At 64.6% G+C, this 115,343-nt stretch carries 102 protein-coding genes and 1 pseudogene (2 of these 103 only partly in view); 63 read left to right on the top strand and 40 right to left on the bottom strand.

All coding sequences use genetic code 11. The features are described 5' to 3' along the window. The 6 genes from AWB77_RS06070 to AWB77_RS06045 all read left to right on the top strand — a co-directional run. Positions 1-189: the end of a hypothetical protein gene (locus AWB77_RS06070; protein WP_061133480.1), read on the top strand. Its footprint begins 1,032 nt before the window's first position; only the last 189 of its 1,221 coding nucleotides appear in the window; the start codon falls outside the window, past its left edge; the stop codon is at positions 187-189. A 36-nt stretch (positions 190-225) separates the two neighbouring features. Continuing rightward, positions 226-864, top strand: a complete 639-nt coding sequence (locus tag AWB77_RS06065; protein WP_061133479.1) for a Vgb family protein — start codon at positions 226-228, stop codon at positions 862-864. A 142-nt stretch (positions 865-1,006) separates the two neighbouring features. After that, the gene (locus tag AWB77_RS06060) at positions 1,007-3,127 is read left to right on the top strand and encodes a hybrid sensor histidine kinase/response regulator (RefSeq protein WP_208601495.1); all 2,121 of its coding nucleotides are present in this window, start codon (positions 1,007-1,009) and stop codon (positions 3,125-3,127) included. A 122-nt stretch (positions 3,128-3,249) separates the two neighbouring features. After that, entirely contained in the window at positions 3,250-5,526 is a 2,277-nt protein-coding gene (locus AWB77_RS06055; protein WP_061133478.1) for an EAL domain-containing protein, read from the top strand. A gap of 82 nt (positions 5,527-5,608) precedes the next feature. After that, on the top strand, positions 5,609-6,373 hold the full coding sequence (locus AWB77_RS06050) for a bestrophin-like domain (RefSeq protein ID WP_061133692.1): 765 nt from the start codon (positions 5,609-5,611) through the stop codon (positions 6,371-6,373). 28 nt (positions 6,374-6,401) lie between these two features. Next, positions 6,402-7,040 carry a hypothetical protein gene (locus AWB77_RS06045; protein ID WP_061133477.1) on the top strand — a complete coding sequence of 213 codons (639 nt, stop codon included), beginning with the start codon at positions 6,402-6,404 and terminating at the stop codon, positions 7,038-7,040. A gap of 9 nt (positions 7,041-7,049) precedes the next feature. Here the strand turns inward: AWB77_RS06045 and AWB77_RS06040 are convergent, their stop codons facing one another. Beyond that, positions 7,050-8,003, bottom strand: a complete 954-nt coding sequence (locus AWB77_RS06040) for a LysR family transcriptional regulator (RefSeq protein WP_061133476.1) — start codon at positions 8,001-8,003, stop codon at positions 7,050-7,052. 136 nt (positions 8,004-8,139) lie between these two features. Between AWB77_RS06040 and AWB77_RS06035 the strand changes: the two genes are divergently transcribed. From AWB77_RS06035 to AWB77_RS06020, 4 genes are all read left to right on the top strand, one after another. After that, positions 8,140-9,459, top strand: coding sequence for an MFS transporter (locus AWB77_RS06035; RefSeq protein WP_061133475.1), 1,320 nt, complete (start codon positions 8,140-8,142; stop codon positions 9,457-9,459). A gap of 31 nt (positions 9,460-9,490) precedes the next feature. Beyond that, the gene (locus tag AWB77_RS06030) at positions 9,491-10,996 is read left to right on the top strand and encodes a M81 family metallopeptidase (protein WP_061133474.1); all 1,506 of its coding nucleotides are present in this window, start codon (positions 9,491-9,493) and stop codon (positions 10,994-10,996) included. Positions 10,997-11,043: 47 nt separating this feature from the next. Then, on the top strand, positions 11,044-12,075 hold the full coding sequence (locus tag AWB77_RS06025; RefSeq protein WP_061133473.1) for an alpha/beta fold hydrolase: 1,032 nt from the start codon (positions 11,044-11,046) through the stop codon (positions 12,073-12,075). 213 nt (positions 12,076-12,288) lie between these two features. After that, the gene (locus tag AWB77_RS06020) at positions 12,289-14,268 is read left to right on the top strand and encodes a PhoX family protein (protein ID WP_061133472.1); all 1,980 of its coding nucleotides are present in this window, start codon (positions 12,289-12,291) and stop codon (positions 14,266-14,268) included. A gap of 96 nt (positions 14,269-14,364) precedes the next feature. Here AWB77_RS06020 and AWB77_RS06015 read toward each other — a convergent pair whose 3' ends face one another. The 5 genes from AWB77_RS06015 to AWB77_RS05995 form a co-directional block, all read right to left on the bottom strand. Then, positions 14,365-14,568: a hypothetical protein gene (locus AWB77_RS06015; protein ID WP_061133471.1), complete on the bottom strand. Its 204-nt coding sequence runs from the start codon at positions 14,566-14,568 to the stop codon at positions 14,365-14,367. 190 nt (positions 14,569-14,758) lie between these two features. After that, positions 14,759-16,684 carry a glycoside hydrolase family 28 protein gene (locus tag AWB77_RS06010; RefSeq protein WP_244158447.1) on the bottom strand — a complete coding sequence of 642 codons (1,926 nt, stop codon included), beginning with the start codon at positions 16,682-16,684 and terminating at the stop codon, positions 14,759-14,761. Positions 16,685-16,933: 249 nt separating this feature from the next. Beyond that, positions 16,934-17,497: a LuxR family transcriptional regulator gene (locus tag AWB77_RS06005; RefSeq protein ID WP_061133470.1), complete on the bottom strand. Its 564-nt coding sequence runs from the start codon at positions 17,495-17,497 to the stop codon at positions 16,934-16,936. A 75-nt stretch (positions 17,498-17,572) separates the two neighbouring features. Continuing rightward, a complete protein-coding gene (locus AWB77_RS06000) occupies positions 17,573-18,928 on the bottom strand; it encodes an MFS transporter (protein ID WP_061133469.1) in 1,356 nt (451 codons plus the stop codon). 118 nt (positions 18,929-19,046) lie between these two features. After that, positions 19,047-19,664 carry a VC0807 family protein gene (locus AWB77_RS05995; protein WP_061133468.1) on the bottom strand — a complete coding sequence of 206 codons (618 nt, stop codon included), beginning with the start codon at positions 19,662-19,664 and terminating at the stop codon, positions 19,047-19,049. Between the two features lie 202 nt (positions 19,665-19,866). On the opposite strand from AWB77_RS05995, the gene AWB77_RS05985 reads away from it, so the two are divergent. From AWB77_RS05985 to AWB77_RS05975, 3 genes are all read left to right on the top strand, one after another. Then, entirely contained in the window at positions 19,867-21,672 is a 1,806-nt protein-coding gene (locus AWB77_RS05985) for an MEDS domain-containing protein (protein ID WP_082852588.1), read from the top strand. 109 nt (positions 21,673-21,781) lie between these two features. Further along, on the top strand, positions 21,782-22,228 hold the full coding sequence (locus AWB77_RS05980; RefSeq protein WP_061133466.1) for an SRPBCC family protein: 447 nt from the start codon (positions 21,782-21,784) through the stop codon (positions 22,226-22,228). A gap of 80 nt (positions 22,229-22,308) precedes the next feature. Beyond that, positions 22,309-22,641, top strand: a complete 333-nt coding sequence (locus AWB77_RS05975; RefSeq protein ID WP_061133690.1) for a DUF2322 family protein — start codon at positions 22,309-22,311, stop codon at positions 22,639-22,641. Between the two features lie 44 nt (positions 22,642-22,685). Here the strand turns inward: AWB77_RS05975 and AWB77_RS05970 are convergent, their stop codons facing one another. Beyond that, positions 22,686-24,044: an MFS transporter gene (locus AWB77_RS05970; protein WP_061133465.1), complete on the bottom strand. Its 1,359-nt coding sequence runs from the start codon at positions 24,042-24,044 to the stop codon at positions 22,686-22,688. A 130-nt stretch (positions 24,045-24,174) separates the two neighbouring features. Continuing rightward, positions 24,175-25,092, bottom strand: coding sequence for a 5-dehydro-4-deoxyglucarate dehydratase (kdgD, locus tag AWB77_RS05965; RefSeq protein WP_061133464.1), 918 nt, complete (start codon positions 25,090-25,092; stop codon positions 24,175-24,177). Between the two features lie 202 nt (positions 25,093-25,294). Here kdgD and garD point away from each other — a divergent pair, with 202 nt between their 5' ends. After that, on the top strand, positions 25,295-26,887 hold the full coding sequence (gene garD, locus AWB77_RS05960) for a galactarate dehydratase (protein ID WP_061133463.1): 1,593 nt from the start codon (positions 25,295-25,297) through the stop codon (positions 26,885-26,887). 211 nt (positions 26,888-27,098) lie between these two features. On the opposite strand, the gene AWB77_RS05955 is transcribed toward garD, so the two are convergent. Both AWB77_RS05955 and AWB77_RS05950 read right to left on the bottom strand, forming a co-directional pair. Next, positions 27,099-27,860, bottom strand: a complete 762-nt coding sequence (locus tag AWB77_RS05955; protein WP_061133462.1) for an SDR family oxidoreductase — start codon at positions 27,858-27,860, stop codon at positions 27,099-27,101. A gap of 21 nt (positions 27,861-27,881) precedes the next feature. Beyond that, positions 27,882-28,676: an SDR family NAD(P)-dependent oxidoreductase gene (locus tag AWB77_RS05950; protein ID WP_061133461.1), complete on the bottom strand. Its 795-nt coding sequence runs from the start codon at positions 28,674-28,676 to the stop codon at positions 27,882-27,884. Positions 28,677-28,806: 130 nt separating this feature from the next. Here AWB77_RS05950 and AWB77_RS05945 point away from each other — a divergent pair, with 130 nt between their 5' ends. Both AWB77_RS05945 and AWB77_RS05940 read left to right on the top strand, forming a co-directional pair. After that, positions 28,807-29,754, top strand: coding sequence for a GlxA family transcriptional regulator (locus AWB77_RS05945; protein WP_061133689.1), 948 nt, complete (start codon positions 28,807-28,809; stop codon positions 29,752-29,754). Between the two features lie 23 nt (positions 29,755-29,777). Further along, positions 29,778-31,010, top strand: a complete 1,233-nt coding sequence (locus tag AWB77_RS05940; RefSeq protein WP_061133688.1) for a Zn-dependent hydrolase — start codon at positions 29,778-29,780, stop codon at positions 31,008-31,010. A gap of 9 nt (positions 31,011-31,019) precedes the next feature. Here the strand turns inward: AWB77_RS05940 and AWB77_RS05935 are convergent, their stop codons facing one another. The 3 genes from AWB77_RS05935 to AWB77_RS05925 are packed head-to-tail and all read right to left on the bottom strand — an operon-like array spanning position 31,020 to position 33,649. Further along, positions 31,020-31,868 carry a TauD/TfdA dioxygenase family protein gene (locus AWB77_RS05935; RefSeq protein ID WP_061133460.1) on the bottom strand — a complete coding sequence of 283 codons (849 nt, stop codon included), beginning with the start codon at positions 31,866-31,868 and terminating at the stop codon, positions 31,020-31,022. A gap of 9 nt (positions 31,869-31,877) precedes the next feature. Then, positions 31,878-32,858 (bottom strand): quinone oxidoreductase family protein, encoded by a 981-nt coding sequence (locus AWB77_RS05930; protein WP_061133687.1) that lies wholly within the window; start codon positions 32,856-32,858, stop codon positions 31,878-31,880. A gap of 38 nt (positions 32,859-32,896) precedes the next feature. After that, positions 32,897-33,649 carry a universal stress protein gene (locus tag AWB77_RS05925; RefSeq protein WP_061133459.1) on the bottom strand — a complete coding sequence of 251 codons (753 nt, stop codon included), beginning with the start codon at positions 33,647-33,649 and terminating at the stop codon, positions 32,897-32,899. Positions 33,650-33,785: 136 nt separating this feature from the next. Between AWB77_RS05925 and AWB77_RS05920 the strand changes: the two genes are divergently transcribed. The 6 genes from AWB77_RS05920 (at position 33,786) to AWB77_RS05895 (ending at position 41,229) form a co-directional block, all read left to right on the top strand. Then, the gene (locus AWB77_RS05920; protein WP_061133458.1) at positions 33,786-36,461 is read left to right on the top strand and encodes a winged helix-turn-helix domain-containing protein; all 2,676 of its coding nucleotides are present in this window, start codon (positions 33,786-33,788) and stop codon (positions 36,459-36,461) included. A 166-nt stretch (positions 36,462-36,627) separates the two neighbouring features. Then, a complete protein-coding gene (locus AWB77_RS05915) occupies positions 36,628-38,217 on the top strand; it encodes an aspartate:alanine exchanger family transporter (RefSeq protein WP_061133457.1) in 1,590 nt (529 codons plus the stop codon). Positions 38,218-38,261: 44 nt separating this feature from the next. After that, on the top strand, positions 38,262-39,257 hold the full coding sequence (locus AWB77_RS05910; protein ID WP_061133456.1) for a 2-hydroxyacid dehydrogenase: 996 nt from the start codon (positions 38,262-38,264) through the stop codon (positions 39,255-39,257). A gap of 12 nt (positions 39,258-39,269) precedes the next feature. Beyond that, positions 39,270-39,950 carry a VIT1/CCC1 transporter family protein gene (locus AWB77_RS05905; RefSeq protein WP_061133455.1) on the top strand — a complete coding sequence of 227 codons (681 nt, stop codon included), beginning with the start codon at positions 39,270-39,272 and terminating at the stop codon, positions 39,948-39,950. Between the two features lie 230 nt (positions 39,951-40,180). Further along, the gene (locus tag AWB77_RS05900; protein WP_244158475.1) at positions 40,181-40,645 is read left to right on the top strand and encodes a glycine zipper family protein; all 465 of its coding nucleotides are present in this window, start codon (positions 40,181-40,183) and stop codon (positions 40,643-40,645) included. 62 nt (positions 40,646-40,707) lie between these two features. Further along, complete coding sequence (locus tag AWB77_RS05895; protein ID WP_061133453.1) at positions 40,708-41,229, top strand: hypothetical protein; 522 nt, start codon at positions 40,708-40,710, stop codon at positions 41,227-41,229. Between the two features lie 5 nt (positions 41,230-41,234). Here AWB77_RS05895 and AWB77_RS05890 read toward each other — a convergent pair whose 3' ends face one another. After that, the gene (locus AWB77_RS05890; RefSeq protein WP_244158474.1) at positions 41,235-42,131 is read right to left on the bottom strand and encodes a hypothetical protein; all 897 of its coding nucleotides are present in this window, start codon (positions 42,129-42,131) and stop codon (positions 41,235-41,237) included. 322 nt (positions 42,132-42,453) lie between these two features. On the opposite strand from AWB77_RS05890, the gene AWB77_RS05885 reads away from it, so the two are divergent. From AWB77_RS05885 to AWB77_RS05845, 9 genes are all read left to right on the top strand, one after another. After that, the gene (locus AWB77_RS05885) at positions 42,454-42,666 is read left to right on the top strand and encodes a DUF2964 family protein (protein ID WP_063936480.1); all 213 of its coding nucleotides are present in this window, start codon (positions 42,454-42,456) and stop codon (positions 42,664-42,666) included. A gap of 59 nt (positions 42,667-42,725) precedes the next feature. Next, complete coding sequence (locus AWB77_RS05880; RefSeq protein WP_061133451.1) at positions 42,726-42,983, top strand: RNA recognition motif domain-containing protein; 258 nt, start codon at positions 42,726-42,728, stop codon at positions 42,981-42,983. A 96-nt stretch (positions 42,984-43,079) separates the two neighbouring features. Further along, complete coding sequence (gene ppk2 / locus AWB77_RS05875; RefSeq protein WP_061133450.1) at positions 43,080-43,919, top strand: polyphosphate kinase 2; 840 nt, start codon at positions 43,080-43,082, stop codon at positions 43,917-43,919. A 26-nt stretch (positions 43,920-43,945) separates the two neighbouring features. Then, the gene (locus AWB77_RS05870) at positions 43,946-45,640 is read left to right on the top strand and encodes a SulP family inorganic anion transporter (RefSeq protein WP_061133449.1); all 1,695 of its coding nucleotides are present in this window, start codon (positions 43,946-43,948) and stop codon (positions 45,638-45,640) included. Between the two features lie 125 nt (positions 45,641-45,765). Continuing rightward, positions 45,766-48,057 (top strand): DUF3141 domain-containing protein, encoded by a 2,292-nt coding sequence (locus AWB77_RS05865; protein WP_061133448.1) that lies wholly within the window; start codon positions 45,766-45,768, stop codon positions 48,055-48,057. Between the two features lie 19 nt (positions 48,058-48,076). After that, positions 48,077-49,033 (top strand): phosphate acetyltransferase, encoded by a 957-nt coding sequence (locus AWB77_RS05860; protein WP_279616171.1) that lies wholly within the window; start codon positions 48,077-48,079, stop codon positions 49,031-49,033. A gap of 4 nt (positions 49,034-49,037) precedes the next feature. Beyond that, positions 49,038-50,252: an acetate/propionate family kinase gene (locus AWB77_RS05855; RefSeq protein WP_061133446.1), complete on the top strand. Its 1,215-nt coding sequence runs from the start codon at positions 49,038-49,040 to the stop codon at positions 50,250-50,252. Continuing rightward, a complete protein-coding gene (gene fabI / locus AWB77_RS05850; RefSeq protein WP_061133445.1) occupies positions 50,249-51,031 on the top strand; it encodes an enoyl-ACP reductase FabI in 783 nt (260 codons plus the stop codon). Before AWB77_RS05855 ends, fabI begins: the two co-directional genes overlap by 4 nt. Then, on the top strand, positions 51,028-52,035 hold the full coding sequence (locus AWB77_RS05845) for a hypothetical protein (RefSeq protein WP_061133444.1): 1,008 nt from the start codon (positions 51,028-51,030) through the stop codon (positions 52,033-52,035). Before fabI ends, AWB77_RS05845 begins: the two co-directional genes overlap by 4 nt. A gap of 9 nt (positions 52,036-52,044) precedes the next feature. On the opposite strand, the gene AWB77_RS05840 is transcribed toward AWB77_RS05845, so the two are convergent. Genes AWB77_RS05840 through AWB77_RS05815 form a run of 6 tightly spaced genes read right to left on the bottom strand, consistent with a single transcriptional unit; the run spans position 52,045 to position 61,535 of the window. Beyond that, a complete protein-coding gene (locus AWB77_RS05840; RefSeq protein WP_061133443.1) occupies positions 52,045-52,641 on the bottom strand; it encodes a PqiC family protein in 597 nt (198 codons plus the stop codon). Beyond that, a complete protein-coding gene (locus AWB77_RS05835) occupies positions 52,641-54,242 on the bottom strand; it encodes a PqiB family protein (protein ID WP_061133442.1) in 1,602 nt (533 codons plus the stop codon). Before AWB77_RS05835 ends, AWB77_RS05840 begins: the two co-directional genes overlap by 1 nt. Next, a complete protein-coding gene (locus AWB77_RS05830; protein WP_061133441.1) occupies positions 54,239-55,525 on the bottom strand; it encodes a paraquat-inducible protein A in 1,287 nt (428 codons plus the stop codon). The genes AWB77_RS05835 and AWB77_RS05830 overlap by 4 nt, the downstream gene beginning before the upstream one ends. Further along, positions 55,522-57,012 (bottom strand): efflux transporter outer membrane subunit, encoded by a 1,491-nt coding sequence (locus tag AWB77_RS05825; RefSeq protein WP_061133440.1) that lies wholly within the window; start codon positions 57,010-57,012, stop codon positions 55,522-55,524. The genes AWB77_RS05830 and AWB77_RS05825 overlap by 4 nt, the downstream gene beginning before the upstream one ends. A 1-nt stretch (position 57,013) precedes the next feature. Further along, positions 57,014-60,226, bottom strand: coding sequence for an efflux RND transporter permease subunit (locus AWB77_RS05820; protein WP_061133439.1), 3,213 nt, complete (start codon positions 60,224-60,226; stop codon positions 57,014-57,016). A 43-nt stretch (positions 60,227-60,269) separates the two neighbouring features. Next, the gene (locus AWB77_RS05815; protein ID WP_061133438.1) at positions 60,270-61,535 is read right to left on the bottom strand and encodes an efflux RND transporter periplasmic adaptor subunit; all 1,266 of its coding nucleotides are present in this window, start codon (positions 61,533-61,535) and stop codon (positions 60,270-60,272) included. Positions 61,536-62,292: 757 nt separating this feature from the next. On the opposite strand from AWB77_RS05815, the gene AWB77_RS05810 reads away from it, so the two are divergent. The 3 genes from AWB77_RS05810 (at position 62,293) to AWB77_RS05800 (ending at position 65,845) form a co-directional block, all read left to right on the top strand. Then, positions 62,293-62,598: a DUF485 domain-containing protein gene (locus tag AWB77_RS05810; RefSeq protein WP_061133685.1), complete on the top strand. Its 306-nt coding sequence runs from the start codon at positions 62,293-62,295 to the stop codon at positions 62,596-62,598. Next, on the top strand, positions 62,595-64,256 hold the full coding sequence (locus tag AWB77_RS05805) for a cation acetate symporter (RefSeq protein WP_061133437.1): 1,662 nt from the start codon (positions 62,595-62,597) through the stop codon (positions 64,254-64,256). The genes AWB77_RS05810 and AWB77_RS05805 overlap by 4 nt, the downstream gene beginning before the upstream one ends. Positions 64,257-64,387: 131 nt before the next feature. Beyond that, the gene (locus tag AWB77_RS05800) at positions 64,388-65,845 is read left to right on the top strand and encodes an NAD-dependent succinate-semialdehyde dehydrogenase (protein ID WP_061133436.1); all 1,458 of its coding nucleotides are present in this window, start codon (positions 64,388-64,390) and stop codon (positions 65,843-65,845) included. A 3-nt stretch (positions 65,846-65,848) separates the two neighbouring features. Here AWB77_RS05800 and AWB77_RS05795 read toward each other — a convergent pair whose 3' ends face one another. After that, positions 65,849-68,590, bottom strand: coding sequence for an MGH1-like glycoside hydrolase domain-containing protein (locus AWB77_RS05795; protein ID WP_061133435.1), 2,742 nt, complete (start codon positions 68,588-68,590; stop codon positions 65,849-65,851). Positions 68,591-68,734: 144 nt separating this feature from the next. Between AWB77_RS05795 and AWB77_RS05790 the strand changes: the two genes are divergently transcribed. Beyond that, a complete protein-coding gene (locus AWB77_RS05790; RefSeq protein WP_063936485.1) occupies positions 68,735-69,091 on the top strand; it encodes a hypothetical protein in 357 nt (118 codons plus the stop codon). A gap of 125 nt (positions 69,092-69,216) precedes the next feature. Then, on the top strand, positions 69,217-70,104 hold the full coding sequence (locus tag AWB77_RS05785; RefSeq protein WP_061133434.1) for an NmrA family NAD(P)-binding protein: 888 nt from the start codon (positions 69,217-69,219) through the stop codon (positions 70,102-70,104). Here the strand turns inward: AWB77_RS05785 and AWB77_RS05780 are convergent. Genes AWB77_RS05780 through AWB77_RS05770 form a run of 3 tightly spaced genes read right to left on the bottom strand, consistent with a single transcriptional unit; the run spans position 70,091 to position 72,725 of the window. Further along, complete coding sequence (locus tag AWB77_RS05780; protein ID WP_061133433.1) at positions 70,091-70,861, bottom strand: SDR family oxidoreductase; 771 nt, start codon at positions 70,859-70,861, stop codon at positions 70,091-70,093. The genes AWB77_RS05785 and AWB77_RS05780 overlap by 14 nt on opposite strands. A gap of 15 nt (positions 70,862-70,876) precedes the next feature. Next, a complete protein-coding gene (locus AWB77_RS05775; RefSeq protein WP_061133432.1) occupies positions 70,877-71,848 on the bottom strand; it encodes a zinc-binding alcohol dehydrogenase family protein in 972 nt (323 codons plus the stop codon). 22 nt (positions 71,849-71,870) lie between these two features. Then, on the bottom strand, positions 71,871-72,725 hold the full coding sequence (locus AWB77_RS05770; RefSeq protein WP_061133431.1) for an alpha/beta fold hydrolase: 855 nt from the start codon (positions 72,723-72,725) through the stop codon (positions 71,871-71,873). Positions 72,726-72,869: 144 nt separating this feature from the next. Between AWB77_RS05770 and AWB77_RS05765 the strand changes: the two genes are divergently transcribed. Beyond that, positions 72,870-73,499 (top strand): CGNR zinc finger domain-containing protein, encoded by a 630-nt coding sequence (locus tag AWB77_RS05765; RefSeq protein ID WP_061133430.1) that lies wholly within the window; start codon positions 72,870-72,872, stop codon positions 73,497-73,499. Positions 73,500-73,508: 9 nt separating this feature from the next. On the opposite strand, the gene AWB77_RS05760 is transcribed toward AWB77_RS05765, so the two are convergent. Further along, the gene (locus AWB77_RS05760) at positions 73,509-74,627 is read right to left on the bottom strand and encodes an MBL fold metallo-hydrolase (protein ID WP_061133429.1); all 1,119 of its coding nucleotides are present in this window, start codon (positions 74,625-74,627) and stop codon (positions 73,509-73,511) included. 124 nt (positions 74,628-74,751) lie between these two features. On the opposite strand from AWB77_RS05760, the gene AWB77_RS05755 reads away from it, so the two are divergent. From AWB77_RS05755 to AWB77_RS05745, 3 genes are all read left to right on the top strand, one after another. Continuing rightward, positions 74,752-75,399, top strand: a complete 648-nt coding sequence (locus AWB77_RS05755) for a TetR/AcrR family transcriptional regulator (RefSeq protein WP_061133428.1) — start codon at positions 74,752-74,754, stop codon at positions 75,397-75,399. A gap of 130 nt (positions 75,400-75,529) precedes the next feature. Then, on the top strand, positions 75,530-75,793 hold the full coding sequence (locus tag AWB77_RS05750) for a hypothetical protein (RefSeq protein ID WP_061133427.1): 264 nt from the start codon (positions 75,530-75,532) through the stop codon (positions 75,791-75,793). Positions 75,794-75,896: 103 nt separating this feature from the next. Beyond that, on the top strand, positions 75,897-76,403 hold the full coding sequence (locus AWB77_RS05745; protein WP_061133426.1) for a ProQ/FinO family protein: 507 nt from the start codon (positions 75,897-75,899) through the stop codon (positions 76,401-76,403). Between the two features lie 90 nt (positions 76,404-76,493). Here AWB77_RS05745 and AWB77_RS05740 read toward each other — a convergent pair whose 3' ends face one another. Beyond that, the gene (locus AWB77_RS05740; RefSeq protein ID WP_061133425.1) at positions 76,494-77,648 is read right to left on the bottom strand and encodes a porin; all 1,155 of its coding nucleotides are present in this window, start codon (positions 77,646-77,648) and stop codon (positions 76,494-76,496) included. A gap of 483 nt (positions 77,649-78,131) precedes the next feature. Between AWB77_RS05740 and AWB77_RS05735 the strand changes: the two genes are divergently transcribed. The 4 genes from AWB77_RS05735 to AWB77_RS05720 all read left to right on the top strand — a co-directional run bounded on the left by AWB77_RS05735 (position 78,132) and on the right by AWB77_RS05720 (position 80,616). Further along, on the top strand, positions 78,132-78,749 hold the full coding sequence (locus AWB77_RS05735) for a hypothetical protein (RefSeq protein ID WP_061133424.1): 618 nt from the start codon (positions 78,132-78,134) through the stop codon (positions 78,747-78,749). 54 nt (positions 78,750-78,803) lie between these two features. Further along, positions 78,804-79,055 carry a hypothetical protein gene (locus tag AWB77_RS05730; protein WP_061133423.1) on the top strand — a complete coding sequence of 84 codons (252 nt, stop codon included), beginning with the start codon at positions 78,804-78,806 and terminating at the stop codon, positions 79,053-79,055. A gap of 137 nt (positions 79,056-79,192) precedes the next feature. Beyond that, positions 79,193-80,053 (top strand): oxidoreductase, encoded by an 861-nt coding sequence (locus tag AWB77_RS05725; RefSeq protein WP_061133422.1) that lies wholly within the window; start codon positions 79,193-79,195, stop codon positions 80,051-80,053. Beyond that, positions 80,029-80,616, top strand: coding sequence for a M48 family metalloprotease (locus tag AWB77_RS05720; RefSeq protein WP_061133421.1), 588 nt, complete (start codon positions 80,029-80,031; stop codon positions 80,614-80,616). The genes AWB77_RS05725 and AWB77_RS05720 overlap by 25 nt, the downstream gene beginning before the upstream one ends. Positions 80,617-80,646: 30 nt before the next feature. On the opposite strand, the gene AWB77_RS05715 is transcribed toward AWB77_RS05720, so the two are convergent. Continuing rightward, positions 80,647-80,814: a hypothetical protein gene (locus tag AWB77_RS05715; protein ID WP_157694753.1), complete on the bottom strand. Its 168-nt coding sequence runs from the start codon at positions 80,812-80,814 to the stop codon at positions 80,647-80,649. A gap of 293 nt (positions 80,815-81,107) precedes the next feature. On the opposite strand from AWB77_RS05715, the gene AWB77_RS05710 reads away from it, so the two are divergent. From AWB77_RS05710 to AWB77_RS05675, 8 genes are all read left to right on the top strand, one after another. After that, positions 81,108-81,887 carry an acetoacetate decarboxylase gene (locus AWB77_RS05710; protein WP_074168851.1) on the top strand — a complete coding sequence of 260 codons (780 nt, stop codon included), beginning with the start codon at positions 81,108-81,110 and terminating at the stop codon, positions 81,885-81,887. A gap of 20 nt (positions 81,888-81,907) precedes the next feature. Next, positions 81,908-82,690 carry a 3-hydroxybutyrate dehydrogenase gene (locus AWB77_RS05705; RefSeq protein ID WP_061133419.1) on the top strand — a complete coding sequence of 261 codons (783 nt, stop codon included), beginning with the start codon at positions 81,908-81,910 and terminating at the stop codon, positions 82,688-82,690. Between the two features lie 27 nt (positions 82,691-82,717). Beyond that, the gene (locus AWB77_RS05700; RefSeq protein WP_061133418.1) at positions 82,718-83,974 is read left to right on the top strand and encodes a DUF3734 domain-containing protein; all 1,257 of its coding nucleotides are present in this window, start codon (positions 82,718-82,720) and stop codon (positions 83,972-83,974) included. Between the two features lie 59 nt (positions 83,975-84,033). Next, positions 84,034-84,414: a VOC family protein gene (locus AWB77_RS05695; protein ID WP_061133417.1), complete on the top strand. Its 381-nt coding sequence runs from the start codon at positions 84,034-84,036 to the stop codon at positions 84,412-84,414. A gap of 204 nt (positions 84,415-84,618) precedes the next feature. Further along, positions 84,619-84,939 carry a DUF4148 domain-containing protein gene (locus AWB77_RS05690; protein ID WP_061133416.1) on the top strand — a complete coding sequence of 107 codons (321 nt, stop codon included), beginning with the start codon at positions 84,619-84,621 and terminating at the stop codon, positions 84,937-84,939. Between the two features lie 270 nt (positions 84,940-85,209). Further along, positions 85,210-86,910: a DNA-binding protein gene (locus AWB77_RS05685; RefSeq protein WP_061133415.1), complete on the top strand. Its 1,701-nt coding sequence runs from the start codon at positions 85,210-85,212 to the stop codon at positions 86,908-86,910. Positions 86,911-86,934: 24 nt separating this feature from the next. Further along, on the top strand, positions 86,935-87,330 hold the full coding sequence (locus AWB77_RS05680) for a hypothetical protein (protein WP_061133414.1): 396 nt from the start codon (positions 86,935-86,937) through the stop codon (positions 87,328-87,330). Positions 87,331-87,445: 115 nt separating this feature from the next. Beyond that, positions 87,446-88,732: an NYN domain-containing protein gene (locus AWB77_RS05675; protein ID WP_074168850.1), complete on the top strand. Its 1,287-nt coding sequence runs from the start codon at positions 87,446-87,448 to the stop codon at positions 88,730-88,732. A 24-nt stretch (positions 88,733-88,756) separates the two neighbouring features. Here the strand turns inward: AWB77_RS05675 and AWB77_RS05670 are convergent, their stop codons facing one another. Continuing rightward, positions 88,757-90,136, bottom strand: a complete 1,380-nt coding sequence (locus AWB77_RS05670) for an HdeD family acid-resistance protein (RefSeq protein ID WP_061133412.1) — start codon at positions 90,134-90,136, stop codon at positions 88,757-88,759. 347 nt (positions 90,137-90,483) lie between these two features. Here AWB77_RS05670 and AWB77_RS05665 point away from each other — a divergent pair, with 347 nt between their 5' ends. After that, positions 90,484-92,553 carry a putative bifunctional diguanylate cyclase/phosphodiesterase gene (locus AWB77_RS05665; protein ID WP_061133411.1) on the top strand — a complete coding sequence of 690 codons (2,070 nt, stop codon included), beginning with the start codon at positions 90,484-90,486 and terminating at the stop codon, positions 92,551-92,553. Positions 92,554-92,590: 37 nt separating this feature from the next. On the opposite strand, the gene AWB77_RS05660 is transcribed toward AWB77_RS05665, so the two are convergent. The 7 genes and pseudogenes from AWB77_RS05660 to AWB77_RS05635 form a co-directional block, all read right to left on the bottom strand. Then, a complete protein-coding gene (locus AWB77_RS05660; RefSeq protein WP_061133410.1) occupies positions 92,591-93,193 on the bottom strand; it encodes a phosphatase PAP2 family protein in 603 nt (200 codons plus the stop codon). A gap of 103 nt (positions 93,194-93,296) precedes the next feature. Beyond that, positions 93,297-93,535 (bottom strand): annotated as a pseudogene (locus AWB77_RS37405) (acyl dehydratase); the annotation flags it as partial. 88 nt (positions 93,536-93,623) lie between these two features. Beyond that, a complete protein-coding gene (locus AWB77_RS05655; RefSeq protein WP_096031091.1) occupies positions 93,624-95,069 on the bottom strand; it encodes an efflux transporter outer membrane subunit in 1,446 nt (481 codons plus the stop codon). Further along, entirely contained in the window at positions 95,066-96,028 is a 963-nt protein-coding gene (locus AWB77_RS05650) for an efflux RND transporter periplasmic adaptor subunit (RefSeq protein ID WP_061133408.1), read from the bottom strand. The genes AWB77_RS05655 and AWB77_RS05650 overlap by 4 nt, the downstream gene beginning before the upstream one ends. Beyond that, positions 96,025-96,234: a DUF1656 domain-containing protein gene (locus AWB77_RS05645; RefSeq protein WP_008348368.1), complete on the bottom strand. Its 210-nt coding sequence runs from the start codon at positions 96,232-96,234 to the stop codon at positions 96,025-96,027. The genes AWB77_RS05650 and AWB77_RS05645 overlap by 4 nt, the downstream gene beginning before the upstream one ends. Positions 96,235-96,268: 34 nt before the next feature. Beyond that, a complete protein-coding gene (locus tag AWB77_RS05640) occupies positions 96,269-98,335 on the bottom strand; it encodes an FUSC family protein (protein WP_061133407.1) in 2,067 nt (688 codons plus the stop codon). A gap of 4 nt (positions 98,336-98,339) precedes the next feature. Then, positions 98,340-98,849, bottom strand: a complete 510-nt coding sequence (locus tag AWB77_RS05635; protein WP_061133406.1) for a MarR family winged helix-turn-helix transcriptional regulator — start codon at positions 98,847-98,849, stop codon at positions 98,340-98,342. A 141-nt stretch (positions 98,850-98,990) separates the two neighbouring features. Here AWB77_RS05635 and AWB77_RS05630 point away from each other — a divergent pair, with 141 nt between their 5' ends. The 5 genes from AWB77_RS05630 (at position 98,991) to AWB77_RS05610 (ending at position 105,442) form a co-directional block, all read left to right on the top strand. Beyond that, entirely contained in the window at positions 98,991-99,752 is a 762-nt protein-coding gene (locus tag AWB77_RS05630; RefSeq protein WP_061133405.1) for a YoaK family protein, read from the top strand. A 45-nt stretch (positions 99,753-99,797) separates the two neighbouring features. Further along, positions 99,798-100,961, top strand: coding sequence for a class C beta-lactamase (gene ampC, locus AWB77_RS05625; protein WP_061133404.1), 1,164 nt, complete (start codon positions 99,798-99,800; stop codon positions 100,959-100,961). An 11-nt stretch (positions 100,962-100,972) separates the two neighbouring features. Then, positions 100,973-101,863 carry a LysR family transcriptional regulator gene (locus AWB77_RS05620; RefSeq protein ID WP_061133403.1) on the top strand — a complete coding sequence of 297 codons (891 nt, stop codon included), beginning with the start codon at positions 100,973-100,975 and terminating at the stop codon, positions 101,861-101,863. 114 nt (positions 101,864-101,977) lie between these two features. Beyond that, on the top strand, positions 101,978-103,939 hold the full coding sequence (locus AWB77_RS05615; protein WP_061133402.1) for an aconitase family protein: 1,962 nt from the start codon (positions 101,978-101,980) through the stop codon (positions 103,937-103,939). A 60-nt stretch (positions 103,940-103,999) separates the two neighbouring features. Further along, positions 104,000-105,442, top strand: a complete 1,443-nt coding sequence (locus tag AWB77_RS05610) for an MFS transporter (RefSeq protein WP_061133401.1) — start codon at positions 104,000-104,002, stop codon at positions 105,440-105,442. 80 nt (positions 105,443-105,522) lie between these two features. Here the strand turns inward: AWB77_RS05610 and AWB77_RS05605 are convergent, their stop codons facing one another. The 5 genes from AWB77_RS05605 to AWB77_RS05585 form a co-directional block, all read right to left on the bottom strand. After that, positions 105,523-106,593 (bottom strand): SDR family oxidoreductase, encoded by a 1,071-nt coding sequence (locus AWB77_RS05605; protein WP_061133400.1) that lies wholly within the window; start codon positions 106,591-106,593, stop codon positions 105,523-105,525. Positions 106,594-106,884: 291 nt separating this feature from the next. Then, positions 106,885-108,492, bottom strand: coding sequence for a rhodanese-like domain-containing protein (locus AWB77_RS05600; protein ID WP_061133399.1), 1,608 nt, complete (start codon positions 108,490-108,492; stop codon positions 106,885-106,887). Positions 108,493-108,514: 22 nt separating this feature from the next. Then, complete coding sequence (locus tag AWB77_RS05595; RefSeq protein ID WP_061133398.1) at positions 108,515-109,345, bottom strand: amino acid ABC transporter permease; 831 nt, start codon at positions 109,343-109,345, stop codon at positions 108,515-108,517. Beyond that, positions 109,335-110,078, bottom strand: a complete 744-nt coding sequence (locus tag AWB77_RS05590; protein WP_061133397.1) for an amino acid ABC transporter permease — start codon at positions 110,076-110,078, stop codon at positions 109,335-109,337. The genes AWB77_RS05595 and AWB77_RS05590 overlap by 11 nt, the downstream gene beginning before the upstream one ends. A gap of 1 nt (position 110,079) precedes the next feature. Then, on the bottom strand, positions 110,080-110,907 hold the full coding sequence (locus tag AWB77_RS05585; protein WP_061133396.1) for a transporter substrate-binding domain-containing protein: 828 nt from the start codon (positions 110,905-110,907) through the stop codon (positions 110,080-110,082). Positions 110,908-111,134: 227 nt separating this feature from the next. Here AWB77_RS05585 and AWB77_RS05580 point away from each other — a divergent pair, with 227 nt between their 5' ends. The 5 genes in view from AWB77_RS05580 to AWB77_RS05560 are tightly spaced (at most 29 nt apart) and all read left to right on the top strand, a layout consistent with a single transcriptional unit that may run on beyond the window. Continuing rightward, positions 111,135-112,364: an aminotransferase class I/II-fold pyridoxal phosphate-dependent enzyme gene (locus tag AWB77_RS05580; RefSeq protein WP_061133395.1), complete on the top strand. Its 1,230-nt coding sequence runs from the start codon at positions 111,135-111,137 to the stop codon at positions 112,362-112,364. Next, the gene (locus AWB77_RS05575) at positions 112,361-113,200 is read left to right on the top strand and encodes an amino acid ABC transporter ATP-binding protein (RefSeq protein WP_061133394.1); all 840 of its coding nucleotides are present in this window, start codon (positions 112,361-112,363) and stop codon (positions 113,198-113,200) included. The genes AWB77_RS05580 and AWB77_RS05575 overlap by 4 nt, the downstream gene beginning before the upstream one ends. 15 nt (positions 113,201-113,215) lie before the next feature. Next, positions 113,216-113,830 carry a cysteine dioxygenase family protein gene (locus AWB77_RS05570; protein WP_061133393.1) on the top strand — a complete coding sequence of 205 codons (615 nt, stop codon included), beginning with the start codon at positions 113,216-113,218 and terminating at the stop codon, positions 113,828-113,830. After that, positions 113,830-115,020, top strand: coding sequence for a cystathionine beta-lyase (gene metC / locus AWB77_RS05565; RefSeq protein ID WP_061133392.1), 1,191 nt, complete (start codon positions 113,830-113,832; stop codon positions 115,018-115,020). Before AWB77_RS05570 ends, metC begins: the two co-directional genes overlap by 1 nt. 29 nt (positions 115,021-115,049) lie before the next feature. Next, on the top strand, positions 115,050-115,343 hold the beginning of the coding sequence (locus AWB77_RS05560; protein ID WP_061133391.1) for a transporter substrate-binding domain-containing protein. The gene runs 576 nt beyond the window's last position; the window shows 294 of its 870 coding nt (coding positions 1-294); its start codon is at positions 115,050-115,052; its stop codon lies beyond the right edge, outside the window.

Here is a 115,343-nt window from a genome sequence, read left to right as displayed (position 1 = left end):
TGGTCGAGCTCCGCGCTCGCCATCGCACTCGGTGCGAGCCAGCGCACGGTGCAGCGCGCGCTCGATGCGCTCGCGGCGAGCGGCAAGGCGCAATCGTTCGGGCGCGGCCGCGCGCGCCGCTGGACCACGCCGCCGATGCCCGGATTCACGACGGCCTTGTTACTCCCCGTCGAGCTGGCAAGCGATTAGCATGGACTCACGCAAGCATCCATCGGGAGACAGGCGATGAAACGGGCAAAGGCGGAAATCATCCGCGAATACGGGCCTTTTGCGGATACAGACGGCGTGCACGGCGTGACCTATGACGGCGAGCACGTATGGTTCGCCGCCGGCGATACGCTCAACGCCTTCGATCCCGAAAGCGGCGAGAAGACGCGCTCGCTGAATGTCGCGGCGCACGCGGGCACGGCGTTCGACGGCGAGCATCTGTTCCAGATCGCCGAGGACCGCATCCAGAAGATCGATCCCAAAACGGGCCGCGTCATCTCGACGATTCCCGCGCCCGGCGGCGGCGCGGACTCAGGGCTCGCGTGGGCCGAAGGCACGCTGTGGGTCGGCCAATACAACGCGCGCAGGATTCATCAGGTCGATCCCGACAACGGCGCGATCCTGCGCACCATCGAGTCGAATCGCTTCGTCACGGGCGTGACGTGGATCGACGGCGAACTGTGGCACGCGACATGGGAAGGCGACGAAAGCGAGCTGCGCCACATCGATGCGCAGTCGGGCGAAGTCATCGAGCGGCTGGAAATGCCGCAGGGCGCGGGCGTGTCGGGACTCGAATCGGACGGACGCGACCTCTTCTTTTGCGGCGGCGGGCGCACGGGCAAAGTGCGCGCTGTACGCAAGCCAAAGCGCGCCTGAACGTCCAGCTTTCGTCCGCTGCCGCGCGCGATGCATCCACGCGACGCTGCGGCCAAAAGCGCTTAAAGCTGCTGCGTTTAGCCTTTATGCTGTCGAATTCGCGAATGACCATGCGATTCTTCAGACAGGAAAGGGCTGGGCTTTGACTTCGAATATCTCCGATCATCGTCAACTCGATTCATGGATCGGCGAAATGGCGCGCGCCATTCGCGACTTCGACTGGGGCGCGACGCCGCTCGGACCCATCGACGCCTGGCCGCAAGTGCTGCGCTCGGTCGTGCAGATCATGCTGCGCAACGCATTGCCGATGGCCGTGCTATGGGGCGAAGAAGGCACGCTGCTCTACAACGACGCCTACGCGCGCTTTTCCGGCGGGCGTCATCCGGGCATTCTCGGCATGCCGATCGAAGCGGCGTGGCCCGAGGCGGCGGAGTTCAATCGCAATGTCGTCGATACCTGCCTGCGCGGCGAGTCGCTCTCTTATCACGACATCGGCTTCACGCTGCCGCGCGACGGGCACGACGCGCAAGTGTGGCTCGATCTGCACTACAGCCCGGTCGCGTCGAACGAAGGCGTGCCGGTCGGCGCGTTCGCGATCGTCGTCGACACGACCGCGCGCGTGCTGCTCGAACGCACGCGCGCGGACGCCGAAACGGCGTTTCGCGAAGCCGACGAGCGCCTGCAGCTCGCGCTCAATTCGGGCGCCGTGCTCGGCACCTTCGTCTGGGAGATTCAGGACAATCGCGTGAAAGGCGACGAACGCTTCGCGCGCACGTTTCTCTTCTCGCTCGACGAAGTGGCGACCGGCCTGCCGATCGAAGCCGCCTTCGCCAAGATCCATCCCGACGATCTCGAAGCCGTGACGGCGCTCATCGGGCGCACGTTGCGGGAGAACGTGCCGTTTCGCACCGAATACCGCATCCGCGCGCGCGATTCGGCGTGGACATGGATTCTCGCGGTTGGCCGCTGCGACTACGACGACAATGGCACGCCGACGCGTTTTCCCGGCGTCATCATCGACATTCACGATCGCAAGATCGCCGAAGAAAGTCTGCGCGAACTGACGCGCGATCTGGAACACAAGATCTCCGAGGCAGTGGCCGCGCGCACCGCGGTGGAAGCGCAGTTGCGTCAGAGCCTGAAGATGGAAGCGCTCGGCGCGGTGACGGGCGGCGTCGCGCACGACTTCAACAACACGCTGCAGGCAATCAGCGGCAACCTGCAATTGCTGCAATATCTGCCGCCGACCGACAGCCGCGTGCCCGAGCGCGTGCAGGCGGCGATGGAAGCCGTCCAGCGCGGCGCGAAGCTCGCGTCGCAACTGCTGTCGTTCGCGCGTCGCCAGCCGCAGTCGCCCGTCGTCATCAATCCGCGGCGTCTGTTCGACGAGATGCACGAGCTTTTGCAGCATGCCGTGGGGCCGTCGGTGTCGATCAGCACGCTGCTCGCCGGCCCCGCATGGAACTTCAGCGTCGACCGCAATCAATTGGAGAATGCGCTGCTCAATCTCGCCATCAATGCGCGCGATGCGATGCAGGGCGACGGCAAGTTCACGCTCGCAAGTTCGAACGAAGTGCTCGACGCGCAGGCGTGCGAGGGCAAGGACCTGCATCCGGGCGAATACGTCAAGCTCTCCGCATCCGATACCGGCGCGGGCATGGCGCCCGACGTCCTCGAACGCGCATTCGAGCCGTTCTTCACGACCAAGCCCGAAGGCCACGGCACGGGCCTCGGCCTCTCGATGGTGTTCGGCTTCGTCAAGCAATCGGGGGGGCATATCGCGGTATCGAGTTCGGTCGACGTGGGCACGACAGTCGAGATGTTCTTCCCGCGAAGCTTCGACGACGAAACCGCGCAGCCCAAAGCCATTGCGATGAGCGCGCCCACGGGCGGCGCGACGGTGCTCGTCGTCGACGACGATCCCGCGGTGCTGGCTTCGACGGTCGCGATTCTCGAAGCGATGCGCTACACGGTGCTGCGCGCCGCGAACGGCGATGCCGCGATCAGCGTGCTCGAAAGCGGCGTGAACGTCGATCTGATTCTCACGGACGTCGTGATGCCTGGCAAGACGAAGTGCGCGGACCTGGCGGAATGGGCCTTCACGCAGCGCAGGCCGGTGCCGGTGATCTACGTGTCGGGCTATACGCGCGACATCATTTCGCGCGACGGCGTGCTGCGGCCGAACGTGACCTTGCTGAGCAAGCCGTATCGCGCCGAAGCGCTCGCGAAGGAAATCGCGGGCGCGTTGAAGGGCGCGGGATGAACGTGCGATAAACGTGCAATAAACGTGCTATAACCGCCGCGCGCACTGGCCCTTTCTAAAGACTTCATCCCTCGCGCCGATAAAACACCGAACAAACCAATTATCAGAACAGGGCTAGAACGGTGCAGAGAGGCGCCAACGATTTTCTCGGGACCATCGGCGAGAACGTCGCCAGGAACTTGCCGTACATCGAATACGCACGCCGTTTCGATGGGCTGGGACTCGCGCCGCTCGCGGTGCTGATCGCCGCGTGCGGAACCTTCTTCGTGCCGCTGCCGTGGAACGCGCTGCTCGCCGCGTTCGTCGTCGGCGCGATGATCGTCGTGCATCGCATGCAGGAAGTGAACCGCAAGGCATTCGTCGCGCGGCAGGTCGCGCACGGGCTGCTGTCCATCGCGGAGGACTGCCTGAAGCTGCTTTCGCTCGAAGGCCGCATCATGTGCATCTCGGATGTCGGCGGCAAGCTCATCGAAGCGCAATGTGCCGACGATCTCGTCGGCTTCGACTGGCTCGGGCTTTGGGACGGCCCCGACGCGCGCCATGCGTTCGAGCGCGCGAAGGCGGGCGAATCGACGTCGTTCTCCGGCGCGTGCCGCACGATGAGCGGCACGCTGAAATGGTGGACCTCGACGTTCGCGCCGGTCTACGGCGAGCACGGCAAGGTCACCGCCGTGCTGTGCAAGTCGCGCGACATCACCGCGGAAGTGAATCTCATCGACGAATTGCGCGGCAACGCGCGCGTGCAGAAAGACATGGAAGATCACGTCGATGCCGTCTTCTGGACCGCGACGCGCGATTTCCGCGAACTGCTGCACGTGAGCTCCGCGTTCGAGCGCATGTGGGAAATGCCGATGTCCGTGCTCGAAGCCGATCAGACCGCGTGGTCGCAGCGCGTGCACGCCGAAGACCTGCCCGCGCTGCGCGACGAGATGCGTACGGCCGTGAACACGGGCGCGGCCACGCAAAGCTATTTCCGTCTGAGCCTGCCGCACGACCGCACGCGCTGGGTGCGCGCGGACATTTATCCGGTTATCGAGGAAGGCGCGGTGTCGCGCGTCGTGAGCGTGTGCGTCGATGCCACCGACGAGCGCCAGCGTCTGCAGGAACTGCATCGTCTCGCGAACACCGATAGCTTGACGGGCCTCGCCAATCGCAACGCGATGATGGACGCGCTCGTGAAGCGCTGCGAGGCGGACGCGCCGTTCGCGTATCTCTTCATCGACATCGATCGCTTCAAGTCGATCAACGACACGGCAGGCCATATCGCCGGCGATGCCGTGCTGCGCACGATCGCGCGACGCATTCAGGAAACGCTGCCCGAAGGCACGGTGGCCGCGCGTCCGGGCGGCGACGAATTCACCGTGATCCTGCCCGGCAGCTTCGAGCAGGAAAGCATCGCGCGCGCGTGCCGCAGGCTCTCGCTCGCGTGCCATCGCCCGATCAAGATCGAATGCAAGAACCTGACGATGACGTGCTCGATCGGCGTCGCGCTCTATCCCGAGCATGGCCGCACGCCCGAAGCGCTCTTCATCAGCGCCGACATGGCGATGTATGCCGCGAAGCGCGCGGGCCGCAACACGTTCCGCGTGTTCGGCGATCGCGAGAAGGACGATCTCGCGCGCGCGCATCTCGAGGCGGAACTGCACGGCGCGATACGGGAGAATCAGTTCGTGCTCCATTTCCAGCCGCAGTATCGCGTTGATTCGGGCGAACTCGTCGGCGTCGAGGCGCTGCTGCGCTGGGAGCATCCGCAGCTCGGGCTGCTCGCGCCGGGCGCGTTCGTGCCGGTGCTCGAAGAAAGCGCGCTCATCGTCGAGGCGGGGCACTGGGTCATTCGTGAAGCCGTGCTCGCGGCCTCGCAGCTCGCGCTCGCGTTGCCGCAAGCCTCGTCGGTGGCGCTCAACGTCTCGCCGAAACAGTTTCGCGATCCGCGCCTCGTGTCGGTGTTGCGGCATGCGATCAGGCGCGGCTGCATCGAACCGGGGCGCATCACGCTGGAGATCACGGAGTCCGCGCTGATCGAAAACGTCGACGATGCGCAGGTCGTGCTGTCGAACGTGCGCGCGATGGGCGTGCGCATCGCCATCGACGATTTCGGCACCGGCTATTCAAGTCTCAGCTATCTCGCGCGTTTCCGGCCGGACGTGCTGAAGCTCGACAAATCCTTCGTCGACAACATCGCGACCGACGTGATGGGGCGCACGGTCGTCGAAGGCGTGATCGATCTCGCGCACAAGCTCGGCGTGATGGTGGTCGCCGAAGGCGTCGAGACGCAGGAGCAGCTCGACACACTGCGCGCCGTGGGCTGCGACAAGGTGCAGGGCTATTTGCTGAGCCGTCCCGTCGGGCTGAACAGCCTGATGGCGCAGGCTGGCGCGCGCGAGGCGGCGGCGAGCTGACGCGCACGTTGCCGCGCGCGCGGGCCGGCCGGCGTTATCATCGCGGCATTCGCCGTGCGCGCCGGAACGGAGGATGGACGCAATGAGCCACCTGATCTTCGCGTTGGGCGTGCTGCTGCTCATGTTCGCGAGTTCGCTCGCCGGTCTCGCGCTCGCGCGGCTGCTGCCTTCGCATCATCTGAGCAAAGACTCGGCGAAGGCGATCCGGCTCGCCATCGGGCTCGTCGCGACCATCGCGGCGCTGGTGCTCGGCTTTCTGATTTCATCGGCAAAAAGTTCTTTCGATGCGATCAACAACGACCTCGTCCACAACGCGGCCAACATGATCCGGCTCGACGGCACGCTCGCGCAATACGGCGCCGAGGCGCAGCCGCTGCGCGCGACGCTCAGACGCGACTACGGCGAATGGATCGATCTGCTGGTCGCGAGAGGCTCGGCGCGCGCGGCGGGCCTCGACAGTCCCGGCATCATCCTGCGCATGGAGCAATTCGAGCACGATGTCGCGATGCTCGCTCCGAAAGACGATCATCAGCGCGCATTGCGCGCGCGTGCGCTCGCCATCGCCGACGACGTCTTCGCGTCGCGCTCGCTCGCGCTGCTGCAACGCGGCGGCTCGCTGCCGCAGGCGCTGATGTTCGTGCTCGTGTTCTGGCTCGCGATCATCTTCGGCACGTTCGGCGTGCTCGCGCCGCGCAATGCCAGCGTGATCGTCGCGTTTCTGGCGTGCGCGCTGTGCGCGTCGGGCGCGGTGTTTCTGATCCTCGAAATGGATACACCGCTCGACGGCATCGTGCGCGTGTCGATCGGCGCGATGCGCGATGCGCTAGCGCGCATGGGCGGCGTGTAAGCGCGATCGAACCTCATGGAGACAAGCGATGAAAAATGTTTGCCTGGGCGTTTCGCTGGCATTGGCCGGCTCGCTCGCATTCGCGCAATCCGCGCCGCCGTGCACGGGCGCTTCTGACGCGAACGCGGGCAAACCAGTGCAGGTCCGCGAATTCACGCCGGTCAGCCGCGAAGGCGGTACGTCGCGTCTGCCCGGTTCGCGGCTGCGTGCGGCGCGCAACGCGGCGAAGGTAAATCAGAACGCATCGGCGCTCGCGGACGGCATCGTCGAGGCGCTGAACGCGAAGGGCATCGCCGCGTGTCATCTGACGGCGGATTCGCCGCCGCCGGCCGTGGGCTGGCTCGTGAGCGGCGAGTTCGATGAAACGCTGCCGAGCGGATTCGGCGCCGCGCTTCCGTCGATGGGTTCGTCGGACAAGCCGCCCAACACGCACGTCACCGTGCAACTCGCCGATCTCGCCGCGCGCCCCGATGCGTCGCCCGCGCAGATCGACGCGAGCGGCGAGCTGAAAGGGCAGAAGTCGGCGGCGGCGCCCAAGCCCTACGGCGCGGCGGCGCGCTTCGTCATCAACGAAGTGCAGTCGATTTCCTCGCTCGATGCGCTCGCCGCGAAGATCGCCGATCAGATCGCGGCGGAGAAGGCGAAGCTCGACGGCGGCGGGCAGTAACGATCTGCATTAACGCGCTTTCGCTGGCCGCGCCTTGCGACGCGGCGGGCGATTGCGCGCGAACATCGGCATTCGCGCGAGGATCCAGTCGAGCAATTCCTGCGGCCCCGCCGCGAGCGGACGTCCGCTCTTCACGAGCAGCTTTGCCTGCGCGCTTTCGAAGAGCGGATGCGCGACGGGAATCGTCGTCAGTTCGCCGCTCGCGAGTTCGCGGTACGCCGCGAATTCACCGATCAGCGTCATGAAATTTTCCGCGGCGACGAAGCGTTTCAGCGCGCCGAGCGAGTTCGTCGTGAGCGTCGGGCGGACGGCGAAATCGTCGGTGGTTTCGAGCATCTTCACGACATGGCCGATGCCGAACGTGGGCGGCATCAGCGCGAGCGGATAGTCGAGCAGATCGCGAATCCGCGCGACGCCGCCGCGCAGCGCCAGCGGATGATCGCGCCGCGCGAGCAGCACGACCGGCTGCGGCGAACTCGCGCGAATCTCGATGCGCTCGTGCGGCGGCGGGTTGTACGCGAGCCCGATATGCGCGCGGCTCTGCGCGACTTCGTCGAGCAGATCGTCGACGGCGAGCATCCGCACGTCGATCTCCAGGCGCGGATAACGCGCGCAGAACGGCGCCAGCACATCGTCGACGAGCGTATCGACATAGCCTTCGCTCACCGCGAGGCGAATCTGCCCTTGCTGCAAGCCCTTGAGCGCATGTAGCTGATCCTCCAGCTTCTCCTGCTGCGAGCGATAGCCGCGCCAGAATTCGAGCAGATGAAACGCGGCCTCCGTCGGCCGCACGCCGCGCGCTTCGCGTTCGAAGAGCGTCGTGTCGAGTTCGTTTTCGAGCAGCCTGATCTGCCGCGCGATCACCGACGGCGACGTGTTCAGGTGATCCGCCGCGCCGCGAATCGTGCCGTGCGTGAAGACTTCGTGAAAGTAGCGCAAGCGTTGCTGGTTGATTTCGCGCATGGCCGCCGTCCGTATCGAAAGAAGAGGTGTTGCTCTCAGGGCAACGATACGTGAACTTTGTTGCTCTTGCTCACACGCTAGCCCGCGCTCAACATCGCCTTACCCGATCAAGGGAAGACGAGACAAGGAGACGCGAATGTTCACGATTCAGACCTGGCGCGGCGGCGATGCCGATGCCGTCGCGGCGCTCTACAGCAGAATCAACTGGCGGCTTTTGCCGCTGCTCATCGCGTGCTACATGTTCGCGTATCTGGATCGCGTGAACGTGGGCTTCGCGAAACTTCAGATGCAAAGCGATCTTGGCTTCTCCGATGCAGCTTACGGCGTCGGCGCGGGAATTTTCTTCATCGGCTATGTGCTGTTCGAGATTCCGAGCAACCTTATGCTGCCGAAGATCGGTGCACGTCTCACGTTCAGCCGCATTCTGGTGCTGTGGGGTATCACGTCGGCGTGCATGCTTTTCGTGCGCAGCGTGCCCGCTTTCTACGCGATGCGCTTTCTGCTCGGCGTCTTCGAAGCGGGCTTCGCGCCGGGCATGATCTATTACCTTTCGTGCTGGTACGGACCGAAGCGCATGGCGCGCGCCATCGCGCTCGTATTCGTCGCAGGGCCGCTCGGCGGGGTCGTCGGCGGGCCGGTGTCGGCGTGGCTGATCGCGTCGCTCGGCGGCGTCGGCGGACTCGCGGGCTGGCAGTGGATGTTTCTCGTCGAAGGCCTGCCGTGCATTGCGCTGGGTGCGCTCGTGTGGCGCGTGCTCGCCAATCGTCCCGCCGATGCGCGCTGGCTCACGCACGACGAACGCCGTGTCGTCGAAGCGGAGGCGGGCGATCACGGCGGCGCGTCGCATCGCATTGAATCGTTCGGCGAGATCGCGAAGAATCCGCGCATCTATCTGCTGGCGATCGCGTACTTTTGCATTATCTTCCCGATCTACGCGATCAGCTTCTGGCTGCCGACGCTCGTGAAGGACCAAGGCGTGCATGACACGATAAGCCTCGGCTGGTACGTCGCGATTCCATACGTCGCCGCGGCGATGGCGATGTACGCCGCCGCGCGCCGCTCCGACAAGGTCGGCGAGCGCCGCTATCACAGCGCGCTGCCCGCGCTCGCCGCCGCCGCGCTGCTCGTGGCGACGCCGTATGCGAACGGCCATCTCGTCGCGACGCTCACGCTGCTCACGCTCGCCACCGCCTGTATGTGGATGGCCTACACGGTTTTCTGGGCGATCCCTTCCGAAACGATATCCGGCCCGGCGGCGGCGGGCGGCATCGCGCTCATCAACACGATCGGTTTGTCGGGCGGATTCTGGGGCCCGGCGGTCATCGGCTGGGTCAAGTCCGCGACCGGCAGCACGAACGGCGGCCTCGTCGTGATGGCGTGCATGGCGGCGCTCTCGTGCGTGCTGATTCTCGCGAACCGGCGCAAGCTCGCGGCGGTCGAGGCGCGCACGGCCTGAACATCGATCGATACTGACAAGGACCAGGGTCATGAAAATTCTCATCGCGGGATTCCAGCATGAAACAAACACCTTCGCGCCGACGAAGGCGAGCTACCAAAGCTTCATTCAAGGCGAAGGCTTTCCGCCGATGGCGCACGGCGACGATGTCCTGAGCTTGCGCGACGTGAACGTGCCGATCGGCGGTTTCATTCAATGGGCCGAGTCTCACGGGCACGAGTTGATACCGGTGATCTGGGCGGGCGCGAGCGCATCGGCGCATGTGACGGAAGATGCGTACGAGCGCATCGCGGGCGCGATCGTCGATCGTGTTCGCGAGGGCGGCTTCGACGCGATCTATCTCGACCTGCACGGCGCGATGGTCACCGAACATCTCGACGACGGCGAGGGCGAACTGCTCGAGCGCGTGCGCGATATTGTCGGCGATGCGATGCCGCTCGTCGCATCGCTCGATCTGCATGCGAACGTCACGGCGCGCATGGTCGAACTCGCGGATGCGCTCGTCGCGTACCGCACGTATCCGCACGTCGATATGGCCGAAACGGGCTTGCGCGCGGCGCATCTGCTCGAGCAACGCATCGCGCACGGCAGGCCGTTCGAGCGCGCGATGCGCCGCGTGCCTTTCCTGATTCCGGTGAACGGCATGTGCACGCTCGTCGAGCCTGCGCGCGGCATGTACGGCATGCTCGAAGCGCGGGAGAAAGACGTCGTGTCGCTGTCGTTCGCGCCGGGCTTTCCGGCATCCGATTTCGACGAATGCGGTCCGGTGTTCTGGGGCTACGCGCGCGATAGCGAGGCGGCTGAATCCGCCGTCGATGCGCTCTGGACGCAACTCGTGAACGACGAAGCGCGCTGGGACGTGCCGTTCCTCACGCCCGATGAGGCCGCGCTCGATGCCATCGACGCGAGCCGCGATGCGGGCAGGCCCGTCATCATCGCGGATACGCAGGACAACCCGGGCGTCGGCGGCGATTCGAACACGATGGGCATGGTGCGCGCGCTCCTGCGCCACGATGCGCGCGATGCGGCCGTGGGCGTCATCTGGGACGCGCGCGCGGCGCAGGCGGCGCATCGCGCGGGCGTCGGCGCGCGCGTGAAGCTCGCGCTTGGCGGCGGGTCGAACGTGCCGGGCGATGCGCCGCTTGAAGGCGAGTTCGAAGTCGAGTATCTGTCGGATGGCCGCTTTCGCTTCGACGGCCCGATGCTCAACGGCATGACAGGCGAACTCGGGCCGACCGCGTGCCTGCGCATCGGCGGCGTGCGGATCGCGGTGAGCAGCATCAAGATGCAGGTGTTCGACCGCAATCTCTTTCGCGTCGCGGGCATCGAACCGGAACGCATGAAGATTCTGGTCAACAAGAGCTCGGTGCATTTTCGGGCCGACTTCGAGCCGATCGCCGCGCGCATTCTCGTCGCGAAAGCGCCGGGCCCGATGGCCGCCGATCCCGCCGATCTGCCGTGGCACAAGCTCGATGCGCGCATGCGCGTGCGTCCGCTCGGACCCACGCTCGGGGCGCTGCGGGCATCGGCTGCGTGAGCTTCATTTCATCGATTTCATCGGATACGTCAAAGGAGAATCGAAACATGCCGGATGATCAGATCAACGCATGGCGCCGCCGCTTTCTCGGCACGGCGATCGCCACTGCCGGCGCGATGCAGCTCGGCTTCAGCGACCTCGTGCGCGCGCAGAGCGCCGCGCCGCGTGCATCGTCGAATGCGGGCTTCGCGCAGATTCGGCAGATCGATGCGGGCGCGCTCGATATCGGCTATGCCGAAGCGGGGCCGGCGGACGGTCCCGTCGTGATCCTGCTGCACGGCTGGCCGTACGACATCCACGCGTTCGCCGAAGTGACGCCGATACTCGCGGCGCAAGGATATCGCGTGATCGTGCCGTATCTGCGCGGCTACGGCTCCACGCACTTTCGCTCCGCCGACACGCCGCGCAACGGGCAGCAGGCGGTGGTCGCGGTGGACATCGTCGCGCTGATGGATGCGCTGAAGATTCAGCAGGCCACGCTCGGCGCGTTCGACTGGGGCGCGCGCACGGCGAACATCATCGCGGCGCTGTGGCCGGAGCGTGTCAAGGCGATGGTGTCGGTGAGCGGGTATCTGATCGGCAGCCAGCAGGGCAATCGCGCGCCGCTGCCGCCGAAGGCCGAGTTCGCGTGGTGGTATCAGTTCTACTTCGCGACCGAGCGTGGCCAGGCGGGTTACGAAGCGAATCGCCACGACTTCAACAAGCTCATCTGGCAACTCGCATCGCCGAAATGGAACTTCGATGACGCGACGTATGACCGCTCCGCGAAGTCGTTCGACAATCCGGATCACGTCGCGGTGGTGATTCATAACTATCGATGGCGGCTCGGGCTCGTGCAGGGCGAGCCGCAATACGACGCGCTGGAGCAGCGCCTCGCGAGCGCGCCGACCATCGCCGTGCCGACGATCACGATGGAAGGCGATGCCAACGGCGCGCCGCATCCCGATCCGTCGGCGTATGCGAAGAAGTTTACGGGCAAGTATCAGCATCGGAATGTCGCGGGCGGCATCGGACACAATCTGCCGCAGGAAGCGCCGAAGGCGTTTGCGGAAGCGGTGGTGGATGCGGGGCGGATGTAGGACCGTCGTGCCGAAGGCGCACGTCGATGCGCCTCCGCCGTTTCGCGCCTTCCCCTATCATCCCCAAAACCACCCAATTACACCCGCCTGTCAAACAGGTTTCACATTCATTTCCTAAAGTAGCGCGTCAACCGGCACGTCGGGCCGCAACGGCCTGAAGCAGGGACGTTCATCGCCGGTACACAACCCACGATCAAGGACTTGAAACCACACATGGCGCAGCCACTCGACCTTTCCCGCCGCAAAGCCCTCAGGATTCTCGCCGGCGCGCCGATGCTGCCGCTCGGCGGCGCAGCAGCCGCTTCGCTGCTCGCGACCGCATGCGGCGGCAGCGACAGCAACGCGGCGCCCAGCGCATCCGCGCCCCTATCGACGGCCGCCTTCACCACCGCGACCTTCAGCAGCATGGCCGCGCCGACGCTCGCCGATCCCGCAGCGATGGCCAAAACTTCCGTTGCGTCGACGATGACCGTGAACCTGAGCGATGGCAGCAGCCGCGCGTACAAGCTCGCGTATCAGCCCTTCTTCGTGACGGGCGATGTCGTGACGAACACCGCCGGCGGCACGATCGTCGCGGGCGGCTACTTCGATATCGACAATCAGCCGATCATCGACAAATCGGTTGCCGGTAAGGAGCGTCAGTTCTTCTCGGACTGTCCGGACGGGACGTCGCTCATCAAGCTCGACAAGCCCAACGTCAAGGGCGTGAAGGGCAACGCCGTGTTCGCCGTCGTGCAGTTCGAATACACGACGCGCGACCAGAACGCCGCGAGCATGTACGGCCGCTTGCCGTCGCCGATCGCCGTGCTCACGCTCGATCAGGACCCGGCCACCGGCAAGCTCTCGCTCGTGAGCTACGCGAACGTCGACACGTCGAAGGCCAATGGCCTGTGGATCACCTGCGGCGCGAGTCTTTCGCCGTGGAACACGCACTTGTCGAGCGAAGAGTACGAGCCCGATGCGGCGCTCGGCTCGAAGGACGCGCAGTTCCTTGCCTACAGCAAGAACCTCTACGGCGACCAGACGAAGGCACGTCCGTATCACTACGGCCACGTGCCCGAAGTCACCGTGAACGCGGACGGCACCGGCACGATCAAAAAGCATTACTGCCTCGGCCGCATCTCGCACGAACTGATTCAGGTGTTGCCCGACAGGCGCACCGTGATGATGGGCGACGACGCGACCAACGGCGGCGTCTTCATGTTCGTCGCGGACAAGGAAGCGGATCTGTCGGCGGGCACGCTCTATGTGGCGAAGTGTGCGATGACCTCATCGGCGGGTGCCGGCTCGGCCAATCTGACATGGATGAACCTGGGCCACGCGACGAGCGATGAAATCGAGAACCTCGCCAACACGCTGAGCATCACCGACATCATGGACGTCGTGAGCGACGCCGCCGTCGGCGCGACGCTCGACGCCAGCTACACGCGCATCAACTACAACGGCGCGTTCAACTGGATTCGCATCAAATCGGGCATGGAGAAGGCGGCCGCGTTCCTGGAGACGCATCGCTACGCGGCCTTGCGCGGCGCGAGCATGTCCTTCACGAAGCTCGAAGGCACGACGGTCAACGCGAAGGACAAGATCGTGTACTCGGCGATGTCGCAGATCGTCAAGTCGATGGTCAAGGGCGACGCGCACGCCACCGATTTCGCCGTCGACAAGACGATCAACTCGGGTGCGGTGTACGCATTCAACCTGAAGGGCGGCCAGCGCGATCTGACCGGCGCGGCGATCAATAGCGAATGGGTGCCGGTCGACATGGCCGCGCCCGCCGCGCTCGTCGGCGAGGACATTTCCGCCGATGCGCTCGGCAACATTGGCAATCCGGAGCGCATCGCGAATCCGGACAACCTGAAGTTCTCGGAGAAGCTGCGCACGCTGTTCATCGGCGAGGACAGCGGCCGTCACGTCAACAACTTCCTATGGGCGTACAACGTCGATACGAAGTCGCTGTCGCGCGTGCTGTCCGCGCCTTCGGGCGCGGAATCGACGGGCCTGCATGCCGTCGACGAGATCAACGGCTGGACCTATATCATGAGCAACTTCCAGCACGCGGGCGACTGGGAATTGCCGCTGCACTCGAAGGTTCAGGCGACGCTCGATCCGCTGATCCGCGCGAACTACAAGGATCGTTACGGCGCGGCGGTGGGCTATCTGACCGCCGATCCGACATCGATCAAGCTGGCCTGACGATGGACCGCCACACTGTCGTTTTCGTGTGGCGCCGAAAGAGAAAACGCCGCGAGCATGTCGCGGCGTTTTTCATTACCGGGCCGCAATGCGCATTCAGCAGCGCTGCTCGCAGTCGATATATTCGAAGCCCGCTGCAATCGCGAAGCGGATCGCTTCTTCGATGTTCGGGAATTCGCCCGGCAAGCGCACGGAACGCTCCATGCCGTTCAGATCCTGAATGCGCGCGGTCGCGGCGAACGCATTGCCCTGCCGGATCGCTGCCGGCGTGACCATCATGTCCCTGTAGCTGAAGACCATTTCTCTCTATGTCCGATGTTGTCGGCCCGCGCCGATGGCTGCGAGACACGCGTCCTGGATATCGAAAACGCCCGGAACATTTGTCCGGCTCCTTCTGGTTCATTTATCGGCAACGGAAAACGTTTCTTTACGTGTGCGCTTAAATGCGCCTCAAAACTGCATGCGAGGCACTTTCGTCTGATTTATCGATTCATCGAATCGCCGGGAACGGCGTGAACGCCTTGCTGCAATCGACCGGCGCGGCGCTTTGCGCATGCGCGGCGGCGCGCGTGATGCTGACGCTGTCGCTTGCTCTGAACGGCAGCGTCGTGCCGCCTTCGCCGATCGTGACGAGCGCATCCGCGACGGTGAAGTTCAATGGCGCGGCATCGGCGACGACGTTGTTCAGCGATATCGACAAAGGATTCCCGACCGGCGGATTCGGCCAGCCGACGGAGCCGGCCGACCAGCCCGCGCCCTGCAGAACCGGGCTCGCCGAATTGAAGCCCTGAAACGTGTAGCTCGACGCATTCACGATACGCACGCCATCGAGCGCGATGTTTCGAAAGTTCGGGTACAGGCCGTTGTTCTTCGTCGGGCTGTAGTACGGCGAAAAGATCAGCGCTTGCGGCTTGCCATCCGGCGACGATTCCGGCGTGCGGATGCATACGTTCGAATAACGGATATCGGCGACGAGACCGCTGCGGCTCCAGTCCGACTTGATGCGCAGACCGTTGTCGGCGCCATCGATCACGAGATCGTAGACATTGACGTTGCTCACGCTCGGCAGGACGCCATCGATCGGCGTCACGTTGGCGTTCGCCGTGCCGTTGTCCGTGCCCGCCGTCTCGCTGCCGATCGACATGCCGTGCCCCGAATAAAAGCGGCTATGCGCGACGGTGATGTTGTACGTGCGCCCGTTTGTCGTGCTCGTGCCGCCCTTGATCGCGATGTTGTCGTCGCCGGTGCGGATATGCGTGTACGCGATCAGCATGTTGCTCGCATCGCCCGTCAGCTTGCCCGGATTGCCGGGATTCCTCGTGATCGGGCCGGAACTCGCGGGATCGATGCCGTCGGTGTTCTTCGCCGTGTCGGGACTATAGGGCATGCCGAGATAGTTCTTCATCGCTTCGTAGGCAGCAGTCGGCGTATAGATCTTGACGCCCCATGCCGTGAAGCCCTCGACGCCGCTCGGCACGACATGGAACTTAGGCGCGTTCTGCAAGGTCACGCGATACAGCGTGAAGTTGCGGCCATTGCTGATCTGGATGAGGCGCGGATTGTTCTGCGCCTGATTGAGCACCTTGTTCGCCATCCAGCCGAGGTCCCACCAGCTCATCGTGCCGTCGCCGCCGGGGCGTTGCATCAGGTTCGGATCGTTGGCGACACTGCTGACGAGCGGACTGCCGCCGCGTCCGTCGATGACACCATCGCCCATGACGGCGGCGTTCGCGATCTTGCTCGCGTTGATGAGCGCAAGACAGCCGTTGTCGCTCGCGGTGATGATGCCGCAGCTTGCGGTGCCCTTGACCTTGTCGTAGCGACGCGGATCGCGCGATGCGAACAGCGTCACGCCGGTGTCGATCCAGAGCGTGACGCCGCTCGACAGATTCAGCGCGCCCGCGATGAATGCATTCTCGCCGTTCGCGCCCGGCACGAGGCGCACGGCTTTGTTCGTCGCGAGACCGCTGCTCGACGGGTTCTTGCACGCATCGAGCGCGGCCTGGATGCGGGCGGTATCGGGCGCGGTATCGGTTGCGTCGGCGCTATCGGGCAAGAGTCCGTTTGCCTGCGCGGTCAACGATGCGGGCAGCGTCGCGCAGACTTGGGGCGCGAAGGGAAGCGAGGGTTCGGGCGGCAGCGCGGGATCGTATGCGGTGGTGCCGACCGGAAAGCCCGCGGGCGTGGGATCGGACGCGGGTGCTTCGGGCGTTGCAGGCGACGCGGCCGATGCGGCCGATGCGGGCGCCGTAGCGGATGCAGCCGATGCCGACGGCGTGACGTCGGCTTGCGCTGGCGCATCGGCCTGCGGCGATGCTGCGGCGTTCTGCACCTGCGGCGACGATGCATCCGAGCCGCCGCAAGCGTTGAGCGTCGATGCGAGCAAGGCGATGCCGGAGCATGCCAGCGCGGACAATGCGGTTCTCGTGTTCAATTCCCGGGCCTCTGTATAAGCGATATCGAATCTCGAAAGTCGTACGATATCGTTTCAACATTAGGCATCCGAATGATTGAGCCAGCACTTGGTGTTCGCCCTTAAGCCAATTCGATGGCCGGTCCGCAGTGCGCCTGCACGAACATCGAATCACAGGCGCGCGCGTTTCATCCAGTGTCAGAGGAGCCAAGAAATGCGTTTCGGACTGAGCCATGCCGCCGTAGGCGGCGCTCAGGACAGGAGCCGCGCGATCAGCTCTTGCGTCGCCCGCGCGCCGTATTTGCGCAGCAGGCTTGCACGATGAATATCCACCGTGCGCGGGCTGATGTTCAGTTCCTTGCCGATCTCCTTGCTCGTCATGCCATGAACGAGCAGGGCGGCGACATCACGCTCGCGTTCGGTCAACATGCTCGCGCTGTCCGATTGCTTCGTGCCTTGCGACCTATCCGTGAACGTCCAGACCGCAAGCTCGAAAGGGCGCTTCGGGTTATAGCCGAAGCCGCCGACCGTCACCCAGAAATAACTTCCGTCGACGCGCCGCATGATGCGGTCGTCGCTGAACATCGTGTGTTTGGCGAGCAAAGGCGCGAGGCGGCGGCCCGTGGTGGCGAAGTCTTTCCGCTCGGGATACAGCTTCGAGAACGACTGATCGATGATGTCGCCGCGCGTCGCCCTGAAGAGCTCCAGTGCGCGCGCGTTGCAGTCCACCATGATCCGCTCTCTCGCAACGATGACCGCGACGGGCAGATGCCTGAACAAGTCCTCGTAGTCGAGCGTGGGCGTCGGATCGGTCATGTCGGGAAGGTCGTCGCGTCGGGCGAAACGTTACTCTACCGCGCGAACCTCTGCGATGTCCTCGAAGCGCCGGCGTTACGCATCGCGCAGATCGCGGCGTTCGACGTCGGTGCCGGCGCGCCTGATCGACGAGCCCGCGTCTTCGAGCGCGGTCTTCGATGTTTCGCGCAGCGAGAGGCCGCCGATCATCGCGAGGATCGACACGGCGATCAGGTAATACGCGGGCGACAGATTCGTTCCCGTCTCGGCGATGAGCCATGTCGCGACGAGCGGCGCGGTGCCGCCGAAGATCGTGTAGGCGAGGTTGTACGTGATCGCGGACGCGGTGTAGCGCGTCTTCGTCGCGAAGACTTCCGATAGCAGCGGAGCCGTGACGACGCCCGACAGCACCGCGCCGATCGCAAGTAGCGCGACGCCCGCGAGCGAATGCGATAGATCGCCCGATCCGCCGAGCGCGAAGGCGGGATACACCGACACCATGATGAGAACGCACGTCGTCGCGATCGTCGCGCGGCGTCCGACGAGATCGGAGAACAGGCCTGCGAGCGGACACAGCGCGGCGGCGAAGAAGAGCGCGAGCACGGTGACGAGCAGCGACGTTCCGCGCGACAGATGACCGGCGACCTGCATGTAGGTCGCGAAATACGTCGTGAACGTGTAGAAGGACAGCGCCGTCACCGAGACGAACGCGCCGAGCTTCACGATGTTCAGCGACTGCGAATGCAGCGTTTCGACCAGCGGCGCGTGCGCGACTTCGTGCTTGCCTTCGAGCGCCTGGAAAGCCGGCGTCTCGTGCAGATTCACGCGCAGATACACGCCGATGAGACCGACCGGCGCCGCGATCAGGAACGGCACGCGCCAGCCCCAGTCGACCATCGCGGCAGGCGACAGCGACGATTCCAGCGCATACGCGACCACCGCCGCGCAGGCGAACGAGGAGAACGTCGAGACCGGCACGAAGCTGCCGAAGAACGCGCGGCGGCGGCGCGGCGCGTGCTCCATCACGTAGGCGCAGGCGCCCGCGTATTCGCCGCCTGCGGAGAAGCCTTGCACGCAACGGATGATCGTGAGAAGCAGCGGCGCCCAATAACCGATGCTTGCGTACGTCGGCAAGAGGCCGATCAGCGTCGTCGCCCCCGCCATCAACAGGATGGTGAAAGCGAGCGTGCGCTTGCGGCCGATCCGGTCCCCGACGACGCCGAAAAAGAGCCCGCCGAGCGGACGGAACGCAAAGGCGACCGCGAATACCGCGAAGGTCTTCAACAGACCGACGGTCGGGTCGCCGCTCGGAAAGAACTCGCGCGTGAGAATGGTGGCGAGAAAGCCGTATGCGGCGAAATCGAACCATTCGACGAAGTTTCCGATGGACGCCGCAGCGATGACGCGCCGGAGCGTCTTCGTGTCCACCTCTCGGGCTGCTTGATCTGGCATGGTCCTGCACTCCTTTCGCGAGTCGGTTTCGGTCCGTTGAAAGCAGCCTAAGGGCTCAAATTACTTAGGTCCATACGTGTCAATTACCTAGGTAATCTGCCATGCGCGGAGATCGAACTCATGCCTGCGGCCGCTTGAGATAACGATGCCGATAGAAGATTGTCCAGAGCGTCAATCCGCCGTACACGAGATACCGTACCCATGTGGAAAACCGGCCGGCGTCCGGTTCGCTGAGCGCAAGCGTGATCCACAGACGCGCGAGATTTTCTCCGACAAGACCCGCGCCCCAGACTGCCGTCATCATGCGGATCGCTCTTGCGAGCGGCGGGCGCGTATGCCATTGCGAATCGAATTCGGTTTCGCGGCCTTGCGTTTCGCGCGACAAGGTCGAGCGCGCGAGGTAGTACACGAGCGGACGTTCGAGAAAGAGCGAAAGCAGAAACAGCATGCCGATGACGCCGCTCACCGCGGGCTCGCGCGCCTCGCCCATCCAGCGCGCCGCGCCGGAGAGCAGCACCATCAGCGACAGCGCAATTCCCGCGAGCACGATGGCGCTGAGCGCGTCGAAATGACGGAAGCGCACCACGTCGAAAATCATCCACGCGATAAGCGGCACCGCCGATGCGATGAGCGCGTCGACCACGCCGAAACGCCCGAGCGTCAACCGATAGGCGAGCGCGGGCAACGCCACGTTGACGACGAACGCGAGTCCATATCGCGCGGACGGAATCTTCATCGCAAACTCGCTGCTCAGGTCAGTTACTCGAACGTCAGGCCTATCCGGTGTTGTTCAACTTTTGATCGTGCCAATCGTGATTTTCGTGCGTGCTGCATGGCATTGGCGGATAATGCATCAGGTAATCGTGACGCGGCGGCGCTGCGCCACGTTTCCAATTTACCGCGCCATCGAACGCGCGTGATCCCGTCACCTTGAAATCATGCGAGAAAGTCTCGAGCAAGGCCATGCGCCGTCCGGCATCGCCGCGCTGCCTTCGATCACCTGGGGAAGTCATATCGGCCAGCTTTTCGCGTCGGCTGCCGACTTGCGCGACACGCTCGTCCCGTACTTTCGCGCCGGACTCGAGAACGGCGAGCGCTGCCTGTGGGTGACGGACGCGCCACTTCGCGCGCATGAGGCGCGCGCGGCCTTGCGCGAAGTCGTCCCCGATCTCGATGCACGCGAAATGCGCGGCCAGATCGAGATACAGGACGGCGCGGCTTTCTACGATCCGGCTCAGCGTCTGCGCCCGGCCGATCTCGTCGCGGGCCTTCTGCAGCGCGAGCGCGATGCGCTGTCGGCGGGTTATCGCGGGCTGCGCACCAACGGCAACTGCGCGTGGGTCGGCAAGACGCACTGGAATGACTTCCTCGACTACGAATCGAGCGTTCAGGATGCGGTGCGCGGCCGGCGTCTCATCTGCATGTGCAGCTATCGGCACGACGGGATCGATTCAGCGCAGACGCGCGATGTCATCGACCGGCATCATCTCGTGATGCACAGCACCCAAACAGATACGCAAATGGAAGCGCGTAAAAGCGAATTGCACGAGTCACTCATCGGCGATGCAGCCGACGACTTCAAGGACGATATCGTCGCCATTCAGGCGATCGCCGCCGTGCCGACGATCCTGCAGGTCATCTGCAGCACGACAGGCATGGGCTTTGCCGCAATCGCCCGCGTGACGCGGCAACGCTGGGTGTGTCTCGCCGTCCACGACGAAATCAGCTTCGGCCTCAAGCCGGGCGGCGAACTCAGCGTGGCGACAACCTTGTGCCACGAAGTGCGGCAGTCGCGCGATGCGATCGCGATCGATCACGTCGCCGAAGACGCGCTGTATCGGCAACATCACACGCCCTCGATGTACGGCTTCCAGAGCTACATTTCGATGCCGATCTTCCTGCGCGACGGCAGTTTCTACGGCACGCTCTGCGCGATCGATCCGAAGCCCGCGAAGCTGAACGATCCCGCCGTGATCGGCATGTTCCGCATGTTCGGCGATCTCATCGCCTACCATATCGAGGCCGAGAAACATCTCGCCAAGGCGCAGGCCGATCTCTCCGATGCGCTGCTGCGCAGCGGCTTGCGCGAGCAGTTCATCGCGGTGCTCGGTCACGATCTGCGCAACCCGATGGCCGCCATTTCCGCCGGCGCGACGGTGTTGCGCATGAGTACATTGGGCGAGCGCGAGCGCGCGGTCGCCGAAGCGATCTCGCGCAGCGCGACGCACATTACCGCACTCATCGACGACATTTCGGATCTGACGCGCGTGCGGCTCGGTAGCGGCATCGCGCTGCGGCTTACGCGCGATGGCCTGGAGCCGGCGTTGCGTCATGCCGTGGAGGAAATGCGGCTGCTCTATCCGCGCCGCAGGATCGAGGCTGAGATTTCGCTTGCCAAGCCGGTCGAGGCCGATCCCGTGTATGTCGCGCGGCTTCTGTCCAACCTGCTCAAGAACGCGCTCACTTACGGCGCGGCGAGCGAAGCCGTGAGCGTGTCGGTATCGGCGGGCGATGCCTTCGTGCTGTCGGTCACCAATGCGGGCCCGCCGATCGTCGACAGTCTGAAGACCGGCGTGTTCACGGCGTTCACGCGTGGCGCCGGACGCAACGAGCATCCCGGGCTCGGGCTGGGGCTTTTCATCGTCGCGGAGATTGCGCGCGCGCATGGCGGCACGATCGACCTCGTCTCCAACGATCAGGCGACGACCTTCACCTTCCGAATGCCGCTCGCAACCGACCGGTAGCGTCGCGCTGCCGTCGCAGTGCGGGTTTTCCCCGATGCTTGCGTGTGTCGATTCACGCAGCGATGCATCGTCGTGAAGATATCTATCTCACGAACAAGGAGAACACATCATGGCTACCGGAACGGTTCGACTTCATCGCGTGTTGCGTGCGATGCCAGAGCGTCTTTATCGCGCATTCCTCGAACCTGATGCGATCGTGAAATGGCTTCCGCCCTACGGATGCACGTGCCAGGTCCATCAACTCGATGCGCGCGTGGGCGGCACGCACAAGATGTCGTTTCGCAACTTCGGCACGGGCAAGGGTCACTCGTTCGGCGGCGAGTATCTCGAACTGGTGCCGTTCGAGACGATTCGCTACACGGACCGCTTCGACGATCCGAACTTACCTGGCGAAATGCACATCACGGTATCAATGCGGCAGGTCATGTGCGGGACCGAGTTGACGATCGTGCAGGAGGGCGTGCCCGAAGCGATTCCGGTGGAGATGTGTTATCTCGGATGGCAGGAATGTCTGGAGCAGCTTGCGCGACTCGTCGAGCCGGAGATTCCTGATTGACTCGACGTGGACGATGCGCCGCGGCGATTCGGATAAGATTGGCGCCCCGCATCGTCAATTCAAAACGTGGAGTGCTTTTCGTGATTCAGCCGAGCAGCGTATTCAAGGATAACCTCGCCCAATTGCCCGCCATCGATGGCATCGAGCGCGTCGATCTGATCGATGCGAAGGGCGACGTGGTATCGAGCATCGAGAACAAGCCGGGCAAGCAGGGCTCGGTCGCGGTGTACAACTATCTGAAGCAGATGTTCGGCGCGCTCGATACGCGCGCCGCGCAACATGGTCTCGCCGTGTTTGCCGAACATACGATCGATGCGCGGAATCGTCCGGGCGCGCATCCGAATGTGGATCGGCTGATCGGGATCGTGGAGGGCGGGGAGGGGTTGAGGGTCGAGGTGGTTCGGGCTGGGTGATCGTGCGGCCCGTTGCGAAGACAGCGCAACGGGCCGGTCACGCGTCAGACCTTCAGCTCCACCCGCCGGATATCCTTCACGATCACGAGATAACTGAACACCGTGATCAGCGCATTGATCCCCACGAACGCCAGCGCGCCGTTGAACGAGCCCGACTGCGCCACGAGATAACCGATCACGATCGGCGTCACGATTCCCGCGATATTGCCGAACATATTGAAGATCGATCCGGACAGCCCGATCGCTTCCTTCGGCGACGTATCCGCGACCACCGCCCAGCCGAGCGCGCCGATTCCCTTGCCGAAGAACGCGAGCGACATCAGCGCGACCACGATCCAGTCCGTATCCACGTAATTGCAGCCAATGATGCACGACGACAGCAACATACCGCCGACGATCGGCACCTTGCGCGCGACCGTCAACGACTTCCCGCGTCGAATCAGGCCATCGGAGATCACGCCGCCGAGCACGCCGCCCGTGAAGCCGCAGATCGCCGGCAGCGACGCGACGAAGCCCGCCTGCAGAATCGTCATGTGACGCGCCTGCACGAGATAGATCGGGAACCACGTCAGGAAGAAGTACGTCAGCACGTTGATGCAGTACTGCGCGAGATACACGCCGAGCAGCATCCGGTTGGTCAGCAACTGCTTGACGACCGGCCAGCCCACGGCGTTGTTGTTCGTCGGCGCGCGCGTTGCGCCGCCCGCACGGCTTTGACCGTGCACGAGACCACCGCCTTCCTCGATGTACTCCAGCTCCTGCCGGTTCACGCGCGGATGCTCCGCCGGATTCTTCATCACCGAGAGCCACGTGAGCGCGAGCAGCAGCCCCGCCACGCCCATCACGATATACACGTGATGCCAGCCGAACGCGTGCGTGAGCCACGCCATCAGCGGCGTGAAGACGACGGCCGCGAAGTACTGCGCCGAGTTGAAGATCGCCGATGCCGTGCCGCGCTCCTTCGTCGGGAACCAGCTTGCGACGACCTTCGCGTTGGCCGGGAACGCGGGCGCTTCCGCCGCGCCCATCGCGAAACGCAGCACGAAGAGGGCGGTCACGGCCGTCGCCGCGCTGCCGAGCAGACCGATCGAGCTTTGCAGCAGCGTGAACAGCGACCACAGGAAAATGCTCGCCGCATACACGCGCCGCGCGCCGAAGCGGTCGAGCAGCCAGCCCGCGGGCAACTGCGAGAGCACGTACGCCCAACTGAATGCCGAGAAGATGTAACCCATGCGGATCGCGTCGAAACCGAATTCGGCGCGCATCGCGGAGCCGGTCACCGACAAGGTCGCGCGGTCCGCATAGTTGAACGTCGTGATCACGAAGATCAGCAACAGAATGAGATAGCGCACCTTGGTGCGTTTCATGGCGTCCGCGGGATTCGCGGCGTGGCTCATCGACATGGATGTCCCCTTCGATTCGATCGTGCGGCTGCACGGAGGACCGCGCGTGCGGCCCTCACGGGCGAAGCGACACGCGGCGCCGTTGCGACGCCGCGCGTTCCCCCGCTTCGCTTGTCTCCTTCCGTGTTGCTTACTGCGCGCCGAGCTTCTTGATCAGCGCGTCGAGCTGTTCGAGCTCGTCATCGGTCAGATCGGTGAGCGGCGCGCGCACCGGGCCCGCGTCGTGGCCGACGAGCTTCGCGCCTGCCTTCACGATCGACACCGCATAACCCGCCTTGCGGTTGCGGATCTTCAGATACGGCAGGAAGAATTCGTCGATCAGACGGCCGGTCGTGGCGTGATCGTCGGCGGCGATCGCGCGGTAGAACTCCATCGCGGTCTTCGGAATGAAGTTGAACACCGCCGACGAGTACACCGGCACGCCCAGCGCCTTGTACGCGGCTGCGTAGACTTCGGCCGTCGGCAGGCCGCCGAGATACGAGAAGCGGTCGCCGAGACGGCGGCGGATCGTCACCATGTTCTCGATTTCGCCGACGCCGTCCTTGAAGCCGATCAGGTTTGGGCAGCTATCCGCGAGTTGCTCCAGCATGTCGGCGTTGAGCTTCGAATTCGCGCGGTTATAGATAATGACGCCCATGTTCGGCACGGCGCGGCAGACTTCTTCCGCGTGCGCGCGAATGCCTTCCTGCGATGCTTCCGTCAGATAGTGCGGCATCAGCAGCACGCCTTGCGCGCCTTGCTTCTCGGCTTCCTGCGCGAACGCGATGGCCGTGCGGGTCGGCCCGCCCGCGCCCGCGAGGATCGGCACCTTGCCGCGGCACACTTCGGTGGCCGTCTTCACGATCTGCGAGTATTCGGGTTGCGTCAGCGAGAAGAACTCGCCCGTGCCGCCTGCGACGAACAGCGCCGACGCGCCGTACGGCGCCAGCCATTCGAGGCGCCCCGCATAGGTGTCCGCGCGGAAGTTGCCTTGCTGGTCGAAGTCCGTGACGGGAAAGGAAAGCAGGCCTTCGGAAACGATCTGCTTGAGTTCTTGCGGTGTCGTCATGTCGATGTATCTCTTTGGTCAGTCACCGGCGAGTGCCGAGCTTATAAGTCATCGTACAACATGAATTGGCGCCGTACAATCGCTGAAAGCCAATCATATCAATGGATAAGGGTAATTACTAACCAATTTTGACTGTCTATGTTGTAGGATGACATAACTCCAGCCGCAGGCTTGCGGCGTGATCGCTCAAGGATTCGCCAGAATGAATCAGTCCCCTCTCTATATTCGCGTCCATCCGGACGACAACGTCGCGATCGTCGTGAACGACGGCGGGCTCGGCGAAGGCGCCACGTTCGCCGACGGCCTCGTGCTGCGCGAGCGCGTGCCGCAAGGCCACAAGGTCGCGCTGAAGGACCTTGCCGAAGGCGATGCGGTGATCCGCTATAACGTCGTGATCGGCTATGCGACAAAGCCGTTGCCGAAGGGAAGCTGGATCAACGAGCACGTCACGCGCATGCCGACGCCGCCCGAACTGCACGACCTGCCCATCGCGACGAACAAGGCGCCGGACGAATCGCCGCTCGAAGGCTTCACGTTCGAGGGTTACCGGAACGCGGACGGCTCGGTCGGCTCGCGCAACATCCTCGCGATCACGACCACCGTGCAATGCGTGGCCGACGTCGTGCAGCACGCGGTCACGCGCATCAAGGCGGAACTGCTGCCGCAATATCCGAATGTCGACGATGTCGTGAGCCTCGGCCACACGTATGGCTGCGGCGTGGCTATCGACGCGCCCGACGCGATGGTGCCGATCCGCACCGTGCGCAACATCGCGCTGAATCCGAACTTCGGCGGCGAAGTGATGATGGTGTCGCTCGGCTGCGAGAAGCTGCAACCCGAGCGCCTGATGCCGCCGGGCACGATTCCGATCGCGTCGGCATCGGCGGAAACGGAAGACGTGGCCGATATCGGCGACAACACGCACGACGACAACGGCGGCACGGTCGTCTTGCAGGACGAGGCGCACGTCGGTTTCGGGTCGATGATCGAGTCGATCATGCGCATGGCCGAGACGCATCTGAAGCGCCTGAACAACCGCCGTCGCGAGACGTGTCCGGCGGCGGATCTCGTCGTCGGCGTGCAGTGCGGCGGCAGCGACGCGTTCTCCGGTCTGACGGCGAATCCGGCGGTCGGTTTCGCGACCGATCTGCTGGTGCGCGCGGGCGCGACGGTCATGTTCTCCGAAGTGACGGAAGTGCGCGACGGCGTCGCTCAACTGACGGCGCGCGCGGCCAACGGCGAAGTCGCGCAGGCGATCATCCGCGAGATGCAGTGGTACGACGATTATCTGAAGCGCGGCGGCGCGGACCGCAGCGCGAACACGACGCCGGGCAACAAGAAGGGCGGGCTGTCGAACATCGTCGAGAAGGCGATGGGATCGATCGTCAAGTCGGGTTCGTCGACGATTTCGGGCGTGCTGTCGCCGGGCGAGAAGGTGAAGCAGAAGGGCCTGATCTACGCGGCGACGCCCGCGAGCGATTTCATCTGCGGCACGCTGCAACTCGCGGCGGGCATCAACCTGCACGTGTTCACGACGGGCCGCGGCACGCCGTACAGCCTCGCGGAAGTGCCGGTGCTGAAGGTCGCGACGCGGTCGGACCTCGCGCGCCGCTGGCACGATCTGATGGACGTGAATGCGGGCACCATCGCGACGGGCGAGGCGAGCATCGCGGATGTGGGTTGGGAGCTGTTCCGCCTGATGCTCGATGTCGCGAGCGGCAAGAAGCAGACGAAGGCCGAGGCGTTGAAGCTGCATAACGCGCTCGTGCTGTTCAATCCGGCGCCGGTGACCTGATCGAAGCGCGCTCGCAGGGCGTTCTCGCGGCGATGGTCGCCGAAGCGGCGCCGCCTTCGCTGCGCGGCACCGTGTTCGGCGTGTTCAACGTCGCGAGCGGCGCGTGCATGGTGCGGTCGAGCGATCGCGGGATGGATCTCGGATCGATATGGCGCGCCGGCGGCTTGCCATGCCGGCGCGGCGCTCGCGGTGGTGCCGCTCGTGATGTGCTTCACTCCACCGGTATCGGATTCTCCACCACGAACCGATTGAACTGCTCGACGAAAGCGTGCTCGTTCGGCCCGGCGTTATCGCGCATCGGCCTGGCCGGATCGACCACGACTTCCGTCGTCGCGTCGGGCAGCTTCGCCATCACCTCGTCGATGAACGCGTCGAGCGGCATCGCGCGGGGATCGCCGCTCTTGTGGATCAGGTCCGTATCGACCCACGGCGGCGTGAGTTCCAGCACGCGCACGTTCGTATCGCGCAGCACGAAACGTTGCGACATGGAATACGAATGAATCGCGGCCTTCGTCGCCGAATACAGCGCGGTCGCGGCGAGCGGCACGAACGCGAGCACCGAACTGTTGTTGACGATCCACGCGCGCGGCTGCGCTTTCAGATGCTCGACGAACGCCGCGCTCACGCGCACCGGACCCAGCAGATTCGTTTCGACGAGACGCACGGCCTGCGCGTCGTCGAGCGCGCCGCCGGCATCGTCGAACGGCATGATGCCCGCGTTATTGATGACCACGTTCAACGCCGGATACTTCGCGATGAGCTGCCGCGCGACTGTTCGAATCTGCGCAGCATCGCCGATATCCAGTTCGACCGTATCGATGCCCGGGTTCGCGCTTGCCACTTCGTCGAGCAATGCGCGGCGCCGGCCCGCGACGATCACCTTGTTGCCCCGCCGATGAAACGCTTCGGCCAGCGCCCGCCCGATGCCCGACGTGCCGCCCGTAATGAAGATGGTGTTTCCCGTCATGTCCATGATGTCTGTCCTTTTTATCGTTCAAGCGACGTAGCGCGCCGCTGGCTTGTTCGTCGACAACTCGGGCGCCATCGCCTGCCGCGCCGCTTCGAACGCGTCCCACTTCGCGCCGTCGTGCAGCGACGGAATCGACACCAGTTCGTCGCGATCGAAACCGACCAGCGCCGCATCGACCAAATCGGCCGCCGACATCACGATCGCCTTGTCGAGATTCTCGATCGGCAAGCCGCCCGTTTCCCAGAACTCGGTCGCCGTCGCGCCAGGCAGCACGGCCTGCACGCGCACGCCCGTGCCTGCAAGCTCACGATGCAACGACTGGCTGAACGCCAGCACGAACGCCTTGGTCCCGCCGTACACGCCATTCAGGATCTCCGGGGCGATGCTGACGATCGACGCGATATTGATCACCGCGCCCCTGCCGCGCGCGACGAAGCCCGGCACCGCCGCATACGTCAGACGCGTGAGCGCCGTCACGTTGAGGTCGACCATGCGCGTCATCGCATCGACGTCGCTGTCGAGCAAAGGCGTATGCGTGCCGAAGCCCGCGTTGTTCACGAGCAGCGTGATGCTCGCGTCTTCCTTCAGCTTCGTTTCGATCGTGGCGAGCGCGTGCCGGTCGTTCAGATCGGCGTCGAGAATTTCGACGTTGCGGCGCGTGTCGTTCGTGATGCGCTCGGCGAGCGCGGTCAGCCGTTCGCGATTGCGCGCGACCAGAATCAGATCGTAGCCGCGTCGCGCGAGGCGTTCCGCGTAGATCGCGCCGATGCCCGAAGATGCGCCCGTGACGAGCGCCGTGCCGAGGTGTGTCTGAGTCATGATTTCACTCCGTCCGAAACAAGTAGTTGATCGAGTGAGTGAATTCTGGGCGAATTTGACCGTGACGCAAATGACGTATAAGGTACGGATTCGTGACATTGCGCGACAGGACAACGAAACGGGAAACGACATGCACCGCATCGGCTATCTTTTGAGCGACGGCTTCCAGATCATGGCGCTCGCATCGCAGACGGTCTTCGAAATGGCGAACGACGTCGCGGGCGAAGCGTTCTACGGCGTCGAGAATTTCTCGGAAAGCGGCGGCGAAGTGCGCTCGTCGCTCGGCATGAGCGTCGGCACGCGCCAGATGACGGCGCGCGCATCGATCGATACGTGGCTCGCCGTGGGCGTCACCGCGCCGCTCGCGCAACCGTCGCCTCTCGGCGTGCGCGCGTTTTTACGCCGCGAGGGCGCGCGTGCAAGACGCATCGCGGGCATCTGCACGGGCGGCTTCGTGCTGGCCGAGGCGGGCCTGCTCGCGAACCGCCGCGCGACCACGCACTGGGTCTACGCGCGTGACATGCAGCGCCTTTTTCCCGACGTGCGCGTGGAGGAAGACCGCATCTTCATCGTGGATGGACCGATCTGGACATCGGCGGGCATGACCGCGGGTCTCGATCTCGCGCTCGCGATGGTCGAGAAGGATCTCGGCGCGGACATCGCGCGTTCGGTCGCGCACAAGCTCGTGATGCATCAGCGTCGCGCGGGCGGCCAGTCGCAGCACTCGGAAATGCTCGATCTCGCACCGAAGTCCGACCGCATCCAGAACGCGCTGAATTATGCGCGCAAGAATCTGAACCGGACGCTGACGGTCGAGGAACTCGCGGGCGAAGCGCATCTGAGCCCGCGTCAGTTCAGCCGCGTCTTCACGATGGAAACGGGGCAGTCGCCGGCGAAGGCTGTCGAAGGTCTGCGGCTGGAAGCGGCGCGCCTGATGATCGAGCAAAGCCGTCATTCGCTCGAAACCATCGCGCAGGAAACGGGTTTCAGGGATCGACGCCATATGCGCGAGGCCTTCATGCGCGGCTTCGGCGTGCCGCCGCAGGAAGTGCGGCGCGACGCGCGCACGCCGGCGTGAACTTCATCGACAAGGACTTTGCCGTGCTAAAAATCAATCCCGCGCGACTGCTCGCCGATCTCCGCCATCTGCGCACGTTCGGCGCGACCGGACCGGGCGTCGTGCGCCTGTCGCTCTCACCGGTCGATATGGACGCGCGCCACTGGCTCGTCTCGCGCATGAACGACGCGGGTCTGTCCGCGACCATCGACGGCGTCGGCAATGTGTTCGGCCGCTCGCGCAACGCCGGGCCGGCGCTGCTGATCGGCTCGCATACCGATACGCAGCCGACCGGCGGCTGGCTCGACGGCGCGCTCGGCGTCATCTACGGCCTGGAAATCGCGCGCGCGCTCGCCGAGTGCGAAGCAACGCGGGATTTCGCGGTGGACGTCGCATCGTGGATCGACGAGGAAGGCACGTTCGCGGGCTTTCTCGGCAGCCGCAGCTTCGTCGGCGAACACGTCGACGATGCCGTGCGCGGTGCGCGCAATCGCGAAGGCGTCCTGCTCGGCGATGCGTTGCGGCAAGCCGGACTCACCGGCACGCCGCGCGTGCATATCGACAGGACGCGGCACAAGGCCTATCTGGAACCGCACATCGAACAGGGCGGGCGGCTGGAGGCGAACGGCAAGTCGATCGGCGTGGTGACGACGATCGTCGGCATTCGCGAGCTGAAGCTGCGCTTCACGGGACAGCGCAATCACGCGGGCACGACGCCGATGTCGATCCGGCGCGATGCGGGCGCGGCGCTCGTCGCGTTCATCGCCCGCATGGACCAAGCGTTTCGCCGTATCGCGGATGCGGACACCGTCTGGACCGTCGGGCGCATCGAGCTCGATCCGGGCTCGTTCAGCGTGGTGCCGGGCGCGGCGGACCTGTATCTGCAATATCGCGACGCCAGCGCGCATCGTCTACGCGCGATGGACGCCGCGCTCGCCGCGCTCGTCCGCGACTTCAACGCCGAAGGGAAAATCGGCGTCGCGGTGACGGACAGCGAGCCGCCCGAGCAACCCGTCCAGATGGACGCCGCGTTGCAGACGCACCTCGCCGACGCCGCCGATGCACTCGCGCCGGGTCAATGGGAGCGCATGCCGAGCGGCGCGTCGCACGATGCGCAGGTCATCGCGCATCATGTGCCCGCGTGCATGCTGTTCGTGCCGAGCATCGGCGGAGTCAGTCACGATTTCATCGAGGATACGGCCGAGGCGCATATCGTCCTCGGCTGCGAAGTGGCGGCGCACGCGGCGGCGAACATCCTGCGCGGCCTTCGGGACTGATCGCGCCGCTCAGAACGGCACGTCGCCGATGATGCCCGCGCGCTCCATCTTCCGATGGCACGGCGGATAGTCCATCACCGCGTAATGCTGCGTGCTGCGGTTGTCCCAGATGGCGACGCTGTTCTTCGACCAGCGCCAGCGCACCTGATATTCCGGGATATACGCCTGGCTCAGCAGATACGCGAGCAATTGCCCCGCGCCGGGATTCGCGTCCTGCCCGAAGCGCACGCGCCCGGGCGTGTGATAGTTCGTGAAGTGCGTCGTGAACGCGTTGACGAACAGCACCTTCTCGCCGGTTTCTGGATGCGTGCGCACGACCGGATGCTCGGCATCGGGAAATTGCGCCTTGAGCGCGAGACGCTTCTCGATCGGCATCGCAGCACCGAAGCTCGCCTCGATGCTGTGCCGCGCGCGCAGATCGGCGATCTGTTCCTTGATATGTACGGGAAGGTTTTCATACGCGAGCGCCATGTTCGCCCACATCGTGTCGCCGCCGACGGCAGGCGTTTCCACGCAGCGCAGCACGCAGCCGAACGGCGGCGCGGCGCGCCAAGTCGCATCCGTGTGCCACGCGTTCTCATAGCGGTCGTTCGGCTGATCGGGCGACTTGTAGATACGCACGAGCCCCGGATACTCGGGATCGCTGCCCGCAACCGGATGATCCTCCAGTTCGCCGAAGCGCCGCGCGAACGCGACATGCTCGGCGCGTGTGATGTCCTGATCGCGCAGAAAGAGCACGCGATGCGCGAGCAGCGCGGCGCGGATATCGGCGAAGAGGGCGTCGTCGTGAATGGCGTCGGCGAGATTCACGTCGACGAGTTCCGCGCCGATCGCGCAGGTGAGACGTTCGATATGCATGATGTGTCCTCAGACGACGAACACGGACGAACCCGTGGTCTTGCGCGTTTCGAGATCGCGGTGCGCCTCGCGCGCATCCTGCAATGCATAACGCTGATTGATCTCGATGCGAATGCGCCCGCTCGCCACATGATCGAACAGTTCCGATGCGAGCGCATTCTTCTCGGCCGGATCGGCGATGTAATCCGCGAGCGCGGGGCGCGTCAGATAGAGCGAGCCTTTCATCGCGAGCAATTGCGGATCGAACGGCGGAATCGGCCCCGACGCCGTGCCGACGCACACCATCAAACCGCGCCGCGCGAGCGAATCGAGCGATGCGTTGAAGGTCGTCTTGCCGACGCTGTCGAAGACCGCGTTCACGCCTTTGCCATCGGTCAGTTCGCGCACGCGGGCGGCCACGTCCTCGCGGCTGTAGTCGATCACATGCGCCGTGCCGTGCTCGCGCGCGACGCGCGCCTTCTCTTCGCTCGATACCGTGCCGATCACCGTGACGCCGAGCAGCTTCGCCCATTGCGACACGATCAGCCCGACGCCGCCCGCCGCCGCGTGCAGAAGCAGCGTGTCGCCGCGCTCGAAGCGCCGGATGCGCGTCATCAGATACGCGGCGGTGAGGCCGCGCATGGTCATCGCGGCGGCGCGCGTGCAGTCGATCGCATCGGGCAGCTTGATGAGCGGCGCCGCGGCGATGATGCGCTCCGTGCTGTACGCGCCGAGCGTGTTGATGAAACCCGTGTAGGTCACGCGGTCGCCTTCCTTCAGATGCGTGACGTTCGCGCCGACCTTCTCGACGACGCCCGCCGCCTCCACGCCCATGCCCGAAGGCAGCGGCACCGGATAGAGGCCGGAGCGGAAGTACGTGTCCGCGAAATTCAGCCCGACGGCTTCGTGACGCAGACGGACTTCGGACGGGCCGGGCTCGCCCACGCCGACTTCTTCCCAGCGCAGCACGTCGGGGCCGCCGGTTTCGTGGAAGCGGATTGCATGTGCCATCGATTTCATCTCCTTCGGTGTCTGTTTCGTTGATTGCGTCAGTGAGCGCCGTCGGCGAGCGCGCTCCAGTCGGCGTCGCGCAGGCAGCGGCGCGCAGCCGGCAGCACGACGCCTTCGATACGTCCCATGCGCTCGCACGCGAAGCGCGCACAGGCGAACAGGCTGTCGTCCGCGTGCTCGCCGTTTTCGATCGCTTGCGCGACGCGGGCGAGCAGCGCCGTTTCGCGTTCGGCGAGGCGCGCGAGTTCGTCGAGCTCGGCGTCGAGCGTGGATGTTCGCTCGCGTATCGCCGCCGTCAGCGCGCCTTCTTCGCGATGTACTTCGCGAAGACGCGCGATGGTCCGCGCATCGGGATGCGGCGTGCGCAGCGCGTCGTCGTAAGCGTCCGAGCGCATGCGATGCACGGCGAGCAATGCGCCGACCGCTCTGGCGACCATCGGGCGCGCATCGCACGGACACACCAGCACGGCGACGCCGGGCACGGGCGGCACCGCGCTGCCTTGCGCGATGCACACGAGGTCGTAATCGCGCGATGCCCGCTCGCCGATGCCGATGCCGATGCCGTCAGCCGCCAGCACCGACGCCGGCACGCCCTGTGCGCGCGCCGCGGCCTGAGCGCGGGCGAGCAGCGCCGCCTCCCGCCGATGCCGCCGCGCATCGTCGTTCGCGCTCGCATGCAGGCAGGCGAACGTGATGCGCGCGCCGAGCGAACGCGCGAGCTCGGCCGCGTGGCCGATCGCCTCGACGCAGGCGTCGCTGCACTCGACGGGCACGAGCAGATGTCGGTACATGATGATCCTTCGGCTTGCAATAACACGATTGACTGAATCGTAGTGCGGACGTCGCGTGTGCGCCCCTCTCGCGGCGGGAGGGGCTTGACGCATGCGCGCGATCCGAACCATCCTAGAAGAATCACAAAAATCAACGATGCCCACCGACCCTCCATCCACCGAACTCGTCCTGAAGACGATGGCGCCGCGCGCGCCGTCCGGGCTGCTCGCGCGCGCACGCCTGAACGCCGACACCGCGCGCAGCCAGATCGTGCTCGTGCAGGCGGGCGCGGGCTACGGCAAGACCTCGCTGCTCGCGCAATGGCGGCGCGAGTTTCTCGCGCGCGGCGCGGCTGTCGCGTGGCTGCTCGCCGACGACCGCGACGACGCCAACCGCTTTCTGCGCGGGCTCGTTCACGCGATCCGCACCGGCTGCGCGCGGCCCTCGTTCGGGCGTCTCATTGCCGACAGTCCGGGCGTGCCGGGCGGCGCGTCCGATCTCGCCACCGCCTGGCTCGCGGAACTCGCGCAGCTTTCGATGGACGTCGTGCTGATCGTCGACGAAGCCGACCGGCTGCCCGAGGCGGGCGCGCACATGCTCGACTACGTGATGCACAACGTGCCGCAGAATCTGCGCGTGGTCGCGGCGGGCCGGCAGGGTCTCGACAAGCACGCCGGAGAACTCCTCGCTTACGGCCAGGCCGAGCTCGTCGCGCCGGAAGCGCTGCGCTTTCGCGTCGATGAAACCATCGCGCTCGTCACGCAGCGTTTCGGCGCGCGCGTGGATGCCGACGCCTGCGCGCGCCTCTTCGAAATCACCGATGGCTGGCCGCTCGGCCTGCAACTCGCGCTCACCGCGATGGCGCGCGCGCAGGACCCGCGCGCTGCGCTGGACAATCTCGCGGCGGGCCCGCGCGGGCTGCGCGAACCGCTCGTCGCGGCGCTCTTGAGCGAGCTTTCGTCCGGCGACGAGCGCTTTCTCGTCGACATCAGTGTCGTGGACGTGCTGCATCCGATCTTGTGCGCGGAGCTGACCGGCGACGCCGATGCGCCGCAGCGCCTCGCGCGCCTCACCCGCGACACGCCCGTGTTCGTGACGGCGGAGGACAGCGACTGGTGCCGGCTTCATCCGCTCGTGCGCGACGTGCTGCAAACGCGCTTTGCCGCGCTCGCGGACGACGCACGCGCGGGCTTGCACCGGCGCGCGGCGCGCTGGCTCGGCGGGCGCGGCATGCTCGAACAGGCGGCGCGCCACGCGCATGCGGCGGGCGAGCGCGAGCATGCGTATGCGCTCGCAGAGCAGTCGCTGCACGACGCCGTGAAGCAGGGCCAGCTCGATACCGTCCTCGACTGGCTGGAGCGCCTGCCGGAAGCGGAACTCGAAAAGCGCCCTCGCCTGTGCCTCGCCGTCGCGTGGGCGCTCGCGCTGGGCGAGCGTCATCCCGAGGCGCAGCGGCAGGTCGAGCGCGTGCTCGCATCGCCCGGCGCCGACGACGCCCTGCGCTACGAATGCGCGCTGATATCGAGCGCGGCCGCATGGTACGCCGACGATCCCGACCGCTTCCTCGCGCTCTTCGAGCCGTGGGCGCACGCGCCGCCGCCGCGCGATTCGTGGCTTGCGCAGGCGCACGCGAACCGCCTCGCCGCCCGCGCGATGCTGCTCGGCGAACCGGCACAGGCGCGCCGTCTGCAGCAGTCGGTGACGCGCGCGCAGACCGGCAAGGGACTCGGCTATGTCGTGCGCTGGGGCGATCACATGGTCGGCCTGACATGGCTGCGCGAAGGCCAGGTGAAGCTCGCGGAGAGCGTGCTGCTTCCCGCGCTCGCGAGCGCCGAAGACGATCTCGGACGGCGTCATCCGCTGACGTGCATGTTCGCGGCAACGTGCGCGTCGATCGCGTATGAAAGCGACCGTATCGACGAAGCCGGCGCGCTGCTCGCCAATCGTCTCGACGTGCTCGAACGCGCGGCGATGCCGGAGACGGTCGTGCTCGCGTATCGCACGGCGGCGCGCATCGCGGCCTTGCGCGGCGACGAACATCGCTCGCTCGATCTGCTCGAAATGCTGCACGCGATGGGCGTCGCGCGCGATCTGCCGCGCCTGTGCGTGACGAGCCTCGCGGAGCAGGTGAGCGCGCATGCGGGACGCTATCGCGCGCAGACTTGCGATGCGCTCGTCGAACGCATCGATGCGCTCGTCGCCGCCAACATCGCAGGGCGCGGGCCGGTCTGGAGCGGCCCGGTGCACATGCTTCAATCGATGGCGCACGGCAGCGCGGCGCTCGCGCGTCTGGACTGGGCCGCCGCGATCGAACCGCTCGCGCGCGCGGAAAAGATCGCGGCGACGATGAAGCTCGGCCGCCAGCGCATCGAACTGATGGCCTTGCGCGCGCTCGCGCAGGAACGCGCGACGGGCGAGGGCGAAGCGCCGTTTCTCGAAGCGCTGAATCTTGCGCGCACGTTTCACCTCGGGCGCGTGGTGATCGACGCGCATCCCGAACTCGCCGACTGGGCGCGGCGCGTGAGCGAGGCGGGCGCGCTGCAACCGGGCGAGCGTCCGGTGGTGCCGCCGCATGTGGTGCGCGTGCCGCCGCGCGCCGGCGAGGGCGGCCCGCGCGCGCTGCCGAGCGTGATCCTCACGCCGAAGGAGCGCGAGATCCTCGAACTGCTCGCGCGCAACCTGAGCAACAAGGAGATCGCGCTCGCGGCGATGGTCGGCGAGGGCACGGTCAAGTGGCATCTGAAGAATCTCTTCGGCAAGCTCGACGCCAGTTCGCGCAAGCACGCGGTGCGCCGCGCCATCGCGCTCGGGCTGCTCGAAGGCGTGCAATAGCCGATGCTTCTTCCGAAGAATCGTCGTACGACATCGTTACGGATATCGAAACAGCGGGCGCCGCACGCATGCATCAATGCTTGCACCGATGCTGGACGCCGCGCCGCAAAGCGCCTTTAATGTTCGTGTACTGCTGAGTTGCTTGGTCCACCCAACAGGAGGCGGCATGGATGCAGTCAGGACCTTCCTCGAAAATCAGTCGCTGTTTGCGCTCTTTCTGACGATCGCGCTGGGTTATCTGATCGGCGAGATCAACATCAAGGGCGTGGCGCTCGGCTCGGGCGCGGTGCTGTTCGTCGGGCTCGCAATCGGCGCGTTCGCACCGAAGTCCGCGCCGCCACCGCTGCTCGGCACGCTCGGGCTGCTGCTGTTTCTGTATGGCATCGGCATTCAATACGGCGCGCAATTCTTTCGCGGACTGACGAGCCGCGAGGGCGTGAAAGCGAATCTCGCGGCGTGCATCGGCGTGATCGTCGCGGGGCTCGTGTCGTGCGCGTTCATCCGCTTCGGCATCAAGCTCGCCGATGCGCTCGGCATGTTCGCCGGCAGCGGCACGAGCACGGCGAGTTTGCAGGTCGCGATTGCATCGATGAAGAACAACGACGCCGCCGTGGCCTACAGCATTTCCTATCCGTTCGGCGTCGCGGGTCCGATCCTCTTCATCTATCTGCTGAACGCGACGCTCAAGGTCAAGATCCAGAAGCCGCCCGCGAAGATTCTCGAAACAGCGGAAATCGCGCTGAAAAACGCCAGTCTCTTCGGGCTGAAGTTATCGGAACTGGCGAGCCGTCTGCCTTCGGGCGTGATGATCGCGGCGGTGCGGCGCGCGCATCACAATCAATTGCCGACAGCCGATTTCACCTTGCGCGCAGACGACGTGCTGCTCGCCACCGCCACCGACCGCCGTCTGCTCGACGATGCCACCACGCTGTGCGGCGAAGCGCAACCGGGCCGCATGTCGAGCCATCGCGAAGACCTCGACTACATGCGCGTGTTCGCGTCGAATCCGGCGGTCGTCGGCATGGCGCTCGGCAACATCCGCTTTCCCGATGGCGTGAACTGCGCGATCGCGCACGTGCGGCGCGGCGACGCCGACATGATCTCGACGCCCGACCTGATTCTCGAAGCGGGCGATCGCGTCGGCCTGCTCGTCAATCGCGCGCATCAGGCGACGATGCGCACGTTCTTCGGCGATTCGATCAAGGGCACGGCGGACCTGAGCTTCATCTGTCTCGGCATCGGCGCGGCAGTCGGCTTGCTGGTCGGCGCGATTCCGCTGCCGGTGCCGGGTCTCGGCGCATTCAGCCTCGGCCTCGCGGCGCTGCTGCTGGTTGCGCTGTGTCTGGGCAAGGCGCGCCGCAACGGGCCGTTCGTCTGGGTGATGCCGCTCTCCGCGAACCTCGTGCTGCGCAATCTCGGCCTCACGATCTTTCTCGCGCAAGTGGGCATCTCGTGCGGGCCGAAGTTCGTCGCGACGGTCGGCACCGCGGGCCCCGCGCTGCTGATCTACGGCATCGTCACGCTGCTCGTTCTCGTGGCCGTGACGGCGGTGTGCTGCCTGTGGATCTTCAAGCTGCCGTTCGACACATCGATCGGCGTGATCTGCGGCGCGACGGGCAATCCGGCGATCCTCGCGTTCGCCAATCGCATCGCGCCGACGGATCAGCCCGACATCATGTACGCGATGATTTTTCCGTCGATGACCATCGTCAAGGTGCTGTTCGTGCAGATCGCCATATCGCTTGCCGCGGGTTAGGCTTTGCCCCACCATGCCATCACACATTTTGCAAGGAGCGCATCATGGAAGTGGCGATCTACAGTTCAACGCCTTACGAAAAGACGTTCCTCGACCAGGCGAACAAGGTGGAGAACCATAAGCTCAGGTATCACGACATGTCACTCGACATGGACACCGTCGAGCTGGCGGCGGGCTATGGCGCGGTCTGCATCTTCGTCAACGACAAGGCCGATGCCCAGGTTCTCGAAGCGCTGCACAAGGGCGGCACGCGTCTCATCGCGCTGCGCTGCACGGGCTTCAACAACGTCGATCTCGCGGCCGCCGCGAGGCTCGGCATTCGCGTCGTGCGTGTCGTCAACTACTCGCCGAATTCGGTCGCGGAGCACGCGGTCGCGCTGCTGCTCGCGATCAATCGCAAGGTGCATCGCGCTTATAACCGCACGCGCGATTCGAATTTTTCGCTCGATGGCCTGATCGGTTTCGATCTGTACGGCAAGACCGTGGCGGTGGTCGGCACGGGCAAGATCGGCTGCGTGTTCGCGAAGATCATGCAGGGCTTCGGCTGTCATGTGTTCGGCTACGATCCTTATCCTTCGCCGCAGTTCGAAGCGCTCGGGCTCAAGTACGCGACGGCGGGCGAGATCGGCGAGCGCGCGGATATCGTCGCGCTCTTCTGTCCGCTCACGCCGCAGACGCATCACATCATCAACCGGGAAACGCTCAAGCGCGCGAAGCCCGGCGCGCTGCTCGTCAATACGAGCCGTGGCGGGCTCATCGACACCGAAGCGGTCATCGAGGCGTTGAAGACCGGCCAGCTCGGCGGTCTCGCCATCGATGTCTACGAACAGGAGGCCGATCTCTTCTTCCGCGATCTGTCGAGCGAAATCATCACCGACGATATCTTTCAGCGGCTCGTGTCGTTTCCCAATGTCATCGTGACCGGGCATCAGGCGTATCTGACGCGCGAAGCGTTGACGACGATCTGCGAGACCACGCTGCAGAGCATCACGGCGTTCGAGAAGAATCAGCCGCTGGAGAACGAGGTGAAGGTCGGCTAGGCGCGCGCGTCCATGCGTGCGCCGAACGTGCAGACCGTTCCCGGCGAGCGGGCGCGCAAACCGGTGCTCGATACGGTCGATCGCGTGTCGGAGATGTGCTTCGGCCTCTTCATGGCGCTGACTTTCGTCGGCACGGTATCGGCGGCGACGGGCGGCGACGCGGCGGGGCACAAGATGCTCTACACGGCGCTCGGCTGCAACCTCGCGTGGGGTCTCGCCGATGCCGTCATGTATCTCGTGCGCACGATCGCGGATCGCGCGCGCCGGCATGCGCTCGCACTCGCCGTGCATCGCGAACGCGACGCGGCGGCGGGCGTGCGCGCATTGCGCGAGCGCCTGCCCGCCGCGCTCGATCCATTCTTCGCCGACGCCGATCTCGAAGCGATCCGCACACGCATCGCGGCGAGCGCGAGCCTGCCCGAACGCGCGCGCTTCGAACGCGACGACTTTCTCGCGGCGCTGGGCATCTTCATCATCATCGTGCTGTCGACGTTTCCGGTCGCCGCGCCCTTCGTCCTCATCGCACACGTGCCCACCGCGTTGCTGGTTTCGCGCGTGCTGACGCTCGCGATGCTGTTCGTCTGCGGCTTCGCGCTCGGCGGCTACGCGGGCTGGAGCGGCTGGAAAGCCGGTCTTTCGATGACGACCCTCGGCGTGCTTCTGACGATGGCGATCATCGCGCTGGGCGGGTGAAACGCGCGAAGAAGAGCGCCGACGAACGATCGAAGAAACACCTATGCGGCGATTCTTGAAATCGCTGAAAGGTTCGCATATCTTCGAATGGCCGATCATCGCGGCGCTCCATTCACATTCCCGTTCTCGCAGTAACCACCGCGTCGTGCATCGAAACAGTCGCGGGGCGCGCGCGCCGCATCCGATGGAATCGAACTCTCGACAAGAGGCAAGGAGTCGCCATGAATGCAATGATATTGCGTGCGGGCTGCGCCATCGTGATCGCCGTGATGGCGCTCGATGCGCTCGCGCAGGGCAAGCCGATCGCGTATCCATCGAAAGGCCAGAGCGCGCAGCAGCAACAGAAGGACGATGGCGCCTGCTATAGCTGGGCGAAGAGCAACACCGGCATCGATCCGGCGACGGCATCGCAGGCGCCTCCGCCCCAAGGCGGACCCGCGGTAGGCGGCGGCGAGCGCGTGGGCGGCGCGGCGCGCGGCGCGGCGGGCGGCGCGGTGATCGGCGCGATTGCCGGCGATGCGGGCAAGGGCGCGGCCATCGGCGCGGCGGCGGGCACGATGGGCGGCGGCATGCGCGCGCGGCAGAACAAGCGCGCGCAGGAAGCCAATGCGCAGGCGCAGAGCCAGGGTGCGATGTCGACGTACTATCGCGCGTGGGCGGCGTGCATGCAGGGACGCGGCTACTCGATCCAGTAACACGCAGTGGTGACGACGAACGAGGCGCGTCAGCTTCGATGGCGCGCGCGCGGAGAACAAGAATGAGAAAACGCTTCGCATTCGGGTCGATGCATGGGATTGCCACGGTCATCGTCATCGTCATTGCGCTCGGCGGTTGCGCGCAGCCCGGACAGCGCGTGCAGCCGGGCATGGATCAGCAGGCGGTGATCGCGACGCTCGGTCCGCCGAAGGAAACCTACGATCTGCCCGATGGCGGCAAGCGCCTCATGTGGCCCACTCAGCCGATGGGCTCGACGACCACCGCCGTCGATATCGATGCATCGGGCAACACCGTCAGTGTTCGGCAAGTGCTTCAGGAAAACGAGTTCTATCGCGCGGAAGTCGGCAAGTGGACGCGCAACGATGTGATGATCGCGTTCGGCCGTCCGTTCGAGACCGCGTATTTCAAGCGCATGGATCGCGAGGTGTGGACGTATCGGTACCTTGAAAACAATATCGACCACATGCTGTTCCATTTTTATTTCGATGCGCAAGGCGTGCTGCGGCAAACGCAGAAGCAGCCGGACCCGCGATACGACCCGAGCCAGCGCAACGTGCTCTAGCAACGTCAGAAACTGACCGCGAAGCCGAACGATACGCCGTGTACGTTGTGACCGAACACGTAGCGCACCATCGCGCGCGTGCGTGTGATGACGACGGGATAGCGGCTGCTGTCCAGTTCCAGCCCGACGCCGAGCGAGGTCAGATCGTTGAAGCCGAGCACGCCCGCGCTGTCGCCGAAATAATGCGAATACGCGGTTTCGAGCACGTAGCGCACGGGCCTGTCGAGCGCGGCAAGGCCCGTCGGCGCACGCCAGCGCGCCCACAGGCTGAACTGCTGCGCGGTGGCCGAACCCTGCACGGCCTCCGACGAACTGCCGAAGCTGCGTAGATAGATATCCGTTGCGCGCAGTTCGAGATCGATTTCATAGTGCTCGCGGTAGTGCTCCAGATCGAGCATCAGCGAACCGCCGAGGCCGTATGCATTGAGCGCGCCGTCTTCGAGAAATTGCAGATTGGCATTGGCGACGTGATTGAACACCGTCTGCGCGACGCGCAAATCGCTCGCGACGCGGCCGATCATGCCGTTGAGTATCGGCCGCAAGCGCAGCTCGTCGGTGATCGGAAAGTCCCAGCCGATGCCAATGGTCGTGCTCGCTGTGTTCCATTTCGCGGGCACCGGGCGCTCCTGGTTGCCGTCGGTGGCGAGAAAGGTCGGATCGTAGCGGCTGTACGCGACAGTGCCTTCGAGATAGAGCGGAAACGACCGGCTGAGGGTGAAGCCGCCGCCGAGCTGCGTCTGGCCGAAGCCCGGATTGCCGCTCGTGCTGCTGTTGATGGAAAGCGAACTCGTCGTGACGTCGGGCACGGCGGTGTAGGACATGACCGCGAGCACGGCGTTCGCGTAGTTCTTCACGTTCGCGCCGACGACCGCGCGATCGGGCGCGGCTTGCGCCCGCGCCATTGGAGGCGCGGCGGCGAGCGCCGCGAGCATAACAAGCGTGGCGAGCACGACGAAGCGTCGCGGCAGGCTCGAAGAATCGATCGGCTTTCGCATGTGCGCGGCGTGACTCAACGTTGAACGGCTGGTTGGTCGTACGTTGCATTCGGCTGCTCCGCCGACGTGTCGTCGCGTGCGCGGAGCCGTTGCCCGATCCCACGGTCATACGCAGAAAATGTAGCGTAAGGATCGCCGCGCGCCAAGCTCGCACATGCACGCGTGTTCACATAGCGACGAAGGATTTCCTAAACTGAAGCTATCTCGCGTCGAGCATCCGGAGACATCGATGAGACTGAACGAGCCGCGCATGGTGGTTGCATCGATCGGCGTTTTCATCTGGCTGGCCGGGCTGTACTTCACGATTCACGGGGTGCTGTACGACGTGAAGCCCGAATTCCGCTATGGCATGTGGGCGCTCGGCATCGGCATCGTGACCTTCGTCGTCGCTTTGAATCCGCTCGCGCAGCGTAAATCGAGAAACCGTGACGGATCGACCTGAGACGCGACTTGGTGTATTGCTTCGAAAAGGTACCGCGAAACTTTACGGAGAACCTTGCAATGGGCGATCTTTGGCTAGGCAATGTGGACGAGTCCGCGACCGACGAAGAAATCCGTCAGTTTCTCTGCAACTACGGCTTTCCTCCCTACGATTCGATCCAGCGCGTGCCCGGCACGGGCGAGCATCCGGCGGCGGTCGTCACCTTCGATTCGGTCGAGCCGCACGTGCTGCGCACGTTCCAGCCGCGCATCCACAACATGTTCTGGAAAAATCGCACGCTCGTGGTGCAGGTCATGCCCGAGCGCAACGAAAACTGACGGCGGCGCGACAAACAGGCGCGCCGCGCGCATCGGTGCGGCGCGGGGTATCGGCATGGCTGCGCGGGTCGCGTCGCACAACATGGGGAGACCGCGATGAAGGACGACAAGGCTGAAGGCGAGTCGAAGGGCGCGCACGAAGGCGCGGGAGCGGGCGCGCATCGGCGATTGAGCCGCAAGCAGTACGAGAAGGAACTCGCGCGCCTGCATGTCGAACTCGTGAAGCTGCAGGAATGGGCCGTCTACACGGGTGCGAAAATCTGCATTCTGTTCGAGGGGCGCGACGGCGCGGGCAAGGGCGGCACGATCAAGGCGATCACCGAACGCGTGAGCCCGCGCATCTTCCGCGTGGTCGCGCTGCCCGCGCCGACCGAGCGCGAGAAAACGCAGATGTACGTGCAGCGCTATCTGCCGCATCTTCCTGCTGCGGGCGAAATCATCCTCTTCGACCGGAGCTGGTACAACCGCGCGGGCGTCGAGCGCGTGATGGGTTTCTGCACCGAGGAGCAGTCGAAGCACTTTCTGAAGGGCTTGCCGCTGGTCGAGCGGGCGATCATCGATTCGGGCGTGATCCTGCTCAAATACTGGCTCGAAGTCGGACAGGAAGAGCAGACGCGACGGCTCGAAGAACGCATCCAAGACGAACGCAAGATCTGGAAGCTTTCGCCGATGGACCTGCGCTCGTACAGCCGCTGGTACGACTACTCGCGCGCCCGCGACGACATGTTCGATGCGACCGATACCGATCACGCGCCGTGGTACGTCGTGCGCTCGGACGACAAGCGCCGCGCGCGCCTGAACCTCATCAGCCATCTGCTCACGAACATTCCGTACAAGGCCGTGCCGCGCGAGAAGGTGAAGCTGCCGAAGCGGCAAAAGCCGGAAGGCTATCGCGAGAGCGACCGGCCGTTGCGCTACGTGCCCGAACGTTTCTGAACGCGGCAGCGGCGCACGGCAACGTCATGTCGCATCGCGTGTCCATCGCGCCCGAATGGCTGTTTCACTACCGGAAACAGTGGGCGCGCGCCGATATCGTCGCGGGACTGACGGCGGCAGCCGTCGTCATTCCGAAGGCGCTCGCCTACGCGACGATCGCGGGCTTGCCGGTGCAGGTCGGCCTCTATACGGCCTGCGTGCCGATGCTCGTCTATGCGTTCGTCGGCACGTCGCGCGCACTGTCGGTCAGCACGACGACCACGCTCGCGATTCTCGCCGCAAACGCGCTTTCCGCGACCGTCGCAGGCGACGATCCGGCTGCGCTCGCCACCGCCAATGCGACGTTGACGATGCTCGTCGGCATCATGCTTGCGGCGGCCGCGCTGCTGCGCCTCGGCTTCGTCGCGAACTTCATTTCAGAGCCGGTGCTCGTCGGCTTCAAGGCGGGCGTGGCGATCGTCATCGTCGTGGATCAGTTGCCGAAGCTCTTCGGCATTCACTATGCGAAAGGATCTTTCTTTCATAACGTCGGCGCGTTCGTCGCCGGATTGCCGCATCTGTCGGCGAGCACGCTCGCGCTCGCGCTGGCGACGCTCGCCGCGCTCATCTTGCTCGAACGCTTCGTACCGCGCGCACCCGCGCCCTTGTTCGTCGTCGCGGCGGCGATCATCGCAGTGGCCGCGCTCGGTCTGCGCGCGCACGGCGTCGAAACCGTCGGCGCGGTGCCGGCCGGATTGCCGTCGTGGACAAGACCGGATGTATCGCTCGCATTGAAGCTGTGGCCGGACGCGCTCGGCATCGCGTTGATGAGTTTCACCGAGAGCATCGCGGCGGCGCGTGCGTTCGCGCGCAACGACGAACCCGCGCCCGATGCGAACCGCGAACTGCTCGCAACCGGCCTTGCGAACGCGGGCGGCGCATTGTTCGGCGCGATGGTCTCGGGCGGCGGAACGAGCCAGACGGCGGTCAACCGGCAGGCGGGCGCGCGCACGCAGCTCGCGGGACTCGTGACGGCGGCGCTCGCGCTCGCGGTGATGCTGCTCTTCGCGCCGCTCATGGCGCTGATGCCGCATGCGACGCTCGCCGCCGTCGTCGTGTTCTATTCGATCGGCTTGTTCAGTCCGGCGGAATTCCGCGCGATCCTGAAGATTCGCCGCACCGAATTCGTCTGGGCGCTCACGGCATGCGCGGGCGTGGTGCTGCTGGGCACGCTGGAGGGCATCGTCGTGGCGATCGTGGTGTCGCTCTTCGCGCTCGCGCATCAGGTATCGAATCCGCCCGTGTACGCATTGAAGCGCATACCGGGAACCAACGTGTTCCGTCGCGCTTCATCGAAACATCCCGAGGACGAAGCGTTTTCCGGCCTCTTGCTGCTGCGTCCCGAAGGGCGCATCTTCTTCGCGAACGCGCAACGTGTCGCCGAAAAGATCAGGCCGCTCGTGCGCGAGTCCGGCGCGAAGATCGTAGTGCTCGATCTGAGCCGCGTGTTCGATGTCGAATACACCGCGCTCAAGATGATGATCGAAGCGGATGAACGTCTTGCGTCGAACGGCACGACGCTGTGGCTCGCGGGCCTGAATCCGGGCGTGCTCGCGGCGGTGCGCCGTTCGCCGCTCGGCGCGCGGCTCGGCGAGGCGCGCATGTTCTATAACCTCGAACATGTCGTCGCGAAGTACCGGGAGATTGTTGCGCGCAATGACGACGATGCCGCACCGCGTTAGCTGCGTCGTTTTTGCCACTTCCCTGTCGCACATTGCGCATATATTTTATTGATGGTATCCAGATCATCGGTCCGCTTGCTCCCAGCGTTATCCCCTTGCACGCAGTTCGTCGCGGAGGTTACGTCATGACGTATGCAGGTCAACTGGCGCGCAGCCAGCAAATCGCGCAAAAGGTCGCACGTGTGTTTCAGAAGCGCGCGGAACTGGCGCAGCGGCAATTCAGCGAACGCGCGCGCGAAGCAGGCGTGCGTGCCTTCGGCAACGGCGAGGCGGATCGTTTCAACGGCTACGCCTACGCGGTCGATGTCATGCAGCGTTCGATTCTCTTCTGGGACACGCTGCGTCAGCGCGGCAACAACTTCATCGAGCAGACGAAGCGCGGCCTCGAACCGGTGCTGCATTTCGCGCATGAAATGCTGCTCGATGGCCGCACCTTTGCGCGCCCCGTGAACTACGCGTTGTTGCGCATCGTGCCGCCCGAGGGTGTCGTCGTCGATGCGTCGAAGCGGCCGTATCTCATCATCGATCCGCGTGCGGGGCATGGTCCCGGCATCGGCGGTTTCAAGGACGATTCGCAAGTCGGCGTCGCGTTGCGCGCGGGTCATCCGGTGTACTTCGTCACGTTCTTCCGCGATCCGCAGCCGGGCCAGACGCTCATCGACGTATGCGCGGCCGAGCAGCAATTCGTCAGGCACGTGCGAGAGCTGCATCCCGGCAGCGCGAAGCCCGCGATCGTCGGCAACTGTCAGGGCGGCTGGGCCGCGATGATGCTTGCGAGCTCCCAGCCCGACGATACCGGACCGCTCGTCATCAACGGCGCGCCGATGTCGTACTGGAGCGGCGCATGGAGCGAAGGCGAGGGCGACAACCCGATGCGCTATTCAGGCGGCATGCTCGGCGGCACGTGGCTCGCGTCGCTGACGGCGGACCTCGGCAACGGCAAGTTCGACGGCGCGTATCTCGTCGAGAACTTCGAGAACCTCAATCCTGCGAACAGCTTCTGGGACAAGTACTACACGCTCTTCGACAAGATCGATACCGAGCCGCCGCGCTTTCTCGACTTCGAGCGCTGGTGGGGCGGCTATTATCTGATGAACCGCGAAGAGATCGAATGGATCACGCGCAATCTCTTCGTCGGCAATCAGCTCTGGTCGGGAGAAGTGCGCGGCGTGTCGGGCGCGTCGTTCGATCTTCGCGCGATCAAGTCGCCGATCATTCTCTTTGCATCGATGGGCGACAACATCACGCCGCCGCAGCAGGCCTTCAACTGGGTCGCCGATATCTACGGCAGCACCGACGAGATCAAGGCGCGCGGACAAGTCATCGTCGGGTTGATGCACAAGAGCATCGGGCATCTCGGCATCTTCGTGAGCGGCAAGGTCGCGAAGAAGGAGTACACGCAGATCGCATCGGTGCTGGAGACGATCGAATCGTTCCCGCCAGGACTGTATGGCATGGAGATCGCGGAACGAAGAGGCGAGAGCGGCAAGATCGAATACGACGTGAGCTTTCAGGAACGGCGTCTCGAAGATGTCGCCGCGCGTTTCAATCGCTTCGAGCGTATCGACGAATTGCCGTTCGAAGCGGTGAAACAGGTATCGGATTTCAATCAGCGCGCATATGAACTCTTCGCGCAGCCCTTCGTGCAAGCGATGGCCAGCGACGCCACCGCGACCATGCTGCGCGCGTTTCATCCGCTGCGCGCGCAACGCTGGATGTTCTCCGATCTCAATCCGTGGCTCGCATGGCTCGGCCCGGCGGCGAACGCGGTGAAGGCCGCGCGCCGGCCCGACACCGGACGCGACGTGTTGCGGCGCGCTGAACATTGCGGCTCGGATATCGTGAGCGCGAGCCTCGACTACTATCGTGCGATGCGCGATGCGACGACCGAAGCGATGTTCTTCTCCGTGTACGGCAACATGTTCACCGCGCATCACGCGCAGGAGCATGCGTCGACCGAGCAGAAAGCCGATCCGCGCGATCTGCCGTTCGTTCAGGAAGCGCTCGCGTCGGTGGCGCAAGGCGGCTATGCGCAGGCCGTCGCGCGCGTCGCGTGTCTGCTCGTGCGGCACGACGAACCATTGCCGCTCGCGCGCATGATTCTGCGCCAGGAACTCGCGGCGGATTACGCCGAGTATTTGCCGCAGATGCCGCGCGACGAATGGCGGCGCATGCGCGGCGAACAGGAAATCATCGTGCGCTACGAGCCGGAAGAAGCGCTCGCGACGCTGCCCAGTCTGCTTCAGGACGGCGACGATCGCAAGAAGCTCCTCACGCTCTTCGACAAGCTGCACGCGGACAGCCGCCTGCAAGGGATCGAACTGACGGCGGCGCAGCAGGACATGCTCACGCGTATCCGTGCGGCGCTGCCGGTCAAGGCGACGCGCGCCGCGCGACGTTCGGCGCCCGCGCATTGAGGCGGCAAGCGCATCTCACATCCACACGGAGGGCGATATGAATCAGCCGCGCGAAAAATATGTACGGCTCATCGAGGTTTGCCAGGCGTTGCCGCCGCTCGCGGTGGCGGTCGTGCATCCGTGCGACCGGACATCGCTCGAAAGCGCGGTGAGGGCGCACGAGATGCGCCTGATCTCGCCGCTCCTCGTCGGGCCACGCGATCGCATCCGCGAAGTCGCGGACGAATGCGCGCTGAACATCGCCGGCTTTCCGATCGTCGATGCGCCGCATAGCCACGCAGCCGCGGAGAAAGCGGTGGAACTCGTGCGCGAGGCGAAGGCCGAGGCGCTCATGAAAGGCAGCCTGCACACCGACGAAGTCATGGCCGCGGTCGTGAAGCGCGAGGGCGGACTGCGCACGTCGCGGCGCGTGTCGCACTGCTTCATCATGGACGTGCCGGGCCACGACGACGTGCTCATCATCAGCGATGCGGCCATCAACATCGCGCCGACGCTCGCCGATAAGGTCGACATCCTGCAGAACGCGATCGATCTCGGCCACGCGCTGCGCTTCGCAGAGGTGCGCGTCGCGATTCTGTCGGCGATGGAGACGGTGAACCCGAAAGTACCGTCGACGCTGGAGGCCGCCGCGCTCTGCAAGATGGTGGATCGTCACCAGATCACGGGCGCGCTCGTCGACGGGCCGCTCGCGCTCGACAACGCGATCGATCTTGAAGCGGCGCACACGAAGAAGATCGATTCGCCCGTCGCGGGACGCGCGAACGTGCTGATCGTGCCGGATCTCGAAGCGGGCAACATGCTTGCGAAGAGTTTGTCGTTTCTCGCGAACGCGGATGCTGCCGGCATCGTGCTCGGCGCGCGCGTGCCGATCATTCTGACGAGCCGCGCCGATTCGCTGCAATCGCGGCTCGCATCGTGCGCGATCGCATCGCTCGTGGCGTCCAAGCGCCGCGAAGAAGCACAGGTAATGGGGTGAATTCATGGCGGATGTCATTCTGGTTCTCAACGCGGGATCGTCGAGCATCAAGTTCAGAGCGTTCGATATCGAAGGCGCGCAACTCGCGCTCGTCTCCCACGGACAAGTGGAAGGCCTCTTCACCGCGCCGCATTTCGTCGCCTATAACGCGAAAGGCGAGAAGACGGGCGAGAAGAGCTGGGGCGAGGGTGCGAAGCTCGAACATTCGGACGCGATCGCGCATCTGGGCGCGTTCTTGCGCGGACATGGCGCGGGGCATCGGTTGATCGGCGTGGGGCATCGCGTCGTGCATGGCGGTGCGCATTTCACGAAACCCGTGCTGACGAGCCCCGAGGTGCTCGATCAACTCGACAAGCTCACGCCGCTCGCGCCGCTGCATCAGCCGCACAACATCAAGCCGATACGCATCATCGCCGAGCGCAATCCGGGCCTGCCGCAAGTCGCGTGTTTCGACACGGCTTTTCATGCGACGCAGGCGCCGATCGCGCAGGCGTTCGCGCTGCCCGAGTCGATCACGAAGAACGGTGTGCGGCGCTATGGGTTTCATGGCCTGTCGTACGAATACATCGCGAGCGCGCTGCCGGATATCGCGCCTGAAGCCGCGCGCGGGCGCACGGTCGTCGCGCACCTGGGCAACGGCGCGAGCCTGTGCGCGATGCGCGCGGGCAAGAGCGTCGCGAGCACGATGGGCTTCACCGCCGTCGATGGCTTGATGATGGGCACGCGCTGCGGCAACCTCGATCCGGGCGTGCTGCTCTATATGCTCGACGAACTCGGCATGAACGCACGCGATATCGAAGACGTGCTGTACCGGCAGTCGGGATTGCTCGGCGTGTCGGGCATATCGGGCGACATGCGCGCACTTCTTGCCAGCAGCGAGGAACGCGCGCGCTTTGCCGTCGATCTCTACGTGTATCGCATCGGCCGCGAACTCGGTTCGATGGGCGCGGCGCTGCAAGGGCTCGATGCGATCGTGTTCACGGCGGGCATCGGCGAGCATTCGAAGGAGATACGGCAGCGCGTGTGCGAAGCGGCGGCGTGGTGGGGCATCGAGCTCGATGCAAGCGCCAACGCCGATGCCAGCGCGAACGGCGGCGCGCGCATCAGCACGGCGTCGAGCAAGGTGAGCGCGTGGGTTATTCCGACCAACGAGGAACTGATGATCGCGCGTCATGCACTGGCGCTGATCGACCGACAACGCAAAGGAGCAGCCGAGTGACGCCAACTGTCCCGCAGCCCGTGCTGAAGGGCGCGAAAGCGCTCGTGACCGGCATCGCCAACGAACACTCGATCGCCTACGGATGCGCGAAGGCGTTCCGCGAACTGGGCGCCGATCTCGCCATCACCTATGCCGACGACAAGGCGCGGCCCTATGTCGAACCGATCGCGAAAGACCTCGGAGCGCCGATCTTCATGCCGCTCGATGCGTCGAGTCAGGATCAGATGGACGCGGTGTTCGAGCGCATCGCGAGCGAGTGGGGCACGCTCGATATCCTCGTGCATTCCATCGCGTGGGCGCCGAAAGCCGATCTGCAGGGCGGCCTGCTGAACTGTTCCGCCGATGGCTTCGCGAAAGCGATGGACATCTCCTGCCATTCGTTCGTGCGCATGGCGCGGCTCTCGGCGCCGCTCATGAAAGACGGCGGCACGATGTTCACGATGAGCTATCACGGCGCGAACAAGGTCGTTCCGAACTACAACGTGATGGGTCCGGTCAAGGCCGCGCTCGAGGCCTGCGCGCGCTATCTCGCCTACGAACTCGGGCCGCAGGGCGTGCGCGTTCACGCGATCTCGCCGGGGCCGCTCAAGACGCGCGCCGCATCCGGACTCAAGGACTTCGATGTACTGCTGACCGAAGCCGCGCAGCGCGCGCCGCTCGGCGAACTGGTCGACATCATGGACGTCGGCTTCACGTGCGCGTTCCTCGCGACGCCTTTCGCGCGCCGCATGTCGGGCGAGACGCTTTACGTGGATGGCGGCGTGCACATCATGGCATGAACGTGTTCGACTGGCTCTTCCGGCGCGATCAGTCGCATGCGCGTGACGATGTCAGGCAGGCGCTCGGGCGCATCGTAGCCGTTGCGCCGCAGGTGCGTCTTGCGAATCGCTACGAGCAGCGTCTTGCGCCTGCCGTCGGCAAGACGATCGATCATGCGCGCGAACTGGTCGCCGCACTGTCCGCGCCACGCGATGCCGCGCCCGATGCATGGGCGAGCGATCCGTATCTGCGCGCGAAGTTCGCGACGCCGGACGACATCGTGCATGTGATCGGCGAGTCGCACGAGGTGCGCGGCTGGTTCGACGACAACATCGCCGCGGACCATGCCTTTGCTGTGCTGGGCGCGACGCTCGTCGAGCGCGGCGTGCTCGTCGCGGCATTGGAGGGCGGCGCGTTGCGCACGGATGTCGCGCGCACGGCGGTGAGTTTCGACGACAAGCGCATGCGCTTTTGCAGCGAGACCGACGAGGCGCTCAGACACGAACTCGTGCAGCGGATCGTCGAGCAGTTCGCGCTCGAGGCGATGTCGCGCGTCGGCGCGAAGGAAGCGCGGCGCGATGCGTTGCAGGAATATCGCGCGCTGCTCACCGCGCGCATGCAAATGCTCGGGCGGCGCGGCGCGGGGATGAGCAGCCTGATCGCATCGACCGATCTCGCCGGCGACGCTACGCGTCTGCAGCGCGATTTCGAAGAGAACGAAGCCGCGCTCGCGTCGCTCGGCTCGCTCGCGGATGCCATCGAGATGCAGATTCAGACGATCATCGAATTGCTGGATGAGCCGTCGGCGCTCATTTCGTTGACCGAGCGCACGCTGTGCCTGAATCAGATGAATCTGTTGATGGAAGCGCGCTGCGACGAACCGCACGCAGATATCGCAATTCAGTTGGCACGCCTGCCGACGCAGCCGCCGCAAACGCGCGCGGTGGAGATCGTGCGCATCGCGAGGCGCGATGTGCCGCCGGCGGGTGCGGCGTTTGCGGAGGCGGCGCGGATGATTATTTGATGTGTGCGTCTATCGCACGGCACTTCCCGCAATCGCCCCCGCGATTTCCCGGCTCACCCGCGCGAGCGCGCGGCTATGCGCGGCCACGAGCGCATCCCAGCCATCGCCGTTCACCGGCTCGCGCACCATCGAGCGGCCCGTGAGCGCGCTCTCATCGCCGAAGCGGCGCACGGTCCACTGCGCATCGATCATGACGGCATCGCCCGGAACGGATTCGAACTGCTGGATATCGACGCGCACGCGCCACGCGTCCGGGTCCGCGATCGCGCGCGAGGCGGGCGCCACTTTGCCGGAGGCGAGCAGCACCGCGAGATCGGCCGCGATGGCATCCGCGATACTGCTCTTGAGCGGCTCTCCCCAGCGCGCATATTCGTTGAGCGCGACTTCGTTATCCGTGTTGCGCGTGACGATCTGCGGCCGGTCGACGAGATCGGGCACCGTCACCGGTCCGACGATCACGGGCCGCGTCGTCGCACGCGTGGCCGTGGCCGTCGAAATAGCGGTAAGCGAGGGATCGGCGCTCAGGCGATAGAAGCTTGCGCGCGGCGATGCGCAGCCTGCGAGCATCGACATGAGAACGACGAAAGACACGAGTACGGGCCGCATCACTTCTTGTCCTCCGGCTTGCCGCGCAGCAACGCTTCCGGATGCTGCTGCAGATAATCCGCGAGACTGCGGAACGAGGCAGCGGTGCGCGTGAGTTCGCGGATCGCTTCGGCCGTGTCCTGCTGCAAGCCGGAATCCGGCATGAGCGTCGAATGCGCGGCGTCGAGCGCGGCGCGCGCGGCGGCAAGCGTCGTCGCGGCCTGCGGCACGACTTCCGTGTTGAGGCCGCGCATCAACGTCGTCGTGCTGTCGAGCGTCTGCCGCGCGCTCGCGGTGAGTTCCTCGATCGGCAGCTTGTCGATGCGCGTCATGATGCGGTTGATCGAATCCTGCATTGATTCGAGACCGCTCGGCGTCGTCGGCAATTCGGGCGGCGAGCGGTTCCAGTCGATGCTCGCCTTCTTCGCGTGCGGGAAAAAATCCAGCGACACATAGAGCTGACCCGTCAGCAGGCTGCCCGTGCGCAACTGTCCGCGCAAGCCGCGCGCGACGAGCAGATCCGCCAGGTCCTTGCGATCTTTCACGAGCCGTCCGCCGCGCGGCACGTTCTCGAAGCGCGACGTGAACCGCTCCGGATACAGGTTGACCTCGACCGGAATGCTGATGCGCTTCGTGACCGGATCGAAGCGCGTATTGATCGACGCTACTTCGCCGATCTGGATGCCGCGAAACTCCACCGGCGCGCCCACCGCGAGGCCGCGCACCGAGCCATCGAAGGCGAAGACGTATTTATCGACGATGTGTTCCTGCACGCGCAGCGCCTCGGCGCGCGTCGGATGCAGCGTGAACACCGTGTCGCGCGGCGCCTCCGCCCAACTGAGCGACACGGCGGGCGTCTCGAATGCAAGCCCGCCGATCAGGATCGACACGAGCGACTGCGTGTTGACCTTGAGGCCGTCCGTGCCGAGCGTCACGTCGATGCCGCCCGCCTGCCAGAAGCGCGAATCGGCGTTCACGTAGCGATCATAGGGGGCGTTCACGAACACGTGCAGCGTGACGCCGCTGCCGTCCTTGTCGAGTTCGAACGACGTCACCTGACCCACCTGCAGCCGCCGGAAGTAGATCGGCGTGCCGACATCGACCGAACCGAGATCGGTCGCCTTCAGAACGAACTGCCGCCCCGGCACGTCGCTCGCGAAGACCGGCGGCGTTTCTAGGCCGGTGTAATCGTGCCGCGTCTCCTTCGAGTGGCCGATATCCATGCCGATATACGCACCCGACAACAGCGTGCCGATGCCCGACACCGAGCCGCCCGCGACGCGCGGACGCACGACCCAGAAGCGCGTGTCGTCGACGAGCATGTTGGCCGCATCGCGCGTCAGTTCCGCCGTGGCGACCACGTGCCGGTAATCCTTCGAAAGCGCGACCGACTTCACGAGCCCGATGTCCACGTCCTTGAACTTGATCTTCGTCTTGCCCGCCTCCAGCCCCTCGCCGGTCTTGAAGCTGATCGTGACCGTCGGGCCCTGCGCGAGCACCGCCTGCACCGCGAGCCAGATGCCGACCGCTACCGCGATCGCGGGCACGACCCAGACCCACGGAATGCGCCAGCGTTTTTTCGGCACGACTTCGGCGTCGGGCATGTCGTCGGGGGAGCTCATCGCGAACCGTTCCGGGGCGGCGAGAAATCCCAGATGAGGCGCGGATCGAACGACATCGCCGCGAACATCGTCAGCACGACGACCGCGCCGAACGCGATCGCCGCCGGCCCCGCCTCGATCGTCGCCATCGCGCTGAACTGCACGAGCGCGACGAGCACGGCGATCACGTAGATATCGAGCATCGACCAGCGTCCCACCAGTTCCACGATGCGATAGATGCGCGCGCGTTGCGCACTGCGCACCGTCATGCGCAGATTCGCGGTCGCGGCGAGATAGCCGATCGCGAGAATCTTGAGCATCGGCACGGCAATGCTCGCGATGAACACGATGATCGCGAGCGGCCACGAGCCCGAGTGCCACAGGTACGCGACGCCGCTCATGATCGTGTCCTTCTGCGCGCCGAAGAGCGAACTCGTGTTCATCACCGGCAACATGTTCGCGGGAATGTACAGAATCGCCGCCGCGATCAGATAGGCCCACGTGCGCGAGAGGCTTGCCGGTTTGCGCAGATGCAGATGCGCGCCGCAACGCGGGCAGCACAGATGCGTGCCGTGCAGCACGCCGCGCGTCGACAGCCCGCAATCGTGACAGACGCAGATGCCGCTTTGCGCCGCCGTGCGGCCCGCGAGCGGCGTATCGGACGGAACGCCCGGCGGCGCGCCTTCGATGCGCTGCCACATCGCGCGTTCATCGTAAGCGGATGCCGCCGCGACGAGCAGCAGCATCAGCGCCGCGAGCGACCACAGCGCCGGCCCCGTCACCACCGACGCGATATGCGCGAGCTTCACGACCGCGACGAGCAGGCCGAGCATCAGCACTTCGGTCATGCCCCAGTTGCGCGCGACGCGCAGCAGACGGAACACGGCGTCGGCGCGCCACGGACGGCGCTTCAGATGGAGCGGCAGCAGCAGCCACACCATGCCGGTCGCCTGGATCGCGGGCATCAGGATCGTCGTCACGAAGATGAGCGCGGCGAGCGGCCACATGCCATCGCGATAGAGCACGCGCACGGCGCCGAAAAGCGTCGTCTCGACGAGGTCGCCGTTCACCGCGAGCCCCACGATAGGGAACGCGTTCGAAATCAGCCACAACACGCACGCGGCGAGCGCATATGCGAGCGCGCGATCGAAGCCGCGCGCGCGGCGGCGGTACAGCACCGCGCGGCAACGGCAGCAGCGCAGCGTGCCGCCGGGCGGAACGTCGGACTCGCGCTGCATGAGGTCGCATTCGTGGCACGCGATCAGCGGCCGCGCAGTGCGATCCTCGGTTGTGACCGTGTTCATTGCACCGTCTGCGAAGCGGGCTGGCCCGGCCTGGGCGAATCGGCCGATGGCGTCGCCGTCTGCTGCTGCGTCGTCATCTTGTCGGCCGCGACGACCCAGCCGCCGCCCATCACCTTGTAGAGCGTGACGAACGACACGAGCGCCGCCGCCTGCGTCTGCGTCTCCGAAAGCTGCGCGTTGAATAGGCTGCGCTCGGCGTCGAGCACTTCGATATAGCTCGTGTAGCCGCCTTCGTAACGCGCCCGTGCAAGACGCGAGTAGGTCGCGAGCGCCGTGACCTGGCGGCCCTGCACTTCGAGTTGCTCGTGCAGTTTCTGCGAGGCGATGAGCGCGTCGTCGACTTCCTGGAACGCGACCTGGATCGCCTTCTGGTACGTAAGCAGCGCCGCCTGCTGCTGCGCCTCGGCGGACTGCACCTGACCGGAGATGTTGCCCGCCGTGAAGATCGGCTGCGTGACCTGTCCCGCGAACGACCAGATGCGCGACGGCCCCGTGAAGAGCGACGAGAACTGGCCGCTCGCGGTGCCGAGCAGACCCGTCAGCGATATCTGCGGAAAGTAGAGCGCGCGCGCCGCGCCGATGAGCGCATTCGCCGCGACCAGATCCTGTTCGGCCTGCAAGAGATCGGGCCGGCGCTCCAGCAAGTCGGACGGCAGGCCGGCGGGAATCACAGGCGTCGCGAACTCGCCGAGCGTGCGGCCGCGCACGATGGGTCCGGGATTCGCGCCGAGCAGCACCGAAAGCGCGTCTTCCTGCTGCGCGATCTGCGTTTCGAGCTGCGGAATCGTCGCGAGCGAGGCTTCGTATTCGGACTGGCTTTGCGCGAGCTCCATCTGCGAGACTTCGCCGCCTTCGAAGCGCAGTGTGAAGACATGGACCGATTCCGCGCGGCTTTGCGTCGTCGCTTTGGCGATTTCGAGCTGCTTGTCGAGGCTGCGCAGATTCAGATACGACGACGCCACCGACGCCACCAGTGAGAGGATCGTCGCGCGCCGTCCTTCCTCGCTCGACAGCAGATTCGCGCGCGCCGCTTCGGTCAACCGACGGTTGCGGCCGAAGAGATCGAGTTCCCACGACGCCGACACCGACGCCTGGAAGTCGTTGTAGATCGGCCCGAAGCCGTTGAGCGGTTGCGGTCCCGCTGCCGACGCGCGCTGCCGCGAAGCCGATGCGCCCGCCGCGAGCTGCGGAAAGAGCGCAGCGCGCGTCGTCACGAACTGGCCCAGAAACTGATCGACGCGCGCCGCCGCGATCTTCACGTCCTTGTTGTTCGCGAGCGCGGTCGAGATCAGCTCGTCGAGCACCGGGTCCTGGAACTGACGCCACCATTCGCTGTTCGCGGCGTCGGCGACTTCGGGCGCGGCGAAGCGATACGTCGCCGGGGTATCGACAGGCTGACGCGAATAATCAGGACCGAGCAGGCAGCCGGAGAGCGACAGCGCGACGGCGACGCCCGGCAGAGACAGAATGAGCCTCACGCGCCTCATGTCACTCTCCCTTGTCCGGAGCGGACGGCGATGCGTTCGGGCCGCTGCCGCCGTGCGGATGTTGCGCATCGGCGGGGCGCGCTTCGGCGCTCTTGTTTTTCTTGGAGCGCGACGACATCGTTTCGAGTCCCCAGAAGAACATCGGGATGAAGAACACGGCGATGACCGTCGCGCCGAGCATCCCGCCGATCACGCCCGTGCCGATCGAATGGCGGCTGTTCGCCGATGCGCCCGTCGCGATCGCGAGCGGCACGCAGCCGAGAATGAACGCGAGCGAGGTCATGACGATCGGGCGCAGGCGCTCTTCGGCGGCGGTCATCGCGGCATCGTAGACGGAGGCGCCCGCCTCGCGGTTCAGCACGGCGAACTCGAAGATGAGAATCGCGTTCTTCGCTGCGAGCGCGACGAGCATCGTCAGGCCGATCTGGAAATACACGTCGTTGTTGAGGCCGCGCAAGAGGATCGCGAGCAGCGCGCCGAAGATCGCGAACGGCACGGCCATCAAGACGCCGAACGGCAGGCTCCACTTCTCGTACTGCGCGGCGAGGATCAGGAACACCATGATCAGACCGAAGATGAACACGAGCGCCGACGAACTGCCCGACTGCTTCGCCTCGTAAGCCTCGCCGCTCCAGCCGATGCCGTAATCGGTCGGCAAGTCTTTCGCGATGTCTTCGAGCGCCGCGATCACTTGCCCCGACGCGTAGCCCGGCGCGGCGTTCGCCGTGATCTTCACCGCGGGGAAGTTGTTGAAGCGCGTGATGAGATCGGGTCCGGTCACATACTTCGTATTGACCACGGCCTTGAGCGGCACCATCTCGCCGGTCTTGCTCTTCACGAAGATCTGCGTGAGATCGTCCGGCTTCAGCCGATACTGCGGCTCGGCCTGCAGAATCACTTGCCACAGGCGGCTCGATCGATTGAACTGCGACACGTAGAGCGAGCCGAACATCGTCTGCATCGCGCTATAAACGTCCTCTACGGGCACGCCGAGCGTTTCGGCCTTGTCGCGATCGACGTTCGCGAGCAGTTGCTGCGACGACGCATTGAAGGTCGAGGTCACGCCGGTCAGCTCGGGCCGCGCTTTCGCCTTCGCAACGAAGTCGTCGACGATTCCCGCGAACTGCGCGATGGTCGCGTCGCCCTTGCTCTGAATCCACATCTCGGTGCCGCCCGTCGTGCCGAGACCCGGAATCGACGGCGGATTGAGCGGCACGACGATGCCCTCCCTGATCTGCGACAGATGCTTGTAAGCGTCGACGAGCACGGCGCGCGCGTTCTGCGTGCGGATATTGGCCGACGTATAACGATCCTCGAAACTCTTGAAGCCGACGAAGAACGTAGACGCGTTGTTCTTGTTCTGGCTGTCCAGAATCGAAAAGCCGTCGACGGTCGTAATGCTGCCGACCGCGGGCTGCTTCACGAAGTATTCGGTCACGCGATCCGACACCGCGCCGGTGCGATCGAGCGACGCGGCATCGGGCATGATGACCGCGCCGAGCAGATAGCCCTGATCTTCCGGCGGCAGGAAGGCGGTCGGTATGTCCTTCATCATCACGACCGCGAGCGCGATCATGCCGGCAAAGAGCAGAAGCGCGATCGCGAAGCGCTTGATGATGAGCCGCACGACGCTCGTGTAGCCGCGCGTCATGCGCGCGAACTGGTTGTCGAACCAGCGGAAAAAGCCTTTTTTCTCGTGATGCCCGGGCTTGAGCAGCAACGAGGCGAGGGCGGGCGACAAGGTCAGCGCGACGATGCCCGAGATCACCACCGATATCGCAATCGTGATGGCGAACTGCTTGTACATCTGCCCGGTGATGCCGGAGAGGAACGCGACCGGCACGAACACCGCGCACAGCACGAGCACGATCGCGACGACCGGCCCGGCCACTTCGTCCATCGCCTTCTTCGCGGCGGTCTTCGGATCGAGCTTGTGCACGGTCATGTTCCGCTCGACGTTCTCGATCACGACGATCGCATCGTCCACGACAATGCCGATCGCGAGCACCATGCCGAACAGCGTCAGCATGTTGATGGAGAAGCCGAGCGCCTCCATGCCCATGAACGTGCCGACGATCGACACCGGCACCGCGAGCACCGGAATCAGCGTCGCGCGCAGGCTTTGCAGGAACACGAACACGACGATGACGACGAGCACGACCGCTTCGAAGAAGGTGTGCACCACGTCGGAGATGGACGCGCGCGTGAACTCGGTCGTGTCCATCGCGATTTCGTAATCGATGCCTTGCGGGAAGGTCTTTTTCATCTCCGCGAGCGCGGCGCGCACCTGCTTCGACACGTCGAGCGCGTTCGCGCCCGGCTGCTGATAGACGGCGAGCACGGTCGCGGATTTGCCGTTGAAGCGGCTGCGGATCGAATAATCCTTTTGCCCGAGCTCGGCGCGGCCCACGTCTTTCAGACGCACGATCGCAGCGCCGCCCGACTGCGCGCGGATGATGATGTTCTCGAACTCGGAAGGCTCGGTGAGGCGGCCGGTCGTCGTCACAGCGAAGGACTGTTCGACGGGCGCGCCGGTCGGCGATTGCCCGAGGCGGCCGACGGCGAACTGCTGGTTCTGATTGGCGACGGCGCGCTGCACGTCGGCGGCGGTGATGCCAAGCTGCGCCATGCGATCGGGCTTGAGCCAGATACGCATCGCGTAATCGGGCGTGCCGAAGATGCTCGACTGGTTGGCGCCGGGAATGCGCTTCAGCGCATCGAGAACATACACGTTCGCGTAGTTCGCGATGTAGGTCGCGTCGTAACGCTCGTCGGGCGAATAGATGGCGATGACCATCATGAACGCCTGCGACTTCTTCTGCACCTGCACGCCCTGCGCCGTCACCGATTGCGGCAGTTGCGGCAGCGCGAGATTCACGCGGTTCTGCACGTCGACCTGCGCGAGTTCGGGGTTCGTGCCGATCTGGAAGTACGCGTTGATCGTGAGATTGCCCGTCGACGAACTCGACGAGCTCATGTAGATCATGTTGTCCGCGCCGTTGACCTGCTGCTCGATCGGCGCGGCGACGTTGTTCGCGACCACGTCGGCGCTCGCGCCCGGATAGGTCGCGGAGATCGTGATCTGCGGCGGCGTGATGTCGGGATACTGCGCGGTGGGCAGCGCGAGCATCGTCAACGCGCCGCCCAGCGTGATGATGATCGATATGACCGACGCGAATATGGGACGGTCAATGCAGAAATGTGAAATGTTCATTGGCCTCTTCCGCGCGACGTCCTGCGATAGTCGTCAAATCACGTCACTTTCCGGTCCCGCCGCTTGCGCTCTTCGTCTGTCCGAGCGACGCCTCCTGCGCGCCCGATGCCCCGGCATCGGCCGCGGCCGGCGGCGCGGAGACGACGCGAACCTGCGAGTCCGCGCTTACGCGTATCGCGCCATCGACGATGACGCGCTCGCCCGCTTTCAGGCCGCTCGTGACGAACCAGTCGTCGCCGTGCCACTCGCCGACTTCGACGACGCGCTGATGCGGCTTCGACTGATCGTCGAGCGTCCATACGTAATGACTCTTCGCGCCTTGCAGCACGGCGCGTTGCGGCACGAGTATCGCGTCGGGCCGCACCGCGCCCGCGACCCGCGCCTTCACGAACTGGCCGGGGCGCAGCGTGCCCTGCGGATTCGCGAACACCGCGCGCACGAGGAACGTGCCCGTCTCCGTGCTGAAGGCCGGATTCGTGAAGTCGATGCGGCCGGTCTGCGGAAAGACCGAGCCGTCGGCCTGGATGACGGTGACATCGAACTTGTTGTCGGGCGGAAAGTGCAACTGGCCTTTCTTGATCTGCTCGCGATAACCGAGCAACTCGTTCTCGGAAATGCTGAAGTTCACCCACATCGGGTCGAGCTGATAGACGTAGGTGAGCAGGCCGCCTTGCGTCGGCGTCACGTAGCTGCCTTCCTGCACCCGCGCGAAGCTGGAGAGGCCCTTGAGCGGCGAGCGGATCGTCGTGTAGCTCAGGTTCAGCTCGGCGGTCTGCACTTCGCCTTTCGCAGCGATGACGGCCGCCTCCGCGCTCTTTTCGTTGCCGACGGCATCGTCGAGATCCTTTTTGCTCAACGCATTCATCGCGGCGAGCGGCTTCACGCGCTGGAGGTTCTGCTGCGTGACGAGCAGGCGCGCCTGCTGTTGCGCGAGCGAGCCCTTGGCCGTCTGCAGCGCCGCCTCGAAGGGCCGTTTGTCCATGATGAACATGACCTGATTGGCCGAGACGAGCGAGCCTTCGATGTACATGCGCTTTTCGAGGAAGCCATCGACGCGCGCGCGGATTTCCACTTCGCGCGAGCTTTGCGTCTGCGCGGTGAATTCGAAGTCGACGGGCGTCGATTGCGCGGCGACGGTCACGACGGTGACATCGACCACGGGTTTCTGCGCTTGCGGAGCGGGCTTCTTGCACGCCGTGAGCGCCAGCGACGCGAGCGCGGCGGCTGCGGCGAAACGCAGCGCGCGCATGGAGCGCGACGGTTGAACGAACGAACCGCGGTTGAGTACCTGTTCCGACACGAACGCCATGGGCGCCTCCCCCGTTGGGATGGCCGATCGTTGATGAGCGAGCGCGCCGCAAAGGCGCCTCGCCACGACAATGCTCGCGGTGTGCGTTTCAGCGAAAGCCCGCCGGAAAAGCGCGCGCTTTCCAGACATGCTTCGCCATGCGATGAAATCGCGCGGGACAGGGCTTTATGGCGACGTCAACGAACGCGAGCCTGGTGCTTGTGATGTGTCGTAGCTGCCTCCGGTATTCACGGTCGAGTTATAGCCAGAGATGCTCATGGTTCGCCACCGTGCAGCGTGACGTGCGTGACGAGTCTACTAATAGCTGAATACGGATGAAAACGCCATAGCGTTTAATGCGATTTTGGCTGAACACAGGGGAACGGAATGCGCAGCAATTACTGACCGATGCGGTGCGGATCGCCGCGCATGACGACGTTTCATCGTCACGTTTTTTGCAACGCTGACGTGCATCGTGAACGCCTGCGTCGTACGTGCCTACTTACAACGGAACATCGCTGATGCGATGTAATCGCGCCCGATGGTTCGCGTAAACCCCGTCGAAAGAAAACAGCGCGCGTAAGAAACGGGTAAGCGCGCGCTTTTACCTTAGTCTCCAGCGCATCGGCGGCGACTCGCGTCGCACCGCTGCGCGAAGCATCGCATGAACGCCCCGCCTGGGGTTTCCTTGAATCAACGCATCGCTGACCGTTCGCGCGCCGCGCCGAACGCGGGCGCCTTTGCACGCAGAGAAGAGACATCCATGCAGGAGACGGAAATGGATCTGAAGATCGTGGAGAAAATCAAGTCGAGCGCCGCTTACGGCGAACTGGTGCGCAAGCGCTCGAAGCTCGGCTGGACGCTGACGGCGCTCGTGCTGATCGTCTATTACGGCTATGTGCTGCTGATCGCGTTCGACCGCGACCTGCTCGCCGCGAAGATGGGCGCGGGCGTGATGACGTGGGGCATGCCGATCGGCCTGTTCGTCATCGTCTTCACGGTCGTCATCACGGGGCTCTACGTGCGTCATGCAAATAGCACGTACGACGAGCTCACCGACAAGATCAAGCGGGAGGCCGCATGAACGCGCATCGTTCAATCGCCGCGGGCGCGCTTTTCATCGCGTCCGCGAATGCATTCGCCGCGGGCGGCGATCTCGGCCAGGCAGTGAAGCAGGCGACCAACTGGACCGCGATCTGCATGTTCATCGCGTTCGTGATCGCGACGCTCTTCATCACCAAGTGGGCCGCGAAGAAGACGCGCTCGGCGGCCGAGTTCTACACGGCGGGCGGCGGCATCACGGGCTTCCAGAACGGGCTTGCGATCGCGGGCGACTTCATGTCGGCGGCGTCGTTTCTCGGCATATCGGCGGCGGTCTATAGCAACGGCTACGACGGGCTCATCTATTCGATCGGCTTTCTCGTCGGCTGGCCGATCATCACGTTCCTGATGGCGGAGCGTCTGCGCAATCTCGGCCGCTTCACGTTCGCCGATGTCGCCGCGTATCGCTTCAAGCAGACGCCGATTCGCGCGTTCGCGGCATCGGGCACGCTGGTTGTCGTTGCGTTCTATCTGATCGCGCAGATGGTCGGCGCGGGACAACTCATCAAGCTGCTGTTCGGGCTCGAATACTGGATCGCGGTGGTGATCGTCGGCGCGCTGATGATGGTGTACGTGCTCTTCGGCGGCATGACCGCGACGACGTGGGTGCAGATCATCAAGGCGTGTCTGCTGCTCGCGGGCGCTTCGTTCATGGCGTTCATGGTGCTGTGGCAATTCCACTTCAGCCCCGAGGCGCTCTTCGCCAAAGCCGTCGACGTGCACGAGAAGAAGGCGTCGATCATGGGGCCGGGCAACTTCATCAAGGACCCGATCTCGGCGATCTCCTTCGGCATCGCGCTGATGTTCGGCACGGCCGGGCTGCCGCATATCCTGATGCGCTTCTTCACCGTGCCCAACGCGAAGGAAGCGCGCAAGTCGGTGTTCTGGGCGACGACGTGGATCGGCTACTTCTACATTCTCACGTTCATCATCGGCTTCGGCGCGATCGTGCTCGTGAGCACCAATCCGATGTTCAAGGATGCGGGCGGCAAGCTGCTCGGCGGCACGAACATGGCGGCGGTGCATCTGGCGAGCGCGGTGGGCGGCAACGTGTTCCTCGGCTTCATCTCGGCCGTTGCGTTCGCGACCATTCTCGCGGTCGTCGCGGGTCTGACGCTCGCGGGTGCGTCGGCGGTATCGCACGATCTCTATGCGACCGTGTTCAAGAAGGGCCAGGCGTCGAGCAAAAGCGAGCTGAAGGTATCGCGCATCACGACGATCGTGCTCGGCATCGTCGCGGTCGTGCTCGGCATCGTGTTCGAGAAGCAGAACATCGCGTTCATGGTGTCGCTCGCGTTCGCGGTGGCGGCATCGGCCAATTTTCCGGTGCTCTTCATGTCGGTGCTGTGGCGCGGCTGCACGACGCGCGGCGCGGCCATCGGCGGCTTTCTCGGCCTCCTCTCGGCAGTCGTGATGACGATTCTCTCGAAGGCCGTCTGGGTCGATGTGTTCCATTACGCGAGTGCGCCGTTCCCGTATGCATCGCCCGCGCTGTTCTCGATGGCGATCGGCTTCATCGGCATATGGCTCTTCTCGGTGACCGACAGATCGGCGCGCTCACGCATCGACAAGGCCGGTTTCGAAGCGCAGACCGTGCGTTCGGAAACGGGCATCGGCGCGGTGGAGGGCGCAAGCCATTGATGTGATGTTCTTGCGGCGCGCGCGCGGCATTCATATACCGGAGATGCCGCGCGCGCCCGAATGGCGCGTAGAAAATGCGTTAAGCTCGATGCAACTGAATGCACGAAGCCCCGAACGCATTGGAGCGAGCCATGAACCTGCAGTGCCCCAGTCTTTTCGAGCAATCGGCGTATATCGGCGGCGCGTGGGTCGACAATACGTCGCTGCCGCGCGTGCCGGTCGCGAATCCATCGTCGGGCGAGATCATCGGTTCGGTGCCGCAGGTCACGGCGGAGCAGGTGAGCGAAGCCATCGAATGCGCGAGCGCGGCCTTGCAGGACTGGCGTAGCTGGAGCAGCCGCGAGCGCGCGTCGGTGTTGAGAGAGTGGGCGCGTCTCGTCGAGCAGCATCGCGACGATCTGGCCAGCATCCTCTGCAGCGAACAAGGCAAGCCGCTGCACGAAGCGCGTTCCGAAGTCACGCAGGCCGCGAACTACCTCGACTGGTTCGCGGAGGAAGCGCGCCGCATCTATGGCGACAACATTCCCGCGCCGCGGCGCAATCAGCGTATTCGGGTGCTGCATCAGCCGGTTGGCGTGTGCGGTGCGATCACCTCATGGACCTTTCCTTCGTCGATGGTCGCGCGACGCGTCGGCGCCGCGCTCGCGGCGGGCTGCACGGTCATCCATCATCCCGATCCGCAGACGCCGTTCTCCGCGCTCGCGCTGTGCGTGCTCGGCGAGAACGCAGGCTTGCCGCGCGGCGTGCTCTCGGTGCTGACGGGCGAGGGCGAGCCGGTCAGGAGCGCGCTGCTCGCGAGCGCCGATGTGAGGAAGGTATCGTTCACCGGTTCCATCGAAGAAGGCAAGCGGCTGATGAGCCTGTGCGCGCCCACGGTGAAGAAGATGTCGCTCGAACTGGGCGCGAACTGTCCTTTCATCGTGTTCGGCGATGCCGACATCGACCTCGCCGTGAAGGGCGCGCTCGATGCGCGTTTCCGTCACTCGGGCCAGGCGGCGATGTGCGCGAATCGCTTCTTCGTGCATGAGGACGTTTACGAGACTTTCGTCGCGAAGCTGGTGTCGAAAGTCGCGTTGCTGAAGGTGGGCGACGCGCTCGACGAGGGCGCGCAGATCGGCCCGCTCATCGGCGAAGCGGCGGTGGCGCGCATCGAAAGCCTCGTCGATGAAGCGCTGAGGCTCGGCGCGACGGTCGCGGCGGGCGGCGCGCGCGTGAAGCCGGGATCGAACTTTTTCAGGCCGACGGTGCTGACGGGCGTCGATCCGTCGATGAGCGTCTGCGGCGACGAAGTGCTCGGGCCGATTGCGAGCGTGCTGCCATTCAGGGACGAGGACGATGTCATCACGCTCGCCAACGACACGCGCACGGGCCTCGCAGCGTACTTCTACACGGCGGATATCAGCCGCGCGTTCAGGGTGATGGAAGCGCTGGAATGCGGCGTCGTCGGGGTGAACGACAGCCTCGTGTTCAACGAGGTCGCGCCGTTCGGCGGCATCAAGGAATCGGGAATGGGACGCGAAGGGGCGTCATCGGGTGTCGAGGAGTATCTCGAGGCGAAGTATGTTTGCTTTGGGAATCTGGAGCGATAACCACTAACGCCCCATCTCAGCCGCCGCTTGTTCGTTCAGTCGCACGGCCATGACAGGCGCTTCCGGCCCGACATGCGACAGCTTCATCAGACGCGGTTGCAGCAGCAGCGCAACGAGCCCGCTCCATCCGGTCTGATGCGAAGCGCCGACGCCGCGTCCGTTGTCGCCATGAAAGTACTCGTGAAAGAGAATGAGATCCTGCGAGCGCGGATCGGCTTGCAGCATCGGATAGGCGGCCATCACGGGACGCTTGCCATCTGCGTCTTTCAGAAAGAGCGTGCCGATGCGCCGTGACAGATCGTCCGCGATCTCGCTCAGCGAACGCATGTTCCCCGAGCCAGTCGGATGCTCGACGCGAAAGTCATCGCCATAGTAGCGATGAAACTCGTAGAGCGATTCGATCAGCAAGTAATTGACCGGCATCCAGATCGGGCCGCGCCAGTTCGAATTGCCGCCGAACACGCGCGAATCCGATTCGGCGGGCAAGTAGCGGATGCAGACATTCACGCCATCGTGATCGAAGACATAGGGCTGGTCGCAATGCACGCGCGATAGCGCACGCACGCCGTAATCCGAAAGGAACTCGCACTCGTCGAGCGTGCGACGCAGCAGCGCCTTCATGCGATGTCCGCGCAACAGCGAAAGCAGCGTGGTGTTGCCTTTGCCGGGCTCGGTCCAGCGCGAAACGAGCTTCGCGAGGTTCGGCCGATGATCGAGAAACCAGACGAGCCGTTCGCGCAGTCCGGGCAGATCGCCGTACACGCGTTCCTCGAGCACGTGCACGGCGAAAAGCGGAATCAATCCGACAATCGAGCGAATGCGCATCGGCACGCGCGTACCGTTAGGCAAATGCAGCACGTCGTAGAAGAATTCGTCGCTGCCGTCCCATAGGCCCGTGTTGCAGACTTCGCCGCAACTGACCGCTTCCGCGATGTATAGAAAGTGCTCGAAGAACTTCACCGCGATCTCGACATACGATTCGTTCGTCATCGCGAGTTCGAGGCCGATCTGCATGAGGTCGAGCGCATACGACGCCATCCATGCGGTGCCATCGGCCTGATCGATGCGGCCGCCGGTCGGCAGCGGCTGCGAGCGATCGAAGATGCCGATGTTGTCGAGCCCGAGGAAACCGCCCTGAAAGATGTTGCGATCGTCGGCGTCCTTGCGGTTGACCCACCATGCGAAGTTCAGCAGCAGCTTGTGGAACATCACTTCGAGAAACGCGTGATCGCCGATGCCGGTCATCTCGCGATCGAGCTCGAACACGCGCCACGTCGCCCACGCGTGAACGGGCGGATTGGCATCGCCGAACGCCCATTCGTACGCGGGCAATTGCCCGTTCGGATGCATGTAGCGCTCTTTCACGAGCAGCAGCAACTGCTTCTTCGCGAAGTCGGGATCGATTGTCGCGAACGCGACCGCATGAAACGCGAGGTCCCACGACGCGTACCACGGATACTCCCACTTGTCCGGCATCGACACGATGTCGCCATTGCACATATGCCGCCAGTCCGCGTTGCGGCCGCGGCGGCGCGCGGGCGGCGGCGCGGGCAGGCCCGGATCGCCGTCGTGCCAGCGCGTGACGTCGAACTGGTAATACTGCTTCGTCCACAGCATGCCGGCGAGCGCCTGATGTTGCACGAGGCGCGCGTCGGTATCGCCGATATCGTGTTGCAGCGTCGCGTAGAACTCGTCGGCTTCCGCTTGGCGGCGCGCGAAGAGTTGCGCCATGTCGAGCGGCGGATCGTTCGATATCGACGCCGGACGCCAGCGCAGATACATCACCGAGCGTTCATGCGCGCCGAGCTGCAGATGCGCGTGCGCCGCGCTGCGCGTGCCACGATCGCGACGGATCGCCTGTTCGTTGCCTTCGACGAGATAGTCGTTGAAGCCGTCCTTGAACGGTCCCGCGCCTTCCATGCCGAAGATGCGTCGAACGTTCGTTTCGTTCTCGCAGAAAAGCCATTCGACCGGCACCTGGGCCGTTGCCGTGACGAACAACGTGTCATGCGCTGGATTGTGCGCGACAACGCGCGTGCCTTCGCGCGCATCGTGCTCGAGCCTCAACGATGGCTTGCCCCATTTGCTCGACCACGTCCAGCGATTGCGCGCCCAGAACTGCGGCAGCACGTGGAGCGACGCGGCCTCGTTCGCGCGATTCTCGATGGTCACGCGCATCACGATGTCATCCGGCGCGTGCTTCGCATATTCGACGCAGACATCGAAGTAGCGATCGTCGTCGAACACGCCCGTATCGAGCACTTCGTATTCGGGCTGATCGGGTCCGCGCCGCCTGTTTTCATCGATAAGCTGCTGATACGGATACGCGTCGTGCGGATACTTGTACAGCATCTTCATGTACGAATGCGTCGGCGTGCCGTCGAGATAGAAGTACAGCTCCTTCACGTCTTCGCCGTGATTGCCTTGCTCGTTCGTGAGGCCGAATAACCGTTCCTTGATGATAGGATCGCGGCCGTTCCAGAGCGCGAGGGACACGCACCAGTCGAGCGGATCGTCGCCGAATCCCGCGATGCCGTCTTCTCCCCAGCGATACATCCGGCTGCGCGCATGATCGTGCGGAAAGTAATCCCACGCGGTGCCGTACTCGCTGTAATCCTCGCGCACCGTCCCCCACTGGCGTTCGCTCAGATACGGTCCCCAGCGGCGCCAGCGGCCGAGTTCCGGGCCGTGCAGACGCGAGCCTTCTTTCGTCTGCAGAAGATGGATTGCGCGTAGCGGTGGCATGCGACCTCCGATCCGGTTGCCGATCCGATATGTTCGATGCGCGGAGTTCCGATGATAAGCGAACTGATGAACATGTTCAGGCCGGCGTGGCGCGAGTGTAGTATCGAAGTGATCGGTCGACGTTCGATTGCGAAGGAGGATGTCATGCACACGAGCACGGCGGCTGCGTCGACTATCGTGATGCTTGCGAGCCTGGCGTACGTCGCGGACGCCGATGCGCGAACGATCACGATCGTGTCGGGCACCTACGGGGCGAATTGCGGCGCTGAAAACGGTAACGCGACGCGCGATCTCACGCGTCAATGCGATGGTCTCGATACCTGTAGTTATATGCCGAATCCAAAGCGCATTGGCAATGCCGCGCAGGCGTGCAGGAAAGACCTTCAGGCGAACTGGCGGTGCACGGACAGCGAGTTTCATACGGCGATGCTCAGTCCGGGAGCGGGCGCCGGCAGCACGCTCGTTCTGAGCTGCATCGAATGGAACGGGCCGGGACATTGATGCGCGGCACGCGCATCGATGACGCGGCGTCATCAATCCTATAACTCTCGCGCCATTTTTCAGCATCGCTCCGCGCTCTAACATGCGATCCGTCGTAGTCAAACGCATGGCTTAAGGAGCCGGACATGTACGTCATCACCGGAGTTACCGGACAAGTCGGCGGCGCGCTCGCGAACGCGCTGCTTGAAGCAGGCCAACCCGTGCGCGCCGTGATGCGCGACGAGAAGAAAGGCGCCGCATGGTCGGCGCGCGGCTGCGAAGTCGCACTCGCAACGATGACCGACGCCGATGCGCTCGCACGCGCGTTCGACCGCGCCGATTGCGTCTTCATACTACCGCCGCCCGAGTTCGATCCCACGCCGGACTTCCGGGAAGCGCGCGAAGTCATCGACGCGATCGTTGCTGCGCTCGCGCATGCGAAGCCGCGCAGGATCGTGTGCCTCTCGACGATCGGCGCACAGGCCACGCAAAGCAATCTTCTGACGCAGCGCACGTTGCTCGAAGAAGCGCTTCGCGAGCAATCGATTCCCGTGACCTTCTTGCGTCCTGGCTGGTTCATGGAGAACTGCGCATGGGACATCGATTCGGCGCGTGACGAAGGCATCGTGTACTCGTTTTTGCAGCCGCTCGATCGCGCGATACCGATGATCGCGACTGCCGATATCGGCGACCTCGCGGCCAAGCTGATGCGCGACGCGTGGACGGGCGTACGCATCGTCGAACTCGAAGGACCGCAACGCGCGAGCCCGGACGATATCGCCGCTGCGTTTGCCGGCGTGCTCGGCAAGCCGGTACGCGCGCAAGCCGTGCCGCGCGACACCTGGGAAGCCTTGTTCACGAGTCAGGGCATGCAGCACCCGATGCCGCGCATTCGCATGCTCGATGGCTTCAACGAAGGCTGGATCGACTTCGAAGGACCGCGCGGCGAAATCGTCAAGGGAAAGACGCCGTTGATCGATGTCATCCGCAAGCTCGTCGCGGCATCGGATTCAGCGCGCGTCATATCGACTTGACTTCGCCACCGTCCATTCGCAGCGTGCTGCCCGTCATCCATTTCGCGGCGGGCGATACGAGAAACGCCATCAGTTCCGCGATCTCGCTGGGCGTGCCATATCGTGCGATGCCCGCTTCGGCGGGAAAGCGCGCGGTCGCTTCTTCGACGCTCATGTCGTGCAGCGGCGCCCAATGTTCGAGATACGAGCGTCGTCGTCCTGTCATCACCGGGCCGGGCAACACGCTATTGACCTGCACGCCATCGGCAATGCCACGATCGGAAAATGCCTTCGCCAATGCGACGATCGCGGCGTTGATCGTGCCGACCGCCGCGTACGGAGCCTTCGGAAACAGCGCCGAATTGCCCGACATCAATACGACGGAACCCGACGACGCCTTGAGCGCAGGCCACGCCGCGACAGTCAACCGACGCGCGCCGTGGAGCTTCAAAGCGAAGCCCGCGTCCCATTGTTCGTCGCTCATGTCGAACAGATCGATCTGCGGCACCGCGCCCGCGATATTGAGCAGCGCGTCGATGCGGCCGAACGCACCGAGCGTTGTATCGATGACTTGCCGCGCCGCGTCGGGCTGCGCGAGATCGATATCGATGCTCAGCGTGCGTGCGCCTTCCTGCTCGACCATGCGCGCCGTTTCGTCGAGATTCACGCGATTGCGCGCGACGAGCACGATCGAATCGAAATCGCGCGCAAGGCGAATCGCGCTCGAACGTCCGATGCCCTGACTCGCGCCCGTGACGATCGCTACTTTGTTAGTCATGTCATCTCTCCCGTTTCAGTGCACGACGACCATCTTGCCGTTCGCTTCGTTGGCTTCCATCACGCGATGCGCTTCGTGTATCTCGTCGAAGGAGAACACGCGCGAAGGCTTTGCGTCGAAGCGGCCTGCGGCGATATCGGCGGCGATCGCTTGCAGCGGAATGTCGGACAGTGCAAAGCCCGGCGTGCCGAACACGAAGCTGCCGAAGAAGGTCAGATGCACGCCGCTCGGCATCTGCAGAAGCGGGTTGAAATCCGCGATCGGCGCGAGACCGCCGAGCCAGCCCGCGAGACACGCGCGGCCGCCGCGACGCAGCATCGCGAGCGAATCGAGAATCGTGCTGTTGCCGACAAGATCGAGCACCGCGTCGATGTGCTTCGCCTGCGCGATGTGCTTGCTCAAGTCGGGACGTTCGAGTTCGACCTGCGATGCGCCCAGCGCTTCGAGCGCCGCGAAGCGATCGCGGTTGCGCGTCGTCGCGATGACCTTCGCGCCCGCATTCACCGCGAGATTCACGGCAGCCCGTCCGAACGACGACGTCGCGCCACGAATAACGACGGTCTGTCCCGCCTCGATCTCCAGATTGCGAAAGAGACAGGTCCACGCGGTCGCATAGGTCTCGGGGATCGCGGCGAGTTCGGCCCACGGCAATTCCGATTCGATCAGCGCCACGTTCGATACCGGCGCGCGCGTGAGCTGCGCATAGCTTCCGTTGATCGTGCGCCCGAGTCCGCCCATCAACGCGGCCACTTTCGCGCCGACGGGGAACTCGCCGCCCGGACACGACTTCACGATGCCCACGCATTCGATGCCGCTCACCCTCGCGGCCTCGGCCCACTCGCCGCGCCGCATGTGCATCTCCGCATGATTGATGCCGAACGCCTTGATCTCGATGACGACATGCCCCGCGAGCGGTTCGGGCTCGGGAATGTCGGTGTAGACGAGGCTATCGAGGCCGCCGAATTTGTCGAGCACGATGGCGCGCATGATGTTCTCCTGTGATGTCGGATTAGCGAGCGAGGAAGTCGATGATGGCCGCCGCGATCTCGGCCGCGTGCGTTTCGAGCGCGAAATGGCCCGTGTCGAAGAAGCGCACCTCCGCGTCGGGGATATCGCGCTTGAATGCTTCGGCGCCTGGCGGCAGGAAGAACGGATCGTGGCGGCCCCACACGGCAAGAAACTTCGGCCGATGTTCGCGGAAATATGTCTGGAATGCGGGATACAGCGCGACGTTGTTCCGGTAGTCGCCGAAGAGATCGAGCTGCACTTCGTGCGCGCCCGGACGGTTCAGGTAGTAATCGTCGAGCGAATAGCCGTCGGGTGAAACCGCGGAGGCGTCGGGCACGCCATGCGTGTATTGCCACCTGGTCGCGTCCTTCGTGAGCAGCGCGCGCAGCGCATCGCGATTCGTTTGCGTCGGCGCTTGCCAGTACGCGCGAATCGGATTCCAGCCGTCGCTCAGTCCTTCTTCATAGGCGTTGCCGTTTTGCGAAACGATCGCCGCGATGCGCTCGGGATGCTTCAGCGCAAGCCGGAAGCCGGTGGGCGCGCCGTAATCGAAGACATACACCGCATAGCGATCGAAGCCGATCACTTCGGTAAACCGGTCGATCACGTTCGCGATGTTGTCGAACGTGTATGGGAATGCATCGCGGCTCGGCATATCGGAGAGGCCGAAGCCGGGAAGATCGGGCGCAACGATATGAAAGTGCGCCGACAGATGCGGAATCAGATCGCGAAACATATGGCTCGAACTCGGGAAGCCATGCAAAAGAAGCAGCTTCGGTGCGTCAGCCGGACCGGCTTCGCGATAGAACACGTTGAAGCCGTCTACGTCGATATGTCGATGCGCGATGTTTGACATGAGCGTTTCTCCGCAGGTCAGGTGGGGGACGTTGTGTAACCGTTAAAAGCATGGTAGAAAGGTTACGTATCTTGTGCGTAACTTGTCAAGACGTTTTTTAGCGGTTACCATGAACTCACCGTCGAACATGGCTGAAGAAAGTAAATGGACTACCGTCACGTTCCACCTATCCTGCTGGCCGACGCGCCCGGCCTCGATTTCCTGAACTCGATCGCAACACCGGTCGATGAACCCGTCGACTGGATCGCCGACGGAGAAGGTTTGCTGTCGTGGCTCGAACAGGCGCAACTCGTACCCGCCGATGTCATCGCGCACGTGCGTTCGCATAGCGCGCGCGCGGAACTCGACGAAGCCGCCACAAAGGCGCGGGGCTTGCGCGAATGGTTTCGCGCGTTCGTGCAGACACGTAAGGGAAAGCCGCTAACGGCAAAGGATTTGAGCGAGCTCGCGCCGCTCAATCAGGTGCTGCGGCGCGATGAGCAGCATGGCGAGATCGTCGCGGATGCGACCGCCGCGAACGGGCTTGCGTTCGGCATGCAACGGCGATGGCCGAACGCCGAAGCGCTTCTGATGCCGGTCGTCGAGGCGCTCGCGAAGCTCGTCTGCGAAGAGGACTTCACGTACGTGAAGGCGTGCGAAGGCCTGAAATGCACGCTGCTTTTCGCAGACCACACGCGCGGACATGCGCGGCGCTGGTGCAGCATGGCGATCTGCGGCAATCGCGCGAAGGTGGCCGCGCATCGCGCGCGGCTGAAGGAAGGAAAGGGCGCTTGAAGAAGCGCGTTACTTGACGTCTTGCGCGCGCGACGCGCACAAGCGCCACGACGACGCCGTCTTCGGCGTGTCGGCGGTTTCGCGCCACCATCGATCGCCGCGATGTGGCGCTTCGAGAGCGAGCCGCTCGCCCATGCGCGGTGTCGCCACGGCAACGCCACGTGCGAGCGCAAGGCCCGTCACGCGCTCGAACGGCTCCTGCCACGGATGCATCGCGAGATCGAACGTGCCGTTGTGGATTGGCACGAGCCAGCGTCCGCGCAGATCGATATGCGCCTGCACCGTTTCCTCCGGCTGCATGTGAACGTACGGCCACTGCGCATCGTAGGCGCCGGTTTCGATCAGCGTGACATCGAACGGACCGAGGCGCTCGCCGATCGTCCTGAAGCCGTCGAAATAGCCCGTATCGCCGCTGAAGAAGACGCGCATGTCATCGTCGACGATGACCCACGACGCCCATAGCGTGCTGTTGCCATCGAAGAGACTGCGGCCGGAAAAGTGTTGCGCGGGCGTCGCGGTGAACGTGAGGCCGTCGATCTGCGCGCTGTGCCACCAGTCGAGCTGACGCACTTTCGATGCATCGATGCCCCATTCGATCAGCCGGTCGCCAACGCCGAGCGGCGCGAGGAAAGTGGATGTCGTCGCGGCGAGCGTGAGCACGGTGTCGCGGTCGAGATGATCGTAGTGATCGTGCGACAGGATCACGCCGCGCAACGGCGGCAGATCGCCGAGCGCAATGGGCGGCGCATGAAAGCGCTTCGGCCCGACACGCTTGAACGGCGACGCGCGTTCGCCGAACACCGGGTCGGTCAGCCAGTACTCGCCGCGCAGCTTGAAGAGCATCGTCGAATGGCCGAGGCGGAAAAGGCTGCGGTCGGGCGCGGCATCGAGATCGGCGCGCGTGAGCGTATCGACGGCGGGCGCCTGCGACGGCACCGCGTTGCGCGGCTTGTTGAGCAGCATGTTCCACATGATGCGCAGCGTCTTGCCGACGCCTTCCGCCGGACGCGGCTTCACGTTGCGAAAGCGCTCGCCGTCATGCTGCGGCGACGCACCGGACAACGCGCGGCCGCGTTTCGCTGCGGCAAATCCTAGGGCACGGCTGATGTGATCGGCGAACGAAGTCATGGACGTGGCAGGGCGCGAGCCCGAGGCGGAAAGTAGACTGCACAGTGTAGTTTAACTTTGAGAAGAAAGTAAACCGGACGGTGTAAAATATGGGGATGGATTCGAGCAGAAACATTGAAGCACCATGAACGATATTCCCCAACGCCTGACGGACCGCAAACGCGCCGCGATAGTGAACGCGGCTGTCGAGGAGTTCATCGCAGCGGGTTACGACGCGACCAGCATGGACCGCATCGCCGCGCGCGCGGGCGTTTCGAAGCGCACGGTCTATAACCACTTCGACGGCAAGGAGTCGCTGTTCGCGGCGATTCTGCATCGGCTGTGGGATGCGAGCGAAACCGGCGACGCGCCTGTCTATACCGCCGGCGAACCGCTGCGCGCGCAGTTGCTCGCGCTGCTTTCGCGCAAGCTGCGTCTCATGACCGACGACGCGTTTCTGTCGCTTGCACGCGTGGCGATCGCGGCGGGCATTCACTCGCCGGAGCGGGCGCGGGACATGGTGGCGCGCATCGGCGAGCGCGAGGAGGACGTGACCGCATGGATCCGCAAGGCCGCCGCCGATGGCCGTCTCACCGTCGCGGATCCGGTCTTCGCGGGGCAGCAGCTTCACGGCATCGTCAAGGGTTTCGCGTTCTGGCCGCAAGTAACGATGGGGCAGCCGCCGTTATCGAAGAGCGAGCAGAAGAAAGTCGCGGAAGCGGCCGCCGACATGTTCCTCGCGCGTTATGAACGTGCCGCGTCCGAACGTTCATGCGCGAATCCGGAAGGTTGAGCGTTCGATGCGGCGGCATCGCGCTTGCATCGCCTGGGGTATATGGTTTACATGTGCGCTGTGTTCGCGCACCCGGATTACCCGGCGTTCGCCGCCGGGCAGCGGCAAGCCTTCGTTGAAGGAGAAAGTCATGAAGACCGTCCTCGTATCGACCACGCTCGTGGCCGCGTTTTCAATCGGCGGGCTGGCTCAGGCGCAAGAGCCGTCCGATACCTTGCAGTCCATCCCCGCACCGCGGCAGCAGAACGCCCAGAGTCCGTCACCTTCCGCCGATACCGCTTATGGCGGCGTGGCCGATGGCCAGAGCGCGAGCGGAAGCATGTCGAAGTGGAGCGGCGTATCGGCCAACTGCGCGCCGCGACCGTTCTGCAACACCTATTCGGGCGGACAGTAAGCGTATGTTCGCTGCGCGGAAATATTCGGAATCGGTCAGCCGGCAATGAGTCCGTCACCGCAGGCTGGTAAAATTCCACAACGATTTTTACGGGCACGATGTGATGGGTTTCGAACAACTCGCCGGACTGAAAGAACAACTCGCGAAACAGGCTGCAAGCAACGCAGCGAAAAAGAAGGCGCCGCGCGTGCGGCGGCCCGCGCCGGCGGGCACATCGAAGGCGGCGGCTCCGGCCCGGCCGGCTGCGGCGCCATCGAAACCGGTGGATCCCGTCGTGCATACCATCGGAAAGCTGCAAAAGCGTTTTCCGCTCGCGTTTCCGAAGAATCCCGCACCGAAGGTTCCGCTGAAGGTCGGTATTTTCGAAGACCTGATGAAGCACGCACAGGAACTCAAGCTCGACGAAAAAGAACTGCGCAGCGCGATCAAGGTCTGGTGCCGCGGCAACCGCTACTGGACGTGTCTCGTGCAGGGCGCGCCGCGCATCGATCTGGCGGGCAGCCAGGCGGGCGAAGTGACATCGGCGGATGCGGAACGCGCCGTGTATCTGGAAACTAACCGGCTGGCGCGGTCGAACGCAGCGCAGAAAACCGCCGAGCCCGCGAAGTAAAGCAAAGAGCACACCGCGCGCACCGTTCCGTGGGCGCCAACGAAAAAAGCGCGATGCCCGGCATCGCGCTTTTGTTTTATCGGCGTTCGATCAGAACTTGTGACGCAGACCGACGCGCGTCACGAATTGCGTGTTCGCGCCCGCATTGCCGATGAACGACGACGACGAGCCGATCTCCGCCTGCACCGGCGTGCCGTTGTTGCTGCCCGACGCCTTCTGGTAAGCGCCGGTCGCGTAGACATCGGTGCGCTTGGAGAGCGCGTAATCGACCACGGCGTTGACTTGATGCCACTTGCCGTCGAAGTTGCCGCCGAGGTCCGAGAACGTATAGCCGAGACCCGCGCTCAGCGCCGGCGTGAACGCGTACTTGCCGCCGATTTCATAGTTGTTCAGATTCGACGATGCCGCCGTGATCGGCTCGAACTTCGTGTGCGTCCAATTCGCCCAGATCGTCGCGGCGGCGATCATGTAACGCGCGCCGACACCATACGTTTCGAGATCGCGCAGGCCGCCGGTGTTCACGTTCGCGATGTTGACGCTGAACGCCGGCGTCGCGCCGTTCGGGAAGCGAATGTTGGTGTACGCCGCGCCGATGCCGAACGGGCCTTGCGCGTAGTTCAGGCCGAAGCTGTACGCGCTCGACGAGCCTTGCACGGCGGCCGCGCCGGTGCCCGTCGTCGGCGAGCCGGCGAAGTTCGTCGAGTTGGAGAAGCCGTACATCGCGCCGAATGTCACGCCGGAGAAACTCACACTGCTGAACTTGACCGAGTTGTTGATGCGGCTCGACGTCAGCTGATCCAGATCGTTGATGTGATACGCATAGTTGCCGGCGGGCGTCTGGCTGCCCATCGTGTAGCTGCCGCCGAGATAATCGGTCGAAAAGGAGTATTGGCGGCCGAAGGTCAGCGAGCCGAATTCGTTTTTCGCGATACCTACGTACGCCTGACGGCCGAACAGCGCGCCGCCCTGGCCGAGCGTGCCGTCGCCGCTATTGAAGCCGTTCTCGAGCACGAAGATCGCCTTCAGACCGCCGCCCAGATCTTCCGTGCCGCGCAGGCCCCAGCGGCTGCCTTGCGCGACGCCGTCGCCGTATTTGACGATGTCGTCGTGGCCGTTCGGAGTCGCGACCTTGTTCGCATACGTGATGCCGGCGTCGATGATCCCGTACAGCGTGACGCTGCTTTGCGCGTGCGCCGCGATGCCGAACATGCCGAGTACCGCCACCGCAACGATGTGCTTCTTCATTTCTTCTTTTCCCTGGTGTTGTCCGCGTGACGCGGATGCCGCGCGACGCGGCCCGATTAAGGAACGTCGCGATGCGTTGGATGCGCGAGCGCGATCGTCCCGGCCTCGCGCGATAAACACGCGAAGGTCGAGTGCTTCGTGATGACTTGGGTAATTCGCCCGGCGATTCGGGGTGGGTTCCCGATGCCGGGAAAGGCAAGTAGCGTTGCCTCGACGCCTTCAGCCGATGACTTACGCTATAGCGGGTGAAATATAACGGTTCGTCAGCTTTTGGTAAATTTGCGTCACGCTATCTGTAGCATTTCATCCACATAGATGTCCCGAACGGAAAGCGTCTGTCTCCATCTTCGTCGCAACTAACCGTCAAGGCCACATGCGCCACTTGAGCGGAACAGGCGCGAACATTGCAACGTCGCCCGCGACACCATGCAAGCGAGGCGTTTCCGTCGCCGGACGGGAAACGCGAAAATCAAAGGAGACGGCATGTCCGAACACAAAAGTCCTGACGCCTGCCGAATCGGCGTCGCCTTCATCGAAGCACAACTGACGGCGCTCCACGCCTATGCGAGCCTGTTGTCCGACTGGATCGAGCGCGGCGCGCCGCCGCCGGACTTTGCCAAGGCGCATTCGCTGTTGGCGCGCAAGCGTTCGCATCCGGAAGCGCACACGCATAGCGAAGACGGCACGCCGACCAAAGGCACGCCGCCCGAGGACGCGCTGTCGTGGCCATCGTTCGATACGGCCGAGAAGCGCATCGCGTTCGCGCTGCTCGTGCCGTGCACGAACGCGATCGTCGCCATCGCCGACTACTTCGATGTTCATCGGCTGTCGGCATCGCGCGCGCCCGAAGTGCAATTCCTGATGCGTCTGCGCGATGCGGCCCTCAACGGCAATACGTTCAGCCTCGCCGCCGACGATTACATGCCGCACGCCGCCTATGCCGGCCTGATCGTCGATCATTCGCTCGATGGCACGCTGCTTTTCAGCGACGGCGTGAGGCCGGGCTTCATCGAGTTCGGCGATACCGTCGGCTTGCTGCGCTATCTCTCGAAGCTCCTGAAGAGCATGCAGACGGCGATCAGCGCCGGCGATGCCGGATGAGGCATCGGGCGCGAAGCTTGCGCAATACCGGTGACATCACCCGGTCACACGAAAATGAACGAATCGCTGACATGCCTCAGAACACGCATCGCGAAACAGATCGCGCAGCGTGAAGCCGCGCTCGACGCGCTGCGCCAGAACGCGACGCTTGCAAGCACGAATCAGGACCGCGAGCGCATTCTTCTGACGCTTGCCGTGCTCGACGAAGAACTCGCTGGATGGAAGCAGGTCGCCGCGCGCATCGAACAATCGGTAATGTTCGAGCCGCGGAATCATCGCGCCATTCGCATGCCGGCGTTGCGCTGAACGCGCCCGGGCCGTCGGCGCAGGCCTTGCGAATTTGCGTCACTATGTAGCTTGCAGCTGCAGCGCCATCCCGAACACATGCGCGCGCATACTGGTCAGATTGGCCGGATGCCGCGCATTTTCCATGGAGAAACGCAATGTCCGCTTCCAACGGCAACATCGACACGCCCGTCTGGTTCATCACCGGCTGCTCGACCGGCTTCGGCCGCGAACTCGCGGCCGCCGTGATCGACAAGGGCTGGCGCGCGGTGGTCGCCGCACGCAATCCGGATAGCGTCGCCGATCTCGTCGAACGGGCGAAGGGACGCGCGATCGCGGTGCGCCTGGACGTCACGCGCGCCGATGAAATCGCGTCGTCGATCCGCGATGCCTACGCCGCCTTCGATCATATCGACGTGCTCGTGAATAATGCGGGCTTCGGTTATCTCTCGGCGGTCGAAGAGGGCGAGGACGAAGAAGTGCGCGCGATGTTCGAAGCGAACTTCTTCGGCGCGGCGGCGATGATCAAGGCCGTGCTGCCGCGCATGCGCGAGCGGCGCTCGGGCCATGTCGTGAACATCACGTCGGTCGGCGGGCTCGTCGGCAATCCGGGCAGCGGCTATTACGCGGCGACCAAGTTCGCGCTCGAAGGCTTGGGCGAAGCGCTCGCGCGCGAAACCGAAGGGCTCGGCATCAAGGTCACCGCCGTCGAGCCGGGACCGTTCCGCACGGACTGGGCGGGCCGGTCGCTCAGGCAGACGCGCAATACGATCGACGCTTACGCGCAGACTTCGGGCACGCGGCGCGCGGCCATCGCGGAGCGCAGCGGCAAGCAGCCGGGCGATCCGGCGCGCGCGGCGCAGGTCATCATCGAAGCGGTGACGTCGACGAATCCGCCGGGACATCTCGTGCTCGGCGGTCCCGGCCTCGAACTCGTGCGCACGAAACTCGCGAATCTCAACGCCGATATCGATGCGTGGCAGGCGCGCAGTCAATGGACGGATCATCCGGGAGACTGAACGTGAAGCGGCTGCGCGCGCAAGAGGCTCGCATCGTCTCGCTCGTCGCCGCCGACGCCGCGCTTCTGCACGTCACGCCGCCGCATGTGCGCTTCGTGACGACATCGGCCGGGCCTTGTTATGAGGCGCTCTTCAACCGCATCGAACTCGATCGCGCGACACTCGCGTTGCCGGAGCCGTTGCTTCGTATCGTGGTGGCGCATGAAGTCGGGCACGCGACGCAGCGCAGGACGATGCTGCTCGACTTCGCGTTCACGGTTATGTTCCTGATGGCGTTGCTGTCGATACCGTGCATCGTTTTTGCACTCGCGCCCGATGAAGAACTGTGGCGCGTGAGCGTTCCGGGGATCGGCTTCGTGCTCGCGTTTTTTGCATGCATGAAGAAAAGGCGTGCGCATGCGGCGAGCCGCGCCGCGATGTTCGAACTCGATGCGGACGCGAAAGCCGCATCGATCTGCGGTGCCGCATCGGCACTGGCCGCGCTCGAAGCGATGGCATCGCGAGGATGGATCGATGCCGCGCGCATCGAAGCGATGCGGATGCGCGTACACGGGCGTCGATAAACGGACGCCCGTGCATTTATGAACGCCGCGTTACTGCGTCTGTGATGCGGGCGGCGTCGTCGACTTCTTGTGATGATGCTTCTGGCCTTTCTTGTGATACGCAGGCCGGGCCTTGTTGTTCGGATAGTCCGCCGCCGCGAACGACAGCGTCGGGGCCGCGAAGGCCGCCAGCACCAAAAGCACGAGAGACTTCTTCATGGACGTTTTCATTGGAGACTCGCTTGGAGGAGAAGGCCTTGGAAAAGAACATCGACATGCAATCGAGAACCGCGCGACGCCGTCCCGGTTCCTGCCCGCGCCGGCATCGCTGAGGCAACAGTATATTGCACAAAAAAGCGCAATTCATCGGTTCATGCACATAACGCGTTGAAGCGGCGGCATTTTCGTCGTTTCGCAGTGCTGCGTTCGGCGCGTATATGCTGCCCGCCGTCCGCGACAATGTCATCAAGTGACACTACCATCGTGCCTGTTCTCAACTCAGGGACGACCCAGTGAAAGAAGACGACATCCGCAGGAATGCATTCGCCATGCCTGTGCACAATCCCGCTTACCCGCGTCCGCCGTTCCGCTTCCTCAATCGCGAGTACTTCATCATCTCCTACGAGACCGATCTCGACGCGTTGCGCGCCGTGGTTCCCGAGCCGCTCGAAGTGGATAACGGCCTCGTGCATTACGAATTCATTCGCATGCCCGATTCATCCGGCTTCGGCGATTACACCGAGAGCGGCCAGGTGATTTCCGTCATCGATCCGGACGGCAGGAAGGGCAGCTATACGCATGCAATGTATCTCGATGACGAAGGCCCGATCGCGGGCGGCCGCGAGATCTGGGGCTTTCCGAAGAAGCTAGCGTCGCCGCGTCTTGCCGTCGATGGTAAAGACACGCTGCTCGGCACGCTCGACTACGGCACGCAGCGCATTGCTACGGGCACGATGGGCTACAAGTATCGTCCGCTCGATCTCGAAGCCGAGCGCAAGAAGCTCGCCGATGCGCCGAACTATCTGCTCAAAGTCCTGCCGCACGTCGACGGCAGTGCGCGCGTGTGCGAACTCGTGCGCTTCTTCTTGCGCGACGTGAACGTGATCGGCGCGTGGGAAGGTCCGGCCGCGCTCGAACTGCACGCACATGCGCTTGCGCCTGTCGCGGATCTGCCGGTGCGCAAGGTCGTCGGCGCGCGGCATGTCATCGCGAATCTCACGCTCGATATCGGCGAAGTCGCATACGACTATCTCGCGCCGCACGACGAGTTGAAGCTCGCGGTCAATCAATAACAACGCACAGGAGTAATCGTATGGCACTGCAGGGAAAAGTCGCGCTCGTGACGGGCGCAGCGAGCGGCATCGGTGAACAGACGGCGAAGAAGCTCGCGGCCGATGGCGCGGCGGTCGTCATCGCCGATCTGAATCTCGCGAATGCGCAGAAGGTCGCGGACAGCATCGTGGATGCGGGCGGCAAGGCGATCGCCGTGTCGATGGACGTGACGAGCGAAGACGCCGTGAACGCGGGCATCGAAGAGACGGTGGCGAAGCTCGGCGGCATCGACGTGCTGGTGTCGAACGCGGGCGTTCAGATCGTCGCGCCGATCGAGGAATATGCCTACGCCGACTGGAAGAAGATGCTCGCGATCCATCTCGACGGCGCGTTTCTCACGACGAAGGCCGCGATCAAGCACATGTACGCGTCGGGCAAGGGCGGGTCGATCATCTATATGGGATCGGTGCACTCGCATGAGGCGTCGAAACTGAAATCGGCCTACGTGACGGCCAAGCACGGCTTGCTCGGACTCGCGCGCGTCGTCGCGAAGGAAGGCGGTCCGCGCGGCGTGCGCGCCAACGTGGTGTGCCCCGGTTTCGTGCGCACGCCGCTCGTCGAGAAGCAGATTCCCGAGCAGGCGAAGGCGCTCGGCATCTCCGAGGAAGACGTCGTGAAGAACGTGATGCTGAAGGAAACGGTCGATGGCGAATTCACGACCGTCGCCGATGTCGCGAACACAGTGGCGTTTCTTGCAGGCTTCGAATCGAATGCGCTGACGGGGCAATCGGTCGTCGTGAGTCACGGCTGGTTCATGCAGTAACGCATCCATCGACTATAAGGAGAATCCATGCGCCGCAGTCAACGCAACACACTCACGCAGGCGAATCGCATCGCGCTGCCGGACTACGATGACGTTTGCCTCGTGCTGCAAGGCGGCGGCGCGCTGGGTTCCTATCAGGCCGGCGTGTTCGAAGGGCTCGCGGAAGCGGGCGTCGATCCGACGTGGACGTCGGGCATCTCCATCGGCGCTCTGAATACCGCGATCATTGCGGGCAATGCGCCGGAGCATCGCGTGGCCGCGCTGCGCGGATTCTGGAACACGGTCTGCCAGCCTGCGGATCTCATCGGACATGTGGGCGCGTTCATGCCTGCCGCGTTCGGCTTTGCGAACATCGGCCGGAAGTTTTCGAGCATGTGGGCGGCCGCGCGTGCGCTGACCGAAGGGCAGAAGGGCTTCTTCTCGCCGCGCGTGCAACTGCCTTTGGCGCAGACGAAGAGCAAGCGGCCGAGCGATGTGAGCTTCTACGACACGTCCGCCTTGCGCGCGACGCTGCTTCAGTTCGCCGATTTCGACCGCATCAACGATGGCGCGATGCGTGTATCGGTCGGCGCGGTGAACGTGCGCACGGGCAACCTCGTCTATTTCGACAATACGAAGATGCGGCTCGCGTCCGAGCACTTCATGGCGTCGGGCGCGTTGCCGCCGGGCTTTCCGGCTGTCGAGATCGACGGCGAGTTCTATTGGGACGGCGGCCTCGTGTCGAATACGCCGTTGACCGAGATCATCCGCGAAAGTCAGCACAAGGACACGCTCGTGTTTCAGGTGGATCTGTGGAGCGCGCGCGGCACCTTGCCCGGTGATTTTCTCGACGTGAGCGAGCGCACGAAGGACATCCAGTATTCGAGCAGAACGCGCGCGATCACCGATTTCGTTTCGCATAACCAGAAGCATGCACGGCTCATCAAGGAACTGCTTGAGCACGTGCCGGAGAAGGTGCGGCGTGCGCATCCGTTATTGCGCGAAGCGCAGAAGGTGGCGGATGGCGGCGCGGTGAACGTCGTGCATCTCATCTACAAGAACAAGTTCTTCGAAGGGCATTACAAGGACTACGAGTTCAGCAACGACACGATGGACGAGCACTGGGCGAGCGGGCTCGAAGACATTCGCCGCTCGTTCGGGCATCCGGAATGGTTCGAGGTGCCGAGTCACGATCTGGGCTTCGTGACGCATGACGTACACCGGTATGAGCCTGCGCCGAAGGCGACGGCGGAGATGCCGGCGGCGGTGTCGAAGAAGCTGGATGATGTCGTCGAAGGCGTTTGATGCGATGACCGGTTTGATTTACGCTGACTAGCCTCGTCACCACGCCCGCGAGGCAAGTCATGCCCGACTGGAAACCCGCCGCCTACCCATCCGTCAGCCCCTATCTGGTCTGCCCGAACGCGGAAGCAATCATCACCTTTCTAGAACACGTGTTCGACGCACAGCTCGTGCGCCGCTTCGACCGTCCCGATGGCTCGCTGATGCACGCCGAAGTTCGCATCGACGACAGCATCGTGATGATCGGCGGCGGCGCGACCGATCAGCAATCGTCCGGTCCGCACATCCACGTCTACGTGCGCGACGTGCAGGCCGTCTACGATCGCGCGATGCGGCACGGCGCACTTGGCGTGCAGCCGCCCGCGCGCAAACGTGCCGACGACGACCTCAGAGGCGGCTTCCGCGATGCGGCCGGCACGACGTGGTGGGTCGCCATGCAATGATGCGTCAGCGTTTTTTTCGCTTCGCATGACGCTTTGTATCGCACTGTATCCGCACGCTGCGCCGACACACGGCGTTTCATAACCGCTTTCGCGCGACACAAGCCAGATACGTCCGGCGGTTCAAATACCTCCAAGCCCGAACGATTCGCAACGCACCGCGGATCGGTCAAACGGGCCTTTCCATCAAACACCTGGAGGTAAATCATGAAAGTCATTCAATCGCTCATCGCCGCCGCCGTCGTCGCGCTTCCGGTTTTGTCGTTCGCGCAGTCCAGTCAGCCAATCACGCGCGCGGAAGTGCGCGCGGAACTCGTCGAATTGCAAAAGGCCGGTTACAACCCGGCGAGCGATCAGACGCAATATCCGCAAAACATTCAAGCCGCCGAAGCACGCGTGCAAGCGGCGAAGGGCCTGACGGCGTATGGCGCGCCGGCGAGCGGCGGCGTCGCGTCGGGCACGCGTTCGGCGTCGGCCTCAGCCGATACGGATGTTATCGGCCTCGGCCCGGTTTTCGCCAAGCCGTAATCGCGCGGTTTCTGCCGCTTTCGAAAGCCCGGACGGATTTTCGCCCGGGCTCGATGCATTTCTGTGAATAACGTATTACGTCCCGAAATCAAGCGCACGCAGGCGATACACTCTCGCTGCGAATCCGGATTTTTACCGGCATGTGACGTGCTTTGAATGGCGGATCGCGGAAAATGGGTATCATCCATTTCCGCCCTGCGCGGATTCAGCCAAATGTAACAACGTATCGCAGTTTTTTTGAGTGCGACGCCACTGATTTTCGAGGCGCTTATGCCCACAGACGTAGACAACATCACCGACGAGCAGATCGCGTCGATCGCCGATCGCCTGACCGAAGAAGGTCGCAAGGTATCTCCCGTGACCGTTTGGCAGGAGGCCGGCAACGGCTCGGTCGTCGCCATCGCGGCCGGCCTGCAGCGCTGGCGCGAGGCGCGGTCGCCCGAAGTGCCGCAGCAGCAGTCCCCGACCGGCCTTCCCGACGATCTCGCCCAAACCCTCGTGGACGTCGCGCGGCGGCTCTGGACCGTCTCGCGCGACGAAACCGAGCGCATGTCCGGCCAGCGCCTGTCCGCCGTGAGCCAGCGGCTTTCCACCGCGCTCGCGGAGCGCGACGAGGCGCTCGCCGAATTTCAGAAGACCGGCGACGAAGCCGCGCAAAACCGCCAGCAGATGACGGAAATGCTCGGCGCGTTGCGCGCGTCGGAAGAGTCGGTCGCGCATCTGCGCAGCGAACTCGACGCGGCCACGGCCCGCGCGCAGACCGCCGAAACGCGCGTCGCGGAAGCGGCGCAACTGGCGTCGGCGGAACAGTCTCAGCTAGAGGCCATGAAGGCGGCGCTCGAAGAGGAGCGGCGCGCGAAGGAGGCGCTGAGCGCGGCGTTGTCGGCGAAGGACGAGGACATCGCGCGCATGGCGCAAGAGCTCGATCAGGCGCGCCAGCAGCACGGCGAACTGCATACGTTACTCGCCGGCAAGGACGAGGAACTCGCGCGCGCCGCCGACGAGCGGGACCAGGCGCGCCAGCAGCACGAGCAATTGAGCGCATCGTTCGCGGGCAAGGACGAAGAGTTCGCGCGCATCGCCGAGGAACTCGCTCAGATGCGCCAGCAGCACGGCGATCTGCGCGCGTCCCTCGCGAGCAAGGACGAGGAACTCGCGCGCCTCGCCAGCGAGCGCGATCACGCGCGCCAGCAACACGAAGTGCTGAGCCTTGCGTCGCAGGAAAAATCGGCGGAAGCCGAACGCTGGTCGCAGGATGCGAACGCGGCCCATGCGCGCGCGCAGGCCGCCGAGACCCAGGCGAGCGAAAGCCTCGCGCGCATCGCCGCGCTGGAAGCGGAGCTGAACGAAGGGCGAAACGCGCTCGTGACGGAGCGGGAAGGCGCGGCCGCGCGCAGCGCCGAGATGTCCGCGCAGCGCGATCACGCGGGCCGTATCGGCGGCGAACTGGACGAAGCCCGCAAGCAGATCAGCGCGTTGATGGAAGAAAAGGCCGAGCAGGGCGCGGAACTCGCGCGTGTATCGAACGATGTCAACGCACTGCGCCAGCGCGCCGAGGCCGCCGAGAAAAACGCGACCGAACTCGCCAGGCGTCTCGTCGAGAAGGAACAGGGCGAGGAGTCCGAACTGGCATCGCTGCAGCGTCAGGTGTCGGCGCAGGCCAAGGCGCATTCGAAGGCCTACGACGACCTGCGCGCCAACGCCGAGCAATGGGTCACCTACGCGAAGGATTTGCGTCAGCGTCTGGACGTGGCCAACGAGAAGATCCTTTTCATCGATGCCCGCAGCACCGGCGAAGTCGCGCTGATGCGCCGGCTCGCGGTCGAGCTGGAGCGCCTGAAGCCGGATCACGAACTGGTGTTCCGCGAGGCGCAGCAGAAGCTGATCGGCGACAAGATGGCCCAGCAGCTTGCGCAGAAGGGCTATCGTTACGATCCGGCGACGGCGGTGATGTCGAAGATCGAAACATGACACGCGCGTGACGCTCTGTTGGCGATGCGCACGCTTACTATCACCGTGACGATCGCGCGCGACTGGCGCGCGCTCTACGAAGCGATCTGGCGCCCCGAGGTCTTTCCCACGTGGGCGTCGGGTCTCGCGCAGTCGACGCTCGAAGAGATGGGCGACCACTGGCGCGCCCGCGGCCCCGCGGGCGACGTGACGATCCGCTTCACCGGGCACAACGCGTTCGGCGTCATGGATCATCGCGTGCAACTGGCCGACGGCGCCGAAATCTACGTTCCGCTGCGTGTCTATCAGAACGGCGCGGGCGCCGAAGTGGCGCTCACGCTGTTCCGTCAGCCCAACATGTCCGATGAACAATTCGCCGCCGATGCCGACTGGGTCCGCCGCGATCTCGCCACGCTCGCCGCGCTTCATGCGCAGCCCTGAGCGGTTCTCGTCTCGAGGGCGCACCGCGCCCGGCCATCTCCCGATCTGATACCTCGCTGCCGACAAGCTATCATGTGCGCATTCAAACATGCCGCACGGGCTGGAGAGTCATCACATGGCTGGACCTCAGGAAAGCGTCAGCATGGCGTTGTTCTGCGATTTCGAGAACGTCGCGCTAGGCGTTCGCGACGCGAAGTACGAGAAATTCGATATCCGACCCGTACTCGAACGCCTGCTGCTGAAAGGCAGCATCGTCGTGAAGAAGGCCTATTGCGACTGGGATCGCTACAAGGGCTTCAAATCGGCGATGCACGAAGCCAGCTTCGAGATGATCGAGATTCCGCACGTGCGCCAGTCGGGCAAGAACTCCGCCGATATCCGCCTCGTTGTCGATGCACTCGATCTTTGCTACACCAAATCGCACGTCGATACCTTCGTCATCATCAGCGGCGATTCCGACTTCTCGCCGCTCGTGTCGAAGCTGCGCGAGAACGCGAAGAAGGTCATCGGCGTGGGCGTGAAGCAGTCGACGTCCGATCTGCTCGTCGCGAACTGCGACGAATTCATCTTCTACGACGACCTCGTGCGCGAGCAGCAACGCGCTATCGCCAAGCGCGAGCAGCGCGAAACGAAGCGCGCGCCCGACGAAGAGCGGCAGCCGAAGCAGGAGACGGAGTCGCGCAAGTCGCAGGCGATCGCGATCGCGGTCGAGACTTTCGAGGCGCTCGCCTCGGAGCGCGGCGAGAGCGGCAAGATCTGGGCGTCGGTATTGAAGAGCGCGATCAAGCGGCGCAAGCCGGGCTTCAGCGAGACGCAGTACGGCTTTCGCGCGTTCGGCAATCTGCTCGATGAGGCGCAATCGCGCGGCTTGCTGGAAGTAGGCCGCGACGATAAATCCGGCGCGTTCGTTTTTCGCTCCGCTCAGACGTCTCAAACGGTGCAGCCGATGCAATCCGTTCAGCTTGCCCCGATCGACGTGAGGCCCAATGAGCCGGCCGTGAAGGAACACGAAGGCGCGTCGAACGGCAGGCGCAAGGAGAAGCGCGGCGCGAGGAAGGCGGCGCGCGGTTCGGTGCCCGCACCCTCGCCGGATGCAGTCGCGGTCGCGCAAGAAGCGCCGGCGCATGTCGAACCGGAAGCGCCCGCGCCGCAAGCCGAACCGGTCGCGGAATCCGCGCCGGAGCTCGCGCCGGACCCCGCGCCGAAAAAACGCGCTGCGCCGCGTCGTGCGCGCAAGACCGCGGCGAAGCAGAGCAATGCCGAGGCGCCTCAGGACAACATCGCACCGGCCGCCGAAGCGGTTGTCGAGCCGAAGGAAGAAAGGCCAGCACGCAAGTCGTCGTCGCGCGGCGGCCGTTCGCGCAAGACAGCCGACAAGACAGCCGACAAGACCGGCGAATAGCACGCCGGCGGATCGCAGCGGCACTCAGCCGGTGCGCTGCTCCGCCGCTGCCTGCTCCTCGGCGCGCCAGCGCTGCCGCGATCGATACATCGTCGCGACCGCGATGCGCGCCATCTTCACCCAGCCCGAGTGCCGCGGATCCGCGAGCATGCTGAGCGCGCGCGCATAGTCGAGCGTGAGGCCGGGCGTCCACGCCATTGTCGCGGCGCGCTTGCGCACTTGCGCGGCGACCCATAACTCGGGCGTCGTCATGATGCGCACGAGCGGCTTCCAGCCGCCGCCCTTGCCCCACGCGCGCGCCGACGCGCCTTCGATCGCCGCTTCCAGCGCCCGCGCCACGGAACTCGAACAGTTGCGATACGTGAGGTTGTACGTGGCATCGCGCCGATACTCCTGCCAGAAGCGCGCAAGCCGCGCCGGATCGTAGTTGCGGATGCGCACCTGCTGCGTCGACGGGCACCATGCTTTCGATTCGGTTTCGTAGTCGGGCTGGAACAGGCCGGGCACGTCGTTCTCGCGCGTCGCGCGCAGCGTGCGGCTGAATTCGTTAGGCGAGCGGTCGATCTCGACCGCGGGATACAGGCTGATGTACACGCCTTCGGGTGTCTCGAGCGCGGCGTGCCCGGTCGAAATGGTGCCGTTCCTGTCGACGGCGGCGATATAGCGATCGACGATCAACTGCCTTCGCGGCTGCGACTTCGCCGTGCCGACGGGCGTCCACACATGCACGGTCAGTGCCGCCTCGCCGGGCGCGGGCGGCCCGTCCCAGACCGCGCCCGCGAACGGCGACGCGGCGGGCGGCGTGCCGCTTTGCGAGGCCGGATCGGCAATGCCTTCGACAGCCGGATTCGCCGCCATGCGCCGCACGCGCGCGGCAAGCAGGATCATGTTCCAGCCGCCGAAGAAAAGCCCGAAGGCGACGCAGTACGCGACGGTGCCCGCGTAATGATCGGGATAAGGCTGATAAAAGAAGATTGCGATGGCGATTTCGAGCACGCCGCCCGCCATCGCGAGACGCCATTTGCGAAAGCGCACCACGCGCGCCGAGACGATCTGCAGCGCGCCGTCGACGAGAAAGAGCGTGCCGAAGATGAGCGACAGCACGAAGTTGCCGTGCTCGCCGCCGAACAGGACGAGCAGCGCCGACAGGCAGAATGTTGCGCCTTTCACATAGCGCAGCTTGCGTTGACCGCCCATGCCGGTCCAGGCGACGGCGAGCGTCGCGAGCCCTTCGAGCAGCATCATCAGCACGAACGGGACGATGGGAAAGTAGAGCGAGCCGTCGAGCGCGTCGATGAAAATGACGCCGCCGAGCGCGATGCTGAGCAAGCCGAGCGTCAGCACCGCGCGCCAGCGCGTACGCAAATACTCGACGCCGAGAAGAATCATCACGAGCCGAACCATCGATTTCCTCCGTTCCTTCGTTCGATGCCTCTTGCGGGACACGTGCGGCCACACACTTTATAAGGCATTCGCCGGGATATCGGCAAGGAGGAAAACCGCAGACGAATGCGGTCGACGCCTGATCGGCGGGCCAAATTGATTTGCGATCCGAACTAAGTTTGCTTACATGCGCCTGTCGGCCTCGACGATCACTCTGCGCCACGCCGGACTCAAGTTTTCCGGGTGCGCGCCGATAGGCAAGGGGAACCAAGCGCCGCGCTCCAACGCGGCGTGAGGCGAAACCGAGTCGGTGCGCAAGAAAGAAAAAGCAGTCGCTAAAGACTGATACGAAACACGAGAGAGAGCCGATGACTGGGATCTACAATCCGCTGCTGGTCTGCCTGTCGCTGGTCGTCGCGTTCCTCGCGTCGTACACGGCGATGGAGCTTTCCGGCGGCCTCAATGCGCTCGCGAGCGCGAAACGCCGCCCAATATGGCTTGCAGGCGGCGCGGTGTCGATGGGCGTCGGCATCTGGTCGATGCACTTCATCGGCATGCTCGCGTTCTCGCTGCCTATCGCCGTCGGCTACGATTTCTCCATCACTGCGGCCTCGCTCGTGCTCGCCATCGGCGTGTCGTTTCTCGCACTCGCCACCGCGAGCCGGGGCGCGCTGTCGCGCGCGCGGCTCGTCGTCGCGGGCACGATCATGGGCGCGGGCGTCGCCGCGATGCACTTCACCGGCATGCAGGCGATGCAGATGTCGCCCGGCATCGACTACACCTTCTGGAAGCTGGCGCTTTCGCTGGCCGTCGCGATCGTCGCGTCGATGGCCGCGCTCTGGCTTGCATTCACGCTGCGCGCGTCGAATGTGGAGAACCTCGTCGTCAAGCGGCTCGGCGCGGCCTCGATCATGGCGGTCGCGATCACGGGCATGCACTATCTCGGCATGAACGCGGCCAACTTCGCTTCGGGCAGCCTGTGTCTCGCCGATGCCAAGCTCGACGCGAACTGGCTTGCGCTCGCCGTCACGGCGATGTCGTCCATCGTGCTCGTCGGCACGCTCGCGCTGCTCGGCTCTCATACGAGCAGCCTGTCGATCTCGCTGAAGCGCGCGAACCGCCAGTTGCATTATCTCGGCACGCACGACGCACTTACGAACCTGCCGAACCGTCAGCAGCTTGCGCTGCATATCGCGCAGTCGATCGATGACAGCGCGCGCCGCGCATCGCCGTTCGCGGTGCTGTTCGTCGATCTCGACGGCTTCAAGTCGATCAACGATTCGCTCGGCCACGGCGTCGGCGACGATCTGCTGAAAGTCTGCGCCCAACGCTTGCGACAGGATTTGCGTCATACGGATATCGTCGCGCGGCTGGGCGGCGACGAATTCGTGATCGTCGTCGAGAACGCGGTGGAGATCGCGTCGGCGGTGGCGGTCGCCAATGGCGTATTGCGGCGGCTGTCGCAGGAGATCGTCGTCAACGGCTTGCCGTTGCGAGTGAGCGCGAGCATCGGTATTGCCATTCATCCGCGCGATGGCGCCAATGCCGATGAACTGCTCCACAGCGCCGATGCCGCCATGTACGCGGCGAAGCAGAGCGGGCGCAACACGTATCGCGTGTTCGAACCGCAGATGAATCACACGGCGCTCAAATCGCTGATCCTGCAGCGCGACCTGCATCGCGCGCTGAGCGAGCATCAACTGAGCGTGTCGTTTCAGCCGAAGTTCAGCGTCGCGTCGCAATCGGTGACGGGCGTCGAGGCGTTGATACGCTGGCGTCATCCTGAACTCGGCGATATCGCGCCGCTCGAATTCATTCCGATGGCGGAGCGCTCGGGCCTCATCGTCGAGATCGGGGAATGGGTGCTGCGCGAAGTGTGCCGCAACATCGCGATGTGGGATGCGCAAGGCTTGCCCGCGATTTCGGTATCGGTGAATCTTTCGGCGATCCAGTTCAACGTCCCCGATCTCGTCGGGCGCATCGACGCGCTGCTCGCGGCGGCGGGCGTCGATCCGTCACGGCTCATGTTCGAGATCACTGAAACGACCGCGATGCAGAACGTCGACAAGACGAGCCGCACCATCGAAGCGTTGCAGTTGCGCGGCTATGCGGTCGCCGTCGACGATTTCGGCACGGGCTATTCGAGCCTCGGCTATCTGCAGCGCTTTCGCTTCGATCAGATCAAGATCGACGGCTCGTTCGTGCGCGATCTCGATTCGGCCGGACAGCGCGGCAGCGCGTTGCTGTCGGCCGTAGTGGCGCTTGCGCGCGCGTTGCAGATCGAAGTCGTCGCGGAAGGTGTGGAGACGGAGTCGCAATTTCGCACGCTCGGTGAACTCGATTGCGATCAGATGCAAGGCTTTCTGCTGAGCCGTCCGATGCCCGCGGCGGACTTCGTAGACTTTCTCGGCACGATGGCCGAACGCGTCTGCGTCTGATACGTCCGGCAGTTCACGATCCTTCCGGCATCGCGTTTCAAGGCGCGAGCCAGCCGCGCCGTATCGGCCACGACAACAGCTTGCGGTAGAGCACGATCAACAGTCGCATCAACGCATCGCCCGCGCGCGCCCAGAGCGGCGCAACGATGGCATACGCGACACACGAGACGCCAACGGCACCGAGCATATCGAGAGGAAAATGCACGCCTATACGCACCCGCGCCCATGCGATCAAGACGCCCGCAAGCGCAACGGCCAAGCCGCAGCGCCTCAGCCCCGCGAGCAGGAACGTCAACGCGACGCTTGCGAACAAGGTCGCGTGATCGCTCGGAAACGACGAATCCGGCGCATGCTCGATGAACGTATGGCCGAGTCCGATCATGAACGGCCTCGGATGCATCCATACCATGCCGATCAGTTGATTGAGTCCGAGCGCGAGCAACGCGACGCAGCACGCGCGAATCGCCGCGCTTCGCTGACGGTGATCGCCAAAGAGCCACAGCAACGCGAGCAGTGCTGGAACGAGATAGAGCAGATCGTTCGCGATTGCGAGCGCGACATCGATCTGCCAGTGAGGCGTGTCGGTTGTTGCGTTGATCGCGAGAAACCACGCGTGGTTGAGCGCTTCGAGTGAGTGCATGCGGCAGGTTCGCTGGCTACGTGGAAGCCGCCGATCGTAGCGCGCGAACCTTATGCGAGACTTAGCTGTGCGCGTTCAGTCGAGCGGCACGGTAAGCCGCCCGGTCGGACGGCAGCACGACGATGCTCCAGCCCGGACGGCTCTCGCTCGTGCTTATCGATCCCGCGCTGAACGCCCGTGCCGCACGTCGTTCACCTCGATTGGCAGAAGAAGGCCCCATGTTCAGCCGGGTGACATGCCCGGCAGAAAGCGATAGTCGCTTTGCGTCTCGAGGCCATCGGCGATAGCAAGCCCTAAGAGCCCATGCGCGACGATGCAATCCAAGTGGCTCGCATCTGCATGACCGATGCGAGTCACGGCACGATCTCGCGGTGCACACGTGCCCGATTGCCGTCGACGGCTTCGCCGTGCGTCAACCCTCGCACGCGCGTTACTTGCCCTTGCCATTCTGCGCGAGTGTCTCGTCGGTCTGCCAGCCGCCGCCGAGCGCGCGAAAGAGATTCACCTGATCGATCGCGACCTGACCTTCGGCCGCCGCGACCTGTGCGGCGACGCCGGTGAGCGTGCGCGTCGCATCGAGATCGTTGAGGAAGGACTCGCGTCCCGCGCGATACAGGCGGTTGGTTTCGTCGGCGGATTGAATCGCGGACTGATACGCGGTGCGCAATGCGTCGGCGCGCGTGGTATCCGATGCATATGTCGCGAGGCTGCTCTGCGTTTCCTGCAACGCCTTCAGCACGACGCCGTCGAAGCGTGCGAGCGCGCCGCTCGTCGATGCTTCCGCCTGACGCACGCGCGCGCGCTGACCGTTGATCGGAAAGCTCCAGCTGATGAGCGGCCCGAACGCCCAGCGATTCGTGTTCGCGCCGAACAGGTCTTCCGCGACACCGACCGATCCCACCGATGCACCGAGACTCACCGACGGATACAGCGCCGCCGTGGCGACACCGATGCGCGCCGTCGACGATGCGAGTTGCCGCTCCGCCTCGCGCACATCGGGACGGCGCTTTAGCAAGGCCGCGCCATCGCCGACGGGAATTGGCGCGCGCAGCTTCGGCAGCTTCTTGCAGCCGAGGGCCGCCTTGGGCAAGTCGGACGGTGCGCGGGCAAGCAGCATCGCAAGCCGATACTGCGCGACTCGACGGCGTGCGACGAAGCGCGGGATGTCGGCGGCGAGCGTATCGGCCTGCGTCTGTCCGCGCGTCACTTCCGACTGATTGCCGCGGCCCGCATCGCGCAGACGCCGCGTGAGCGTCACGCGCTGCTTCTGCAAGTTGAGCGACTTCTGCGCGATGTCCAGCTCTTCGCCCGCCGAACACGCTTCAACATACGCGCGCACGACATCCGCAACCACCGTGATGCGGGCGAGATCCTGCGCAGCCTCGACGGCTTCGTCGTCCGCATTCGCCGCTTCTACGCCGCGCCTGAGCTTGCCGAAGAGATCGATCTCGTAGGAGATGGACAGATCGAGCGCGCCTTCATTCACGACGGGAAGCTTCTCCGACAACAGATATTGCTCCGCCGATTCCTGCGCGCGCTGGAACGCGGCCGATGCCTTGCCGGAGAAACCGCCTTGCTTGTTCGCGAACTCGACTTCGGCGCGCGAACGCGCGAGATTCGCGGCGGCTACGCGCAGATCCGCGTTCGATGCGAGTGCTTGCGTGACGAGTTGATCGACGACGGGATCGTCATAGAGACGCCACCATTTGACCGGCACTTCGCCTTGCGTGACGGGCGCCTGATCCGCGCCGTCGATGGCCGCGTTCGCATACGGCGCGTTGATCGCGGCGTGATCGGGCAAGGTGTAGTTCGGTCCGACGGTCGTGCAGCCGATGAGCGCGACGGCCGCGCTTGCCGCAATGGCGATGGCTTTCATTGCGATGCGCCCGATGTTCTCGACGTGCTCGACGTCGGCGCGGGCGCGGAAGCCGGAGACGTTTCCGATGCAGCGCGCCTGCCGATGCTCGGCCCGATGCCGTGCACCGATACCGTCGCCGTGCGGCCCGCGATCATGCGGAAATCGGCGGGGATCTCATCGAGCGTCACGCGCACCGGAATGCGCTGCGCAAGACGCACCCAGCTGAACGCGGGATTCACGTTCGGCAGAAGACTCGGGCTTTGCTGACGGTCGCGATCCTCGATGGCGGCGACGATGCTCTGCACGTGGCCGCGCAGAATGCCGGGCTCGCCCATCACCTTGATGTCGACGGGTTGACCGACATCGATGCCGCCGAGCTTCGTTTCCTCGAAGTAACCATCGACGCGGAACGAATGCATGTCCACGACCGACAGCACTGCGCGTCCCGCCGATACGAATTCGCCGGCACGCGGCGCGCGATCGTTCAGATAGCCGTCGACGGGACTCACGATCTCCGTGCGCTGCAGATTGAGGCGCGCGGTATCGATGGCGACGTCGGCATCGGCGAGCGCGGCGGCCGCCTGCTCGACACGCGAATGCGTTTCCTCGACCACTTCGCGCGCGACGAGATTGCCGAGCGCGCGATTGCGCACGTCTTCGCGGCGCGCCTGATCGAGCGTGGCGCGGCGTTGCTGCGCGGTGGCCTGCGCGTTGCGCAGCGCGAGCGCGTAACGCGCCTGATCGATCACGAAGAGCACGTCGCCTTTCTTCACCTGCTGATTGTCGGCGACCTTCACTTCGGTGATGAGGCCGGAGACGTCGGGCGCGACCTGGATGACATCGGCGCGCACGTGGCCGTCGCGCGTCCACGGCGCGAACATGTAGTAGTCGACGAGCTTCCACAACACGACGCACGCAATCGCGACGACGATGAGCGTAAGCAGAATCTGTCCGAGAGAAAACCAGGTTTTTTTCACGAGATGAGCCGCTGCGAAACGATGACGACAACGCCCAGCACCAGAACATAGATGCCGAGATCGAAGATGGAACGGTGCCACACGAAACGATAGAAGCCGACGCGCGCGAGCACGTTGCGGATCGCCAGATTCAACAGATAGGCGATGAACATCAGCACGAGCACGGCGGGCACGAACACGCCGAGAATGTCGATTTCGCCGATCATGTAGGGCGTTCCGATGAAGAATGAATGACGAAGATCATGCCGGCTCTTCCTGCGTCGTGGGCGGATGCAGCGACAGCCGCATGCCCACGAGCGCGTGCAGCGTATCGCGCAGCCATTTCTCCGCGACGACATCCTGCGACTGCGTGATGGCGCGTGACGTGACCTGCGCGCTCGCCGTGTCGATGCTGCGAATCAGGTCGGGCGGCACGGGCTGGCGTGCGCGCCGCGCGATGCACGATTCGAAGTAGCGGCGCAAGGCATCGAGCGTGGCGTCGACGGACGATTGAATCTCGACAGGCAGCTTGCGGCGCGTGCGGCGCAGATCGAGCGCATTGAGCGCGACGCGAAAATCGCGGAAGCTCTCGATCGACGGATGACGATGCGAGTCGGTTGCCGCATGACGCGGCAGCAGTTGCATCAGACGGTCGAGCATGCGTGCATAGAGATTGCGCTGATCCTCGATCACTTCCGCCGCCGACGCGCTCACCACGATATCCGCCCACGCCGAACGCGTGAGACGCGCCGCCGCGAGCTCCGCACCGAAGGGCCGCGTCATGCGCGTCCAGATGAACGCGAAGAGCAGGCCCGCGACGCCCGCGAGATTGCTGTTGATGAACACGAAGAAGTCCGCTTCGTAGGCGCTCTGAATGCTGATGAACGTCGCGGTGTTGACCGCGGTGAGCATCGTCACGAGCGTGAAGCGCGGACGCGGAATGAGCGTGCCGATGATGAGAAAGGGCACCGCGAAGATCACGACGAGCATCGGGAAATCGTGCACGTGCGGCAACACGGCGAACACATAGAGGCCCGCGAGCACGACGCTCAGGCAAGTCGCGAGAAAGAACGTGAACACTTGCGGCGCGGGCTCGTCGAGCGCGGCGAAAAAGCAGCACGCGACGGCGGCGAGCGTCACGGCGCCCGCGCCATCGTTCCAGCCGGATTCGATCCACAGCCCGCACGCGACGATGATCGCGCTCACCGCGACGCCCGTCGAGAAGAGCATCATGCCGCGATCGAAAAAGCGCGCCGTGCCGCCGAGACGCCAATGACGAAAGTGCGGACGCCATTCACTCGTCTCGTTGAGAATGGCCGCGCGCAGCGCGCGAATGTCCTGCCATACGTCGATCACCTGACCCAGACGCCATAGCGCGTTCGAAAGCAGCGCGCTGTCCGCGTTCGCGAGCGTTTCGACCGATGGCCGCATTGCGGCGATGCGCTCGCGGAAGGCGTCGGGTGCGCGCTCGTCTTCGACATCTTCCTTCGCGCGCGGCGCGGGCGAGCCGACCCACGCGGCCACTTCGTTCAAGAGCGCTTCGAGTCCTTCAGGATGCTTGCCGTGCTTCGCGACCAGTTCGATGAGCGGATCGGCCATCGACGAAATCAGTGGCAGGAATATCTGCATCCGGCCCTGCAATGCACGCGCGCGACGGATGATGTCGGGCCGTGTGTGATCGTAGGTCAACTGGCTCAACAGGAATTCGAGGCCATTGACGGTCGTCGCAAGCCGCTGGCGCGCCGCCGATATCGACGCGCCCGCGATATGTCCCGAGAGCGTTTCGCTCGCATAGAAGGCGGCGTCGCGGAACCATGCGTCCGTTCGTTCGATGAGCGTTGGCGCGAGGCGGCTCGGAAACACCACGCTGCCGACGATGCTCGCCACCACGATGCCGAGCAAAATCTCTTCGGTGCGCGTGATCGCGAGATCGAAGACGGTGGTCGGATTCGTCACGGCGGGCAGCGCGATCAGCGGCAGCGTGTAGCCCGCGAGCAGGAACACATAGCTGCGCGCGCTGCGATCGAACATCGACAGATAGAGCAGCGTACCGGTCCATAGCGCGACGATCACGCTGAAGAGAAACGGCGATTCGACGAAGGGCGGCACGATCAGCACCGCGCCCGCCGCGCCGATCATCGTGCCGAGCGCGCGATACAGCGCCTTCGAGCGCGTCGCGCCGACGAACGGATTCGACACGATGTAGACGGTCGCCATCGCCCAATAGGGACGCGGCAATTCGAGCCTGAGCCCGATGTAGAGCGCGATCATCGCGGCGGCGAAGGTCTTCGCGGAAAAGAGCCACTCGCGCGCGGAGGGAAAGGACATGGCGCTAGGCTCCGCGCTTGCCCGTTGCGCGGGCGGGCTTCGCAGGCTGGTCGAGCGCTTCGAGCGCCGCGAGCAGCTTCGCATCCGGTGACGCGCTGAACACGTTGAGCACGCGCAAGGTCGTTTCCAGATCTTCCCGGCTCACGCCCTTGAGCAGCCGCGCGCGCAGCGTGACTAGGCGCTCTTCCATGCGCGCGGTGACGGCGCGGCCTTCGTCGGTGAGCGTGATCGTCTTCGCGCGCTTGTCTTCCGGATCTTCGTCGCGGCGCACGAGACCCGCCGCGCAAAGCTGATCGAGCAGCCGCACGAGCGACGGCCCTTCGATGCCGACATGCTCCGCGAGCGTCACCTGACGCACCGCCTCGCCGAGCCGGTTGGCCGTGAGAAGCGGCACGGCGCACGCCTCCGACACGCCGTACGAGGCGAGCACGCCGTGGCTCGTGCGGCGCCAGCGTCGCGCGGCAAGCACGAGCGTGCTGCTCACCGAGCGGCGCAGGAAGTCGAGATGGTTCATGCGGCGGGATTATAGCGAGAAACTATATTCGTTAGCATGCTATCGACTAATGTTTTTCTTTCAGTTAGCGTACGGCAGGCACGTCCGGACAGGCGAATTGTCGTGCTATCTTTTCGGCTCGATCATCCCGCCCGCGCCGCCATGCCGATCGCCTATCTCCGGGGTTTAACCTCGCCCAGCCGCACCGATACCGCCAACCGGCGTCTGGGCTGCGCGCTTGCGTTCGTCGCGGGTGCGGCGAACGCGGGCGGCTTTCTCGCCGTCGGGCAATACACGTCGCATATGTCGGGGCTCGTGTCTTCCATCGCGGATAATCTCGTGCTCGGCCAGATCGCGCTCGTGTTCTCCGCGATCGGCGCAGTCGGTGCGTTTCTGAGCGGTGCGGCGACGTCGGCGCTGCTCATCAACTGGGGACGGCAGCGGCGCGCGCATAGCGTGTTCGCCACGCCGCTCCTGCTCGAAGCCGCGCTTTTGCTCGTGTTCGGCGTGCTCGGCGCGAACCTCGAAACGCATCGCGTGTGGGACGTGCCGCTGACGGTCGCGTTGCTGTGCTTCGTGATGGGGCTGCAAAACGCGATGATCACGAAGATATCGAAGGCCGAGATACGAACGACGCACGTGACGGGCCTCGTGACCGACATCGGCATCGAGATTGGCAAGAGCCTTTACTGGAACCGTGGCATCGCGCGCGACGACGCCGGCTACGTGCGCGCCAATCACACGCGTCTCATGCTGCTGAGCGCGCTCTTCGCGATGTTCATCTCCGGCGGTTTCGCGGGCGCGGTCGGCTTCGCGCATCTCGGTTTCGCGACGACCGTTTCGCTCGCCGCCTTGCTGCTGCTGTTCTCGTCCGTGCCGCTCGCGGACGATTTCGCGGCGGGCCGGCGCCGCGCACGCCGCTGAAGCGCGATGCCTCTCAAGCAACAACCACAATAAGGGATTCGTACGATGAAGCTCTGCGCGCCGCGTCTTCTTGCGGCAGCCATTTTTTCCTTGAGCGCGATGTCGGGCACCGCGCACGCAAGCGATGCATCGAGCATCGAAGCAACGGTCGATCGCACTATCGAGCCCTTGATGACGCGCAACGGCATCGCCGGCATGGCGGTGGGCGTCGTCGTCGACGGCAAGCCGTATGTGTTCGACTACGGCGTGGCATCGAAAGCGACGAAGCAGCCCGTCACGCGCGATACGCTCTTCGAACTCGGCTCGATCAGCAAGACGTTCACCGCGACGCTCGCGTCCTATGCGCAGATCGAAGGCGATCTTTCTTTGAACGATCCGGTGAGCAAGTATCTTCCGTCGCTCGATGGCGCGGAGTTCGGCAAAGTCACGCTTCTGAATCTCGGCACGCACACGCCGGGCGGCCTGCCGCTGCAAGTGCCCGACGAAGTCAGCGACAACGATAAGTTGATGCAGTACTTCAGGACGTGGCGTCCGTCGAAGCCGCCCGGCACGATCCGCACCTATGCGAATCCGGGCATCGGCACGCTGGGGCTTATCACCGCGAGCAGCATGAAGCAGGACTTCGATGCGTTGATGCAGACGCGCCTCTTTCCCGCGCTCGGCCTGAAGCATAGTTATATGCACGTACCCGCGACGAAAGAGCGCGACTACGCGCAAGGCTATGCGAAGGACGACACGCCGATCCGCATGAAAGGCGGCGTGCTTTCATCGGAAGCGTATGGCGTGAGAACGACGGCGTCCGACATGACGCGCTTTCTGCAGATCAACATGAACATGGTCCGCATCGATCCGGCATTCCAGCGCGCCGTCGATGCCACGCATACGGGCTATTTTCAGGCCGGCCCGATGACGCAGGACCTCATCTGGGAGCAGTATCCGTATCCGGTCCAATTGCAATCGCTGCTCGACGGTAACGCAGCTTCGATGATCCTGAACGCGACGCCCGTCACGCGCATCGATCCGCCAGAAGCGCCGCGCGACGACGTGTGGATCAACAAGACCGGCTCGACCAACGGCTTTGGCGCGTATATCGCGTTCGTGCCGAAGGCGCGCGTGGGCATCGTCATGCTGGCGAACCGGAACATCCCGAACGAGGAACGCGTGAAGGCGGCGTATGCCATCATCACGTCGCTGACCAGCGCGCAGTAAGTACGACGACGATGCGTATCGATCCCTATAGTCTCGAACTCTTCATCGCGGTCGTCGAAGAGGGATCGATCGCGCGCGCGGCGAGTCGCGGTCACATCGCGCCATCGGCGTTGAGCAGGCGTATCGCGGATCTCGAAGCGGCCATCGGCGCCGCGCTTCTGATTCGCTCGCCTTCGGGCGTGCAACTGACCGAGGCGGGACAGCACGCGTATGCGAGCGCGCGTTCGATTCACGGCCAGCTCGAAAGCATGGCGCGCGAAGTGCAGTCGATGAGCGGCCAGATTGCGGGCGTCGTGCGTCTCTTCGCGAACGCATCGGCGATCGTCGGCTTTCTGCCCGAGCGTCTCACGATGTTCAAGGCGCGTTATCCGCTCGTCGATATCGCGTTGACCGAACAGATCAGCGACGAAGTGATACGCGCGTGTCTCGACGATCGCGCGGACGTCGGCATCTCGGCGAGCGCGACGACGCACGCGGGTCTCGAATCATGGCACTTCGTCGACGATCCGCTGATGGTCGTTCTGCCGCCCGGCCATGAACTCGCGCAGGCGAACGCGTTGAGCTTCGCCGAAGTGACGCGCTTTGCCCTCGTCGCGTTGCAGGCGGGCGGCTCGCTCGATCAGACCTTGAAGGAACACGCCGATGCCGCGCGCGTGCCGCTCAACGTGAGCGTCACCGTCAACAGCTTCGATGCGCAATGCCGCATGGTCGAAGCGGGCCTCGGCATCGGCATCGTGCCGACGAGCGCGGCATCGGCGTTCGCGGGCACGCGCGGCTTCGTTCGCGTGCCGTTGCGCGAGCCTTGGGGCAGCGGCAGACGCCTGAACGTGCATGCGCCGCGCAAGTATCCGCGCCTGAAGGCGGTGCAGGCGCTGATCGACATGCTCGTCGACGAGAGTTAATGCGGGTTGAATAGGGGTTAATGCGGACATCGCATCTCGCGATGGCCCCATTGCCGAAACAACACTTCCGGCTCGCGCGCGTGGGCATCTACATTGGCAGCGAAGGAGAATGCGATGGCCAATCTGGATGTGAGCGGGCGAATCCTGTTTCTCGCCTCGGACCCGGCGAAGGTCGAGCGGCAACTCGCGGGCATCGACCTGACGCTCGATGAAGCCGGCGCACTGCGCGACGACGTATCCACCGACGAGATCACGCCGATCAGCGTGCTCACACGTTTCGACGAGCGTCTCGGTCAATGTCCGTATGTGGGCTTTCATGCGGGCGGGCGCAATCCAGTCGGCCACGATGCCGTGCGCGCGGGCCGCTTTCAGGTGACGGTCGCGGGCAATCGCTATGGGAAGGGATCGTCGCGCGAGCATAGCCCGCTCGCGGAATATAGCGCGGGCATTCGTCTCGTCATCGCGCGCAGCTTCGAGCGGATCTACCGGCAGAACGCGGACAATCTCGGGCTTTTCACGTCGACGGACTTCGGCCTGATCGAACGCATCCGGCGCGGCGAGAAGATCGATATCGATGAACTCGTCGCCGGTCGCGATCCGCTCGCGGCGGCGATCCTGAAGAGCGGCGGTCTGCTGCGATTCGGCCAGTTGCATATGCAGCGCGTGAACATCGGCGGAGCATCGGACGATGATGCGCCGCGCACCCTCGTCGAAAAAATTCTCGCGCGCCACGCATTGACGACCGATGTGACCAATGCATCGCTCGAAGCGGGCAACGGCATCTTCGTGCGCGCCGACTGGCGCTTCATCCACGAGTATTACACCGGCATGGCCGCGCACATGCTGCACGCGACGTTCGGCCGTCCGCTCACGCTGCACGAGCCGCGCAGCATGATCGCGTTCGAGGATCATCTTTCGTATTCGCATCGCAGCGAACTGCATGTGAAGAATGGCTTGCTTCCGAACGTGCGTGAGTTGTCGGACGCGCATCGCACGTTCGCGCGCGATTACGGCGTGCGCAATCACGGCTATCTGAGCGAAGCAAACAGCGAACTCGACGAAGGCTCCGAAGGCATCTCGCACGCGATGATGGCCGAGCGCTACGCATTGCCGGGACAAGTCGTGGCCGGCACGGATTCGCACACGCCGCATAGCGGGGCGCTGGGTTGCGTGGCGTTCGGCGTCGGCACGACCGATATGGCGAACGCGTTCGTAACGGGCGCGGTGCGCATGACCGTGCCGCAAACGTTGCGCATCGATCTATCGGGGCCGGTTGCGCCGGGCGTCACCGCGAAGGACATCGTGCTTCATCTGCTGGCGGATGCGCGCATCCGCGCGGGCGCGGGCGTCGGCAAGGTATTCGAGTTCGCGGGCACGGCTATCGCGAGCCTGTCGACCGACGAGCGCACGACGCTCACCAACATGACCGCCGAACTCGGCGGCTTCACGGGCATCGTCGCACCCGACAATGAAACCGTGCGCTTTCTGAGGGAGCGGCGCGGTATCGACTTCATCATCGAACCGTGGATGCGAAGCGATGAAGGCGCGCGCTACGCCGATGTCATCGGGATCGATTGCGCGCGCCTCACGCCGATGCTCGCCGCGCCCGGCGACCCCGGCAACGGCATCGCGCTGACAACGCTCGATGAAAGGCCCGGCATCGATATCGCCTATGGCGGTTCATGCACGGCGGGCAAGCGCGAAGACTTCGATCATTATCATGATGTACTCGCGTGGGCGGCGCATCGCGGCCTGCGCGTGCCCGGGCACGTGAAGCTGTATCTGCAATTCGGCACGCAGGACGTGCGCGACTATTGCATCGCGCAAGGCTATATCGATGCCTTCGAACGCGTCGGCGCGATTCTGCTTCAACCATCGTGCGGCGCGTGCGCGAACTGCGGACCGGGTTCATCGACGCAAGCGGAACAGGTTACTATCAGCGCGATCAATCGAAATTTTCCGGGCCGCTCGGGGCCGGGCAAAGTGTGGCTCGCGAGTCCGCCGACGGTCGCCGCGAGTGCGCTCGCAGGACGTATCGCATCGTTCGCGGAGTTGCAGGAACGCTTCACGAAGTAGACGCATGAGCAGTACCGAGCCGCCATCGATGCGGCATCAAAATACATACAGGAGACAGCAATGGCCATCATGCAGGGCACTTCGCGTCTGGACGACGCCGCCGGCCGCGCACTAACGGATGCGCCCGCCATCGCGGACACGGCGGGCATTTCGGCGCGCCTCGATCGTCTTCCCGCGACGCGCGCGGTGTGGAAGCTCGTCTTCCTGCTGAGCCTCGGCTTCTTCTTCGAACTCTACGATCTGCTCTTCACGGGCTACGTCGCGCCGGGTCTCGTGAAGAGCGGCATTCTCACATCGACGACAGCGGGACTCTTCGGCACGACCGGCGTCGCGAGCTTCATCGCGGCACTGTTCTGCGGCCTGTTCATCGGCACGATCGCGTGCGGCTTTCTCGCCGACCGATACGGACGCCGCGCGATCTTCACGTATTCGCTGCTCTGGTATGTCGCGGCGAATACCGTGATGGCGTTCCAGGATACGGCGCTCTGGCTCAACTTCTGGCGCTTCGTGTCGGGGATCGGCATCGGCGTGGAGCTCGTGACCATCGGCACGTATATGTCGGAGCTCGCACCGAAACATCTTCGCGGCAGGGCGTTCGCCGTGTGTCAGGCGATCGGTTTTTCGGCCGTGCCGGTCGTCGCGTTTCTTTCGTATTTGCTCGTGCCGCACGCACCGTTCGGCTTCGACGGCTGGCGCTGGGTCGCATTGGCAGGCGGCGTGAGCGCGTGCTTCGTCTGGTACTTCCGTCGCAACCTGCCGGAAAGCCCGCGCTGGCTCGCGAGCAAGGGCCGCTTCGACGAAGCCGATGCGGTGCTGCGCCGTCTGGAAGAAACGGTGGCGCGTCAGCACGGCAAGCCGCTGCCCGAGCCGGGTCCGTCCGATCCGATCGCGCGCAAGGCCGGTTTCGCCGATATGTGGAAACCGCCGTATCGCACGCGCACGATCATGCTCATCATCTTCCATATCTTTCAGACGGTCGGCTTCTATGGTTTCGCCAACTGGGTGCCGACCTTGCTCGTCAAACAAGGCGTGACGGTCACGTCGAGCCTGCTTTATACGACCGTGATCGGGCTTGCCGCGCCTGTCGGTCCGTTGCTCGGCTACTGGATCGCCGATCGTTTCGAACGCAAGCATGTGATCGTATTCATGGCGGGCGTGAATATCGTGGCAGGCCTGCTGTTCAGCCAGGCGTCGGCAGCCGTGATGATCGTCACGCTCGGCGTGCTGCTCACGCTCGCGGGCAACATTATCTCGTTCACGTATCACACCTATCAGCAAGAGCTTTATCCGACGGCGATCCGTGCGCGGGCCGTCGGCTTCGTCTACTCGTGGAGCCGGCTGTCGGCGGTGTTCAGTTCGTTCGTGATCGCGTTCGTGCTGAAGGAAGCGGGCGTGACCGGCGTGTTCGGCTTCATCGCGGGCGCGATGCTGCTCGTGATGCTGTCCATCGGCCTGATGGGACCGCGCACGCTCGGACGCTCGCTCGAGAGCATCTCGCATTGAACGTTGAGCCCCGCGCGCTCGTATCAGGAAGTGCTGTACCGCCGTCGACGGGGCGCTGAGCGTAGCGCCCCATTACGCGTCTAGGAAGGAATGATCCGTTCTTGCTTCAATTGATCGAAGAGGGCGAAGAAGGCATCCGGCGTCGACTGATAATCGAGAAAGCCGGCTTTGCGGCTCTTGCCCATGTCGGTCAACACTTCCATCGGACGTCCGAGATCGGCATCGGTATGCCACCATGACACGAGCCTGTCGATATTCGCTTCCTTCAACTGATAGCGGCTCGCGATGTCCGTCCATCGTCTGCCCGCGTCCTGCATGCGGTGTTCGAGCGGGCGTGTCTCGCCGTCGAAAGGCGCGGGCTCGATGCCGAAATACTGCGCGAGCTGGGACCACATCCATTTCCAGCGGAACACGTCGCCATTGACGACGTTGAAGTCCTCGTTGCGCGCATTGGGCGAGGTCGACGCCCATTCGAGATGCCGCGCGAGCAGTCGTGCGTCCGTCATATCCGTGAGACTGTTCCATTGCGCCGCCGAGCCGGGAAACACGAAAGGCTGTCCCGTCTCCTTGCACAGCGTTGCGTACACGGCGAGTGTGACGCCCATGTTCATCGCATTGCCGAGCGCGAAACCGATGATCGTATGCGGCCGATGCACGCTCCAGCCAAAGTCATATCGACGCGCGGCTTCGAATAGCCGGTCTTCCTGCTCATAGTAGAAGTTATCGACGGGCTGCCGGCCTTGCTCCTCCCGAAACGGCGTGAGCGGGACAGTGCCTCGCGCATACGCTTCGAAGGGCCCGAGGTAATGCTTGAGGCCCGTGACGAGCGCGGCGTGTTCGAGCTTGCCCGAAGGGCCGAGCGCGTCCAGCACGTGGCGCACCATTGCGCCGTTCACTCGAATGTTCTCGCGCTCGGTTGCCTGTCGCGACCATGCCGTGAAGAAGACGTGACTGAAATGCTGCCCTTGCAGCGCGTCCGTCACGGATTGCGCAGAAGTGAGATCGGCGATGACGGATTCGACCCCGTCGGGCGCTTTCGTGCGTCCGCGCGAAAGACCGGTGACGTTCCATCCTCCGCGTGCAAGGAGATGTTGCGCGAGATTGCCGCCGACGATGCCGGTCGCGCCGATAATGAGTGCCCGTTTGTTCATGAAGGTGAATATCGAGGATAACGGTGTTTGGTGGAGCGAATCCGCGGATGCGCGCGTCGCCCTGAGGACGCGATCTGCGCGCACCGGAAGATTCGGATGTGAGGCTGTATGCCGTTGGAAGCATACGCCAGCAAGGGATGTACCGCTTCGCGGGAGCGGGTCGGCGTCCACGCGCGCTCGATTTTCGGTGCCACGGGAAGGGGATGATTCTGCGCGCCGTGGCACACGGACTCGTCGCTTCAGCGCCGCCGCTCAGATGCGCACTTTAAATTCTGCTCGGCGTCGCCGTCGTCAAATCACAAAGAATCCGTGCGTGCCGTCGCGCTCGAGTTGCGCGACGAGGCCGTATTCCCAATCCAGATAGGCCTGCATGGCTTCGCGTGCATTGCCGACGCCCTCATACGGACGCCGATAACGATCGATGCGCGGCGACGCGAGCCTGTTCTCGCCGCACTCGTCCGGCAGACCGGCGCGCGTCCAGGCCGCATTTCCGCCGTCGAGCACGGCAACGGGCTTGCCGGTCAGCGCGGCGACATCGGCGGCTGCGAACGAGGCGAGCGCGCCCGTGCCGCAAGTCAGCACGTACTGCCTGGCGTCGGGCAGACCGCGCATATCGTCGTAACCGGACGCGAGATGCGAACGCAGGATCCAGTGCGCGCCGGGCACATGCGACTTCACGAAATCCGCGCTCGGCGCGACGTCGAGCAGCACGACGCCGTTCGATGCATCGGCGAGCAGCGCGGCGAGGGCATGCGGCGTGATCGTCCGTGAAGGCGCGCGCTGTGGCCGCTCGGGACGATACGCGCCGGTCCCGGTCAGATCGCCGCGATGCGCGCCATCGACGACATAGGTTTCGATGTTCATCTGCGCGAGCCACGACGCGGTCATGTTCGCACGCACGCCGTCGTCGTCGAAGAGCACGACGCGCGCGCCGCGCACCGGCGCGAACATCTCCGTTTCCTGTACGAGCTGGCCGCCCGGCGCGCCCTGAAAACCAGGTGCATGCCCGGCCTGGTATTCATCCGGCGTGCGCACGTCGAAGCGATACGTCGTACGCGATGTTTCGGCGGCCCAGCGCGCCGCTTCGCCGAGCGATGTGCGGCGCACACCCGCGCGGGTCGCCAGCGCGAGCGCGGCCTGGCGCGATGCTTCGAGCGTATGCGGATCGCGCCCGGCATCGGTATCGAAGCGCCGTTCGCTGCCGTGTTCGAGCGATATGCCCGCGAGCGTCCAGCCGATCGTCCCGTTGCGCAGCGCCGCGACGCGATTCGGCAGCTTCGCGTTGACGAGCGACTGCGCGCCGATGATGCTGCGCGTCCTGCCCGCGCAATTCACGACGATGCGGGTCGCCGGATCGGGCGCGAGCGCACGCGCGCGCAGCACCAGCTCCGCGCCGGGCACGCTGATACTGCCGGGAATGTTCATCGTTCGGTACTCTTCGAAGCGGCGCGCGTCGAGCACGACCACATCCTCGCCGCTCTTTTGCAAGGCGTCGAGCGCTTCGGCCGAAAGCGATGGCGTGTGCCGCCGCGCTTCCACGAATTCGCCGAACGCCTTGCTCGGCACGTTGACGTCGCGGAAGACTTCGCCGCCCGCGCGAATCCAGCCGTCGAGTCCGCCCGCGAGCAACGCGACCTGGCTGAAACCGAGCGCGGTGAACTTGTCGAAGGCGCGCGCCGCGAGCCCTTCGCCGTCGTCGAGCAGCACGATCGGCACATCGCGGCGCGGCAGGCGGGTGTATGCATCGAGTTCGATGCGGGCAAGCGGAAAATTCGCCGCGAACAACGGATGACACTGCGCGTGCGGATCTTCCTCGCGCACGTCGAGCAGGGCGATCTCTCGTTTCGAGAGCAGCGTTTCGCGCACGTCTTCGAACGTGCGCAGTGGATAGGAAGTCATGCCGGCAATTCGATGTGACGGTTCATTGGACGTTCATGCGGCGTTCCAGCCAGCGGGTGAAGCGCGAGATCGGATAGCAATACGCGAAGAACACGACGAGCGTGGCGACGTAGGTCAGCACCGTGAAGCTGGATCGCGCGACCGTGCTGCTCGCGATCTGCGCCGTGTCGATCAGATCATGGATGCCGACGAGCGACGACAGCGCCGTGCCCATCGTGATGATCGCGTACACGTTGGTCCACGGCGGCAGCATGCGGCGCGCGCATTGCGGCAGCACGATATGCACGAGCACTTGCCGCCGCGAGAAGGCGAGGGATTGCGCGGCCTCCCATTGCGTCGTCGGCGTCGAGGCCACCGCGCCGCGAAAGATTTCCGCGATGTTCGCGCTCGCGGGCAGCGCCAGCGCAAGCGTCACCTTGAGCCAGTCGGGGAACGGCAACGTCTTGCCGAACACGGTGAACTCGAAGGGAAACACGTAGGTCGTGAAGTAGATCAGCACGAGCCACGGCGCATTGCGAAACGCCTGGATCGACCATCGCGCGATGCGTCCGGCCAGCGAGCGCGACAGCGCGATCGCACCGGCGACCACGCCAGCGACGGTGCCGATCGCCACCGCGCCCAGGCTGATGAGGATGTTGAGCGAAAAGCCGTGCGCGAGCGCGGGCGCCCATTCGACGAGCTGCCTGAGCGTGTCGAGGCGCGAGCCGGATTCGGGCGCGATCGCCCAGAGCAGCGCGCCGAACACCAGCACGCCGACGATGGCGCCCGTTCCCGACGCGAAGCCGGACAGCGGCCGCGTCCTGCCGCGCGAAGCGGCGATCACCGATGAAGGAGCGAGCGTGTCATGCGCCATAGCCGGGCACCCATAGACGACGTTCCAGCCAGCGCCCGGCGCGGCTCACGAGCCACGTCAGCGCGCCGTAGAACAGGAGGATCAGGACCATGAGCGCGAGCACGTTGTCGCGCTGCGTCCAGATCATGATCGACTGATACGTGATGTCGCCGACCGCGATCGCCGATGCCAGCGCGGACGCCTTCACCAGTTCGACCGCGTTGTTGACGAGCGTCGGCAACGCGGTGCGCAGCGCGAGCGGCAGTTCGATGCGCCAGAAGCGGCTCCTGCGGTCCAGCCCGAGCGACATGGCGCCTTCGATCGTCTGCGCGGGCAGCGCATCGAAACCGGCGCGCAGCGCCTCCGCATGAAACGCGCCCTGGTGCAGCGACAGCACCAGCACGATCCAGAAGAACGGCTTGAACGGATTGTCCACGTGATGCATCTGCAGCCACTGCGTGATGAGCATGTTCACCACGAGAAATCCGCAATACAACTGCACGAGCGTCGGCGTGCTTCGCGTGAGTTCGATGAACGCGCGCGCGGCGTTCGCGAGCCAGACGCGCCGGCCGCGCACCGCGACGAGCAGCGCGAGCCCGGCGATCGCGCTGCCGGCCATCGTCGCGACGATGATTTCGATGCTCACGACGATGCCGTGCAGGAACGGATCGCGCTCGTAGGCATCGAGCAGGAAGCGGAAGTCGAACCCGGCGCGCGCGGCCGCCGCGAGAATCGAATGCAGCGAGGCGTCCATCTCACGGTCCTTTGGGCAGATTCGCATGCCATTCGACCAGCGCGGGCGACGGCGGCAACCCCGCCTTCGCTTCGGACGCGATCAGAAAGCCGCTTCGGTGCCACTCTTCGACGATCCCGTTCAGCTTCGCCGCCGTGTCCTTTTCGCCCTGGCGCACCCAGATCACCGACGACGCCGGAATCAGCTCCGGCTGCAAGGTCCGGTAATCGCGCCATTCGGGATCGTGCTGTTGCAGCGGATAGAGCAGCGGCGCGGCGTCGTGCACGGCCGCCACGCAACTGCCGCCGCGCAGCGCGAGCAGCGATTGCGACGCGCCGGGGAACGCGTGCGGCACCGCGCCATAGCGCTCGACGATCGGCCGGATATAACTGCTGCCCTGCGAGATGCAGACCGGCTTGCCGCGCAGATCTTCCCAGCGCGTGATGCCGCTGTTGTTCGGCGTGATCGCCGTGCCGCCGACACGGTAATAGGGCGTCGGCACGAAGTCGAGAATTTCGGCGCGCTGCGGCGTGTACTCCATGTTGGCGATCAGGATGTCGGCCTTGCCTTGTTGAAGAAACTGCACGCGCGTCGAAGGCTGCACGGACACCAGATTGACCTTGACGCCGAGTTTCTTGCCGATATCGTTCGCGAGATCGACGTTGATGCCGCGCGGTTGCTGCGTCTGCGGATCGAGCGAGCCGAACGGACTGCCCGCGATCATCACGCCGACGTCGATCTCGTGACGCGATGCGATGCGATCGAGCGTGGCGTCGGCGCGCGCGGACACGCTGAGCGAGGCGAGCAACATAAGCGCGCCGAAGCGGCTGAACAAGGTCTTTGTAATCATGCGGGGAAGATGAAGGACACGCGGCCTCGCGACGCCGTGGCTGGCAAGGGCAGCGCATCACGATAGCGTCATGACCGCGCGCCGGAAACGAAGCGAATCTGATAAGCAAATGGCGCGGCGTGGCAGATAGGCATCGCAAATCGTGCGATATGCATGTGTCCAATCGTTGGTTAGCGCGCACGGAAGCGGTCCATAGAATCGCTGGCTTACCTGCACAGGATTCGCCGATGACCCAACTGATTCTTTCCCGCCGCGCAGAGCGCATCGGCCTTGCGCCCAATGCCGCGGCCAAGGCGCGCGCGCAGGCGCTCGCGGCCAGCGGACGTTCGATCATCGAACTGACGGCGGGCGAGCCCGATTTCGACACGCCCGCGTCGATCAAGCAGGCCGCGATCGACGCACTCGCGGCGGGCGACACGAAGTACACGCCGCCCGCCGGCACCGCCGACCTGCGCGCCGCGATCCGCGACAAGCTCGCGCGCGAGAACGGCCTGGACTACGCGGCGGAGAGGATCATCGTCGGCAGCGGCGGCAAGCATGTCATCTACAACGCGTTCGCCGCGACCTTGCGCGAGGGCGACGAAGTGATCGTGCCCGCGCCGTACTGGCAGTCCTTCCCGGCGATGGTGTCGATCAACGACGGTACGCCGGTGACCGTCGCATCGCGTCCCGAAGACGGCTACAAGCTCACGCCGGCGCGGCTTGATGCGGCCATCACGCCGCGCACGCGCTGGCTCATCCTGAACACGCCGTCGAACCCGAGCGGCGCGGTGTACGGCACCGGTGAACTCGCCGCGCTCGCGGATGTCTTGCGCAGGCACCCGCACGTGTGGGTGCTGCTCGATGAGATCTACGAGCACATCCGTTTCGACGGCGGCGCGCGCGAACACTTCCTGCGCATCGCACCCGATCTGGCGGGCCGCACGCTGATCGTCAACGGAGCATCCAAGCCTTATGCGATGACCGGCTGGCGCATCGGTTACGGCGCGGGGCCGGTCGAACTGATTCGCGCGATGACCGTCGTGCAGTCGCAATCGACGTCGTCGCCTTCGTCGATCGGTCAGGCGGCGCTCGCGGCGGCGCTGCGCGGCGATCAGGCGTTCGTTGCTTCTTCCGTGGCGGCGTATCGCGAGCGGCGCGATCTGCTGCTCGACGCCTTTGCGAAGATCGACGGCGTGCGCTGCGTGCCGCCGCAAGGCGCGTTCTTCGCGTTCGTCGACGTGAGCGCGCTGATCGGTGCAACGACGCCCGCGGGCGAAACCATTGCCAGCGACATCGATCTCGTCGCCTATCTGTTGTTCGAGCACGGGCTGGCGGTCGTGGACGGCACATCGTTCGGCACGCCGGACCATATCCGCTTCTCGATGGTCGCGAGCAACGCGACACTCGCCGAAGGCGTCGCGCGGCTCGCGGCCGGCGTCGCGGCTTTGCGACGTGCGCAACGGGAGGCCGCATGAACCGCATCGCGCTCGCATCTTCTTCGACCCTAAACGCATCGCCCGCCCGCGACAGCCACACGCAAGACCCGCTGCTCACGATCCGCGATCTGCATCTGAGCTATGACGGCGTGCCGGTGTTGAACGGCATCGACCTGACGGTGAAGCGCGGGCAGGCCGTGTCGATCATCGGGCCGTCGGGGTCGGGCAAATCGACGATCCTGCGCTGCATCAACGGCCTCGTGAGCCCGCAACGCGGTTCGATCGACATCGCCAGCATCGACGTGCGCGCGCAACAGAGCGATGCCGAGCGCATCGCGCTGCGCAAGCGCGTGGGCTTCGTGTTTCAGCAGTACAACCTGTTTCCGCATCTGAGCGTGCTCGACAATCTGACGATCGCGCCGCGCCGCGTGCTTGGCAAAAGCCGCGCCGAAGCCGAAAGCGACGCGCACGCGCTGCTCGCCAAAGTGCGTCTCGCGGACAAGGCGCACGCGCATCCGGGTGCGTTGTCGGGCGGCCAGCAGCAGCGCGTGGCGATCGCGCGCACGCTCGCGATGCGTCCCGAACTGATCCTGTTCGACGAAGTGACGTCGGCACTCGATCCGGAAACCGTCGGCGAAGTGCTGAACGTCATCGGCGAACTCGCGGATGAAGGGCAGACCTGCGTGCTCGTCACGCACGAGATGCGCTTCGCCGCCGAGATCAGCGACGAGGTCTTTTTCACCGAGCGCGGCGTGATCGTCGAGCACGGACCGGCCGCGCAACTCTTCGGCCAGCCGCGCCACGAACGCACGCGGCTTTTCCTGCAACGCGCGCGCGGCGAGGACCGCAGTCATCCGCCGCTGCGCGCCGTCTAACTCGCCCCCATTCCAATGACCACCACGCAACAAGAACAACGACGCAACGATGCTGTCCAGGCGCTGCTTGCGGATGCCCGCCGCATCGTCGATGAAGACGGCCTCACGCGTGCCGCGCTGTCGCGCCTGAGCGAGCGTCTCGCGAGGCTTGCCGACCATACCGATCTCTTCGATGCCGCCGACTTTCCGCCGCCGCAAGCGCAGAGCGGCGATACGTCGGTGCGCTATCGGCTGAATCCGGGCGAGGACGGCTTCGCGCTATATCTGAACTCGCTGTTGCCCGGCAAGACCACGATCCCGCACAACCACGACACGTGGGCGGTCATCGTCGCGGTCGCGGGCGACGAGCTGAACCGCGTCTACCGGCGTATCGACGACGGCGCCGATCCCGACCGCGCGCAACTCGAAGTCGATCGCGAAGTCATCGTGCGTCCCGGTATGTCTATCGCGTTCTTGCCCGAGGACATTCACAGCATTCACGTGAATGGCGCTGCGCCGACGCTGCATTTCCACCTTTACGGCCGTCCGCTGGAAACGCTGACGGGGCGTCTGGGCTTCGAACCGGACACTGGACGCATCGTGCGGTACAACGCCACGCATATGCAGCGCGCGACGCAGGCGGTGGGTTGATGACGGAGCGTCGCGATCATCTTCACACCCGCGTGCTGCATGCGGGCGCACCCGCGTTCGACGACGGCGCCGCGCCCGTCAACGCGCCGCTCGTGCGCACGAGCACAGTCCGGTTTCGCGACGACGCCGCGCGCGTCGACTTGCATCATCGGCGCGAGGCCGGCGAAGCAGTCGCGACCTACGGGCGTCACGGCACGGCGACGCATCGCGCGCTCGAAACGGCGCTCGGCGAACTCGAAGGCGCGGAGCACGTGCTGCTGGCACCGTCAGGACTCGCGGCGATCTCGCTGACGTTCATCGCGCTGCTGTCGCCGGGCGATCACGTGCTGGTGCAGGACAGCGTGTATGGCCCGGTACGCGAGCGCATCGAGCCGTTGCTGACGCGCCTCGGCGTGTCGTTCACGTACTTCAGCGCGAGCGCCGGCTTGCCGGAGCGCGATGTGCGTGCGCAGACGCGGCTCATCTATGCGGAGTCGCCGTCGTCGTTTCTGTACGAAGTCATCGATCTTCCGGCGCTCGCCGCCTTCGCGCGGCAGCATGGCGCGTTGCTCGCAACGGATAACACGTGGGGCGCGGGCGTGCTCTACCGGCCGCTCGAACTCGGCGCGGACATCTCGATCCAGGCGATCACGAAGTACGTCGGCGGTCATTCGGACTTGATGCAAGGCGCGGTGGCCGTGAAGGATCGCGAGGTCGCGCGGCGTCTGCGCGATACGCACGAGGCGCTCGGCTTGTCCGTCGGCGCCGACGATGCCTGGCTCGCGTTGCGCGGCGTGCGCACGCTTGCCGTGCGGCTCGCGCAGCATCAGCGTCATGCGCTCGAAGTCGCGCACTATCTCGCCGATGCCACGGACATCGTCGCGCGCGTGTTCTATCCCGCGCTGCCCGACGATCCCGGCCACGCGCTCTGGCGACGCGATTTTCATGGCGCGAACGGCCTCGTGTCGTTCGCCTTGCGCGATGCGTCTCATGCCGATGCCGTCGCACTCGTCGATGCGCTGCGCCTGTTCGCCATCGGCGCGTCGTGGGGCGGCTACGAAAGCCTTGCGCTGATCGCGCCCGCCGCGCGGCTCGCATCGCAAAGCTTCTGGCGCAGCGGCGCGCCGGTTGTCCGGCTGCACGTCGGCCTAGAAGATCCGCGCGATCTGATCGACGATCTCGCGCAGGCTTTCCGACGCATCGCGCGCTGAGCTTTTTCCTTCACAAACGGATGATCCGAATGATGCATCGCTCAAGCATTCGCGCGCGCGGCGCCGCGCTTTTCACCCTCGCGCTCGCCGCCGTATCTCACCTCGCGCACGCGGACGCCACGCTCGATCGCATCAAGTCGCGCGGCGTGCTCGTTGTCGGCGTCGTGCTGGACGGCACCTACGGCTCGCTCGATCCCGTGACGCGCAAGCCGGTCGGCTACAACGTCGAACTCGGCGAGAGCCTCGCGCAACATCTCGGCGTGAAGTTCGAGGCAGTCGAAGTGACGCCGCCGAACCGCGTGCAATTCCTCCAGCAAGGCAAG

This window comes from Caballeronia fortuita (assembly GCF_001544835.2).
GTDB classification, from domain to species: Bacteria; Pseudomonadota; Gammaproteobacteria; order Burkholderiales; family Burkholderiaceae; genus Caballeronia; species Caballeronia fortuita.
Note: the sequence above shows the minus strand (reverse complement) of the source record. Positions and strands in the feature narration are given on the sequence as shown.

Excerpts from the sequence above, each read along its gene's own strand:
- AWB77_RS06065 (WP_061133479.1), top strand. The coding sequence starts at position 226 with ATGAAACGGGCAAAGGCGGAAATCATCCGCGAATACGGGCCTTTTGCG.
- AWB77_RS06050 (WP_061133692.1), top strand. The coding sequence starts at position 5,609 with ATGAGCCACCTGATCTTCGCGTTGGGCGTGCTGCTGCTCATGTTCGCG.
- AWB77_RS06045 (WP_061133477.1), top strand. The coding sequence starts at position 6,402 with ATGAAAAATGTTTGCCTGGGCGTTTCGCTGGCATTGGCCGGCTCGCTC.
- AWB77_RS06040 (WP_061133476.1), bottom strand. The coding sequence starts at position 8,003 with ATGCGCGAAATCAACCAGCAACGCTTGCGCTACTTTCACGAAGTCTTC.
- AWB77_RS06035 (WP_061133475.1), top strand. The coding sequence starts at position 8,140 with ATGTTCACGATTCAGACCTGGCGCGGCGGCGATGCCGATGCCGTCGCG.
- AWB77_RS06030 (WP_061133474.1), top strand. The coding sequence starts at position 9,491 with ATGAAAATTCTCATCGCGGGATTCCAGCATGAAACAAACACCTTCGCG.
- AWB77_RS06025 (WP_061133473.1), top strand. The coding sequence starts at position 11,044 with ATGCCGGATGATCAGATCAACGCATGGCGCCGCCGCTTTCTCGGCACG.
- AWB77_RS06020 (WP_061133472.1), top strand. The coding sequence starts at position 12,289 with ATGGCGCAGCCACTCGACCTTTCCCGCCGCAAAGCCCTCAGGATTCTC.
- AWB77_RS06015 (WP_061133471.1), bottom strand. The coding sequence starts at position 14,568 with ATGGTCTTCAGCTACAGGGACATGATGGTCACGCCGGCAGCGATCCGG.
- AWB77_RS06005 (WP_061133470.1), bottom strand. The coding sequence starts at position 17,497 with ATGACCGATCCGACGCCCACGCTCGACTACGAGGACTTGTTCAGGCAT.
- AWB77_RS06000 (WP_061133469.1), bottom strand. The coding sequence starts at position 18,928 with ATGCCAGATCAAGCAGCCCGAGAGGTGGACACGAAGACGCTCCGGCGC.
- AWB77_RS05995 (WP_061133468.1), bottom strand. The coding sequence starts at position 19,664 with ATGAAGATTCCGTCCGCGCGATATGGACTCGCGTTCGTCGTCAACGTG.
- AWB77_RS05985 (WP_082852588.1), top strand. The coding sequence starts at position 19,867 with ATGCGAGAAAGTCTCGAGCAAGGCCATGCGCCGTCCGGCATCGCCGCG.
- AWB77_RS05980 (WP_061133466.1), top strand. The coding sequence starts at position 21,782 with ATGGCTACCGGAACGGTTCGACTTCATCGCGTGTTGCGTGCGATGCCA.
- AWB77_RS05970 (WP_061133465.1), bottom strand. The coding sequence starts at position 24,044 with ATGTCGATGAGCCACGCCGCGAATCCCGCGGACGCCATGAAACGCACC.
- kdgD (WP_061133464.1), bottom strand. The coding sequence starts at position 25,092 with ATGACGACACCGCAAGAACTCAAGCAGATCGTTTCCGAAGGCCTGCTT.
- garD (WP_061133463.1), top strand. The coding sequence starts at position 25,295 with ATGAATCAGTCCCCTCTCTATATTCGCGTCCATCCGGACGACAACGTC.
- AWB77_RS05955 (WP_061133462.1), bottom strand. The coding sequence starts at position 27,860 with ATGGACATGACGGGAAACACCATCTTCATTACGGGCGGCACGTCGGGC.
- AWB77_RS05950 (WP_061133461.1), bottom strand. The coding sequence starts at position 28,676 with ATGACTCAGACACACCTCGGCACGGCGCTCGTCACGGGCGCATCTTCG.
- AWB77_RS05945 (WP_061133689.1), top strand. The coding sequence starts at position 28,807 with ATGCACCGCATCGGCTATCTTTTGAGCGACGGCTTCCAGATCATGGCG.
- AWB77_RS05935 (WP_061133460.1), bottom strand. The coding sequence starts at position 31,868 with ATGCATATCGAACGTCTCACCTGCGCGATCGGCGCGGAACTCGTCGAC.
- AWB77_RS05930 (WP_061133687.1), bottom strand. The coding sequence starts at position 32,858 with ATGGCACATGCAATCCGCTTCCACGAAACCGGCGGCCCCGACGTGCTG.
- AWB77_RS05925 (WP_061133459.1), bottom strand. The coding sequence starts at position 33,649 with ATGTACCGACATCTGCTCGTGCCCGTCGAGTGCAGCGACGCCTGCGTC.
- AWB77_RS05920 (WP_061133458.1), top strand. The coding sequence starts at position 33,786 with ATGCCCACCGACCCTCCATCCACCGAACTCGTCCTGAAGACGATGGCG.
- AWB77_RS05915 (WP_061133457.1), top strand. The coding sequence starts at position 36,628 with ATGGATGCAGTCAGGACCTTCCTCGAAAATCAGTCGCTGTTTGCGCTC.
- AWB77_RS05910 (WP_061133456.1), top strand. The coding sequence starts at position 38,262 with ATGGAAGTGGCGATCTACAGTTCAACGCCTTACGAAAAGACGTTCCTC.
- AWB77_RS05905 (WP_061133455.1), top strand. The coding sequence starts at position 39,270 with ATGCGTGCGCCGAACGTGCAGACCGTTCCCGGCGAGCGGGCGCGCAAA.
- AWB77_RS05900 (WP_244158475.1), top strand. The coding sequence starts at position 40,181 with ATGATATTGCGTGCGGGCTGCGCCATCGTGATCGCCGTGATGGCGCTC.
- AWB77_RS05895 (WP_061133453.1), top strand. The coding sequence starts at position 40,708 with ATGAGAAAACGCTTCGCATTCGGGTCGATGCATGGGATTGCCACGGTC.
- AWB77_RS05890 (WP_244158474.1), bottom strand. The coding sequence starts at position 42,131 with ATGGCGCGGGCGCAAGCCGCGCCCGATCGCGCGGTCGTCGGCGCGAAC.
- AWB77_RS05885 (WP_063936480.1), top strand. The coding sequence starts at position 42,454 with ATGAGACTGAACGAGCCGCGCATGGTGGTTGCATCGATCGGCGTTTTC.
- AWB77_RS05880 (WP_061133451.1), top strand. The coding sequence starts at position 42,726 with ATGGGCGATCTTTGGCTAGGCAATGTGGACGAGTCCGCGACCGACGAA.
- ppk2 (WP_061133450.1), top strand. The coding sequence starts at position 43,080 with ATGAAGGACGACAAGGCTGAAGGCGAGTCGAAGGGCGCGCACGAAGGC.
- AWB77_RS05870 (WP_061133449.1), top strand. The coding sequence starts at position 43,946 with ATGTCGCATCGCGTGTCCATCGCGCCCGAATGGCTGTTTCACTACCGG.
- AWB77_RS05865 (WP_061133448.1), top strand. The coding sequence starts at position 45,766 with ATGACGTATGCAGGTCAACTGGCGCGCAGCCAGCAAATCGCGCAAAAG.
- AWB77_RS05855 (WP_061133446.1), top strand. The coding sequence starts at position 49,038 with ATGGCGGATGTCATTCTGGTTCTCAACGCGGGATCGTCGAGCATCAAG.
- AWB77_RS05845 (WP_061133444.1), top strand. The coding sequence starts at position 51,028 with ATGAACGTGTTCGACTGGCTCTTCCGGCGCGATCAGTCGCATGCGCGT.
- AWB77_RS05840 (WP_061133443.1), bottom strand. The coding sequence starts at position 52,641 with ATGCGGCCCGTACTCGTGTCTTTCGTCGTTCTCATGTCGATGCTCGCA.
- AWB77_RS05835 (WP_061133442.1), bottom strand. The coding sequence starts at position 54,242 with ATGAGCTCCCCCGACGACATGCCCGACGCCGAAGTCGTGCCGAAAAAA.
- AWB77_RS05830 (WP_061133441.1), bottom strand. The coding sequence starts at position 55,525 with ATGAACACGGTCACAACCGAGGATCGCACTGCGCGGCCGCTGATCGCG.
- AWB77_RS05825 (WP_061133440.1), bottom strand. The coding sequence starts at position 57,012 with ATGAGGCGCGTGAGGCTCATTCTGTCTCTGCCGGGCGTCGCCGTCGCG.
- AWB77_RS05820 (WP_061133439.1), bottom strand. The coding sequence starts at position 60,226 with ATGAACATTTCACATTTCTGCATTGACCGTCCCATATTCGCGTCGGTC.
- AWB77_RS05815 (WP_061133438.1), bottom strand. The coding sequence starts at position 61,535 with ATGGCGTTCGTGTCGGAACAGGTACTCAACCGCGGTTCGTTCGTTCAA.
- AWB77_RS05810 (WP_061133685.1), top strand. The coding sequence starts at position 62,293 with ATGGATCTGAAGATCGTGGAGAAAATCAAGTCGAGCGCCGCTTACGGC.
- AWB77_RS05805 (WP_061133437.1), top strand. The coding sequence starts at position 62,595 with ATGAACGCGCATCGTTCAATCGCCGCGGGCGCGCTTTTCATCGCGTCC.
- AWB77_RS05800 (WP_061133436.1), top strand. The coding sequence starts at position 64,388 with ATGAACCTGCAGTGCCCCAGTCTTTTCGAGCAATCGGCGTATATCGGC.
- AWB77_RS05795 (WP_061133435.1), bottom strand. The coding sequence starts at position 68,590 with ATGCCACCGCTACGCGCAATCCATCTTCTGCAGACGAAAGAAGGCTCG.
- AWB77_RS05790 (WP_063936485.1), top strand. The coding sequence starts at position 68,735 with ATGCACACGAGCACGGCGGCTGCGTCGACTATCGTGATGCTTGCGAGC.
- AWB77_RS05785 (WP_061133434.1), top strand. The coding sequence starts at position 69,217 with ATGTACGTCATCACCGGAGTTACCGGACAAGTCGGCGGCGCGCTCGCG.
- AWB77_RS05780 (WP_061133433.1), bottom strand. The coding sequence starts at position 70,861 with ATGACTAACAAAGTAGCGATCGTCACGGGCGCGAGTCAGGGCATCGGA.
- AWB77_RS05775 (WP_061133432.1), bottom strand. The coding sequence starts at position 71,848 with ATGCGCGCCATCGTGCTCGACAAATTCGGCGGCCTCGATAGCCTCGTC.
- AWB77_RS05770 (WP_061133431.1), bottom strand. The coding sequence starts at position 72,725 with ATGTCAAACATCGCGCATCGACATATCGACGTAGACGGCTTCAACGTG.
- AWB77_RS05765 (WP_061133430.1), top strand. The coding sequence starts at position 72,870 with ATGGACTACCGTCACGTTCCACCTATCCTGCTGGCCGACGCGCCCGGC.
- AWB77_RS05760 (WP_061133429.1), bottom strand. The coding sequence starts at position 74,627 with ATGACTTCGTTCGCCGATCACATCAGCCGTGCCCTAGGATTTGCCGCA.
- AWB77_RS05755 (WP_061133428.1), top strand. The coding sequence starts at position 74,752 with ATGAACGATATTCCCCAACGCCTGACGGACCGCAAACGCGCCGCGATA.
- AWB77_RS05750 (WP_061133427.1), top strand. The coding sequence starts at position 75,530 with ATGAAGACCGTCCTCGTATCGACCACGCTCGTGGCCGCGTTTTCAATC.
- AWB77_RS05745 (WP_061133426.1), top strand. The coding sequence starts at position 75,897 with ATGGGTTTCGAACAACTCGCCGGACTGAAAGAACAACTCGCGAAACAG.
- AWB77_RS05740 (WP_061133425.1), bottom strand. The coding sequence starts at position 77,648 with ATGAAGAAGCACATCGTTGCGGTGGCGGTACTCGGCATGTTCGGCATC.
- AWB77_RS05735 (WP_061133424.1), top strand. The coding sequence starts at position 78,132 with ATGTCCGAACACAAAAGTCCTGACGCCTGCCGAATCGGCGTCGCCTTC.
- AWB77_RS05730 (WP_061133423.1), top strand. The coding sequence starts at position 78,804 with ATGAACGAATCGCTGACATGCCTCAGAACACGCATCGCGAAACAGATC.
- AWB77_RS05725 (WP_061133422.1), top strand. The coding sequence starts at position 79,193 with ATGTCCGCTTCCAACGGCAACATCGACACGCCCGTCTGGTTCATCACC.
- AWB77_RS05720 (WP_061133421.1), top strand. The coding sequence starts at position 80,029 with ATGGACGGATCATCCGGGAGACTGAACGTGAAGCGGCTGCGCGCGCAA.
- AWB77_RS05715 (WP_157694753.1), bottom strand. The coding sequence starts at position 80,814 with ATGAAGAAGTCTCTCGTGCTTTTGGTGCTGGCGGCCTTCGCGGCCCCG.
- AWB77_RS05705 (WP_061133419.1), top strand. The coding sequence starts at position 81,908 with ATGGCACTGCAGGGAAAAGTCGCGCTCGTGACGGGCGCAGCGAGCGGC.
- AWB77_RS05700 (WP_061133418.1), top strand. The coding sequence starts at position 82,718 with ATGCGCCGCAGTCAACGCAACACACTCACGCAGGCGAATCGCATCGCG.
- AWB77_RS05695 (WP_061133417.1), top strand. The coding sequence starts at position 84,034 with ATGCCCGACTGGAAACCCGCCGCCTACCCATCCGTCAGCCCCTATCTG.
- AWB77_RS05690 (WP_061133416.1), top strand. The coding sequence starts at position 84,619 with ATGAAAGTCATTCAATCGCTCATCGCCGCCGCCGTCGTCGCGCTTCCG.
- AWB77_RS05685 (WP_061133415.1), top strand. The coding sequence starts at position 85,210 with ATGCCCACAGACGTAGACAACATCACCGACGAGCAGATCGCGTCGATC.
- AWB77_RS05680 (WP_061133414.1), top strand. The coding sequence starts at position 86,935 with ATGCGCACGCTTACTATCACCGTGACGATCGCGCGCGACTGGCGCGCG.
- AWB77_RS05675 (WP_074168850.1), top strand. The coding sequence starts at position 87,446 with ATGGCTGGACCTCAGGAAAGCGTCAGCATGGCGTTGTTCTGCGATTTC.
- AWB77_RS05670 (WP_061133412.1), bottom strand. The coding sequence starts at position 90,136 with ATGGTTCGGCTCGTGATGATTCTTCTCGGCGTCGAGTATTTGCGTACG.
- AWB77_RS05665 (WP_061133411.1), top strand. The coding sequence starts at position 90,484 with ATGACTGGGATCTACAATCCGCTGCTGGTCTGCCTGTCGCTGGTCGTC.
- AWB77_RS05660 (WP_061133410.1), bottom strand. The coding sequence starts at position 93,193 with ATGCACTCACTCGAAGCGCTCAACCACGCGTGGTTTCTCGCGATCAAC.
- AWB77_RS05655 (WP_096031091.1), bottom strand. The coding sequence starts at position 95,069 with ATGAAAGCCATCGCCATTGCGGCAAGCGCGGCCGTCGCGCTCATCGGC.
- AWB77_RS05645 (WP_008348368.1), bottom strand. The coding sequence starts at position 96,234 with ATGATCGGCGAAATCGACATTCTCGGCGTGTTCGTGCCCGCCGTGCTC.
- AWB77_RS05640 (WP_061133407.1), bottom strand. The coding sequence starts at position 98,335 with ATGTCCTTTCCCTCCGCGCGCGAGTGGCTCTTTTCCGCGAAGACCTTC.
- AWB77_RS05635 (WP_061133406.1), bottom strand. The coding sequence starts at position 98,849 with ATGAACCATCTCGACTTCCTGCGCCGCTCGGTGAGCAGCACGCTCGTG.
- AWB77_RS05630 (WP_061133405.1), top strand. The coding sequence starts at position 98,991 with ATGCCGATCGCCTATCTCCGGGGTTTAACCTCGCCCAGCCGCACCGAT.
- ampC (WP_061133404.1), top strand. The coding sequence starts at position 99,798 with ATGAAGCTCTGCGCGCCGCGTCTTCTTGCGGCAGCCATTTTTTCCTTG.
- AWB77_RS05620 (WP_061133403.1), top strand. The coding sequence starts at position 100,973 with ATGCGTATCGATCCCTATAGTCTCGAACTCTTCATCGCGGTCGTCGAA.
- AWB77_RS05615 (WP_061133402.1), top strand. The coding sequence starts at position 101,978 with ATGGCCAATCTGGATGTGAGCGGGCGAATCCTGTTTCTCGCCTCGGAC.
- AWB77_RS05610 (WP_061133401.1), top strand. The coding sequence starts at position 104,000 with ATGGCCATCATGCAGGGCACTTCGCGTCTGGACGACGCCGCCGGCCGC.
- AWB77_RS05605 (WP_061133400.1), bottom strand. The coding sequence starts at position 106,593 with ATGAACAAACGGGCACTCATTATCGGCGCGACCGGCATCGTCGGCGGC.
- AWB77_RS05600 (WP_061133399.1), bottom strand. The coding sequence starts at position 108,492 with ATGACTTCCTATCCACTGCGCACGTTCGAAGACGTGCGCGAAACGCTG.
- AWB77_RS05595 (WP_061133398.1), bottom strand. The coding sequence starts at position 109,345 with ATGGCGCATGACACGCTCGCTCCTTCATCGGTGATCGCCGCTTCGCGC.
- AWB77_RS05590 (WP_061133397.1), bottom strand. The coding sequence starts at position 110,078 with ATGGACGCCTCGCTGCATTCGATTCTCGCGGCGGCCGCGCGCGCCGGG.
- AWB77_RS05585 (WP_061133396.1), bottom strand. The coding sequence starts at position 110,907 with ATGATTACAAAGACCTTGTTCAGCCGCTTCGGCGCGCTTATGTTGCTC.
- AWB77_RS05580 (WP_061133395.1), top strand. The coding sequence starts at position 111,135 with ATGACCCAACTGATTCTTTCCCGCCGCGCAGAGCGCATCGGCCTTGCG.
- AWB77_RS05575 (WP_061133394.1), top strand. The coding sequence starts at position 112,361 with ATGAACCGCATCGCGCTCGCATCTTCTTCGACCCTAAACGCATCGCCC.
- AWB77_RS05570 (WP_061133393.1), top strand. The coding sequence starts at position 113,216 with ATGACCACCACGCAACAAGAACAACGACGCAACGATGCTGTCCAGGCG.
- metC (WP_061133392.1), top strand. The coding sequence starts at position 113,830 with ATGACGGAGCGTCGCGATCATCTTCACACCCGCGTGCTGCATGCGGGC.